The 115,343-nt window shown below is 56.0% G+C and carries 72 protein-coding genes and 1 pseudogene (1 of these 73 running past the window's edge); 20 read left to right on the top strand and 53 right to left on the bottom strand.

Annotation, left to right across the window (positions count from 1 at the left end; genetic code table 11):
• On the bottom strand, positions 1–1,926 hold the 5' portion of the coding sequence (gene ppc, locus A3224_RS01370; protein WP_067150486.1) for a phosphoenolpyruvate carboxylase. The gene continues 738 nt to the left of window position 1, outside the view; the window shows 1,926 of its 2,664 coding nt (coding positions 1–1,926); its start codon is at positions 1,924–1,926; its stop codon lies off the left edge, out of view.
• A gap of 462 nt (positions 1,927–2,388) precedes the next feature.
• Here ppc and A3224_RS01365 point away from each other — a divergent pair, with 462 nt between their 5' ends.
• From A3224_RS01365 to A3224_RS01355, 3 genes are all read left to right on the top strand, one after another.
• Positions 2,389–4,866 (top strand): PQQ-binding-like beta-propeller repeat protein, encoded by a 2,478-nt coding sequence (locus A3224_RS01365; RefSeq protein WP_067150483.1) that lies wholly within the window; start codon positions 2,389–2,391, stop codon positions 4,864–4,866.
• Positions 4,867–5,310: 444 nt separating this feature from the next.
• The gene (locus tag A3224_RS01360) at positions 5,311–7,752 is read left to right on the top strand and encodes an outer membrane protein assembly factor BamB family protein (protein ID WP_067150480.1); all 2,442 of its coding nucleotides are present in this window, start codon (positions 5,311–5,313) and stop codon (positions 7,750–7,752) included.
• Positions 7,753–8,196: 444 nt separating this feature from the next.
• The gene (locus A3224_RS01355) at positions 8,197–10,701 is read left to right on the top strand and encodes a PQQ-binding-like beta-propeller repeat protein (RefSeq protein WP_067150477.1); all 2,505 of its coding nucleotides are present in this window, start codon (positions 8,197–8,199) and stop codon (positions 10,699–10,701) included.
• Between the two features lie 153 nt (positions 10,702–10,854).
• On the opposite strand, the gene A3224_RS01350 is transcribed toward A3224_RS01355, so the two are convergent.
• From A3224_RS01350 to A3224_RS01340, 3 genes are all read right to left on the bottom strand, one after another.
• Complete coding sequence (locus A3224_RS01350; RefSeq protein ID WP_067150474.1) at positions 10,855–21,573, bottom strand: filamentous hemagglutinin N-terminal domain-containing protein; 10,719 nt, start codon at positions 21,571–21,573, stop codon at positions 10,855–10,857.
• 54 nt (positions 21,574–21,627) lie between these two features.
• Entirely contained in the window at positions 21,628–23,595 is a 1,968-nt protein-coding gene (locus A3224_RS01345; RefSeq protein ID WP_067150471.1) for a ShlB/FhaC/HecB family hemolysin secretion/activation protein, read from the bottom strand.
• Positions 23,596–23,680: 85 nt separating this feature from the next.
• Positions 23,681–26,284 carry a bifunctional serine/threonine-protein kinase/formylglycine-generating enzyme family protein gene (locus A3224_RS01340; RefSeq protein ID WP_067150468.1) on the bottom strand — a complete coding sequence of 868 codons (2,604 nt, stop codon included), beginning with the start codon at positions 26,282–26,284 and terminating at the stop codon, positions 23,681–23,683.
• Positions 26,285–27,208: 924 nt separating this feature from the next.
• Between A3224_RS01340 and A3224_RS01335 the strand changes: the two genes are divergently transcribed.
• From A3224_RS01335 to A3224_RS16400, 6 genes are all read left to right on the top strand, one after another.
• Entirely contained in the window at positions 27,209–27,697 is a 489-nt protein-coding gene (locus tag A3224_RS01335) for an Hcp family type VI secretion system effector (RefSeq protein ID WP_067150465.1), read from the top strand.
• Between the two features lie 434 nt (positions 27,698–28,131).
• The gene (locus A3224_RS01330; protein ID WP_067150462.1) at positions 28,132–30,039 is read left to right on the top strand and encodes a type VI secretion system Vgr family protein; all 1,908 of its coding nucleotides are present in this window, start codon (positions 28,132–28,134) and stop codon (positions 30,037–30,039) included.
• A 16-nt stretch (positions 30,040–30,055) separates the two neighbouring features.
• Positions 30,056–30,634, top strand: a complete 579-nt coding sequence (locus A3224_RS01325) for a DUF6931 family protein (protein WP_067150459.1) — start codon at positions 30,056–30,058, stop codon at positions 30,632–30,634.
• A gap of 3 nt (positions 30,635–30,637) precedes the next feature.
• A complete protein-coding gene (locus A3224_RS16405) occupies positions 30,638–30,931 on the top strand; it encodes a PAAR domain-containing protein (RefSeq protein WP_074902247.1) in 294 nt (97 codons plus the stop codon).
• A 200-nt stretch (positions 30,932–31,131) separates the two neighbouring features.
• Positions 31,132–31,566, top strand: coding sequence for a DUF6795 domain-containing protein (locus tag A3224_RS01320; protein WP_067150456.1), 435 nt, complete (start codon positions 31,132–31,134; stop codon positions 31,564–31,566).
• Positions 31,567–31,568: 2 nt separating this feature from the next.
• On the top strand, positions 31,569–32,738 hold the full coding sequence (locus A3224_RS16400) for a lipase family protein (RefSeq protein ID WP_082817347.1): 1,170 nt from the start codon (positions 31,569–31,571) through the stop codon (positions 32,736–32,738).
• A 292-nt stretch (positions 32,739–33,030) separates the two neighbouring features.
• On the opposite strand, the pseudogene A3224_RS16395 reads toward A3224_RS16400, so the two are convergent.
• Positions 33,031–33,996: pseudogene (locus A3224_RS16395) on the bottom strand (IS30 family transposase).
• Positions 33,997–34,130: 134 nt separating this feature from the next.
• On the opposite strand from A3224_RS16395, the gene A3224_RS01300 reads away from it, so the two are divergent.
• The 3 genes from A3224_RS01300 (at position 34,131) to A3224_RS01295 (ending at position 36,433) form a co-directional block, all read left to right on the top strand.
• Positions 34,131–34,649 (top strand): DUF6795 domain-containing protein, encoded by a 519-nt coding sequence (locus tag A3224_RS01300; RefSeq protein WP_067150447.1) that lies wholly within the window; start codon positions 34,131–34,133, stop codon positions 34,647–34,649.
• Positions 34,650–35,098: 449 nt separating this feature from the next.
• Positions 35,099–35,326, top strand: a complete 228-nt coding sequence (locus A3224_RS17595) for a DUF6795 domain-containing protein (protein ID WP_407939265.1) — start codon at positions 35,099–35,101, stop codon at positions 35,324–35,326.
• Positions 35,327–35,716: 390 nt separating this feature from the next.
• On the top strand, positions 35,717–36,433 hold the full coding sequence (locus A3224_RS01295) for a hypothetical protein (protein WP_067150443.1): 717 nt from the start codon (positions 35,717–35,719) through the stop codon (positions 36,431–36,433).
• Positions 36,434–36,482: 49 nt separating this feature from the next.
• Here the strand turns inward: A3224_RS01295 and tssH are convergent, their stop codons facing one another.
• From tssH to A3224_RS01210, 17 genes are all read right to left on the bottom strand, one after another.
• Positions 36,483–39,143, bottom strand: coding sequence for a type VI secretion system ATPase TssH (gene tssH, locus A3224_RS01290; protein WP_082817346.1), 2,661 nt, complete (start codon positions 39,141–39,143; stop codon positions 36,483–36,485).
• Between the two features lie 34 nt (positions 39,144–39,177).
• On the bottom strand, positions 39,178–40,293 hold the full coding sequence (gene tssG, locus A3224_RS01285; protein ID WP_067150440.1) for a type VI secretion system baseplate subunit TssG: 1,116 nt from the start codon (positions 40,291–40,293) through the stop codon (positions 39,178–39,180).
• Positions 40,257–42,086, bottom strand: coding sequence for a type VI secretion system baseplate subunit TssF (gene tssF, locus A3224_RS01280; RefSeq protein ID WP_067150437.1), 1,830 nt, complete (start codon positions 42,084–42,086; stop codon positions 40,257–40,259). The genes tssG and tssF overlap by 37 nt, the downstream gene beginning before the upstream one ends.
• On the bottom strand, positions 42,086–42,559 hold the full coding sequence (tssE, locus tag A3224_RS01275; RefSeq protein WP_067150434.1) for a type VI secretion system baseplate subunit TssE: 474 nt from the start codon (positions 42,557–42,559) through the stop codon (positions 42,086–42,088). Before tssE ends, tssF begins: the two co-directional genes overlap by 1 nt.
• A 3-nt stretch (positions 42,560–42,562) precedes the next feature.
• Positions 42,563–43,990, bottom strand: a complete 1,428-nt coding sequence (gene tssC, locus A3224_RS01270; RefSeq protein ID WP_231902427.1) for a type VI secretion system contractile sheath large subunit — start codon at positions 43,988–43,990, stop codon at positions 42,563–42,565.
• Between the two features lie 223 nt (positions 43,991–44,213).
• On the bottom strand, positions 44,214–45,701 hold the full coding sequence (gene tssC, locus A3224_RS01265; protein WP_067150431.1) for a type VI secretion system contractile sheath large subunit: 1,488 nt from the start codon (positions 45,699–45,701) through the stop codon (positions 44,214–44,216).
• Positions 45,698–46,219 (bottom strand): type VI secretion system contractile sheath small subunit, encoded by a 522-nt coding sequence (tssB, locus tag A3224_RS01260; RefSeq protein WP_067150428.1) that lies wholly within the window; start codon positions 46,217–46,219, stop codon positions 45,698–45,700. The genes tssC (A3224_RS01265) and tssB overlap by 4 nt, the downstream gene beginning before the upstream one ends.
• 46 nt (positions 46,220–46,265) lie before the next feature.
• Positions 46,266–47,543 (bottom strand): type VI secretion system protein TssA, encoded by a 1,278-nt coding sequence (gene tssA / locus A3224_RS01255; RefSeq protein WP_067150424.1) that lies wholly within the window; start codon positions 47,541–47,543, stop codon positions 46,266–46,268.
• A 159-nt stretch (positions 47,544–47,702) separates the two neighbouring features.
• On the bottom strand, positions 47,703–48,461 hold the full coding sequence (locus tag A3224_RS01250; RefSeq protein WP_067150421.1) for a hypothetical protein: 759 nt from the start codon (positions 48,459–48,461) through the stop codon (positions 47,703–47,705).
• 136 nt (positions 48,462–48,597) lie between these two features.
• Positions 48,598–49,269 carry a type VI secretion system-associated protein TagF gene (tagF, locus tag A3224_RS01245; protein ID WP_139223178.1) on the bottom strand — a complete coding sequence of 224 codons (672 nt, stop codon included), beginning with the start codon at positions 49,267–49,269 and terminating at the stop codon, positions 48,598–48,600.
• Between the two features lie 30 nt (positions 49,270–49,299).
• A complete protein-coding gene (tssM, locus tag A3224_RS01240; protein WP_067150416.1) occupies positions 49,300–52,842 on the bottom strand; it encodes a type VI secretion system membrane subunit TssM in 3,543 nt (1,180 codons plus the stop codon).
• 50 nt (positions 52,843–52,892) lie between these two features.
• Positions 52,893–53,753 (bottom strand): type IVB secretion system protein IcmH/DotU, encoded by an 861-nt coding sequence (gene icmH, locus A3224_RS01235; protein ID WP_082817345.1) that lies wholly within the window; start codon positions 53,751–53,753, stop codon positions 52,893–52,895.
• A 2-nt stretch (positions 53,754–53,755) separates the two neighbouring features.
• Complete coding sequence (gene tssK, locus A3224_RS01230; protein WP_067150414.1) at positions 53,756–55,093, bottom strand: type VI secretion system baseplate subunit TssK; 1,338 nt, start codon at positions 55,091–55,093, stop codon at positions 53,756–53,758.
• A 31-nt stretch (positions 55,094–55,124) separates the two neighbouring features.
• The gene (gene tssJ / locus A3224_RS01225; RefSeq protein ID WP_139223177.1) at positions 55,125–55,766 is read right to left on the bottom strand and encodes a type VI secretion system lipoprotein TssJ; all 642 of its coding nucleotides are present in this window, start codon (positions 55,764–55,766) and stop codon (positions 55,125–55,127) included.
• Between the two features lie 32 nt (positions 55,767–55,798).
• Entirely contained in the window at positions 55,799–57,544 is a 1,746-nt protein-coding gene (tagH, locus tag A3224_RS01220; RefSeq protein WP_067150412.1) for a type VI secretion system-associated FHA domain protein TagH, read from the bottom strand.
• Between the two features lie 80 nt (positions 57,545–57,624).
• Entirely contained in the window at positions 57,625–59,112 is a 1,488-nt protein-coding gene (locus A3224_RS01215; RefSeq protein ID WP_067150408.1) for a type VI secretion system contractile sheath domain-containing protein, read from the bottom strand.
• 2 nt (positions 59,113–59,114) lie between these two features.
• Positions 59,115–59,912, bottom strand: a complete 798-nt coding sequence (locus A3224_RS01210; RefSeq protein ID WP_082817344.1) for a transposase — start codon at positions 59,910–59,912, stop codon at positions 59,115–59,117.
• Between the two features lie 327 nt (positions 59,913–60,239).
• On the opposite strand from A3224_RS01210, the gene A3224_RS01205 reads away from it, so the two are divergent.
• The 3 genes from A3224_RS01205 to A3224_RS01195 are packed head-to-tail and all read left to right on the top strand — an operon-like array spanning position 60,240 to position 65,246.
• The gene (locus A3224_RS01205) at positions 60,240–61,103 is read left to right on the top strand and encodes a Stp1/IreP family PP2C-type Ser/Thr phosphatase (protein ID WP_067150405.1); all 864 of its coding nucleotides are present in this window, start codon (positions 60,240–60,242) and stop codon (positions 61,101–61,103) included.
• Between the two features lie 16 nt (positions 61,104–61,119).
• Positions 61,120–64,161: a DUF6531 domain-containing protein gene (locus A3224_RS01200; RefSeq protein WP_067150402.1), complete on the top strand. Its 3,042-nt coding sequence runs from the start codon at positions 61,120–61,122 to the stop codon at positions 64,159–64,161.
• Between the two features lie 59 nt (positions 64,162–64,220).
• Entirely contained in the window at positions 64,221–65,246 is a 1,026-nt protein-coding gene (locus A3224_RS01195; protein WP_067150399.1) for a succinylglutamate desuccinylase/aspartoacylase family protein, read from the top strand.
• A 49-nt stretch (positions 65,247–65,295) separates the two neighbouring features.
• Here the strand turns inward: A3224_RS01195 and A3224_RS01190 are convergent, their stop codons facing one another.
• The 13 genes from A3224_RS01190 to A3224_RS01130 form a co-directional block, all read right to left on the bottom strand.
• The gene (locus tag A3224_RS01190; RefSeq protein ID WP_067150396.1) at positions 65,296–66,516 is read right to left on the bottom strand and encodes a lytic murein transglycosylase; all 1,221 of its coding nucleotides are present in this window, start codon (positions 66,514–66,516) and stop codon (positions 65,296–65,298) included.
• A 99-nt stretch (positions 66,517–66,615) separates the two neighbouring features.
• The gene (gene trhA, locus A3224_RS01185; RefSeq protein ID WP_067150393.1) at positions 66,616–67,263 is read right to left on the bottom strand and encodes a PAQR family membrane homeostasis protein TrhA; all 648 of its coding nucleotides are present in this window, start codon (positions 67,261–67,263) and stop codon (positions 66,616–66,618) included.
• 96 nt (positions 67,264–67,359) lie between these two features.
• The gene (locus A3224_RS01180) at positions 67,360–68,682 is read right to left on the bottom strand and encodes an adenylosuccinate synthase (RefSeq protein WP_067150390.1); all 1,323 of its coding nucleotides are present in this window, start codon (positions 68,680–68,682) and stop codon (positions 67,360–67,362) included.
• Positions 68,683–68,824: 142 nt separating this feature from the next.
• Positions 68,825–70,018, bottom strand: a complete 1,194-nt coding sequence (locus A3224_RS01175; RefSeq protein WP_067150387.1) for an ATP phosphoribosyltransferase regulatory subunit — start codon at positions 70,016–70,018, stop codon at positions 68,825–68,827.
• 136 nt (positions 70,019–70,154) lie between these two features.
• Positions 70,155–71,030 carry a protease modulator HflC gene (gene hflC, locus A3224_RS01170; protein ID WP_067150384.1) on the bottom strand — a complete coding sequence of 292 codons (876 nt, stop codon included), beginning with the start codon at positions 71,028–71,030 and terminating at the stop codon, positions 70,155–70,157.
• A 12-nt stretch (positions 71,031–71,042) separates the two neighbouring features.
• Positions 71,043–72,182 (bottom strand): FtsH protease activity modulator HflK, encoded by a 1,140-nt coding sequence (gene hflK, locus A3224_RS01165; RefSeq protein WP_067150381.1) that lies wholly within the window; start codon positions 72,180–72,182, stop codon positions 71,043–71,045.
• A gap of 141 nt (positions 72,183–72,323) precedes the next feature.
• Positions 72,324–73,640: a ribosome rescue GTPase HflX gene (gene hflX / locus A3224_RS01160; protein ID WP_067150378.1), complete on the bottom strand. Its 1,317-nt coding sequence runs from the start codon at positions 73,638–73,640 to the stop codon at positions 72,324–72,326.
• A 102-nt stretch (positions 73,641–73,742) separates the two neighbouring features.
• On the bottom strand, positions 73,743–74,027 hold the full coding sequence (gene hfq / locus A3224_RS01155) for an RNA chaperone Hfq (protein ID WP_067150375.1): 285 nt from the start codon (positions 74,025–74,027) through the stop codon (positions 73,743–73,745).
• Between the two features lie 161 nt (positions 74,028–74,188).
• Positions 74,189–75,112, bottom strand: a complete 924-nt coding sequence (miaA, locus tag A3224_RS01150) for a tRNA (adenosine(37)-N6)-dimethylallyltransferase MiaA (RefSeq protein ID WP_067157254.1) — start codon at positions 75,110–75,112, stop codon at positions 74,189–74,191.
• A gap of 58 nt (positions 75,113–75,170) precedes the next feature.
• Positions 75,171–77,015: a DNA mismatch repair endonuclease MutL gene (gene mutL, locus A3224_RS01145; protein WP_067150373.1), complete on the bottom strand. Its 1,845-nt coding sequence runs from the start codon at positions 77,013–77,015 to the stop codon at positions 75,171–75,173.
• Positions 77,016–77,095: 80 nt separating this feature from the next.
• Positions 77,096–78,406: an N-acetylmuramoyl-L-alanine amidase gene (locus A3224_RS01140; RefSeq protein ID WP_067150370.1), complete on the bottom strand. Its 1,311-nt coding sequence runs from the start codon at positions 78,404–78,406 to the stop codon at positions 77,096–77,098.
• Between the two features lie 95 nt (positions 78,407–78,501).
• Positions 78,502–78,990, bottom strand: a complete 489-nt coding sequence (gene tsaE / locus A3224_RS01135) for a tRNA (adenosine(37)-N6)-threonylcarbamoyltransferase complex ATPase subunit type 1 TsaE (RefSeq protein WP_067150367.1) — start codon at positions 78,988–78,990, stop codon at positions 78,502–78,504.
• Positions 78,990–80,471, bottom strand: a complete 1,482-nt coding sequence (locus A3224_RS01130; RefSeq protein ID WP_067150364.1) for a bifunctional ADP-dependent NAD(P)H-hydrate dehydratase/NAD(P)H-hydrate epimerase — start codon at positions 80,469–80,471, stop codon at positions 78,990–78,992. The genes tsaE and A3224_RS01130 overlap by 1 nt, the downstream gene beginning before the upstream one ends.
• Before the next feature lie 90 nt (positions 80,472–80,561).
• Here A3224_RS01130 and queG point away from each other — a divergent pair, with 90 nt between their 5' ends.
• The gene (gene queG, locus A3224_RS01125) at positions 80,562–81,674 is read left to right on the top strand and encodes a tRNA epoxyqueuosine(34) reductase QueG (protein ID WP_067157251.1); all 1,113 of its coding nucleotides are present in this window, start codon (positions 80,562–80,564) and stop codon (positions 81,672–81,674) included.
• 57 nt (positions 81,675–81,731) lie between these two features.
• On the opposite strand, the gene orn is transcribed toward queG, so the two are convergent.
• The gene (gene orn / locus A3224_RS01120; protein WP_074902208.1) at positions 81,732–82,271 is read right to left on the bottom strand and encodes an oligoribonuclease; all 540 of its coding nucleotides are present in this window, start codon (positions 82,269–82,271) and stop codon (positions 81,732–81,734) included.
• 90 nt (positions 82,272–82,361) lie between these two features.
• Here orn and rsgA point away from each other — a divergent pair, with 90 nt between their 5' ends.
• The 3 genes from rsgA (at position 82,362) to asd (ending at position 85,145) form a co-directional block, all read left to right on the top strand.
• The gene (rsgA, locus tag A3224_RS01115) at positions 82,362–83,396 is read left to right on the top strand and encodes a small ribosomal subunit biogenesis GTPase RsgA (RefSeq protein WP_067150361.1); all 1,035 of its coding nucleotides are present in this window, start codon (positions 82,362–82,364) and stop codon (positions 83,394–83,396) included.
• The gene (locus A3224_RS01110; RefSeq protein WP_067150358.1) at positions 83,393–84,187 is read left to right on the top strand and encodes a sulfurtransferase; all 795 of its coding nucleotides are present in this window, start codon (positions 83,393–83,395) and stop codon (positions 84,185–84,187) included. The genes rsgA and A3224_RS01110 overlap by 4 nt, the downstream gene beginning before the upstream one ends.
• Before the next feature lie 79 nt (positions 84,188–84,266).
• Positions 84,267–85,145 carry an archaetidylserine decarboxylase gene (asd, locus tag A3224_RS01105; protein ID WP_067150355.1) on the top strand — a complete coding sequence of 293 codons (879 nt, stop codon included), beginning with the start codon at positions 84,267–84,269 and terminating at the stop codon, positions 85,143–85,145.
• A 96-nt stretch (positions 85,146–85,241) separates the two neighbouring features.
• Here asd and A3224_RS01100 read toward each other — a convergent pair whose 3' ends face one another.
• The 11 genes from A3224_RS01100 to A3224_RS01050 form a co-directional block, all read right to left on the bottom strand.
• Positions 85,242–86,558, bottom strand: a complete 1,317-nt coding sequence (locus A3224_RS01100) for an HD-GYP domain-containing protein (RefSeq protein WP_231902536.1) — start codon at positions 86,556–86,558, stop codon at positions 85,242–85,244.
• Positions 86,559–86,975: 417 nt separating this feature from the next.
• Positions 86,976–88,055, bottom strand: coding sequence for a uroporphyrinogen decarboxylase (hemE, locus tag A3224_RS01095; RefSeq protein WP_067157245.1), 1,080 nt, complete (start codon positions 88,053–88,055; stop codon positions 86,976–86,978).
• Between the two features lie 178 nt (positions 88,056–88,233).
• Complete coding sequence (locus tag A3224_RS01090) at positions 88,234–89,661, bottom strand: FAD-dependent oxidoreductase (RefSeq protein ID WP_067150349.1); 1,428 nt, start codon at positions 89,659–89,661, stop codon at positions 88,234–88,236.
• A 16-nt stretch (positions 89,662–89,677) separates the two neighbouring features.
• Positions 89,678–94,126 carry a glutamate synthase large subunit gene (gene gltB, locus A3224_RS01085; RefSeq protein ID WP_067150346.1) on the bottom strand — a complete coding sequence of 1,483 codons (4,449 nt, stop codon included), beginning with the start codon at positions 94,124–94,126 and terminating at the stop codon, positions 89,678–89,680.
• A 292-nt stretch (positions 94,127–94,418) separates the two neighbouring features.
• Complete coding sequence (gene aroB, locus A3224_RS01080; RefSeq protein ID WP_067150343.1) at positions 94,419–95,504, bottom strand: 3-dehydroquinate synthase; 1,086 nt, start codon at positions 95,502–95,504, stop codon at positions 94,419–94,421.
• Between the two features lie 96 nt (positions 95,505–95,600).
• The gene (locus A3224_RS01075) at positions 95,601–96,116 is read right to left on the bottom strand and encodes a shikimate kinase (RefSeq protein ID WP_074902189.1); all 516 of its coding nucleotides are present in this window, start codon (positions 96,114–96,116) and stop codon (positions 95,601–95,603) included.
• A 235-nt stretch (positions 96,117–96,351) separates the two neighbouring features.
• A complete protein-coding gene (gene pilQ, locus A3224_RS01070; protein ID WP_067150340.1) occupies positions 96,352–98,556 on the bottom strand; it encodes a type IV pilus secretin PilQ in 2,205 nt (734 codons plus the stop codon).
• Between the two features lie 2 nt (positions 98,557–98,558).
• A complete protein-coding gene (locus A3224_RS01065; RefSeq protein WP_082817342.1) occupies positions 98,559–99,086 on the bottom strand; it encodes a pilus assembly protein PilP in 528 nt (175 codons plus the stop codon).
• Positions 99,083–99,703: a type IV pilus inner membrane component PilO gene (locus A3224_RS01060; RefSeq protein WP_067150333.1), complete on the bottom strand. Its 621-nt coding sequence runs from the start codon at positions 99,701–99,703 to the stop codon at positions 99,083–99,085. Before A3224_RS01060 ends, A3224_RS01065 begins: the two co-directional genes overlap by 4 nt.
• Positions 99,704–99,715: 12 nt before the next feature.
• Positions 99,716–100,291: a PilN domain-containing protein gene (locus A3224_RS01055; protein ID WP_067150330.1), complete on the bottom strand. Its 576-nt coding sequence runs from the start codon at positions 100,289–100,291 to the stop codon at positions 99,716–99,718.
• Position 100,292: 1 nt separating this feature from the next.
• On the bottom strand, positions 100,293–101,369 hold the full coding sequence (locus tag A3224_RS01050) for a pilus assembly protein PilM (RefSeq protein WP_067150327.1): 1,077 nt from the start codon (positions 101,367–101,369) through the stop codon (positions 100,293–100,295).
• Between the two features lie 189 nt (positions 101,370–101,558).
• Between A3224_RS01050 and A3224_RS01045 the strand changes: the two genes are divergently transcribed.
• Positions 101,559–104,204: a penicillin-binding protein 1A gene (locus A3224_RS01045; protein ID WP_067150324.1), complete on the top strand. Its 2,646-nt coding sequence runs from the start codon at positions 101,559–101,561 to the stop codon at positions 104,202–104,204.
• Positions 104,205–104,324: 120 nt separating this feature from the next.
• On the opposite strand, the gene A3224_RS01040 is transcribed toward A3224_RS01045, so the two are convergent.
• The 6 genes from A3224_RS01040 to pilG form a co-directional block, all read right to left on the bottom strand.
• Entirely contained in the window at positions 104,325–104,807 is a 483-nt protein-coding gene (locus A3224_RS01040; RefSeq protein WP_067150321.1) for a chemotaxis protein CheW, read from the bottom strand.
• A gap of 32 nt (positions 104,808–104,839) precedes the next feature.
• Positions 104,840–111,091, bottom strand: a complete 6,252-nt coding sequence (locus A3224_RS01035; RefSeq protein WP_067150318.1) for a hybrid sensor histidine kinase/response regulator — start codon at positions 111,089–111,091, stop codon at positions 104,840–104,842.
• Positions 111,092–111,225: 134 nt separating this feature from the next.
• Entirely contained in the window at positions 111,226–113,370 is a 2,145-nt protein-coding gene (locus A3224_RS01030; RefSeq protein ID WP_067150313.1) for a methyl-accepting chemotaxis protein, read from the bottom strand.
• A 164-nt stretch (positions 113,371–113,534) separates the two neighbouring features.
• Positions 113,535–114,074 carry a chemotaxis protein CheW gene (locus A3224_RS01025; protein ID WP_067150311.1) on the bottom strand — a complete coding sequence of 180 codons (540 nt, stop codon included), beginning with the start codon at positions 114,072–114,074 and terminating at the stop codon, positions 113,535–113,537.
• Between the two features lie 16 nt (positions 114,075–114,090).
• On the bottom strand, positions 114,091–114,453 hold the full coding sequence (pilH, locus tag A3224_RS01020) for a twitching motility response regulator PilH (protein WP_067150308.1): 363 nt from the start codon (positions 114,451–114,453) through the stop codon (positions 114,091–114,093).
• A gap of 237 nt (positions 114,454–114,690) precedes the next feature.
• Positions 114,691–115,086 carry a twitching motility response regulator PilG gene (pilG, locus tag A3224_RS01015; RefSeq protein ID WP_067084389.1) on the bottom strand — a complete coding sequence of 132 codons (396 nt, stop codon included), beginning with the start codon at positions 115,084–115,086 and terminating at the stop codon, positions 114,691–114,693.
• Positions 115,087–115,343: the final 257 nt, after the last annotated feature.

Raw genomic sequence — 115,343 nt, 5'->3', positions numbered from 1 at the left:
CACATACTGCTCCAGGTTGTAGGCCGCCACTGCGGGGCGACCGTATTTGAAGCGAATCATTTCACCCTGCTCGGTAACGCGAATGCGCCCGGCCACAGCACCGGGCGGCTGCGACAACAGAGCCATCCGGGTGGGCGAACCGCCACGGGAAATGGAGCCTCCGCGGCCGTGGAACAATGTCAGTGGAACCTTCTGAACCCGAAAAATCTCCGTGAGCTTTTCCTGGGCGCGGAACTGAGCCCAGGCCGCACCGAGAAAACCCGCGTCCTTGGCCGAATCCGAATAGCCGATCATCACCTCCTGCCCGGCGCGCACGCGCGCTTTGTAGAAAGGGATCTCCAACAGTGCGCCCATGGTATCGGCGGCATTGTTGAGATCGTCCAGAGTCTCGAACAGTGGCACCACGCGCATGGGCCGAGTAACACCTGCGATCTTCTGCAACAGCATTACCGCCAGCACATCGGAAGGCCTTCTCGCCATGGAAATCACATAGGCGCCCAGCCCCTCCGGCCCCTGCTCAGCGATCACTCGACAGGTGTCCAGCACCTCCCGCACCTCTTCGCTGCACAAGTCGCTGCGGTAGAAGCCTTCGTCCACCAGTGGGCGGCGGCTCTCCAGCTCTGCAAGGAGAAACTGCTGCTTTTTCTTTTCGTCCCACTCCGCGTAGCTGCCCAGTGCCAGGTAGCGGGTGATAGCATCCAGGGCCTCGCTGTGGCGGGTGGACTCCTGGCGGATATCCAGGCGCAACAGGGTAATACCAAAGCAGTTAAGGCGGCGCAGTGTGTCCTTGAGCTGACCGTCGGCAATGGCCGCAAGCCCCACTTCGCGCAGCGAGCGGTCGATCCGGTTCAACTCATCCAATAGCTGCTGCCCACTGGTGTAGCCCTCCCCCTGCGGCTCCGGAGCCCCATTCACCAAAGCCTCCATACGCGCGCGGGTATTACGCAGGCGGTTGCGCACCCGGCGCAATACCAGCCGATAGGGCTCGTGGCTGGGACCGGTATATGCGAGCAGTTCGTCACTGGCCTTGTGCATGGACAAATCCGCGAGCAGGTTTTCCACATCGCGCAGGTAGAGGTCCGCGGCCATCCAGCGGGCGAGCAGCAACACTTTGCGGGTAACGGCGGCGGTGACATTGGGGTTGCCGTCGCGGTCACCCCCCATCCAGGATGCAAAGCGAATTGGAACCCAGTCCGCCGGCAGTGATTCCAGCCCCTCCCGTTTTAATTCCGCGTCTATTCCGCGCATCACTCGCGGCAGTGCCTGCCACAGGGATTGCTCAATCGTCGCAAAACCCCATTTCGCCTCGTCCACAGGTGTGGGGCGCTCGCGGCGGATTTCGTCGGTACTCCAGGCGGAAAGAATTTGTTCGCGCAGGAGGCGGCGCAGCCTGTCCTTTTCCTCTTCTGTGCGATCCGGCCGGTCCAGATCGGCCAGCAGGTCGGCGATCCGGTCGTATTTGCGGATCAGTGTGCGGCGGGTAACTTCGGTGGGATGTGCGGTGAGCACCAGTTCCACGGATAAATTCTCCAGCACCGAACGGATTTTTTCCCGACCGATCCCGGCGTTTCTCAACTCCGCCAGTACCTGGCGCAAACTGCGATCGGTATCCGGATCGCCCGGGTAGCGCTGGTGGTGCCGGTGCAACCGCTCGCGGTGGCGCTGCTCGGCAATATTGGCCAAATTTAAAAACTGACTAAAAGCCCGCGCCACCTCCAACAGTGTTTCATCGTCCAGCGGCCTTAAAAGTTGGCGCAAGCGCTTTACTGGCATCTCACCCTGACCACGGCTCTCTACCGCGACCTGACGGATAGTTTCAACTGTATCGAATAACGCCTCGCCAGCCTGCTCCCGCAATACCGCGCCGAGCTCTTCACCGAGCAGGCGGACGTCTTCTCTCAGAGGGGCGTTTTGATCCTGACTCACAGATTTTTCCTCAGTTGCGGGACGAACCGCGCATCTTCGCATATTTCTTCAGAAAAGGTTGAATATTGCCAAATATGCCGCAGCTTTTGTGATCACAACTTTCCCGCAACAAACTGAGAACCAGTTCAACCATTTATGCCGCTTCGGTAGATGCAATATTCTATTCAGTTAAAATTGTCGTCTAACAGTCACCGGTGTGACAGGGAAAGGGCCAGGGAATTGAGGTATTGGTACCAATATCGAGGCCAAATAAATCACTGATCCCCTACCTCTGAATAATAAAACCCTGCATCAATAACCAGCTGCCCAGACGCAAAACGCGATGTAAATGAGTAGGGCGAGCTGTTAGCAGAGGCATATCAAGTGGCCTTAAAAAAATACCGAATACCAAACCACCACAATCGTATCGGTACAGCGGCACTATCGAAGGATCTCTATACAGTCAGTTAAAAAGGAATACTAATGATGACAGCCAACCAAAATACCCGTCAGAGACTTGGAAGTCTGGCCGGTAAGCTTCCTGCAATTTTACTGTCCACTCTTTTGACCGCCTGTGGGGGCGGCGGCGGTGGCGGCGGGGGAGACAGCAGCATCGCCCCCCCACCCCCGACCGCGGTTGCCACGGTACTCCAGGCCAAGGCCGACGCCGAATCGGTGACACTGACCTGGGAAGACACCGGGGCGGACAGCTACAACCTGTTTTATTCCACCGCACCTGGCTGCGATATCGAAAACTACGCAAGCTGCCCGGGCGGAACCATGGTGGCAGGCGCCGAATCCCCCTATACCGTCACCGACCTCACAAACGGCCAGAACTACTGGTTCCAAGTGGAATCCATCTTAGATGAGAGCAACGCCGTTTCCAATGAAGCCGGCGCACGGCCGGATCGGCTGGTGCCGAACCATTGGGTGGAGGCCATGGCCACAGGCGCCGACGGCACTGTCTACCTGGGGGGACTCTTCACCTATTTCGGCGTGCTCAGTGGCCACGGTGTTCCCTTTAGTACAACCAGTGGGTACGCAGGAGCCTTTCCGCTGGTCAACGGGCCGGTAACCGCCGTTGCAGGTGATAACAAGGGGGGCTTCTATATCGGCGGCGAGTTCACAACCGTCGGCGGAGAGGCCCGCAACAACCTGGCCTATATCCGCGCCGATGGCACACTGGGTGAATGGAACCCGACCATTAACGGTGACATTAACGCCCTTGCCGTACTGGACGATACCGTATATATCGGTGGGGACTTTAGCTATGTTGAAGGGGAACCACGCAACAACCTAGCCGCTATTGATACCGACGGCAACCTGCTCGAATGGAGCCCTGCTGCCAACTCCAACGTTAACGCCATCGCAATAGCAGACGGCACCATCTATGTAGGAGGTGATTTCAGCAACATAGACGGAGAAACGCACGATGCTCTAGCCGCTATCAATACCGACGGTAGCCTACACGACTGGAGTCTGGATTTTGACCGTCAAGTACACGACCTCGCTGTGTCTGGCGACACCATTTACGTGACCGGAGAATTCAAAAAGATCAACGAACAAACACACACTGGCGTCGCCGCCGTCGATACCAACGGTAACCTGCTCGACTGGAATCCGGATATTGGCTTATTTTATTGTACAACGCAATGCACCATTGCAGTGGCCGAGGATACCATTTTTATAGGTTGGGACTCCCCATTCGTCTCTATAAACGGAGAAACTCGCAACTACTTGGCCGCGTTTGATAGCAGCGGCAATCTGCTCGACTGGAACCCAAACCCCAATTTTGATGTTTACGCAATCACAGTGGTCGGCGATACCGTCTATGTGGGTGGAACATTCACCAGCATAGACGGGCAAGAACGCAATAGCCTAGCGGCCTTCGATACCGACGGCAACCTGCTCGACTGGAGCCCGGCGGCCCACGGCGGCCCCACGGCAGGCGTCAAGGCACTTGCGGTCAGTGGCGATACGGTATATGCAGGCGGCGACTTCACCAGCATTCAGGGGTATGCACGCAATCGCCTAGCAGCTATTGACAGTGAAGGCCAACTGCTCCCCTGGAGCCCAAGTGCAGACCCTTATGTCAGGGCACTCGCAGTGGACGGTAATACCGTATATGTGGGGGGAGACTTCGAGTCTATCAATGGTGAAGAGTGCCACACATTAGCCGCCATAGATACCAGTGACACACTACTTAGCTGTGACTGGGACATTAACAGGGGGCCAGAAGAAAAAGGCGCCGTATATGCGCTCACATTAGCTGAGAATACTTTGTACGTAGGTGGCTATTTTTCCAATTTTAACGAACAAACCCGCAATAACGTGGCAGCGATTAGTACTACCGATGGCAGCCTGCTCACCTGGAATCCAGATGTGAGTAGCGATGTGAGTAGCATTATGAGCAGCGTTGTCAGAACCATTGCCATTAGCGGAGATGCCGTTATTTTGGCGGGGAAATTTAGTAGTGTTAATGGGCAGCCACGCGAATCTTTTGCCGCCGTCCATACCGACGGCAGCCTGCTCGACTGGACACTTGATGCAGACCAGTGGATCTATACATCCACAATTAATAACAACACCATTTATATCGGTGGCCGGTTCTCCAACCTCGGAGGAATCTCTCGTAATTATATAGCAGCCATTAACACCGATGGCAGTCTGACTGATTCGCATCCCGACATCAATGGTCCAGTCTTTGTCCTTACAGAAAACAACGGAACCCTCTATGCTAGTGGAGACTTTGACACTGTCAACGGAGAGCCACGCAGTTATCTAGCCGCCTTTGACAAAGACAGGAACTTACTGGGTTGGAGCCACGCTCTTTCCGATGCCGCCACTTCTTTAACGGTGTCTGGAAATTCTCTCTATCTAGCGGGGTCCTTCACCGAAGTCAACGGTGAACTTTCGCCTAATTTGGCCATTCTGCCTCTTGCCGAATCTGCAACGGACTAAAGGCTTAGAGAAAATCGACAGCTGATAAGACTGCTGAAAATTATTAATTTCAGACAAAGCAACAACAAAAAGGCCGGCTTAATGCCGGCCTTTTTTATCCAAATGATTACACCTTTTCAGTGCAAACTGAGAACCAGTTCAACCATTTATGTTGTCTCAGTAGATGAAATATTTTCCATTTAGTTAAAATTGTCTTTCAACAGTCGCCAGTGTGACGGGGGGTTAATTAGGCGATTGACACCAATATCGACTCTAGAAATATAACTGATCACTCCACGCCTCTGTAGTAAAACTGCAATCAAAGATCAGCTGTAAACACGATTAATCACCAGAGCAAATAATTAAAACAATTCCACGAAAGACCAGATACCAACCCATCAAAATGGTATCGGTACAGCGGCACTATCGAAGGATCTCTACACAGTCAGTTAAAAAGGAATACTCATGATGACAGCCAACCAAAATGCCCGTCAGAGACTTGGAAGTCTGGCCGGTAAGCTTCCAGCAATTTTACTGTCCACTCTTTTGACCGCCTGTGGCGGCGGTGGAGGCGGCGGTGGCGGGAGTAATAGCGGAGCGGGCAGCAGCTCCAGCAGCAGTGGCGGCACACCGCCCCCGACCGCAGTCGCCACGGTGCTCCAGGCCAAGGCCGACACCGAATCGGTGACACTGACCTGGGAAGACACCGGGGCGGACAGCTACAACCTGTTTTATTCCACCGCACCTGGCTGCGATATCGAAAACTACGCAAGCTGCCCGGGCGGAACCATGGTGGCAGGCGCCGAATCCCCCTATACCGTCACCGACCTCACAAACGGCCAGAACTACTGGTTCCAAGTGGAATCCATCTTAGATGAGAGCAACGCCGTTTCCAATGAAGCCGGCGCACGACCGGATCGACTAGTGCCGAACAGTGGGGTGAAGGCCATGGCCACAGGCGCCGACGGCACTGTCTACCTGGGAGGATACTTCACCTATTTCGGCGTGCTCAGTGGCCACGGTGTTCCCTTTAGTACAACCAGTGGGTACGCAGGAGCCTTTCCGCTGGTCAACGGGCCGGTAACCGCGGTTGCAGGCGATAACAAGGGGGGCTTCTATATCGGCGGCGAGTTCACAACCGTCGGCGGAGAGGCTCGCAACAATCTGGCCTATATCCGCGCCGATGGCACACTGGGTGATTGGAACCCGACCATTGACGGTGATATTAACGCCCTCGCTGTACTGGGCGATACCGTATATATCGGCGGAGATTTTGACGAAGTTAACGGGCAGCCACGCAGTAACCTGGCCGCTGTTGATGCCGACGGCAACCTGCTCGAATGGAGCCCCGCTGCCAGCTCCAACGTTAACGCCATCGCAGTAGCAGACGGCACCATCTATGTGGGAAGTGATTTCTTTCTAGCCGCCATCAATACCGACAGTAGCCTGTACGACTGGACTCTGAATTTTAACTATAGAGAAGTACACGACATCGCTGTGTCTGGCGACACTATTTACGTGGTCGGAGATTTCGATAAGATCAACGAACAAACACGCAATGGCCTCGCCGCCGTCGATACCAACGGTAACCTGCTCGATTGGAATCCGGATTTTGACCAATTTTGTTCATGGCAATGTACCATTGCAGTGGCCGGCGATACCATTTTTGTAGGTTGGGAATACTCACTCGTCACTATAAACGGAGAAACTCGCAACTACTTGGCCGCGTTTGATAGCAACGGCGATCTGCTCGACTGGAACCCAGAACCCAATGAAGCGGTTAACGCAATCACAGTGGTCGGCGATACCGTCTATGTGGGTGGAGAATTCACCAGCATAGAGGGGCAAGAACGCAATAATCTGGCTGCCTTCGATACCGACGGCAACCTGCTCGACTGGAGCCCGGCGGCCCATGGCGGCGTCAAGGCACTTGCTGTCAGTGGCGATACGGTATATGCAGGCGGCGACCTCTCCAGCGTTCAGGGGCAGGTACGCAATTACTTGGCAGCAGTTGACGGTGAAGGCCAACTGCTCCCCTGGAGTCCAAGTGCAGACGCAAATGTCCAGGCACTCGCAGTGGACGGTAATACCGTATATGCGGGGGGATACTTCCAGTCTATCAATAATGAAGAGTGCCACGCATTAGCGGCCATAGATACCAGTGACACACTACTTAGCTGTGACTGGGACATTAGCAATAGCCCAGTAAATATACGTAGCGTAGAGGTTCTCACATTAGCTGGTGATACTTTGTACGTAGGTGGCTATTTTTCCAATTTTAACGAAAACACCCGCAATAACGTGGCAGCGATTAGTGCTACTGATGGCAGCCTGCTCAACTGGACTCCAAATGTGAATGCCCCTGTCTACACTATTGCCGTTAGCGGAGATACCGTTATTTTGGGAGGGAGATTTAGTAGTGTTAATGAGCTGCCACGCAAATATTTTGCTGCCATCCATACCGACGGCAGCCTGCTCGATTGGATACTTGATACAGACGGATCCATTTACACGTCCGCAATTAGTGACAATACCATCTATATCGGCGGCAGGTTCTCCAGCGTCGGAGGGATCTCTCGTAATCACTTAGCAGCCATCAGCGCCGATAGTAGCCTGCTTGATTGGAGTCCCGATATCGATGGAAAGGTCTATACCCTTTTAGCAAACAACGGAATCCTCTATGTAGGCGGAAACTTTGAAACTGTCAATGGAGAACTGCGCAGTTATCTAGCCGCCTTTGACAGTGACAATACCCTGCTGGATTGGAGCCATTCCCTTTCTGGTGGTGTTGACTCCTTAACGGTGTCTGGAAATTCTCTCTATCTAGGGGGATACTTCACCGAAGTCAACGGTGAATTTTCGCCTCACTTGGCTATTCTGCCTCTTGCCGAATCTGCAGCGGACTAAAGGCTTAGAGAAAATCGACAGCTGATAAGACTGCTGAAAACTATTAATTTCAGACAAAGCAACAACAAAAAGGCCGGCTTAATGCCGGCCTTTTTTATCCAAATGATTACACCTTTTCAGTGCAAACTGAGAACCAGTTCAACCATTTATGTTGTCTCAGTAGATGAAATATTTTCCATTTAGTTAAAATTGTCTTTCAACAGTCGCCAGTGTGACGGGGGGTTAATTAGGCGATTGACACCAATATCGACTCTAGAAATATAACTGATCACTCCACGCCTCTGTAGTAAAACTGCAATCAAAGATCAGCTGTAAACACGATTAATCACCAGAGCAAATAATTAAAACAATTCCACGAAAGACCAGATACCAACCCATCAAAATGGTATCGGTACAGCGGCACTATCGAAGGATCTCTACACAGTCAGTTAAAAAGGAATACTCATGATGACAGCCAACCAAAATGCCCGTCAGAGACTTGGAAGTCTGGCCGGTAAGCTTCCAGCAATTTTACTGTCCACTCTTTTGACCGCCTGTGGCGGCGGTGGAGGCGGCGGTGGCGGGAGTAATAGCGGAGCGGGCAGCAGCTCCAGCAGCAGTGGCGGCACACCGCCCCCGACCGCAGTCGCCACGGTGCTCCAGGCCAAGGCCGACACCGAATCGGTGACACTGACCTGGGAAGACACCGGGGCGGACAGCTACAACCTGTTTTATTCCACCGCACCCGGCTGCGATATCGAAAACTACGCAAGCTGCCCGGGCGGAACCATGGTGGCAGGCGCCGAATCCCCCTATACAGTCACCGGACTTACTAACGGCCAGAACTACTGGTTCCAGGTGGAATCCGTTGTCGAAACCAGCCGCGCCGTTTCCAATGAAGCCGGCGCGCGGCCGGATCGACTGGTGCCAAATGATAGGATTAACGCCATGGCCACAGGTACCGACGGCACTGTCTACCTGGGAGGATACTTCACCTATTTCGGCGTGCTTAGTGGCCACGGTGTTCCCTTTAGTACAACCAGTGGGTACGCAGGAGCCTTTCCGCTGGTCAACGGGCCGGTAACCGCGGTTGCAGGCGATAACAAGGGGGGCTTCTATATCGGCGGCGAGTTCACAACCGTCGGCGGAGAAGCCCGCAACAACCTGGCCTATATCCGCGCCGATGGCACCTTGGGTGATTGGAACCCGACCATTGACGGTAACATTAACGCCCTTGCCGTACTGGACGATACCGTATATATCGGCGGAGATTTTGACAAAGTTAACGGGCAGCCACGCATCAACCTGGCCGCTATTGATGCCGACGGCAACCTGCTCGAATGGCGCCCTGCTGCCAACTCCAACGTTAACGCCATCGCAATAGCAGACGGCACCATCTATGTAGGAGGTGATTTCAGCAACATAGACGGGGAAACGCACGATGCTCTAGCCGCTATCAATACCGACGGTAGCCTACACGACTGGAGTCTGGATTTTGACCGTCAAGTACACGACCTCGCTGTGTCTGGCGACACCATTTACGTGACCGGAAATTTCAAAAAGATCAACGAACAAACACACAATGGCGTCGCCGCCGTCGATACCAACGGTAACCTGCTCGATTGGAATCCGGGTATTGGCGCATTTTATTGTACAACGCAATGCTCCATTGCAGTGGCCGAGGATACCATTTTTATAGGTTGGGACTCTCCATTCGTCTCTATAAACGGAGAAACTCGCAACTACTTGGCCGCGTTTGATAGCAGCGGCAATCTGCTCGACTGGAGCCCAAACCCCAATTTTGATGTTTACGCAATCACAGTGGTCGGCGATACCGTCTATGTGGGTGGAAAATTCACCAGCATAGACGGGCAAGAACGCAATAGCCTAGCGGCCATCGATACCGACGGCAACCTGCTCGACTGGAGCCCGGCGACCCACGGCGGCCCCACGGCAGGCGTCACGGCACTTGCGGTCAGTGACGATACGGTATATGCAGGCGGCGACTTCACCAGCGTTCAGGGGTATGCACGCAATCGCCTAGCAGCTATTGACAGTGAAGGCCAACTGCTCCCCTGGAGCCCAAGTGCAGACGGAAATGTCAAGGCACTCGCAGTGGACGGTAATACCGTATATGCGGGGGGAAACTTCGAGTCTATCAATGGTGAAGAGTGCCACGCATTAGCAGCCATAGATACCAGCGACACACTACTTAGCTGTGACTGGGACATTAACATGGGGCCAGAAGAAAAAGGCACCGTATATGCACTCACATTAGCTGAGAATACTTTGTACGTAGGTGGTTATTTTTCCAATTTTAACGAACAAACCCGCAATAACGCAGCAGCAATTAGTACTACCGATGGCAGCCTGCTTACCTGGAACCCAGATGTAAGTAGCGATGTGAGTAGCATTTTTAGTAGCGTTGTCAGAACCATTGCCATTAGCGGAGATACCGTTATTTTGGGGGGGAAATTTAGTAGTGTTAATGAGCAGCCACGAGAGAATTTAGCTGCCATCAATACCGACGGCAGCCTGCTCGATTGGACACTTGATGCAGACCAGTGGATCTATACATCCATAATTCATAACAACACCATTTATATCGGTGGCCGGTTCTCCAGCATCGGAGGAATCTCTCGTAATTATATAGCAGCCATTAACACCGATGGCAGCCTGGCTGATTCGAATCCCGATATCAATGGTCCAGTCTTTGTCCTTACAGAAAACAACGGAACCCTCTATGCTGGTGGAGACTTTGACACTGTTAACGGAAAGCCGCGCAGTTATCTAGCCGCCTTTGACAGCGACAATACCCTGCTGGATTTGGGCTCTTCCCTTTCTGATGGTGCTTATTCCTTAACGGTGTCAGGGAACTCTCTCTATCTAGCGGGGTACTTCACCGAAGTCAACGGTGAATTTTCGCCTCACTTCGCTATTCTGCCTCTTGCCGGATCTGCAACGGACTAAAGGCTTAGAGAAAATTGATAGCTGATAAGACTGCTGAAAACTATTAATTTCAAACGAAGCAACAACAAAAAGGCCGGCTTAATGCCGGCCTTTTTTATTCCGCGCTAAATAAGTAGCGGGCTGTTTTAACGATTAAGATTTTGCACTTACTACTTACCTTCCCGCACCAACAGTCCCCACCCCTGTATATGGGCCTTTCCTGGACCCCGAGCTGATACTGCCAAGTTCGGCGGCCCGGTTTAATGGGCCGTCCTCTTCATCTTCTTCCGGATGACCCACAACAGGCAGAAGCTGATCACCTTTCAGGCGCATTTCCGGGGTATTTACCGCATCCACACCGGTACTGTAAGGGTAGACCTCCGTAAAGATCCCCGGGTCCACCTGGGCGAAGTCTTCCACCGCATTCTGAACGGCGGACTTAAGCCCTTGCGCAGTCTGGGCGCCAGCCACGGATTGCAGCTCGTCACCAGTCGCGCTAAAGGCGGGAATCTGGCGGATAAAGTCCGGCTCAAAGTAGCTGATAGCGACAATATCCACCGACTCGGAGACATCCATCCGCAGCGGGTTAACGGCACTACCAATTACTGTCCACTGCTGCAATTCGTCCCCCAACCGCACTTTGCCAGCGGTCAGATGGGTATCTCCGTAGGTTTCAGCGGTAAGACTTCCGAAACTTTTGCTGTTTATGACGATATTGCCACGACCGGCATTGATCTCGTCGATCACAAGATCTTTTTCCGCCAGCACGGAAATATCAATATCGCCAACGGAGGAGTGAATATCGAGGACATTGACGTCGGTTTCAATATCCACGTTGCCGGCAACCACCAGCGCCGCCCTGTTCGCCTTCAGATCGCCAGTGATGGTGTCGATTCCCGTGCTGATAATGCTGATATCCCCACTGCCATCGTACCCCAGGCGCAGACCGCTGTCGGCAAACAGAATACCGGCACCGTTGCGGTTAAAGTTAGCGGAGCTGTCACCGCCATTGACAAAAGTAAAATTCTGATCGGTTTCCAGCGCCAAGCTATTGGTATTGTTATCCAGCCACTCGAAGCCGGAGAGCTGGAAGTTACCTACCCGGGTATTGGCGCCGTTGATCTGCCAGGTTTTTTCGGCCACATTGAGCTGGAACTCGTCGTCGCCACTGCCGCCACTGAGCTGGAGATTCTGGCTGCTGTCGGCATCCACCTGCAAGTAGTCGTTACCCTCTCCGAGATACAGTGCCTGCAGACGTGTTCCCGCAAGTTGTACACTGTCATTGCCGGCACCGGTATCGAGCGCCTCTAAGACACCACCGGTGAGCGTAAACTGGTCCGCGCCACTGCCAGCCACTATGGACTCCACACCACTAAACAGCATCGACTGAGCGCCGCTGGTGATGCTTCCCTGTTCGTCATCCAAGGACCACTGCGCGTCGATATCAGCTCCGCGCAGCACATCAACCCCGCTGCCAGCGGTAAAGCTGGACAAACCGGCGAAAGTCACCCCGGCAACAGTCACCGTATCCAGGCTGCTGAAGGTGTATTCGCTGTCGATATCCTGGCCGGTGTAGGCGTCAGCGTTATTCACCTGCTCCAGGTTTTCGAACAGCACCGTTATGCTGTTTACCGTGGCCCGGGCACTGCCTTCAACCAGGGCATCGCCACTGAGTACCGAAGTCCAGTTGGCCCCACCGGCGCCAACGGTATCTTCGCCCTCCCCCGCGGCCACGGTTTCAATACCGCTGAAGTTGATAGCGGCTGCGCTGATATCGCCGTTGTCTGCCAGTTCGAAATGATCCGCATCCGCGGTGCCCTGCAGCAAATCACTGCCGCCACCGGCGATTACCTGGGAAATGCCCTCGAAAGCCATGGCGGCGACTTCCAACGCATTTTCACCGGACAGAGCGAAGGTTTCGCCGCTGTCCGTGCCGCGCAGGAGTGCATTGGAGGTGATTACCCGGTCGATACCGGACAATTCGACACCGTTGACCGAAAGGGCTCCGTCAGTACCAGCCAACAGCCATTCGCTGGCATTACTGGTTACCGAATCTCCACTATCGTCACCGGCGGATAGTGTGCTTACCGAGGAGAAGTCAATGCCTCGAACACGGAGGGCCTTACCGGTGCCACTCAAGACAATGTTGTCACTGGCATTGTTGGTGGCCGCGTCCACGACCACATCATTTCCGGCAACTCTTTCAATATTCAGGAAGTCGATTCCGGCAGCTGCAGCACTGCCATTCGCGGCGCCCAATATCCAGGTTGCGCTATCGGGGGAAGTCACCTGATCCACCCCCCCTGCGGCATCCACATGAGTGATATCGGCAAAGCGGATGCTATTGGCCGCCACTTGGTTGTCCGCCGTAATCTCAAACTGGTCACCGGCTCCAGACCCGAGCAATATCCCGTTGCCACCGCTGGTGCTCTCCAGCCCGGTAAAATCGATACCCAGCTGACGCAATGCATTGTCGCTGCCACTCAGCTGCCAGGATTCGCTATCCAGTCCCACCAGATGGTCACTACCCGCTGCAGCCGCTACGGAATTTACGCCCTCAAAACGTATGCCATAGCTGTCCAACTGATTAGCAGCGACCATGGAAAAGGTATCATCGCTGTCGGTGCCGGTCAGTGCGCCGGTATTGGTCACTGTTTCGATATTGGCAAAGTCGATAGCGCTGGCGGTTACGGACAGGGAACCGCTCAGGGTCACCGAGCCATCAGCCGCAAGCTCGTCAGTCCCGCTTCCGGCATCCACACTACTCAAGCCGCTGAAACTGATGCCCGCAACGTCGAGGCTGTTGGTACCGGTGATATCGAACTGGTCTGCGCCACTGGTGCCGGTCAGATCTGAGGCCTGTGCGCTGTGGATATTGCTGAAGTTAATTCCATTTGCACTTAGCTGATGATCTGTTCCAGTGAGCGCTACGCCTGATGCATAAGCACTGGCGTCCAGTGAGTCATCGCCGTCGACACCGTCCACAGCAGTCAGACCAATAAAGGTCATGCCGTAGCTGTCGATACTGCCATCGCTATTGAGTGTGAAGGATTCGTCAGCACTGGTCGCTGTGAGGCCGGCGTTAACGGCAGTAATTAATTCAATATTGCTGAAGGTAATGCCATTGTTTTCTGCCTGGTTATCCAAGCCGGTCAGCAACCAGTCGGCACCGTCGGCGCCGGTGACACTATCGTTGCCGCCCATGGCATCCAAACTGGTAATGTCACTGAAGGCAATGCCGTTGGCGGTCAGCGCATTGCTTCCAGTTACCATAAACTGGTCATTGCCGCTGCTACCCCTTAATGCAGTGGCCTCTGCGCTGAAGATATTGCTAAAGGTGATTCCACTGGCGACCAGTTGATTGTCGCCATCAGCGAGTGCCACACCGTCTGCATAAGCGCTGGCATCCAGTGCGTCAGTACCGCCAATACCATCCACAGCGGTCAGACCTGTGAAAGTCATACCGTAGCTGTCGATACTGCCATCGCTATTGAGCGTAAAGGTTTCGTCCGCAGTGGTTCCTGTGAGTCCGGCGTTAAGCGCAGTGATTGACTCAACGTTGCTGAAGGTAATACCACTGTTTTCAGCCCGATTATTTGTGCCTGTCAGCAGCCAGTCGATACCATCTGCACCGATAACACTATCGGTGCCACCCATGGCATCCAACGTACTGATTCCACTCACTGCTATGCCATTGGCTTTTAGCGCATTAACGCCGGTTACCTCAAAGTGATCACTTCCACTACTGCCTGTCAGTGCAGTGACCTCTGCGCTGTGGATATCGCTGAAAGTGATTCCGGATACGGCCAACTCGTTGTTACTTCCTGTGAGTTCCCCACCGGCCGCGATCGCGCTGGCATCCAGTACGTTGCTGCCACCTGCGCCGTTGACTGCGGTTAAGCCGCTGAAGGTCATACCGTAGCTGTCGATACTGCTATCGGCATTGAGAACAAAAGTTTCGTTCGCAGTGGTTCCGGTGAGTTCGGCATTAAGCGTGCTGACCGACTCTATGTTGCTGAAGGTGATACCGCTGCTCTCAGCCTGATTATTTGTACCTGTCAGTTTCCAGGCAGCCCCATTGGCTCCGGTCACACTGTCTTCACCCGAGCCGGAGTCCACCTCCGTCAAGCCGCTGAAGCTGATCCCCGCGACTTCGAGGCTATTGGCTCCGGTGATATCAAAGTGGTCAGCGTCGCTGGTAGCGGTCAGCGCGGTGGCCACTGCACTGTGGATATTGCTGAAGTTAATTCCATTTGCGCTCAGCAGGTTGTCTGTACCAGTGAGCTCTATGCCCGATGCATAAGCACTGGCATCCAGTGCGTCAGTGCCACCGTTACCATCCACGGCAGCCAAACCTGTAAAGGTCATGTCGTAGCTGTCGACGGTGCCATCGCTATTGAGCGTAAAGGTTTCGTCCGCAGTGGTTCCTGTGAGTCCGGCGTTAAGCGCAGTGATTGACTCAACGTTGCTGAAAATAATGCCGCTGTTTTCAGCCTGGTTTTCCGCGCCTGTCAGCAGCCAGTCAATGCCATTGGCGCCGGTAACACTATCGCTGCCGCCCATAGCATCCAGTTGTGTAATGTCATTGAAAGCAATTCCGTTGGCAGTCAGCGCATTGGTGCCAGTGATGGTGAACTGGTCGTCTTCGTTGCTACCAGCCAGCGCAGTAGCTACGGCGCTGTGGATATTGCTGAAAGCGATTCCAGCGGCGACCAGTTCATTGTCACTTCCCGTGAGTTCCCCACCGGCCACATAAGCGCTGGCATCCAACGAGTCGATGCCACCCACGCCATGAACTGCAGTTAAGTCACTGAAAGTCATGCCGTAGCTGTCAACACTGCCATCGGCATTGAGGACGAAAGTTTCGTTCGCAGTGGTCGCATTGAGCCCGGCGTTAACTGCACGGATTAACTCGATGCTAGTGAAGGTAATGCCGCTGCTCTCGGCCTGATTATTTGTACCTGTCAGTATCCAGTCAGCGCCATCGGCTCCGGTCACACTGTCTTCACCCGAGCCGGAGTCCACCTCCGTCAAGCCGCTGAAGCTGATGCCCGCAACGTCGATGCTGTTGGCGCCGGTGATATCGAACTGGTCTCCGCCACTGGTAGCGGTCAGCGCGCTGGCCTCAGCGCTGCGGATATTGCTGAAGGTGATACCGCCTGCACTCAACTGGTTGTCGGTACCGGTGAGCGCTACACCTGCCGCAATCGCGCTGGCATCCAAGGTATCACCACCACCTACGCCATCCACGGTGTTCAATCCACTGAAAGTGATGCCGTAGCTGTCGACACTGCCATCGCTATTGAGTGTGAAGGTTTCGTCCGCAGCGGTTCCGGTGAGTCCGGCGTTAAGCGCGGTGATTAACTCGACATTGCTGAAGGTGATGCCGCTGTTTTCGGCCTGTTTATTTATGCCTGTCAGTAGCCAGTCGATACCATCTTCACCGATAACACTATCGGTGCCACCCATGGCATCCAAGCTGCTAATGCCGCTAAAGGCAATACCGTTGGCGGTCAGCGCCTCAACACCGGTGATGGTAAACAGGTCATCCTCACTGCTACCAGCCAGCGCAGTCGCCTCTGCGCTGTGAATATTGGTGAAGGTGATTCCGTTGGCGATCAGTTCTTTATCACCACCGGTAAGGACTACCCCCTCTCCATAGGCACCGGCATCCAGTGCGTCAGTGCCGCCGTTACCGTCCACAGCTGTCAGACCTATAAAGGTCATGTCGTAGATAGCGACATGACCACTGCCATTGACAGCGAAAGTCTCATCACCACTGGTAGCCGTCAGTCCGGCGTTAAGCGCGGTGATTAACTCGACATTGCTGAAGGTAATGCCGCTGTTTTCGGCCTGCTTATTTATGCCAGTCAGTAGCCAGTCGATACCATCTGCACCGATAACTCTATCGGTGCCGTCCATGGCATCCAAACTGCTAATGCCGCTAAAGGCAATACCGTTGGCGGTCAGCGCCTCAACACCAGTGACAATAAAAGTGTCATCCTGGTTAGAGGCTTCGAGGCTTCCGCCACTCGCTGCATCCAACTCAGTAAAAGTAATACCACTGGTGGTTGCCGTATTTTGTGCACCAGTCAGAGTGACGGTTTCTATCGCTTTGAGACTGTCGTTCCCCTCTCCAGCTGCGACCTTGGTAACGCCGCTGAAACTGATTTCCGCAGCTTCGAGGCTGTTGTCACCGGTGATATCAAAGAAATCATCTCCACTACTGCCGCCCAGTGCTGTCGTCACCGCGCTGTGGATATTACTGAAGGTAGTTCCGTTGGCGACCAGCTCTTTTTTCTCACCGGTAAGCGCCACGCCGTCTTCATAAGCACTGGCATCCAGTGCGTCAGTACCACCGTTACCATACACAGCTGTCAGACCTGTGAAGGTCATACCGTAGCTGTCGACGGTGCCATCGCTATTGAGCGTAAAGGTTTCGTCCGCAGTGGTTCCTGTGAGTCCGGCGTTAAGCGCAGTAATTGACTCAACATTGCTGAAGGTAATACCACTGTTTTCAGCCCGATTATTTATGCCTGTCAGCAGCCAGTCGATACCATCTGCACCGATAACACTATCGGTGCCACCCATGGCATCCAACGTACTGATTCCACTCACTGCTATGCCATTGGCTTTTAGCGCATTAACGCCGGTTACCTCAAAGTGATCACTTCCACTACTGCCTGTCAGTGCAGTGACCTCTGCGCTGTGGATATCGCTGAAAGTGATTCCGGATACGGCCAACTCGTTGTTACTTCCTGTGAGTTCCCCACCGGCCGCGATCGCGCTGGCATCCAGTACGTTGCTGCCACCTGCGCCGTTGACTGCGGTTAAGCCACTGAAGGTTATGCCGTAGCTGTCGATACTGCTATCGGCATTGAGCACGAAAATTTCGTCCGCTGTGGTTCCGATGAGTTCGGCATTAAGCGTGCTGACCGACTCTATGTTGCTGAAGGTAATGCCGCTACTCTCGGCCTTGTTATTTGTTTGGGTTAGTGTCCAGTCCGCACCATCGTCTCCGATCACACTGTCCTCACCCGAGCCGGAGTCCACCTCCGTCAAGCCGCTGAAGCTGATGCCCGCGACATCGAGGCTGTTGGCGCCGGTGATATCGAAATGGTCTGCGCCACCGGTGGCGGTCAGCGCGCTGGCCTCAGCGCTGTGGATATTACTGAAGGTAATGCTGCCTGCGTTCAGCTCGTTGTCGGTATCGGTGAGCGCCACGTCTGCCGCATAACCACTGGCATCCAGTGCGTCAGTGCCGCCGTTACCATACACAGCTGTCAGACCTGTAAAGGTCATGCCGTAGCTGCCGACACTCGTATCGGCATTGAGAACGAAAGTTTCATCACCGCTAGTCGCCGCCAGCCCGGCATTAACCGCAGTGATTTGCTCGACATTGGTGAAGGTAAATCCATTGTTTTCAGCTTGGTTATTCGTACCCGTCAGTATCCAGTCGATGCCATCAGCGCCGATAACACTATCTTCGCCGCCCATGGCATCCAACGTACTGATTCCATTCACTGCTATGCCATTGGCTTTTAGCGCATTAACGCCGGTTACCTCAAAGTGATCACTTCCACTACTGCCTGTCAGTGCAGTGACCTCTGCGCTGTGGATATCGCTGAAAGTGATTCCGGATACGGCCAGCTCGTTGTTACTTCCTGTGAGTTCCCCACCGGCCGCGATCACGCTGGCATCCAGTACGTTACTGCCACCTGCGCCGTTGACTGCGGTTAAGCCGCTGAAGGTTATGCCGTAGATGTCGATACTGCTATCGGCATTGAGAACGAAAGTTTCGTTCTCAATGGTTCCGGTGAGTTCGGCATTAACTGCGCTGACCGACTCTATGTTGCTGAAGGTGATATCACTGCTCTCGGCCTTGTTATCCGTGCCGGTTAGTACCCAGTCCGCGCCATCGGCTCCGGTCACACTGTCTGCACCCGAGCGGGAGTCCACCGCCGTCAAGCCGCTGAAGCTGATGCCCGCGACATCGAGGCTGTTGGCGCCAGTGATATCGAAATGGTCTGCGCCACTGGTGGCGGTCAGCGCGCTGGCCTCAGCACTGTGGATATTACTGAAGGTGATACCGCCTGCGATCAGCTCGTTGTCACTTCCCGTGAGTTCCCCACCGGCCGCGATCGCGCTGGCATCCAGTACGTTGCTGCCACCTACGCCGTTGACTGCGGTTAAGCCACTGAAGGTTATGCCGTAGCTGTCGATACTGCTATCGGCATTGAGCACGAAAATTTCGTCCGCTGTGGTTCCGATGAGTCCGGCGTTCACCGTGCTGACCGACTCTATGTTGCTGAAGGTAATGCCGCTACTCTCGGCCTTGTTATTTGTTTGGGTTAGTGTCCAGTCCGCACCATCGTCTCCGATCACACTGTCCTCACCCGAGCCGGAGTCCACCTCCGTCAAGCCGCTGAAGCTGATGCCCGCGACATCGAGGCTGTTGTCACTGGTGATATCGAACTGGTCTGCATTACCGGTGCCAGTGAGTTTAGTGGCCACTGCGCTGCTGATATTGCTGAAGATGGTGCCGCCTGCGCTCAATTCGTTATCGTTATTGGTGAGCGCCACACCGTCTTCATAAGCACTGGCATCCAGTGCGTCAGTGCCGCCGTTACCATCCACAGCCGTCAGGCCAGTGAAGGTCATGTCGTAGACAACAACATTACCACTGTCATTGACAACGAAAGTTTCATTGGCGTCAGTAGCCGTCAGCCCGGCATTAACCGCAGTGATTTGCTCGACATTGGTGAAGGTAATTCCGTTGTTTTCGGCTTGGTTATCAACACCTTCTTCTAGAAACCAGTCGAAGCCATCGGCACCGGTAACACTATCTTCACCCAGGCCGGTGTCCACTTCTTCAATATTTTTGAATGTAATATTGCCGTCTGCACCTATTAACGAGACTTGATATCCGACCACGGAACCCGGATTGTCGGGATCGAAAATCTTCTCGAAAATCAGCTCTTCACTTTCGGAGGTCAGCGTAAATTTATCTTGCCCACTTCCACCTGTAATGGTGCCAGATCCATTAACAGTTAAACTTCCCAGGGTATTGTTTGTATCATCTCCAGCAATACCCAACGTCAAATTCAGTTCATTGACAGTAATAGCTCCACTGTTTTCAAACGCTCCCGCCAAATCCAGTGTGAAGCTGGAAACGTTTACCGTACCCTCGTTTTTGAAATAGCCGTCATCAGCCCGTATTATAAGATCGCCGACCGAAGCGCCAGAGCCATTAATTGTGCTAATCTGACCACTTGCGCTGATCCATACATTCTTATGGGACTGTAATTCCAGAGTAGTACCGGAGTTCCAACTCACATCACCTGAAACGGAAATACCATAAGAATAATCGTTGTTATCGTCTCCTAGACCTAGGTCAAAATCGCTACTAGCACCGTCAGCGGTGGTCGTTATGATGACATTGGTACTGGAAAGAGCATCGCCTAAGTCGCTTGCTGAAATACAATTGTTTTCGGCACTGCAGTCACCATCAGTGATATCTAACCACTCCGGATCCAACAACCACTCCCCAGTCTCCCCACCAGCAAGACTCAGGGTAGACACAAACATAGTGTCTCCATCCAGGTGCAGATTGACTTTGCCGGATGTTTCGACAAATCCGCCGTCGCCCCCGAGTTCGCCAGACTCGGCGCGGATGGTGCCGCCAAACTGAGTGGTGTCGTCGGCCCAGACGATGACCTTGCCGCCATCGCCGTTATCGATTCCGCTGGCATTGATCTCGGCTTCGGCGGTGACAACGGTGGTTGTTGCATTGCGAACTTCGTCGTTCTCACCCCGGTAGTCACCACCGATCAGCACCTCGCCGCCACTGGCAGTACCGCGGGCATCGATGTCGCCGCTGACGGTAACCTCGTCGCCCAGTACCTGGACTGAGCCTCCCTCTCCCGCATTTCCGATTACAGCAATCTGACCACTGTGCGTGGCGCTGTCCCCCTCGATAATAACTTCGCCGCCCTGTGTGCCCGATGCATCCAGGGCTCCGCTGTTAACAACACCGGAACCCGAGCCGAACAGGCGGATCTTGCCGCCACTGGTGTCGATTCCGCGCGCTTGTACCGTACCTTCGTTGTTGACCGCGGCGGTAAAGAGGTCGCCGGAAACGCTGGCTTCCATAAGCACCGTAGTGCCTTCAATAGCGCCTTCATTTAAGACAGCACTGTCCAGGCCCATCTGGTTTTCCATCACCTCTTTGGTGACTTTCACCCCGATCAGGCCGTCCGCATCGAAGGTGAGTACAGCTTCATCTGCTGCGGCGAGGCTCACCATTTCAGCGCTGATCAAGCCACTCGCGGCATTGGTCACTTGTTTGCCTACCAGCACGGCGCTGGCGGCATTGATGAGACCGCGGTTGACCACCACACCGGCACTGCCGTCTTCGCCCTCAAAGGCGAAGTTGCCGTCCATAAATTCCTGCGGGTTAATATCCAATCCGGCGGCGGTAATAGCACCGACGTTAACGGTGGCGGTTTCAGTAAAGAGTACGCCGCGGGGGTTGGCGAGGATAACGTGGCCGTTGGCCTCGATACTGCCGCGAATATCACTGGGGTTTTCGTCGAGTATGCGGTTCAGCACGACCGACGAGGAGTCGGGCTGCAGAAACTGGATGATTTCTTCTTCCGTCAGATTGAAAGAATCCCAGTCTATTGCCAGAAGGTCTGTTTTCTGGTCGACAATCGTGGTGAGGTCACTGGTACTAATGGAGCCCTCTCCACCAACCACTGTACCGCCTTCCGGTGCGGCCTGCGCAGATGGACTGACAATCTGGCCGGCGATCAGTCCTGCCCAGGCCAGGTGGCACACCTTGATAGCCGAAGTGAGTTTTTTCAGTTCGAGCGTCATTTTTTTAGTGTTCATGCCGGTACCTTGCGAAGCGATTCCTGCTTCGAGTCTGCAGTCGGAAAATTCAGATCAGTCAAAGAAGAAAGAGAAATCCGCATAGATAGCGGGATCGTCCGCGTCGTCTCCCGTTCCCTCAACAGATGACTTGGACATTGTGGGCCAGGCCACGGATATCTGGCTGGCGAAGGACTCCTCCCAGCTCAGTTTGAACAACAGTCCGGCCCCAGATAAGCCGGCCCAGTCGTCATGGATGTCTTGTTCGTAGTTGTTGACAACACCGTAGCCGCCATCGGCGATCAGTGCCACCTGTAAGATATCGCTCAAGCGGTAGTCGAAAATACGCGGGTTAAGTGCGTCGGGAAAGTCGAAGTACCACTCGGCGGACAGCAGGCCTGCGCGGTCGGCGGAAAAGTCGCGCACGTCAAAGGCGCGGACTCCGCTGGCACCGCCCAGAGAGAACTGCTCGAAGGCGGGCAGGCTGCTGTCGCTGTACTGCCAGCGGCTTTTCAGAATCAGCCGTGACTGGGTGTCGGTAAACGGTAGAGGTACAAAGAACAACGAGCTGGTTTCCAGGGCGAATTTGGTGAAGTCATTGCCCCGCTCGGGATCGACTTCTTTCTGGTGTTCGCCATACTGAATTTTTGCATTCAATATATTCAGCATGGGCACAGTGCCGTTGGAGAGGCTGTCGACATAAAAGCCCACTTCACCGCCATATACATGGTCACCTGGCTCCGGGAGTTCGATGATGGCGTTGAGATCTGATTTTTTGTTCGTGAGGCTGAAGGAACCCGTGAGGTTGAAGTCGCGGGAGCGGCGAAACTTGTGATCGACACTCAGCGCATAGCTCTCGTTGACACCCTCAATGTTCAACAGGTTGACCACATTGTTCGGATCTTTCAGATCCTGCAGGGAAAACTCGTTGTAGTCGGCGGAAAATTGCAGGCGGGTGCGCGGGCCGAACAACGGCAGACTGTAGCGGAACTGGGCCAGGTCGGAGCCAAAGTCCGAGTCCAGGTTGTCCGCATTAGTGGACTTGAGGTATCCAATAGTCAGGGCGTCGCCGATACCCAGCGGGTTGAGCCAGTCGACGGAGGTGAAAGAGCGCTGGTCGCCGGTGAACGCGGAGCCGTGATTGTCCAGCCGCGTCACCGCCCGCCAGGGGTTTTCGTCCCGCACTTTAAGGTTCAGCTTGGTTTCGCCCGGGTTGTCACCGGGGCTGAAATAACCGGTGACATTTAAACTGGGCAGGTCGTTGAGCAGATAGAGCCCCTCTTCGATGCTCTTGTGATCCACCAGCTTGCCGCGCTGGTCCTCGAATGGTATCGCGAGCTGTTCCAGTGAATACTTCCTGTTACCCTCGGCAGCCACCTGTCCCAACAGGCCTTCCTGTACCGTCAGGGTAACTACACCGTTTTCCACTTCCTGCGCGGGAATCTGTACCTGGGCCAGGAAAAGCCCCTGTCGACGATAGAACCGAGTGAGCTCAGCAGCGATCTCCTCCAGGTCTCCATAGCTGAGACCGCGCTCGGCATTCTGCTTTTCGATGATGCTGACCAGTTTGCGCAACTGGGCAGCGCCCAGCTCTTCCGGCGCATACTGTGCATTCATACTATCGAGCAACAGCGCCAGCTCTTCCAGATTCTCCTTGGTGTAACCACCGGCGAGGATCTGGTCTTCTTTCATGAATTTGACCCGGAGCTCTTCGGCGAGCTGTTCCACTACTTCGCGAGTGATACCGAACTCGGGATACTCTTCCAGGCGGTGGAAACGGAATTTCTTAACAGTGATACGCGGCCCGTGATTGCGCCGGGCAATTTCCGGGATATCCGTATTGAGGTTTGGATCTTCCCGCTCCTGCGTGCGTTGCAGGAAATCCCTGGTGACATCCGGCTCGGCGATTGTGGGGGCATTTTGATCGAAGGCAGCACGAACGCGACTGCGAAAGCCGGACTCCCCCTCCTGAGCACAAACAAAGGCTGGCAACAACAAGCTGACTCCAGCAAACGCCAGCTGATTCTTTAAACGCACGAGCATATCACCCCCTAACAATCCCTGTATCCCGTACAGACTGAACCCTCTCGCGGCGAGAAGGGTGTTATTTATGTTTCAAAAAGATTTTTCAGGGCCTGTCTAGGTCCCTTACGATGCGGAATCCGGTCAGTTCGTCGGCCTCACCGGTGTGCTGGCGCTTGGTGGTAGCCAGGCAGCGGCTCATCGGGTCCCGTCGGCTGCCACCGACGGCCATCAGTTGGCCCTCGCTGGTATAGGCCCACTCCTGCACATTACCCACCGCGTTGATGAGGCCGAAGCCATTGGGGCTTCCGGCCCGAGTCGCAACCAGTTCCGCCCCCTTCTCAACGCCCCGATATTTCAGGTGACAGTTGCGGTCAGCGACTTCACCCATGCCGTTGGCATTGGCGGCGGCAAACCATTCTCGCTCCGTGGGCAGGCGGTATTCATTGCCGGTTTGCGCACTCAGCCAGTCAATATAAGCCTGGGCCTGCGCAATACTGATGTTGTTAACCGGCAGATTCGCGGCTCCCAGCGCATCCGGTTCACATTGCGCGGAAGCCGCGCAATACTTGCCGAATTCTCGGTTACTAATTTCATATTTGCCGATGGCCAGGGGCTTGCCAGCACTACCCGTAACGACAACCATCCGCGGAGCATCCGTGCCGTCGGCCAGCCGGTCCGCACAGGTGTAGCGATTGCCGCGTCCGCCACTTCCGGGGCGCAGGTGTGCACAAAAATCGAGCTTGAACTCCTGTAAATTTGACTGCTTGGGGAGCAGTATCCGGGCCTCATTCAACAGAGGTTCGGTACGCAGCGGATCCCGCACCGCGAGGCTAGAGAAGCAATTGCTAAATTCCTCCGCCAATACAGGACGTATTTTTTGCGCTTTAACGGCGTCCAGCTGGGCGAGCCGGTTGAGCTGCGCAGATACGGCAGAGACTTGCATGTTAAAACCGCACCGCAGAGCCAGTTCCATCTCATCCAGTACAGCATCGATTTTTTGCTGTTTCTCCCGCGCAGCGGCAAGGCGCTGGCGGCGCAATTCCTCTTGGCGCAAACGCTCTGCCTCGCGCTCGGCTGCCAAGCGTTCAGCCTCGAGGCGAGCACGCAGCTCTTCTCGCTCCCGATCCAGCCGTGACCGAATTTCCGCAGCCTCGGTGGACTCTTCGTACCAGCTCGCGGCGCTGGACAGCATGGCATCAGCCTGGTCCAGGTTACCGAGGTTTAGCTGGCCTGTGGCAGCCGCCACAAAGATCTCGTAAACCCGCTCTCGAGATGAATCCAGGTACTCCTCATCCGACGGATTGAGCTCCGCGTATTCCTGCAGTTCAACTCGCAGGTCATCCTCCCAGTCGGGGGTTAGAATGCTCAAGCTGATAAGACGATCGATCGCTTCGCGCTTATCGGCGATACGGCGCTGCAACAGTTCCTGCTCCAGCTTTTTCTCCAGCTCGATCTTGACCCGCTGCTGCTCTGCCGCATTCTCCCGCTCCAAATGGTTATAGCCGACAGCGCCCCCAACAAGCAGACTGGCAAAAGCGGCGCCCAAAAGCCATTTCCAGGTGTTGTTGACAAAAAAACCGTGAACGAATTTTTCAACGGTGGGGGTTCGCTCTTCCCGCTTTAATTCCAAAGCGGATTCGAGAGCACGCCACTGTTTGCGGCTCAAGCTCTTAATACGCTTGGGTTTTAATTTCTTTTCCCAAGCTTTATCCGCAGGTAGTTTTCCGAAGGGATGACGGCCGGCAAATAACTCATAAGCAACGCAGCCGAGGGCATAGACATCATCGCTGGGCGCCGGCTCGGCGCCTTTTAGCATTTCCAGACTGGCATAGGCAGGGGTCAAAGCCCCCAGGGTGCCGGCGTCGAATAAGGTACGCTCACCGACATTGCTCGCCATACTGCCTTCAGTAACAGCGCGAGCAATGCCGAAGTCAAAAACTTTGGCACCCTTTTTATTGGTTACAAAGATATTTCCCGGCTTGAAGTCCGAGTGCACAATACCGTGGGAATGCGCATAAATGAGCGCCTGGGAAATGTCATACAGTACAGAGCAGGCCTTCTCATACTCCAGTCCGACATCCGCGTGTTCCCGCAGCAGTTTGTCGAGCGGCGCCCCTTCGAGAAATTCCATCGTCATGAAGACGCGGTCGCCGTCCCGGTCAAAATCGTAGACTGTTACGATATTCGGGTGTGCCAGGGTCTGGGATTTGCGCGCCTCACGCTGCAGGGAGATAAAGGCATCCGGGTGCTGACGGAAATCGTCATTCAACAGCTTGATCGCCACGTATGGCTCGCTGTCATTGGCCTCCAGTTTGCGGCGGTCAAGCGCTTTGTATACCGCTCCCATGCCGCCCGCGCCAAGCAGTTTATCGAGCTCGAAGCGACCTTTAATCACCGTTTTGGTGACGGCGCCGGAAGAGGGGGACTCGAAAAATACAGCCTCACGCGGCGGGGGGGAAGCGAGGATACGCGTGGCATCGCCCTCCTCCGGTGCAGCCGTTCCGCCTTGGAATACTGTAGCATCGGCTGTGAAACCGGCAGCGGCGGTGGGAATGAGGCCGGGATTGCCACCCACCGGCGGATGGTCATTCGCGCCGGTATTGTCGTTGGCAACAAAAACCGTTGTATCGCCATCATCCAGCGGCCCCTCGGTCGGTTTGATTTCCGAGTGGCTGCCTTTCCTGACGATGCGTGTCTTGTCGTTCAAATCCGCCTCCGTGGAAGATTTATTTTGGCACCTCCCAGTGCCGCCCCGAACACCGGGGTATCTGAGCCCAATTTACGCGGCAAAAGCTTATGGTTCACCCACACCCATGGCGCAATATGCACTTCGCCTCAGAGCGAAACAGCTCGCCGATGAGATGGACCATCAGCAGACTTTTCATATCGGATGTCACCCACAAAGTCTGACCCACCCCAAACTGACAAGCCGCTTTCACGGGGAAAGCTCACCCTCTGATCAAGATCTATTCGCATGAATACTGTGGCGGGTTTGAAATATCCAAGCCATATCCCGGGCTTCTCATACAGGCTTTTTACTGCCAGCCAGTAAAAGCGGCTCCGTACACTTCATGCGACACAACAGAAAGTCTGCGCAACGTAGCAGGCGCGGAGTATACCCAAGCCGCCTTAATGCAACAATGACGACTAGCGCAATTCCTGCCAATAAATTTATCGACAAAAAACAGCCGTGCACAGCGCACACAAAAAACGTGATTTAGTCCCAATTGCGAGCAAAATTACACGAAATTACAAGGGGCAGAACACACAAACGGCATTATGCAATTTTATTTCAACAAAAAAATCGCATCCGAGTAGCCTAACCATATATTTGAATAGTTTTGATTTTTTTATCTCGCTACAAGAAACCAAGTAAGCAACTTTGCCGCTTAAAAAAATCGTGCCAGAGTGGATTTTCTGCCCAGATCATCTGTCGATCAAATTTTGTTCTACACCACCTTAAAAATTCGTGCCAGAGTCAATTTAAATTTTCTAAAACACTGTTTTTTTTTGCAAAAAGCTTTGCTTAAATCTCCCCAGCTGCCTTTGCGGCCAACCCTGAACTGCTGCGATTCCGCGGTGGTAAAGGATGCACCACCCTTATCTCAGACCACACCAAGAGGGATTACTCATGGCTATTTACATGAACTTCAACAACAAATCGACGAAAGGCAATGTGACCGCTAAGGGTTACGAAGACTGGATCGAGGTAGACAGCTTCAACTTTGGCGTCGGCCGCGGCATCAGCATGGAAGCCGGGGCTATGGCCAACCGCGAAGCCTCCCGTCCGAGCATCAGCGAAATCACCGTAACCAAGCGTATTGATGCGGCCTCCGGCGGCCTGTTCAAAGCTTCCGTTACCGGTGACGAAGGTGTTCCGGTGGAATTCCACGTGGTACAGACCGGTGCCAACGCTGTAGAGAAATACGCTGTTTACAAGCTGGAAGATGCCATCATCTCCTCTTACAGCATCAGCGCCTCTGCAGGTGGTGCTCCGCAGGAGTCCATCTCCCTGAGCTTCTCCAAAATCGAGGCAGACCTGGCTCACGCAGACAAAACCAACAAGAACCCGAAAAACATGCGTGTGGGCTACGACCTGGCCACCGCTACCCCGCTGTAAGCAGCCTTTCGGTTCTCGCTACAGGGGCCGAGGCCTGCAGCCGAGGGTTGCGGGGCTGCGGCCCCTCGCTGTTTCTTCACCCCGGAGAAAATGCAGAGGCATAGTTGCCAAGCGAGGCTGGAACCGTGACGGTCAGACTTTATGGGGGCTCACCGGCTGCTCCAGGATAAATGAACTCCGTACAGCGGATTCTTCTGTCTTATCTTGACAGCAGCGCCGCCTCATTAAACGCTGCGCCTTGATGAGGTAATCGTGGGCAATGGAATCACGAGAGTGGTTTTTAATAATGATCACCATATTCCACCCCTTCTGACCGGTATAAATACTACCGGCACGACAAAAAGCTTTGTTACTCCGGGAGTATTGGCAGACTAGATCTCAAGATCCGAGCACAAACTACAAACGTAACAACGTTTCAGGACCAGGGGCAGAGTATGTCCACTCTCAACCAAGACAATCGGATGATCAACGTCGACTGCCCACTCGGCAAGGACACGCTGATTGCCACAGTGATTGACGGCGAGGAGCACATCTCTGCGCCGTTTAGCTACACACTCAAGCTAATTTCAGACAACCACGCCATTAATCAGAGCGATGTCGTCGGTAAGCTAATGACAGCCACTGTCAATTACTCCAAGACACCGCGATATATCAATGGTTATGTGACGCACTTCTCCAGGCATGATGTCAACGCTGAGGGGATGCGCAGCTATACCGCTGTCTTGCGCCCCGGCCTCTGGTTCACCACACTCGGTGGAAAAAACCGCGTATTCGAGAAAAAATCTGCCAAGCAAATTCTGGAAGAAGTGCTGGGTGAATACAGTAAAGTCATCAAGCTTTCCACCAAACTCAATGCGGAATATATAACTCGCGAGTACTGCGTACAGTTTGATGAGAGTGACTTTGACTTTGTCAGCCGACTGATGGCTGAAGAAGGGATTGTCTACTACTTCAAACACAGCAACGGGCAACACGAGCTCGTACTCTGTGACGATCCGCAGGATTTCTATGACTGCGAATCAAACAAGATAGAGTACGACGGCGGCGGAAGCCATCCCACCATGCACACCATTAGTAGCTGGGAGCGAGTCTTTAATTACCACGGCGGCGGTTTCGAGCTAAAAGATTACAACGAATTTACAGCGACAAAAGACAATCGCCAGCAGGTCAACACCACCAGCAAACTCAACGACGTTTCGAACTATTTGCGCAGCCTGTACGGCCTGAACCACTTTGAAGCGGATGGTGAGCACAAGCGAAAGTTTAAAGACAGCTATCACAAAGCTCTGGCAGAGAGGGCCATGGAAGCCCACGAAGCACAGTTCGATGTCGCCTATGGCACCAGTGACTGCCCTGCCCTGAGCGCCGGAGGCCGGTTCAACTTCGATCACACACTGAGCACAGAAAAAGGTAAGTACTTACTTACATCCGTAAAAATACATGCCACGGACAGTAACAGCGAACAGACTTTCTTCAAAAACTCATTCAGCTGTGTACCCGCAACAGTCATGCCGCGGCCTGATCCGATCGTCCGGACATACAAAATCCACTCACCACAGGTAGCACAGGTTTTAGAGGTCAAAGCCACGGCCTCTGATAGCTCCCAAGACCCCTACACTCAGCTCAAAGTCAAATTCCCGTGGAATTCGGCCCAAAACAGCTGCTGGGTGAGGGTTGTCCAGTCATTTGCTGGCAAAAATTGGGGGGCCAATTTTGTTCCCCGCGTCGGCCAGGAAGTGGTGGTAACCTATATCAACGGCGACCCGGACCGACCATTAATCACCGGTGCCGTCTACAACGGTGACAACCCCGGCCCCAATTACACCGCCACTCAAAGCGGTTGGAAAACCGAGTATGAAGGCAGTAAGTTCAACGAATTACGCTTCGACGACAAAGGTGGCAAGGAAGAAATCTATATGGAAGCCGGCCGGGATCACAATTTTGTGATCCACAACGACCAAACCGGCAAAATCGAAAACAAACAAACCCTGGAGATCAAGCAGGACCGCAGCATCACTGTTACCGATGGCAACGAAACGGTCACCATCGCCAAAGGAAATCAAACCGTCAACATCGATAAGGGTGATCAGAAAATCACTTTAGGGGCCGGTAATCACACCCTTAAGGTCAGTCGGGGTCAACAGACAACAGATGTAATGGGTGCGATACAGATCACCTCCAAGACATCTATAGAACTAAAAGTGGGCGGTAGCAGTATCAAACTGACCCCCGCCGGTATCACCATCAAGGGCACCACCCTGTCGCTCAAAGGGGACGCCACCGCCGAAGTGAAAGGCGGTGGCATACTGAAGCTGAAAGGCGGCGTGACCATGATCAATTGATGGAGTAAATCGACTGATGACAGACCTGGTGAAAGTTCAGGCATTAACTGCCGCCGAACTCCTTAAAAACTTCGATGTTAGCGAGGAAGCCGAAGAACACCTGGTACCGGATACAGCCCCTGAAGTGAGCATTTTGCGCCTGATGGACGCGGGCCTCTACCCGGACGCGATCAAACTCTTGGCACATGGACTGCCGAAACGCGAAGCCGTCTGGTGGGCCTGTCTGGCAGCCCGTGATGTCCAAAATCCGCAAACAGACGAAGACAATGTAAAGGCATTACTGGCCGCCGAAAGCTGGGCGATGAAGCCCAGTGAAGAAGCCCGTCTGAGATGCAAAACCTTAGGAGAAAAGACCAAACACAAAACACCGGCCAGCTGGGCCGCCACCGCAGCCAGCTGGTGTCACGGCAGTCTGGCAGACGAAGGTGAACCAGTAATAGAACCACCCGATCACCTATACGCACACGCTGTGGCCGGTAGCGTAACCCTGGCAGCGGTGCTTTCCGATCCGGTGGACCCCAGCAAGCGCTTTATCCGCTACATGAATCAAGGGCTGGATCTGGCCCGTGGCGGCAACGGCAGAATCGAGGAATAAAAGATGGGAAAACCCGCTTCCCGTATCACGGACATGCATGTTTGCCCCATGGTGACAGGCACGGTTCCCCACGTCGGCGGCCCCGTAGTAAGCCCCGGAGGCCCCACCGTCATTATCGGAGGACTGCCCTCGGCAACCGCCGGCAGTACCTGTACCTGTGTCGGCCCACCGGACACCATCGCCATGGGCAGCACCACGGTAATAATCCAGGGAAAACCAGCGGCACGGATGGGGGATTCCACGGTGCATGGTGGAAAGATAGTGGTCGGTTGTCCTACTGTGCTTATTGGGGGATGATCTTGGCTAAAAAAATTGTTAACGACCCCGCAAATCCATCTCAGCGACATACAAGAAGCATAGCTCTCTGCGCTCTTCTTAAGAAACTCAATTTTTTACCTATGCTTTCCAGCATCAAAATTAGTATAAACGTGACATCCAATTTTTATACAAGACTATTATTTTCTATTCTTTTATTTCTAAGCACGGAGATTTCTGCCATGTCAATATTCGATACAGGGAAGGTATGCACCTTTTCGAATATTTCCGGGGTAATTCTAAAAGACGGACAACCAGTTTCAAACGCCACGGTAACAAGGACAACCTCATACCAGAAAAAAAAGACTGATAAAACTACAACTAACGAAGAAGGCTATTTTGAAATGCCTGCGCTATTCGAGCGTAGTGTAATGAGTCTACTTCCACAAGAATTTGTGGTTGGCCAGCTTATCGTAGTTACGGTAAATGGTGAAGACCATACCATATGGGATGGAGTTAAGCGTAAAAAAGAAGAAAATTCTGAAGCAAGAGGTAAACCTCTAATTGTAACCTGCGACATTAGCGATGAACTTCACGTTATAGAAGTCGATGGACAACCGTTTGTAACAAAATGCAACTGGGATGTAGTTCCAGATATCGTGGATAAGGGGTTTTAATCATGAAATTAACACCACTCCAATCAGTAAACCTTTCACAAGATGTATACGCATTATCAAAACTGGATACACTTGATGCTGCTACGACTTATTTAAATAGCTCATACCGTGGAAAACTTTCATTCGCTGAAGAAAATACTTTAAAGGGGAAAACCGGAGGGCCAGGAATTATTAAGGTTAGGACTGCATTTGGTTTCCTACTGGTCGGCCAAGGAGAGTACAAAGGTAATGCATTTATACTATTTCGCGGCACTCAGTATCTGGCTGATTGGCTAACTAATCTAAATATTACTCTTTCAAGGTCAAGTAGTGGTCACGCTATTCACGATGGATTCAATAAAGCCTTTCTATCCATGCTGCCTCAAATTCGCTCATTTGTGGACAAATTACCTGCGGGCACCGATGTTCACTGTCTCGGACATAGCCTAGGAGGAGCACTCGCGACAATTGCAGCAGAATGGATATCAAAAAATACCATTCACAAACCAAGGCTATATACGTATGGAAGCCCCAGAGTTGGCTTAATAGGATTTGCCGATAAATGTACTAGCTTACTTGGAGAAGAAAATATTTTTCGGGTATACCATAAAACTGATATAGTTCCCTGTATCCCGATATGGCCTTTCGTACACACACCAAGTTCTGGCAAAGAATATCATATCCCGTCACCAGGACTTATACCGTGGTCGACCTATCATGATATGGAATTATACAAAAAATCAGTAGGAAAAAAATCATGGAATGAAATATACTCCATGAGACCTGCCAAGCGCACCGATTCCGGAATTGAAGAATGGTTAAAATCTAAAGCCATAATAGGCCCCACCATATCTTCTATCGAATGGATTAGTGATGCCATAGTCTATGTGCTAAAAAAATGCATAAATTTTGCAGGAAGACTAATAGATTTTGGAGCATCAACTTACTTCACACTGATGGATCGCCTTGCCTATATCCTCAAAAAAGGTATTGACTTCACCGAATCTATCTCTCAATGGGTCCTTCTGTTAATGCGAAAAATAGCTCAGTTCCTTGGCATGGAAAAACTTATTGAAAAAGCTGATCTAACAAGAACTTTTTTGCGCAATATCCTACTGAAGTTATCCGCCAGAGTTAATGCGATTAGTAGGCAAGCTCTAAGCAATACACTAGCTGATGGAAGGGCTATCTAGTTGTGACTTTTAATTTTTATCCTGACATTTCAGAATTTCATGCTGGATCGCAATACGTCATCTTCCTTCTCTAGTATATTTAAGGAAGGGTAGCATCAAAAAGAATTGGCACCAGATAGAATGTCAAATAGCGGCAAGCTTTCTATAGTCAGTGATAATAGCAGGAAAAAGTACAATTGATATTGTAGGGCCTTGATCTGCAAGCAGATGAGGCCCTGTACAGTTTTGAGACTTATCGATAGAAAGGGTATAGATAGCTCACACACTTGGTTTTAAGAAATAAGTGCAATTTTTATGCAGCGAGAAAATCATCTCTCTGCCCCATAAATAACTCATTCAGCGACCAGCCGCCTATGCTTGCTCTTGGTCTGCCGTTCAACCGCCCCATAACAAATTGAACTTCCTCATCTGTCACCTTGGTAAAATCTGTATCCTTCGGGAAGTACTGCCGAATGAGGCCATTGGTATTTTCGTTGCCCCCCTCTCCCAGGATGCATAGGGTGGGAAAAATAGATGTCCGCATCTAATCCTTTCGCTATCACACCGTGCTCAGAAAACTCTAGTCCATTGTCAAATGTGATCGTTTTGATCTTATCTTTCAGGTGTATCATGTGATCAACTGCGGCCTAGGCTAACAGATCAACTCTTTCCCCAGTTAAGCGAACAATAATTGTGTAAAGCGTCTTTCTCTCAACCATGGTCAGCAGCGCTCCCTTGCGTCCTTTGCCGATAATGGTATCGCTTTCCCAGTCGCCTACTCTGCCACAGCACTCTACAATAGCGGGCCGTTTCTCTATGCTTACACGGTTCTTGATTCTTCCGCGCCGGTCTCTGCTGCCATAACGCTTGCGGTAGGGCTTTGAGGCGATTCGCAAGTGAGTGTATAAATCTCCACCACTGATTTTGTCGGCATAGATCAGCTGATAGATCGTCTCGTGATGCAGAGCCCCCCTGTGTGTCTTTCCAGGTAACTCACCACTTGCTGTGGACTCAATTCCTGGCGAATTAACACTTCTATCTGACCCCGCACCTCACCGGTTATCTTTCGAGCCTTGTACGCTTCATGCCTCCTGGTGTCGGAAAACTTTTGTGCCAGCCCTGGACGGTATCCTCTCTGTCCAGCGTTACGGCGTAGCTCACGGCTGATTGTAGAAGGATGTCGCCCCAGGTTTTTGGCAATCTCAACTTGAGAGTGCCCGGCTGTTTTCAGGCTGTAGATCTGGTATCGTTCATTCTCGGTCAGCTGGTTGTAGTTCATCAGTGCTTTTCTCTTGGCGGGGAAAGGCGCAACTCTACCAGCTGGCCGTCCCTTTACCAATTGCACTTATTATCCGAAACCGCGACCTATTCCCCTATTGAAAAATCAATATTCCATCTAAGAACTTAGAAATTATGGATAATCTTGGCATATCTTATAAGTTTATTAAAATCTTTCTCTCTTTTATTATCTTTCTTTTAAGCATGGATAGTAATGCCATATCAATATTTGATACAGGGAAGGTATATACTTTTTCTGGCATTTCCGGAATTATTCAGAAAGATGGAATTCCAATTAAAAACGCCACTGTAGTAAGAAAAGTCTACTACCAGAAAAATAAGATAGATAAAACCAAAACTAACGAAGTTGGTTATTTTGAAATGCCTGCCCTATTCGAGCGCAGCTTGCTGAGTCTACTTCCGCAAGAATTTGTGGTCAATCAGTTTATTGCTATCACCACAAATGGTGAGGAACATATTATATGGGATGGCGTAAAACGTATAAAAAATGAGAATTCTGAGTCACGGGGTAAGCCGTTATTCGTAATATGTGACATCGAAAAGGAATATCAGGTAATAGAAGTTGATGGACAGCGATTTATAACAAAATGCAAGTGGGACGTAATTCCTGACAGTGCAAACAAGGAGGTTTAAAAATGTACAATATTTGCGTCTTTATACATGGACCAATTGAGAATATTGTTTTTTCATCACGGTTTCGGATAACGAGTGCAATTGGTAAGAAATCGGGCAACTGGTAGCTACCCGCGTTCTCCCCAACCAACAGAAAAACATTACCTGTAAAAGAGAAGCTTTAGCTCATTTCCATGCTCACCGATTAAGAGATAACGCATTATGGAAACAAGTCTAAGGCTATAGTATTTCAGTGCCCCTGATTGTTTGATATCAATTTTCTCTACCACGGGGAATATTATGGCGCCCGTAAACCCATTAAAGGCCTACACATTTTCAGAAATGAATATCCGGCTAACTCTGGATGGAGAACCTGCCGCAGGAGCTAAGGTTATTAGATCAATCAATTGAAAAAAGAAATTATAGATATATTTACTGCTGACTAGACGGGGAAAGTCTATCTTCCTGCTATGTACGATATCTCATTTGCAAAGATATTTCCGATAGAATTTGTTTCCTCCCAGCTTATTAAAATTATACATAATGACAATGAATACAAAATTTGGGTATATGCAAAGCGAAACCCAGGAGAGAATTTTGGAATGAATGGAGAGTCCTTTAATCTATCTTGCGAGCTTTCTGATAAACTGAGAACTGAACGAATGTTTGACTCTATATTAAAAACCTCGTGCAGGTAGCGCTGAATGCAGGATTGATAATCGTGTTTATAATCCCAACATCGCGCATTTATTTCTGGCTTGACTTTATAGATACCATATGTGTCAGGAATGATTTTAAATTTTTGAACTTTCGTATGAACTCACACCAAACACTATAAGATTAAAAGTCATATTGCATCTTTTGCGACGTACTATATTGAGTTAAACTTGTAAAAAATCACAACACGTCTGGCACAATTTATCGGACTTAGAGTGGCCGACAACGCCGGCATAGCTGCTGCATTTATCAGGATGCTTTTTGAGATTCCACCGGGTAGTATCGAATCTGGTAATGCGGGCACCGTATGATTGACCGACATATGCTCCCTAGCTGAAAGGCTGTTCCCAGATATTTAATACAGTATAAACATGCCTGAAATTCTACCCACAACTGCAATTCTAAGTGTATTTGCCTCAGTTCTGGCAATCATTGATTGCTATATCGCCAAGAAAAAGAGGAAAATTACTGAAAATTCGGATCTCCGTAGTGATCGTTTGAGCGATCTTGTCGTATTGACACCTTTCCTGGCGCTGCTCTATACGGAAAACTTCTGGCTAAACCTGGTTTGCACTCTGCCGATCATTCTAACTTCTTTCCTGGCGCAAACCTTTTTCTACCGAAAAGGCTGGCTAGGCAGTCCACCCGAATTTCTCACACTGTCACCAGGCAGCTACCTGTTGGCCGTTGTGGGGTATTTCATATTTTTTCACCAGGGTTTTCTGGGTGATTCCAATATGGACTCGGCCCTGACAACTGCGGGAGAGTCAAAGTCCCCCTACCCCTGGTTAAACCTCTGGCCATATGCGGCCTACCTCGTATTTTTTCTGTTTGCCACTACCCGCAAGAGCACTAACGGTATCTACCTGTCGATTCTTATTATGGTGCTCGCCGTGAACATTCTTCCGTTCTTTACCGGCTACTATTGGTGGTCCATGTTGGCGGGATTCTGCATTCTGGCAGTTACTGTGCGCCGGGCAATGGATGTATTAGAACCCGGCAGCGGAGGGGCAGTGTCGTTTGTGGGCGGTTACTTCTATTTGATAACTGCGTTCGGCAGTATATTGGCTTACGCGATCCTGTATTAACAGCTGCAGGCAAACGGGAGGCCCGGCAATATTACCGGGCCTCCAGCTATCAGTTGATCTGGTAGCTGAAATCGCCTTCCTCCGTGGCTCCTACATGAATAGTGGTGATATCCTCGCCCTTCGCCATTTTGTCCAGGCATTCACTAGCCAATGATGGCAACAAGGTCCGGTTTAGGATTACCTCAATATTACGTGCACCAGTGTCCGACTCCTGGCAGCGTGCGACAATATTGACCAATACATCTTCGTCGTAGCTGAATTCGGCACCATAGTGCTCCTTCACACGCTTTTCAATACGACGCATATTGATCTTGCAGATCTCTATGAGGTTTTCATCATCCAGTGGGTAGTAGGCAATTACATTCGCACGACCAAGGAAGGCCGGTTTGAATTTTTGTAGCAGGTAGGGGCGGATATTATCCAGCAGGACATCCGGTTCCGGTTTTTCCTCCACCTGGTTGAAAATCGCCCGAATGGCATCTTCTCCGGCATTGGACGTCATAATGATAACGGTGTTTTTGAAGTCGATATCACGACCTTCACCGTCTTTGATGGTGCCCTTATCAAACAGATTGTAGAAAATGTCCTGAACACCTGGATGGGCCTTTTCCATCTCATCGAGCAGTATTACCGAATAGGGCTTGCGGCGCGCCGCTTCGGTGAGCACACCGCCCTCGCCGTAGCCAACATAGCCGGGAGGGGAACCGAGCAGCATAGAGACTTTATGCTCCTCTTTGAACTCGGCCATATTGATGGTGGTGATGCTCTGCTCACCACCAAACAGTTCATCCGCCAATGCCAGGGCAGTCTCCGTCTTACCCACACCACTGGTGCCACAAAAGAGGAAAACCCCAACAGGCTTGCGTGGGTCAGTAAGTCCTGCTCTGGAAGTTCGGATTGCCTGAGCGACCGCCTCAATGGCGTGTGGCTGCCCTATCACTCGCTTGTTCAGCCGCTCCGCCAGCGTCTGTATGGTGGCTATTTCATCACTGACCATTTTCCCTACAGGGATGCCGGTCCAGTTCGCCACGACTTCAGCAATGGCCTGCTCATCTACAGCTGGCTGCATCAGTGGTGTTTCACCTTGTATCTCACGCAGCTGGGAATGCAGTGATTGCAATTGTTCTTTCAAATCAGCCAGTTTTGCTTCGTCTGCCGGCTCTTCTTCAGTTTGGTTCTGAAAACACAGATCAATTTCATCGCGCAACGCTTTAATTTGCTGAATCAGTTCCGCTTCCTGCGCAAGCTGGCTTTCCAGTGCTGTCAGGCGCTCTTCGGCCTCAGCGCGTTCCTGCGCCAAACTGTGCAGCTGTTCTTGATGGGCACCGGTAGCGGCATTCTCACGTTTCAATTTTTCTATCGTGTGCTCCGCACGTGCGATAGTACGTTTGGTGTCCTCAATAGCACCGGGCGTCGCCGATTGCCCCAGGGCTACCCGCGCACAGGCTGTGTCCAATAGGCTGACGGATTTGTCTGGAAGTTGGCGGCCAGGGATATATCGGTGAGAAAGTTTTACCGAGGCAACGATTGCTTCATCTAAAATGCGCACTTTGTGATGCGCTTCCAGTGTAGTCGCTATCCCACGCATCATGTCGATAGCTTTATCTTCTGAGGGCTCTTCAACTTTTACCACCTGGAAGCGGCGGGTCAGCGCGGGATCGCGTTCAAAATATTTTTTATACTCAGCCCAGGTAGTGGCCGCAATAGTACGCAATTCACCGCGCGCCAACGCCGGTTTTAGCAGGTTGGCAGCATCTCCCTGCCCTTCCTTCCCTCCTGCGCCGATCATGGTATGCGCCTCATCAATAAATAAAATAATCGGGGTAGCCGAGGCGCGAACTTCTTCTATTACTGATTTCAGACGGTTTTCAAACTCACCTTTAACACTTGCACCAGCTTGTAACAGGCCCAAATCCAGGGTCCGTACAGCAACCCCTTTCAGGGGATCGGGCACATCTCCACTGGCGATACGCAGTGCGAAACCTTCCACAACCGCGGTTTTACCCACACCGGCTTCCCCTGTCAGTATTGGGTTGTTCTGACGACGGCGTGTGAGTATATCGATACACTGGCGTATTTCTTCATCCCTTCCCAGCACTGGGTCAATCTCGCCTTTCTCAGCCCGCTCGGTAAGGTTGATGGTGTATTTATCGAGTGCCGGGGCCTTGCTCGCCGCCGCGGCAACCGCGGCAGCGCCCTCTTCGCTGCTGGAGATACCACTTAAATGATGGGACTCTCCACTTTGTCCGAACATGGCACGGGCAGTCTCGCGAATCGACTCCGGGGCAATGTTTTTCAATTCCGGACAGGATTCCAGTAACTGTCGACGAGAAGTCTCGTCCAAAAGCAGCGCAGCCAGTAAGTGTCCTGAGCTGATAGCACGGTGGCCACAGTCAATGGATGCCAGCATCCATGCGTTCTTCGCAGCCTCAACGACCGTCGGTGATAACGCAGCCGGCCGACTACTGCCGGACTTGAAGCCAGCAATTGCCGTCGCGAGCTGCTTGGCCAGATGCGAGGGGTTACAGTCATGCTTCTCAAGCAGGTGGTAGAGATCTGTATCCGATTGATCCAGCAGCTTCAATAACCAGTGTTCCAGCTCAACATTATATTGGCTCTGCGCTAGACACAGGCCTGCCGCACCCTCAAGCGAGTCGCGCATATGAGGCGTCATAGTGTCTACCAGCCGCTTCAAATCAATATTAATCATGACAAAGCTCCTTTTATCGGTTTTGGATTTGACATCAGGCCATGGGTAAGGCTTCGTCTGGAGACACTCGATCAGCGCTCAACGTGATCTCCACGCGACGGCCGTCCAAGTCTTCATTGGCCATATGGGTGTTCCAACCCAGCAGCGGCTGGTATTGGGAATCATTTGCCAGTTGTACCGGTCCTACTTGGCGCATAAATAAAGTTACAGAGATTTCAAAGTCCATCTCCACACCTACAGCAAACTGGATAAATGACTTGAGTGACTCCAGTTTTTCCGAGCCCGGGGACAACGTCATAAACTGGTCATAAGCCATCGGTTCAACCACGACACGAAACTTATTTTGTGCCTGAAAGCAACATGTACCCAGTATCGCATTGACTCCCAAACAATTATTAATTCCTTGTGGGTTTTCTGGACCAGGAAAACGACAGAGCACATCCCCCGGTAGCTCGTCCCACTGCCCGAGAAATTGTTCGATACTGACTTTCAATCCAAAGTAATGGCGAATCATGCCCACCAAAGCCGCAGCAGAACACTGCTGTCTACTCAGGTGACCTGCCATACCGTACAACGCTTCATCTGGCAGCGGCATGCGATAGCGCATTTCGCCAGTTCCCATTCCGGCCAAAGAAGCGAGTGCGTGACTGAAGAGATCCGGCTCCCGCGCCTTGCGTAGGTGGTGCCGTTCATAGTTCACAGGAAGCTGGTACTTATGCCACGCCTGGTAAAAAAGCGAAATATGACGGTGATTGAAAATATCGAGAAAATCCCGCAACGCGGTGTTCTTTTCCCTCAGCTCTTTCAGCACCAATTCCGTGAGGTAATAGGGCATTACCCCCTGACTACCAGCTAGACCAGTGAAGCCCACATCCATGTTCCACTGGGTCAGCCCGTCCTCCGGTACTTTTCGCTGCTCTAGAGACAGTATGTCGGCACCATTGAACGAAAGACCTGAATGGGCGCGGAAGCGTATCAACTCCCGCGACGGTGGCGCAGATCCGGCGACTATCTCTCTGGCGCAGTCGTCACCAGCCATTGCTGTCGCGCGTTCGAGTAAACGTACCGCCTGAAAAAAATCAAAGCGGTAAGGCTCACTAACCAGGCGCTCGATTACAGTAAGGCTTTGTCTCCGGCTCGAGGCGGCCATCGTTTAAGTTCTCCGTCTCTACCACTGATAGTGGCAATCAGTCGTGTAAAGGAATTTAGTGAACAGTACAAACCCAGAAAGCGTTCGATCACACTGGCGAACAGAAGCGGGCTGGTACCGGTCAGCATCATCGGGTCAAGTTCGATCTTGACTTCCGTACCTCGGCACAAGACTACACTGTGGTCTATCTGTATGGGCGCGGTAATCGGTCGCGTGCTCACTTTTTGCAGAGACTCGATTAAGTTGCGTGTGCTAGCGGAATCACGGAAGTCGTAGAGACGGAAAATCTCCTTGAGCGCTTCGCAACCGCCATTCGCTGACAGCGATAGGTGATTCAGGTTGAGGTGTGAAATTAAACGCCAGTAGCCACGTTCACGTCTGGGCGGGCGTAGAGTTGCCGTGGGTGAGACAACACAACTGATTCGGCGCGCCGGAGCGTCGCCATCTACTATCTCTAGATAGGGCTGCGCGTTTCCACTGGGCAGTTTTTTGGGTAGGTTCCTGTTACAACAGGTCAGCTGTATATCGAGAGTTTGATCGCTGATTTTATGGGGGTTAAATTCAAGGTCGACCAAACAGATATCCACTTCCGACGCCTGTTCGTTTCGGTGCTCCCCTTCAATAACCTCCCGTCGCCGGCTAAACCAAAAAGCGGTCTGTCGAGCGTGGTGTTGGCTGTGCTGAATACCGTAAAAAGGACGATAGCTTGTGCTTTTTCCACTGCCATCGGTCGCCGTCACAGAGTCGATGGAATAAATTTCCAGTCCATCACTACGCCGTGCGTCGGGAACCACATGGTAGTTGTATTGCGCATGAGTAAGTGGAATTGGGTCGGCGGTCTGCGGAAATAGGTTGACTACAGGCGTGCATCCTAGAACAAACATGCCTGGGGTCAGTTGCTTTTCCAGTTCGTCGTGATTTTCCGACAAATAGAAATATAGATTTAAAGAGTCTCCGTAGCTGTCATTCAGTGCATGCTCAAGGCCATTAATATCAATGAAATGGAACTTTTCCGGAAATGCGAAGTATTCGGTCAGCAACCGATAGCCTATGAATGCTGTATCCGGATAAGGAAGCAGCCCCTGGTCGGGGTCAAGCCCTACGGGCTGCAATGAATCCGGCTCAAGATAGGTTGGGTGCGGGTCCGCTTCTCCATTGGCAACGACCAACTTAACACATTTGCTTAACAGTAAGTCGTAAAGAGCGTAGACATGACTCGGCTGGCCGCGCAGAAAAAATCGCAAATGGCCCGGCTTGATTTCGGAGAAATTCAGATCGGGGCTTTGGGTTTTCAGTGAAAGCTTCAATACCGCGTTAGCGCTCTGAATTTCGTTACATCCCGGCGCAATGAAAGGGCGGGGCATGAGGCTGGCACTCACGGCCTGAAAGGGACATATATCCACTGGATAACGACTGGTAAATCTACATGTCTGTCCCTGAAAACTTTCCGTTTCCAGCAAGGTATTAGCGTCTACGCGCACTATCGCATCCAGATCCGACTCGGGCTCAAACTGTACTACCGCACAAGATGGTATTGGTCTCAGGTAATGCGGATAGAGCGTCTCCAGCATTGCATCGGTGAGCTCTGGGAAGTCATCGCTGAGCTTCTGTTGCACTCGCGCATTCAAATAGGCGAAGCCCGACATCAGCCGGCCTACCAATGGATCGTCTACCGTATCTGTATCTAGTTGCAGGCGCGAGGCCGCAGCCGGGTGCATGCGTGCAAATTCCGCTGCGGTTTGTTGCACAAACGCCAACTCACGCTCGTACAAATCAATCAATTTTTCACTCATCACAGTATCTCCGACACATCGACCGTCTGAGTCACCGGATTTAGGGCTGAGTCAAATACAATGACTTCCGATGCGGGATTCACATGCAATACCGCTTCTACGCGAAAGCGGATACTTGGATCTTCCACATCGATTTTGTCTTGGGTCGTGACTTTCACGGAACGGATACGCGGTTCAAATTCCAATATGGTGCGCTCAATATCGCGGCAAAAACGTTTGCGGCTCTCCAGTGAGGACAGATTGACCGTGGACAAGTCTGGCAATCCGTAATTCATATTGGAGGACTGCAGGTGCACATGTGTCTCAGGTGGGGAGACACAACAGTAGCGTGTGTTAAATAAATGTTCGAGGTCGCGCCGGACACCCTCACGTAGCTGTTTCAGAATTTGATGTGGCTGGTGAAGATCCATATTGCGAGACGACTCTAGTAGCCGGTCCAGTACCGGCGCTAGCAAGCGCTTTTCTCTGACCATTTTTTATTGCAATGTCCCTATCTGTGCCAGCGCTGTAGTCAGCTTCAATTCTGACACCAAATGATCCACTGTGTAGTGGCTTTTCAGGTGAATGACACTCTGGTAGCTACCCACCTTGCCAGGCTCATCCATTACGCGCACCCGGGCTTCGCGCAGAGGATACCGAGCCAACATTTCCCAGGACAGGTCATCGCGCCCGGTGGTATATCGATCCAACCACTTCTGCAGCTGGCGCTCGCAGTCGGCCGCATTCATATACGCCCCTACTTTGTCCCGAATCATAACTTTTATGTAGTGAGCGAAACGGGATGCGCAAAGAATCTGCTGTAACATGGAGCTAATGCGAGCATTCGCCGTTGCGGCCTTGGTGGTGTATTGCTTTGGACGCTGCAATGACGGCACGCTGTTGAACGCGCTGTAGGGGGTATCATAACAATGGCAGAGGCAGGTAAACCCCAGCTCGCTAAGATCCCGCTCAGCGAAATCGGTTACCAATATAGAGGTTGTCATTTTCACCATGCCGGCTTTGCTATCTGGCCTGTATTGCAAAGCAGGCAATTGGGTAACCAACCCGCCACCGTAGCTATCTCTGGCCACACCGCGGATATGAGAGAACCAACCGACCTCACTGAATTCCCGGATCAATACCGCCCCCAAGGCAAAGCATGCATTTCCCCACAGATAGTTTCTGTTGTGGGCATCAGAGACCTGCTCTGCAAAACGCAGCCCGCGGTAGTTGGAAAATTCAGTGTTGTAAGGTTCGCGCATCAATATCTGGGGCAAAGTCGCGGCCAAGAAACGGCTGTCTTCCAAATCCCGCAACCCATTCCAACGGATGTACTGCTTTTGCCGGAACACTTCTGCGAAATCGATCGGCCTCGCCAGATCATCGAAATGATCCGCACCAAATAACTGCGGTGTCACGCCGCAGACAAAAGGAGCGAAGGCGGCCGCAGCCGTGTGGGCTATGCCTTGCAAGGTGAATACATCATCGTAGGGATGGCCTTCAAAAGGCCTGTGGGAAATATAGTAGTCTCCGAGCAGTAACCCGAAGGGCTCGCCACCAGGCGTGCCGAATTCCTCGTTATACACAAGATGAAAAAGACCAGACTGGTCGAAGTCTGGCGCTCTTTCCATATCTTTGCTCAGATCCCGCCAACTGACATCCAACAGTCTGATTTTAATATTGTCCGAATGCGGCGCACTGTGCACCAACATCGACACCCCCCGCCAGCTTGCTTCCAGGCGCTGAAATCTGGGGTGGTGCAATATAGCGTTAATCTGCTCGCAAATTACTTCGTCCAATTCCGCTACTAGGCGGTTAAGCCACTGACGTACAGTGAATTTCTCTCGGTGCACGCAGGGGCAGATCTCCGTGAGCCAATATTCGAAGGCAAAAAGATCATCAGGCTCATTGAGAAACTTGCGCAAAGAACTGCACCCAGAACCCATAAGCTGTGGAGATAGCAGTGGGCCATCATCACCGGGATTTTGTGCAGGCAGTTCAGCGGGCACGGAAACGAACTCCTATAAATCAATAAGAAAGGACATATCGCGTACCCCTGGGAATAGGTCACGCTGTGCAGCTTGTTAGGCGCAATTGGGCGCCGGAGGCCAAGAATGAAGCGGCCCGCCAGACTGGCGGGCCCCTGGTTTATCCCGCGGAGGGGATATTGGCAACCATGCGCATGGAAGTCGTCAGCTCTTCCATTTGCAGCCATGGCTTCAGATAGGCCACCGCACTGTAGCAACCGGGCTGGCCGGGGATCTCCTTCACCTCGACACGCGCTTCTGCCAAAGGATACTTGGCTTTCATCTCCGCGCTCGCATCGGGATTAGAGTTGGTATACTGGGAAATCCACTTATTCAACCAGCGCTCACAGTCGCTCGCCTCCATAAAGGAGCCGACTTTGTCGCGTGCCATTACCTTCAAGTAATGTGCAATGCGCGAAGTGGCCATCAGATAGGGCAAGCGCGCTGAAATAGCAGCGTTTGCGGTCGCATCCGGGTCATCGTAAGTCTTCGGTTTCTGGGTGCTCTGAGAGCCAAAGAATACTGAGTAGTCGGTATTCTTATAGTGGCACAGAGGCAGGAAACCTTGAGCGCTCAGCTCTGCTTCGCGGCGGTCGGTGATACCGATCTCAGTCGGGCACTTCTGATCCATATCCCCATCGTCGCTCTTAAAGATATGAGTCGGCAGTCCCTCTACCTTGCCACCACCTTCAGCACCACGAATCGCGGTACACCAGGAATTCTCCGCAAACGCTTTCGTCAGGGTAGTCCCCATTACATAAGCGGCGTTCATCCAACAATACTGGTCGTGCTCGGCCGGGCGCGAAATGCCGGACTCATCCACTTCGAATTCTTCAAAGTCGAACGACTCTATCGGCTTGGTATTGGCGCCATACGGAGTGCGCGCCAGCGTGCGAGGCATTACCAGAGTCACAAAGCGGGAATCCTCGCTATCGCGGAAGCTGCGCCACTTGATGTATTCACCAGATTCGAATATCGCGCCCAGATCGCGGGGTTTGGACAGTTCGGTAAAGTCTTTGAAGCCAAACATGCCCGCACCTGCGGCGGAGATAAAGGGACAGAATCCAGCAGCGGCCACGTTGGACATCTTGCTCAACAGCTCTATGTCCTCGGGATGGCTGGTGAACTCGAAATCGCCAATCATACAGCCATACGGTTCACCACCAGCTGTACCAAACTCTTCTTCGTAGATCTTTTTGAAAGTCTGGCTCTGGTCGAACTCAACGGCTTTATCGAGGTCCCGGAACAATTCGCGCTTGGTCAAGTTGAGCATGCGAATCTTCAAGGTCGCACCCGTCTCGCTGTTCATCACCAAATGGTGCAGACCGCGCCAGGAGCCCTCGAGCTTTTGAAATTTCTCATCGTGCAGTATCGCCGCAAGCTGCTTTGACATTGCTTGGTCGATCGCTTGCACCGCCTTTTTGATCGTCTGAGTCAGATTGCGATCCCAAGTAACCGTACCTTTCAGAACCTGCTCGGTAAGATTGGCGATCAGGTCCTGTGCTTCTTCCGGCTCGGTCTGTTTAGTCGCAGCAATAGCCTGCTCCAGCAGGCTGGCCGACTGCTCTTCCGTTGCACTTTCTGCGACATTTTCTACTTCGGTGCTCATTCTGATTCCTCTCCTTTATTCTCGCCCAGGCCCAGCTGTTCAGAGATAGCACTGACATTTTCAGTATTCTTCAGAATATCTTCGAGAACCTTTTCCAATTCCTCAGAACGATCCGCTTTGCTCAACAGATCCCGCAGCTTGCTGCGCGCTTCGAGCAACTGCTTCAACGGCTCAACTTGTTCGACAATTTGCTCCGGGGAGAAGTCATCCATGTTTTTGAAATCCAGATCAACTCCCAGCTTACTGCCATCGCCGGCGAGCGTATTTTCCACTTGCAGATTCAACTTGGGGTTGACCTTGGCCATGACGTCATTGAAGTTGTCACGGTCTATTTGTACAAACTTGCGCTCTTTTAGTGCCTTGCGATTCTCTGCATTGTCACCGGAGTAGTCACCCATTACTCCCACAACGAAAGGCAATTCCTTCTTGACTTCAGCGCCATTGGTCTCAACGTCATAAGTAATGTGAACGCGCGGCTTGCGCACGCGCTTGAGTTTGTTGTGAATGCTCTCTGACATACCTGGTCTCCTTGTCTCTATTTAGGGGCTGCAAATGGTCTGGCAATTACCACCCGGCGTTGGCTTCGGCTTTGGATTCCCCACCCCAACCGTCATCCGCGGGCGCCGGTTCAGCGCTTTGAGCCGGCTCCGGGCTGGCGGCGGGAGCTGAGGATACTGGCGGCGGCGCCACATAGCGCTGCGTGTCGGAGCCATCCAGTTTGACACCGGTGAGCTGTGAATAAATAGCGCGCGATTGCTCATCCGGCAAAAGCTCGGCCATCAATTCCGACACTGTCATGCGGCCCCAATTGATCAGCCGTTCTAGGCCAGGAGCCAGAGGTGTGTGGGGTTCGTAAGTGCGAAAATACCTGGCCGCTTCCTCCAGCAGCCGCAGAGCATCCTCGCGCGAAGCAACTGGACCTGCTGCGACCCCTGCCGTAACCGCGGCAGCCACTGGTGCCGCAGTTGTACTTTCCTGGCCGGTAGTAGCTTCATCTTGTCCACTCGCAGAGCTTTCCGCACTGGCAGCAGCAAGCGCTTCCAGCTGGGCCTTGTATATAAAGCGAGTGGTGCGCAGCACTTCATCCAGCAATGTACTGATGTTTGTTGAAGGAGGCGCGTCGTGCCCGCAATGCGACCGCAATGCTTCATTGATGCTCTTATAGTGAGCGATGGCGGCCTCTAGCGTCTCCACCAAATTTTGCGCCCAGTCATTGCTGGCTGCCTGCACACACTGTTCAATATCGGCCAGACTGTATCCCAGGGTTTCAATACGGGCAGCCTTGGCTTCATCATCGGCGATACGATCGGCATCCCGGGCCTGTTGGTATTGGAAGAACGAATAAGCCCCGAAATCGCCCTCGGGGGTGATAGGCGCGCTGCGGATCGGCATCAACAGCGTTCCGTCCCCGCCGTCGCCATTTAACCCAGTCAAAGGCGCCACTTTGGTTTCCAGGCCATCTTCGTCTGGCTCCGGATAGAGGTTTTCCCAGTAGTCCTCTACCAAGCGGTCAATCAAGGCAAAACCATCGCGCAAGCCGGTAAAGCCGTGCAGTCGAATCAGAGCTTCCGTGTACCAGCTGGCGACTTCCAAATCTTTGCTTTGGCCACTGAGAATCTTTTCCGCAGACTTGGCTACGTCGCGCCAGGGAGCGAGAAGGTCTGTGTCGCCGTCGTCAAAAATTGCCGAGCGCTCCGCCGCGCGGGCACCGTTGCGGGCATCCTTGATGGTGTAGTAATCAGACGTCGGCGAGCGATCTTCTCTAATATCACTGCCGCTTGGCTGTTCGTCTGAAATTGGTGCAATCAGTTCATCTATGTCTATTGTGTTCGGGAAGGGCATGAAAGGTCCCTCTACTCCGTTAATCCCTTAGTATGAATTTTTTGGAAGATTACATTGTGCATCAGGTGAATCAAGATAATTTGCCGTTTTACACAAAGTTTTTGTGAAAAAAATAAATAGCCCACACTGTTAATCAAAAAAATTTCACAAAAATGGCTGCTAACTGGGCTCAGTTACCTCAACGGTCGACTCAGCTACCTGCAACATTTCTTTTTCAAGGCAAAAACTCGAAATAATTTGACTAAAGAGTTTTCTTTGTTCATCAAAGGTATTACCTTCGCACCAAAGAAAAATTGCATAAAAATTATGCTGTGACTGGAAGTGTGCAACAATGTAATGAATCGAGGTGCCATCGAGTTTCGCAGACATCTCTGAGACGTATAGCGGCAGAGTTTCACTTTCAGAAGGGCTTGGGCCTGACAGTAGCTGTCCCTCTTCCACTCGCGCCAAACATTGCTGTAACTGTGCCGTCGCGTAGGATGGCAAAGTCAGTGCCGGCGGCAGTTCTTGCCGAGCTTGCTTCAGGATAACTACGTACTGATGCCGATCTCCGTCACCGGCTTGTAATACGGCTCTCGGATTGAGATCGTCCCGACACTGCCAAACGTCGGGGAGGCCGATGGAAACGGCTTGATCCGAACTGTACTGCCTCTTCAGGCACGTCTGAGCGACTTCGCTGCGAAAAATTACACAGTTGTCCAACAACAGCTCTGTATTCCAACCACCCTGCCATAGGGTGTACATCACTTCGTCTGCCTGCTGTCTCTTCTCGACCCGTTTGATTACCTGACGCGAGCCCGACAGTAAACGCTTTACCTGCTCAAAATTCAGACCAAACCTGTGACACAGAGTATCGATTCCCTGACGGCGGCTGAAACCTTCGCGCAACACCCCGGTAAAGACAATTTCAAATGACATAGAACAAACCTGCATTCCCTGCACTTAATTGAACCCGTTGGTGCCCGGACTCAGTAATGATCCTTTGCTCCAATAACTGGTATGGAAGCTGTATTCTTAGAGATATCCCCTGTGATGGCATCCCTGCAATATACAGTCACCAGCGCAATTCCGGCGCGCCCAACATGGAAGCGTAAAGCCCCGGATCAGGAAGACTGGGACAAAGTAATGCATTGGGTGCGAGCTGCTGTGAGCCCACACACCACCAAAGTCCAAAAGCGGGAAATTGCTGCCGGTACAGATAATCGAGTATCCCGGGATAACAGCTAGCAATATCCGAGTTTTCCCCTACAGCCTTGAGAACGCCACCCGCGTTCAGGGATATGTCCGTCGCGGGAATATTTTCCGCTAGCTGAGGGAAGCGCTCCATCAGCTGGTCAGCCAAAAGCGCATTCTGCAACGCTTCTATCGCGAGATTGGATAGCTCTCGGTACCACCCCTCAGCGGACAACTGTAGTGCAAAAGGGTTGGCTTTGCCCGATACAGGAGCGGCTAACGTAAGGGGAAAGTAGCGGCCGACACTATCCACACTGGGGACCAATACACCGGCCCAGCCGCGTTCATCCAATACACCGGGAGACAGGGCAAAGCGCCAAACCGGGGCGGTGAGGAAGTAATCCAGCCAGGACTCCCCAACCAGTTCCCGGGATCCATGTACAGCGCGCTGCAGCCATTCGTCCCAAGGCGTCACAAAGCTTGCCGGGAGCTGGCGTTGGATAAAATCACCATGCCCCGGAAGCTTACCGAATATTCCCATCGCTGTTGACACATTCACCTCCGCGCCGAATTTCCTCTGCCGTCACAGGGTTTCCGGACAGCGGTAGCCGTTCAATAATCTGCGGTCGAACGGATTATCAACACCGGCGGCAGCCAGCTTGAACTGCGCCCGGCGTCCCTCTTCCTCAAATGTCACCAGATGCTCGGTACCGCTCCTACCAAGTTCCAGTTCGGAAGCCGCAAGCAGACGATACCAAGCCCAGTCCCCTTCAAAGTGCTTGCGGTGTACAGTTTCGTTCAAATCTTCAAAGATAATTCGCACACGATTGCTTTCTCCCCCGCGCCAAGTCAGTTTTTTACTAGTCCTTGGGCCGTGGGAGTAAGGCACCCGTTGCTCTCCCATTTCCAATGCAAACAGGCGCACGCCCGGATCGAGTTTTGTCGGCTCGATCCGGAAGGTGTAGGACGCCTGTCCCCCGTTACTGAAAAAGGTCTTGCGAATCCGATCAGCCCGGCGCAGTTGCGACAAGGTTTCCGCCGACAACCCCAGGCTCTGTCCTTCCAGACTTTTTAGCTTCCAGCTACGGGTATCCAAAAATGGTTTTAGATACTCGGAGACAAATTTTTGCTCTATACCACCCGGCTTAAAGTAGCGGTTGAATTCAAGGATAGGCACTTCCTGATCCCGGTTATTCCGCAACGGGTATCGATTGGCAAGGCTGCGGCTGTAACTGCTGTATACCTGCTCCCTCCATATGCGGTCGGCATGCAGTTTGGCCTTGGCCATTACCAACGCCCAGGTGCTATCTGCGATTTCGTCCAGCCACCGGTCAAACGGCGCCGGGGCGTTAGACGCTTTGATCCGCAGTTGTTTTATGGCATCCCCTCCGCCACCGGCAAAACGAGCCTTGGCGCTGGTAAAAGCAGCCTCATTGGGGTCTGGAGCGCTGTCGATCTCAATCAGATATTCTTGAATTTTTGCGATTGCGGAAAGGTATTCCTGAACCCTAGCTGGACGCCCTTTTTCACTCTGGGTGATGCGCTGGAGCTCCTCGAAACGCAGATCCACGATCGTAGGTTTGAATTTATCCTGAAGAGCACCTGCCACACCGCCGACCGCCGCTGCTCCGAGCTTGCGCTCCCGGCTCGATACCGGCAGTGCGACACCAGAAGCGTCCGTGGGTAGTTCCGGGCGTATTGTCAGCCGTGTGTTATCGGCCGTAATTTCAGCAATGGCCAGTAGCGGTGAGTAAACGGGGTCGGAAAACTTCGACAGCGCATCCAGTGCCTGAGTGGTCGTGCGAAAACGCTGGATGGAGAAGCCGCCGATAAATTGCTGCCAACGCTGTTGGTATTCCCCGAGGTATATCCGCTTGACTTCTTCACCAAGCCTTTCTCTATCCGCCTCGCTAAAATCTTCACCGCTGATGTCGCCACCGTAAATCCAGCGCTCATCCGCCAGCCGGCTCATCAATGGTGAATCCGCGCCGAAATTCAGCTCTTTATATCCCGCCTTGGTGTACAGGTAAGGCATACTGAACCGGGAGTCTGTGGCCGACACACCAAACAGCTGCTCCGTGTCACCACCGATATCTCCGTAAAGGTCTACCGGCGTCAAGCCCAGCTCGCTGTTGCGCAATTGGGCATATAGACGCTGCGGAACAGGTATACGGCGCAGCTGCTGACGCGCCCGCGCAACCACCCGCTCGTTGGCTTGCAGATTTTCCGACAGGGGCTGCTCAAACAACTGTTCCAGGTGAGTGGCCAGTTGTTCCTGCTTCTGCGCCTCACCGGACAGTTGCCGCTCCCAGCGGGCCCGGTAGTAGTCTTGCAATACTTGAGGGTCACGCTTGTCGGCGTTAAAAAACATCAAGTAGGTTTTCAAGGTATCCGCTAGCGCAGGGTCATCGCTGCCCATGCGGTTGAGATCACTCTCAATATCGCGGATCAATGCAGGCAAAAAGAGGTTTTGTAGCTGATTGCGGTACAGTTGATCTGCCGCCCTGTCGACTCTGTCATCGTAGAGGCCCATATTGGCCAGCCAGGGGTGATCCTCGCGCTGGTAGACGCCAGCTGCACTGCGCAGCGGTTCCAACAGCCGAAGGCTGGTAACCGGAGTCAAGCGCGCCTGGCTCAGTTCTTGTTTTTCATGTTCGTATTCCGCAACAAGATCCCGTACCTCTCCCATATAAATCTTGTTTTGGGCCAAGCTGCCACTCCAGAGGAACAGCGCTCCGACAAAAATACCTGCCAGGGCGACATAAACGCCCCGACGCAGCCATTGTGTGGCAGCTTCTATTCTGCGGTTGACCCCTACCAGTTCCGCTTCTGGAAAGATCACGTCCTTCAAAAGGCGGTGCAGGAAGTAGCTCTTGCCAGCGCCCTGAAATTTATGCGCGACATCTCGCTCGAGTCCAAAATCGGCACTCACCGACGCCATCATACGGTCGATGGGGCTGCCTTCCTGGGTGCCACTGGTGAAGTACACGCCCCTGACCATCGGTACGGTTTCATAGCGGTTCGGACTGAAAGTCTGTTTGACGAAGTCGTCGAGGATTTCAGTGAGGCTCTCCATCCGCGCCGGGAACCCTTGCAGCATCGCGCGCTTTTCAATATGCCGCTCCTGGTGCACTCTCCACAGCACGCGCTGATTGAGGCGTTCTATCAACCCCCGGAACTCCGCGGAGAAGGTATCCAGCGGCGCACCCAGTACCGGGCCGCTCTCGGCAGGGAAGCTAATGCCCCAAACCTGCTCCCGCTCCGCTTGGGACAAGTTGTCAAAGAATTCACTAAAACCCGCCACCAGATCGCATTTGGTAAAGGTCAGATAGATCGGGAAGCGAACACCGAGCTGCTCTTGCAGCTCGCTGATACGCTGGCGGATGGTTTTTGCCTGGTGCACTCGCTGTTCCGCTGTTTGCACCATCAGGTCCTGAAGGCTGACAGCAACCAGGGCACCGTTGATCGGCCGGCGCCGGCGGTAGCGTTTTAACAGGCCAAGAAACGCCCGCCATGCGTTGTTATCGTAGACGCGGTGGCTGTCTTGTGTGGTGTATCGACCGGCGGTGTCGATCAGAACCGCGTCGTTGGTAAACCACCAATCGCAATTCCGGGTGCCGCCAACGCCGCCAAGCGCTTCCCGACCATGGCTCTTGGCCAGCGGAAATTCAAGACCAGAGTTGACCAGCGCCGTCGTCTTGCCGGAGCCGGGAGGACCGATGATGATGTACCAGGGCAACTGGTAAAGGGAGACACTGCCTCTGTCTGACTTGAACCTGGCCTTGCGCAGCACTTCCATGGCCTCGCGGAAGCGAGTGGAAAGAGCATTTAATTCCTCGCGGCTGCGCTCCTCATCCGGGTCCACCTCCTCTTCCTGGGACTCTTCGATCTCCTTGATCAGCGCCTGATTCTGACGCCGTTCCACCAGCCACTGGCTCAGATTCCACACTAGCCAGATTGCGGCGATAAACAGAATGATCGTCAGACGGACACCGCGGCTCAGGGTGGTGTTATCACTGCCAAATTTGATGTAGTCGGCACCAAACCAGATCAGGAGTGATAAAGCCACAAGGCCGATCAATCCCAACACCCATTTATTGGCAAAAAAATCGCGCAGGCGTTTCATGCAAAGCTCCATCTCCCACACCAAAGTGCAGGGCAATCACAGTCCGGGGCTTACCGGGTTTCCGTTGTGTTTTCGTTGTTTTCCGCAGCCGCGGCGGCGATGCGTTCCGCCACTGGTGTGGCGCTCTCATAGAGCCACCAGCGGTAACCACTGTAGGTGAGCAACATCATTCCAAACGCCACGCTGGCGATCACCCACAGGGGAATGTAATGAATCAATCGTGTCTTGCGCTCGACACAGCCGCGCCAATGCGGGGACAGATCCCGTTCCATCGGCGGCCGGTGTCGCTCTATCGTTTGATAGAGCGTGTCCCGGATCTGTTCCAGCTGCTCGTGGCCGCGCTGAACCAAGCGGTACTTACCCTGAAAACCCAGGCTCAGGCAAAGGTAGAAAAGCTCCAGCAACTCCAGATGATTGCCCGGAACTTCAAGCATCCGCTGCAATATCGCAAAACACTTCTCACCGCCGAAGGTCTCTTTGTGAAAGAGGCTTAGCAGGGAGTGCTGGCTCCAGCCACTGGCACTGCCCCATGGCGTACTCAACACCACTTCATCCACGACAGTGCAGATCAGATAGCGCGCAGTCAGGACCGTCTCCGGGGAGAGGGACAATTGCCTGGCTTCACGTTCAAAATTCTGAATTTCCCGGGTCAGACGCTTGTGCAGATCCGGTACATTGTCGTGATTTGCCGTTGCGCGCAGCTTGATGACCGCACCGAGTAGTTTTGATGCGGCGGCTACAAGCGGGTTTAAACTGTTGCGCACCCGGATATCTTGCAGTGGTTCGCCGTCCGAGATTGCCTGACTGCGGGCTTGTGGCGCAGCGCTGGCGCCCCCTCCCGGCGTCGGCACTATGACTGTGCGATCGCCCGCACTGGGCCCGCGCGGTGGTGTAAAGGGATCGTTGCTCATCTTTAGTTATTCCTTATTGCCCAGAGCTCCATGACCAAACCGGGGAACTCCGCACCCAGATGCACCGCAAAGCCACCAGATTTCTGCATTGCCCGCCACAGATCACCGGTACGTTCCAGCTCAAAATAAGCAAAGCCGGCGTGGTAGGGTATCTGTCGCGGTGCCACCGGCAACGGGCGCAGCGACAGGCCGGGCAGTTGTGCTGAAATAAGTTCGCGTATGGCCTCTACAGGCGCAACCTTTGCCTGTCCGGGGAAGCGGCTGCGCAACAAGTCGCCGGGCATATCGGCTTTTGCGGCCATTACAAAACTCGCCGTGGAAAGCAGCGACGGATCGGTGACTGGAGCCACGTAGATACCGAATTTCCTCTGCACCAACTCCAGGGCAATTGCGGTCTGCTCTAGCACGGTGGACAACGATTGGCGCAGCGCGGAAAAAAGGCCCGCATAACTCTGCTGCAGGTTTTCGTGGATATAGGCCGGAATCTCCGGTGGCCGCTTGTTAGGTGATGTGAAAGTGGCAAGTTCTCCGGCCAGCTGCAGAAGCTCCAGAAACAGGCTGTGGGGATGAAGCCTGGGCTGTGCGGTCAATTGCCGCAATAATGGCTCAAATCGGTTGATCACCTGCAGTAGCAGATAATCGGCGATTTCCGCCGAGCCGCTTCTACCGCTGTCACTCAGACGGTGCCCCAACGCAGACCCGCGGTGATCCAGCAGGCCTTTAATTTCCTCAATATAGGCTTTAATCACCGCTGACGCCTCGGCATTCAGCAACGGCGGTATATAGTCGGAGTCCAGTTCGACCGGCTTTTCCGGCTGCCGCTCTCGAATGCGGGCTATGCCGATAGATGCGTAGCCGCTTCTGTCATCACTTTCGAGTTTCAGACAAACGCGCAGTTTGCCGACCTGAATACGCGCGGACTCTCCAGAGGATGAAGCGCTGTTGCGCGCATCAAAGTTGCTGGCCTGATAACGGGCCTGGGGGAAGTCCTCCTGATCCCGCACAGATTCCTGGCTGCCCGGTCTTTTCAAGGGAATGCACAGGAAAACGATTTCGTCCCGCGTGTTCACTGGAACATCCAGCACATCCGGCAAAAGTTCATTTTCCGGAGCGAGCATCGGTGTGCCATCGGGAAAAATAGCTTTCACCCTGGATAGAGAAATTTTGCCCAGGGACAGCGGCTCGCTATCAATGGCCAGCTCGATAATACCCCAGGTATAGGGACCGAGAGACTCGGTGCGCGCTTCCAGCAAATTTTCCAGATAGCGGTCTTGCTGCTGAAAGTGTTGAGGGCGCAAAAACATGCCCTCACTCCAGATCACCTTGTTATTTGCCGACATGTGAATTCCCTGCTGAAGTCAGCTGTTTGGATTATTTATCGATGACGTTGGTGGATTTTTCTACCTTTTCCATCTGTTGGAGCCGCTGCTGCATGCGCTCATACTCCTCACTGGAAATAGTTACCGTGTCACCCCGCTTCCTGGAAGCTTCTCTTCTCGAGAGTGTGGACGTTTTTGTGCGACGCCCCTTGGCAATCGCCTCTGGAAAATCGATACGGGTATCCGCCAAAGCCACCTGATATTCATTGTTGCTGTGATCGGTTATCGGTAGCAGCATCAGAGCGTCCGCCCGCTGATACTGCACAAATTCAGCAAGCAGGCCGATGTACCTGACATCTGGGGTCAATTCGAGCTTCTCGACTCTCTCTTCGCCGGGAGCGAACTCCTTGAGCACCACAGTTCCAATCAAATCCCGGCCCAGCCTCGATTCCGCATTCTCATAGAGATTCAGAAAATCCTCGCGCGCGAACTGCCGATCGTCAGCGAGCATAAATACGCGCACCACGACAGGTGATGCGCGGCCGTCGTTATCCGGATTAACATCCCTGTCAGCCCGGACAGTCAGTTCCAGACTGGTATCAAAATTCAGAGTACGGCGGGTCGCCTGACAAGCCGCAACAGTCAGTACCAGAAGGCAGACCACTAAAAGCCGCGGAAGTGATGAAATGGACACGGAGAACTCCTTTTATGTACGGTGATTCTCAGTTAACGCTTAAGATTTCTGGCGTTTTTTAGCTCAGACAACTGATGTTCATAGGTACTGGCAAACTCATCCCCAAACAGGCGCCGGTAACAACTTTCCGGATCTCCGGCCAGCTCCCTGTACATCTGCACAAAACCTTCCCAATTTTTCGCATTCTTGCTCGCAAATACGCTGCCCGAGCTGTTGAGGCGGCGCTCGATATTTTCAGGGTTGAAAAATTTCAACATCGCCTCGTAGCCCGCGCGCATTCCCGCCAGCACTGCTACCTGGTGATCAGAGAGATCATCGAAGCTGTCGGCCACCGCTGTACGCGGGTCCATGAATGCGCCGTTGCCCGCGAACATGGCCGATAAAGCGTCTGTCGCAGTGGCACTGAACTTCAATGGGTTGTTCGCTTCTGTCTGAATGACAGTGCGCTGTACCCGCAATTCATTTTTGATGCTGCTCCTCGCCCGCAGCAGATCGATCAAGCGGGTGACAGTTTCCTGCACTATCTCCGCCGCCTGCTGCTCCACTTGCGGCTGTTGTTCGGGGCGTAAATTCAGCCCAAGTGTTTGGGCCAAAGTGCCGGCACCAGAATACCCGCCTGTATGCCCAATCTCTTGTTGGACGGATACCTGCTGAGAGGGGGCTTGAGGCGGCACCTGCTGAGCCGGTGCTTGGGGAGGCACTTGTTGCGCAGGCGCCTGTGGTATCTGGGCGGTATTCTGCGCAGCCACTTGCTGCACCAGTGGTTCCGCGGCCGGAGGCTGCTGCAGCTGGGAAAAGGGCTGTGACGCAGCCGAAAAGCCGCCCAACGGGCTATTATCAAAACCCGGTGCTCCATCGACCTGTTGCCCCTGCATGACCGCAAAGGATTCAGCAAATGGATTATCTGCTTCGGCTACAGGTTGCTGCGGCGGTGAAGGTGGCGCTGGTGGCGGTTGAACGCGTTGCGCCGATGGTTGCACCGGTTGAGCAAAGTCCGCCCCGGGGGACGTAGACTGAGCGAACTGTGCCGGAGGCGCTTCCGGTGCCGGTGTCTGCTGTGTAGTGAAGTGCATTGCGTGACGATCTGCCGGCGCGTGATCCTGCTCACTGCCGTCCTTCCACCAGTCGTCATCTTCCCAGTTGCCAGAACCTCCAAAGCCGCTCAGTGACTCCCCGCCTGCCGCTCCGGAAGCCGGGCTCAACGCAGCCAGGGGATCCACCACTTCCGAACCCGGATCCGCCAGCCCCTCATTGGACAGCGGAGAAGCACTACTTACATATCCCCACTCTCCAGACTGGGCGCTGCTCGCACCCGGCTCCAGCCAGCTGTCCAGCTGCTGCGCTTCGGCCTGCTTCTGCATCTTGGCTGCAGCTGCGGGACTGAAAGTGGTACGGTCAGCACTGTCGAGAAAATCCGCTTCCCCAAGCCCCTTCGGCAAACCGCTGTCGGCTTTTGGCTTGCGCAGGGTGACCTTTAACTGATAGTCACCGATTCCCAGTATGTCACCATCATTCAACGGGACACGGTTACCTTTGCCAACCGGGTTTTCCGCTTGATTGAGGTAAGTTCCATTGGTGCTCTCGTCCACCAGGTAATATTGATTGTCACTGAAGGTGATCAGTGCGTGCCGCGAGGAAACCACCCGCTCGGGATCCGGCAATACCCAATCGTTGCTGTCCGCGCGGCCGAGACTTCCACCCGCGGGAGTAAAAAGTTTGGTGTGCTTGAGCATGTTGGCCCCGCTAGGGTCCGCCAACACCGAAAGAATCAAGTCCATTTCGCTCCGACCCGCACTTTGCAATTAATAGAAAAAAACTGCCGAACCGGCATAGTATTTACGCCCACAAGGCATCCCCCTTATCGGGACCAGGGCCCCCGAAGTTCACCCCCGGCGAGCGACTGCACTTTCGGCAGAAGAATCTGATCTCGATCCTGAACCGAGCGCAGCGTGCTTATCCCGGTGGCTTGAAAGCGCGCCGCTGCCCTATCGCTCAGCAAAGCTTCAGCGCAGGGGGTCAACCACCGCCCCTGTGGCAGTCGCCGCACATGTAACGGCAAGTTGTCAAAAGTTGCCGGGCGAGGCGAGACCAGCTTTCCGCTTTGCGAAAACTGCTGGCAGATAGCGAGCGCCAGAAGATAGACGCTGTTCCCCCACAGGTAATAGTTATGGCCGTGATCGGCCGTCAGTTCTTCGAAATCGAAGCACTCAGTCGTCGCGGAATCCGCACCGTAGGGAAGCCTCAGCATAAATCTGGGTCCGGCCAGCGCCACGTGCGCGCTGGCAGAGTATTCCCGTATCGCTTGCCAGTTCTGCAAAAAAACCTGCGAAAGTGGATACTGCCAGTCGTCTGGGTCAGACGCTCCCGCGAGCCCTGGACAGCCGGCGAGACGGATGTCGCCACCCAACAATAGCGCGCTGCCTGCGGCTTCGGCGATGGTGGAAAGATCAATCAGCATGTGCAGATCGCGCTCATCGTCGGCAATATAAAAGTCTCCGACAATCAGGTTGTAGGGGCGGCTTCCCGCAGCCGTCTCGCGTTCTACCAGACACTTAAAAATCTGGGACTTTTCCAGATCATTTTCCGCCTTGGCAAAGTCCGCCAAGAGTTCTTCCTTGCTGACATCGATCAGATGCAGACTCAGGCCCGGATGCCCGTCGATACGCCGCAAGAGCAAATGCAGACTCCGCCAGCTGGCCTCCAGTTGGCGGAAGTCGCTGTGATGCATGATGTTGCGCATTGCTCCAGATACAGCCTCTCTCAGAGCCTGCAAGTAACTTTCCTGGCGCTGGTCCGGCTTTGCCTGAACATAAGGAGCAACAATTTCCTTGATCAAGCGGTCGACCGGAAGAGCACTGCCGTCCCCTTCTGAGTTCCGGTTTTGCGCCCCCGACAGCAGCGCGTCCCAGAAAGATTGCGCTTCCTCCTGCGGCTCGGACACTTGCAGCTGCGGCTGCCACTGGCGTAGTTCGGCGGCGGCACTCTCGAACTCGCGGGGATTCAGCAAACGCCTTTCAAGGTCAATAAAACGCCGAAACAACGGCAAGCGGCTGTAAAGATAATCGGGATGCAGATCGTCAAATTCCAACAGCGACAAAGGCTGTTCCATTGTCGGCAGTTGCAGGCGTACACTGAGCCGTTCAAACAACGTCTCAAAGCTATCTTTATCCAAGCGGTACGCCTCGCGCTGGGCAAGGGTTTCCGGGTCGCACTGGCGGCGGCTGGCTCGCCCGCTGAAGTCACCCAGTATCACCACCTTGAGTACTTCATCACAGCTGTGCCGAATACCTTCAGCCTGCCCGTCACCGAATACAACTTCACCGGAATTTATCGTGGCTCTATTCACAATCAGCTTTCCATTGTCGCCAGATTGGCGCTGTTATTATTAACCTGCTGCGTTTTTCCAGAGGCATTTTCTACTTTTTTTGATGAAGTCTCACCCGGCAAATGATCGACTTTTTTTGACTTTCTCGGTCTGCCGCGCTTCAACGGCCTCACCCGCTGGTTGGCGATCTGCTCTATTTTGTCTTTGAAGGCATCACCGCCCAGTACATGACCCAGCTTGATAGTTTCGGCAATATACTCGAGCAGGTGGCGGTCGAAACTATAGCGGAACAGCTTCCTGTATTCTTGCGCCCTTGCCCTTGGCGTTTCACCCAGGGCCATGTAAAGGCGATGATCCGTGATCACCTCGTTTTCTTCGGTGTTGACATGGTGGTGGAAACTGGACCATCGATAGTCACTCAGTGAGTCCGCCAGGCCTAGATACAGCGGGCGCAATTCCACATAGCGATAACAAGTGAGAAGGTACGCATCAGAATCTATCAGACTGGACTTGTAACGCCCTCGCCACAAGGTTCCCGACCGCTTATAGCGATGATTTACATACTGCACATAACGACGTCCCAGGGATTGCATCATTGAAGGCACACCATCCGGCACCCTGGGCATAGCGATGATCTGCACCATATTCGGCAGCAGAACATAAGCGTGCACATCGACACGGTACTGATCCGCCGCATTTTTCAGGCAGATCAAATAAAACTGATAATCCTCATCATCAAAAAAGCACGGCAGGTTGTTGTGGCCCACCTGAACGATGTGCTGGGGTATATCAATCAGGTTGAGTCTGGGAAGACGGGGCATTTTGCCAACAATTCCTTTGTTGCACAGGCGTACTACCTAGAAGCTGTTCATCATTATCGAGCGAATCCTGGTGGCGCCCGGCATCTTCATGTACCACGAATACATTCCACTGCCCGGCAATAAGATCCAGTCTGCCGCTCCCTGCCATATACTACGGTTCCTAGCCTTTCCATAGTTCACAGTTTGTGCATTATCGCAAAACAAAGAAAAAAATTTCAAACACTTGGCCCCATCAAGTTAAAATTATGGAATGACGTTAACAAAATAAATAATGAAAAAAATTTTACTATCGGCAATATGTTGCCATCGAAAGGAGTCTTTACAGGCATGGAGTCCATAAGGATTGCGGTCAACGGACGCACGGACATTGGACAGGTACGAGAAGAGAATGAAGACAGTATTCACTGGCACGCAGATCCCGAACATCCCTTTGCCTATGTAATTATTGCCGATGGCATGGGGGGATACAGCGGGGGGGCCACGGCCAGCAGAATCGCAACCGAAACACTGCAAAGCCGCCTCGACAACCTGTTGGAGCACACCTTTCTCTCATGCAGCCCGGAACAACAGCAGCTGATGCTGCGCGCGGCGCTGATAGAAGCCATTGATGCGGCCAACGAGCAAATATTGCTGGCCAAGAGCACCCACCCCCAATTTGCACAAATGGGAACAACCCTGGTGGTCGCCGTTGTCTGGCAGAGTTTTCTGGTCGTCGCACACCTGGGCGATTCCCGCGCATATCTCTGGAACCATTACGGACTGCAGCGCCTCACCCGGGACCACAGTTTGGTTCAGGAAATGATCGACAGCGGCCAGCTCACTCCCGAGCAGGCCCAGGAGTCCAATATCCGCAATCACATCACCAGGGCGCTTGGAGTTTCCAGCCGAGCAGCCCCCAATATCAGCAGCTGGAAGTTAACCGAGAATGCGCTGTTGATGCTGTGTAGCGACGGGGTCACCGAATATCTAGACGACCACGCGATAGAACGGATTCTCGCGACACACCGGCCTGCGCTGGAATGCGTGTACAAATTCATCGACGATGCCAATCGAATGGGCGGCCGCGACAATATCAGTGCCGGCATCCTGGAATTTTCCATTCAGCCCGAAGTAGTCGTCACGGAAAATGTGAACAGTATCACAGTGCGCCCCCAAAAGGATGACGTCACTGTACGCAAGGAGCAGCGTTAGCTGGGAGATTTCACTGATGAAATCAGCCATGGACGCAGCAGAAGAGCCAGCTTTTTTTATTCCTCGACTGCTGAAAACACTCAGCCCCCTATCTATCGACCTTGCACCTGGCGATCCGATCGCTGCCTGCCGCCTGCTCGACAGTCTCAGTAACGGATTCCAAAGCAGAGTTGCCGACGCACCTCTCGGTTCTCTGTGGCCACAGGTGCCGCAGATAATCCCGAACAGCTACAGCTTATCGAAGGCAAATCTCCCCGCCCTCTTACCAATATTTGACAGTGGACCGGTTCAACTGATCAGCAACCCGGGCGTCAACGCCGACGGCCAACAACTGCCACCGCTGGAGTTGAGTCAAGGTGTCTGTAATCACGTCATTGCTTCCAACGGCGAAGTGGCATTTGAGCGTATCGATGCAACCATTCCCGGTCCGTTTGAATTTCATTGGCGACGATTCTACCGACAGAGTAATAGCGGAGACTCGGGGCTCGGCTCCGGCTGGCGGCACAGCTTGAGTGAGCAGCTCCATATACGAGAGGACGGGGCGGAGCTCCACACCGCCGAAGGACGGCGGATTTATTTTAAAGTCCCAGCGATAGGACACAGTTGCTACAATCGCTACGAGCGCTTGCTGCTGCACCGCCAAAGCCTGCACAGTTACCGCATCATCGGCTTCGATCAGCCCCAGCGTATCTTCCGCGCAGACGGAGTCAACAGCGCACTGCCACTGGTGGAAATTCGCGATCAGTTCGGCAACGCCCTCTCCATCGATTACCGCAACGGGCTGCCATCCAAGATCGTCAGCTCCTGGGGGCGGGTAGTGGAAATCCACAGCCGCGAAGGGCACATTGAAAAACTGATAAATACTCAGGCGCCCGACAGTCAGTGCGAGCTGTGTCACTACGAATATGACTCTCAGCTACTCACGAAAGCCGCCACAGAGCGAGGGCGGGAGCACTACACCTACCGGGAACAGCAGCTTGCTGCAATAGAATGCAATCGATGGGGAAAGCTGCTGTTTAAATACGACAACCAGGGGCGTTGCTGTGAACTTCAGCACAATGAGCGACTGCACACGCTCAGCTGGCGCCAATCTGAACGGCGCTGCACCCTGCGCACCAGCGGACGCCACCCGATCGAATGGAAATTCAACCACACCGGATATTTGGTCGACGAGCGGCAGCACAACATGCACCGGCGCTGGCTTTACGATCACTACGGCAATCTCTGCGAGGAAATAACACCGGACGACCAGCGGTGCATTTACCGTTACGATGAACTTGGACGGTTGACGCGCCGCACCCGCAATCAAGTCAGCGACCGCTATCTGTATGACCAGCGGGGTTTTCTTACCGCCATCCTTCGCCGTGACGAGCAACTGTGGCGCTTCCAGTACAATGAGCGCGGTTGTCCAGACAAAATCACCGACCCTGAAAACCATGTCTGGCAATGCCAATACAGTGATCGGGGGCAACTGATACAGCTCAAAGACCCGGAAGGTGGCTCGGTGCACTTCAACTGGGACAGCCAGGCGCAACTGCAGACGGTTCAGCGCAGTGACCGCAACTGGGGATTTGAATACGATCACTGGCACCGACTGACCGCGCTCATCGAGGATGGAAATACCCTGCGCAGCTGGCGCTATGGGCAAGCCGGACAACTGCTCGAAGCGACGATCGGCGACCGAAGTTTCCAGCTGGAATACACCGAAGACGGCCAGCCCAACGCCCTTCGGGACAATAGGGATCAAATCCTGTGCTGGCAGTCCGACGCCGCCGGCCGGTGCCGAAAAATCCAATTCCCCGGCGGGCAAATTTGGCAATTACACTACGACACCCACGGACAATTACACCAGCTGGAAACCCCAGCGGGTAACACGATTTGGAACTACGACGGCTTCGGACGCGTCACTGCCAGAGAAGATGCGAACGGCCGCCTCCGCCAGTGGCACTACTACCCCGATGGCAGACTGCGCGAATACCGCGACAGCGACTTGCGCTGGTATTTCCGCTACGCCGACGACGGCACACTGGCGCAGATTCGCAATAACAGCGGACAGCACTGCGATTTTCGCAGCGACCGACACGGCAGGATAATACAGGCGGACAACACCCACGCCTTCGTGCGATTCCAATACGACCATCGAGACCGGCTAATTGCCGAGCACCACGACAGCAAGGACGCGGACAGCCTGACCCTCAGACACGATTACGACACACGCGGCTGGCTGAAGAGTACCAGTTCCGATTGCCTGGCACTGACCTACACTCTGGCGCCGAGCAGTGACCTTTACGGTGTGGACGCCAACGGCGAAGTAATTCTGCGCTGTGAAACGGAAGCGTCAGCTATCGCTTGGGTGCAGGGAGAATTGCGCAGCCGCCGCAGTTACGAGTATGGGCAAATGACGGAACTGTCGGCAGGGCCGGGTCTTAGCTGGCAATTCCCCACGGAAGAGCCCCTTCACCTGTCGGCCCCGGAACAAGCTGTGCCGGAAACCAAAGAAACAGCGATTCTCCGCGACAAACGCGGAAGCGTTATCCGCGAGCTCCGCGCCGATAATCAGCGCGAGTACTTGTACCAGTACGATGGCTGGGGTCTGCTCGCCAGTGCCGAGTGCGGCGATTTCAAAACCTGGTTTCGGTATGACCCCTTCGGACGGCGCCTCAGTAAACTCAGTACCCATCGCAAATCCACCCGTCAACGCCGTGTCGATACCCGCTGGTACAGCATGGGGCTTTGGAGTGAAATCCATGTACTGAATAACCGGGCAGAACCAGCGATCCACTATATTCACCACCCGTTGGACCAGACCCTCCTCTGCCGTTGGCGGGAGGACGCCATAGAGCACTACCTAACCAGCCCCGAGGGACAACCATTGGCCCTGTTCGATCACGAAGGCAAAAGACTTTGGGTGAAAGGGGAGCACACCGAACATAACACCAGCCCCGGGCCATGGCGCGGCCGCGGCAGGATTGGCGATAGCGAAACCGGCCTCTACTACACCTTGCGGGGATATTGGCATCCGCTGCTGAAAATCTGGATCAACACAATCCACGATTGAGGTGCACTAGCCCGTAGGAACGCCCTACAAAAAAGACGACGGCGGCCAGGGAGCCGGATATGGCAGAGGAATTCGTGATTGGCGGTATCCCCGTGCGACAAGGGGAAACCAAGCGTATCGACCTGCCGGTGGTACGCCTGTATACGGATACGGAAATGGCAATCCCCGTCTACGTGCAGCGTGGAAAGCGTTCCGGCCCCAGTTTGTTCGTATGCGCGGCCATTCATGGCGATGAACTGAATGGTGTCAAAGTCATCAGCCGTCTGATCAACAGCCGCGCGCTCAAGTCGCTGCGCGGTACCCTCATCGCAGTACCTGTGGTGAATGTCTACGGCATGCTACACAGATCCCGCTACCTGCCGGACGGGCGTGATCTCAACCGCTGCTTTCCCGGCACCAGCAAAGGGTCGCTCGCCTCGCGCATGGCCTATGTATTCATGCAAGAGGTAGTCGCCAAATGCCAGTACGGGATAGATCTGCACACCGGCGCCCTACACCGCAGTAATCTGCCACAGATCCGTGGCAATCTAGATGACCCGGAAATCCGCGAACTGGGCCGCGCCTTTGGAGCGCCGGTAATGTTACACGCCAACCTGCGCGACGGCTCCCTGCGCGAGGCAGCCACCGACTTACACGTAAAAACCCTGCTCTACGAGGCCGGTGAAGCACTGCGCTTCGACGACCTATGCATCCGCTCCGGTGTCCGGGGCATCCTCAATGTGATGCGCCAATTGAAAATGCTGCCACTGCGCAGGGGACGCAAGATTATGCGTCCGTTTATTTCCTATGAAAGCAGCTGGGTACGCGCTGGTGGCAGCGGAATCGTGCGCTTCGAGCGCAAGCTCGGCGAGTGGGTGCAAAAAGGAGAGCTGCTGGCCACCATTCTCGACCCTTACGGCCATGAGCTGGACATAGTGTCAAGCAATGACGACGGCATAGTGATAGGCCGCACCAACCTGCCACTGGTTCACGAAGGCGATGCCATGTATCACATAGCCAGCTTCCGCAAACCCCACGAGGTGGTGAAACGCCTGGATGAATTGCAGGATACCCTTGCGGGTGAAGCCTTTACTGAAAAGCCGTGAGTTGTCTGTGACTGATTCACCGGGGCATTGTATTAACCGCAGCCACGCATTACTTCCGTAGTAGCTCCAGCACTTCCCGGCTGGGATAGCCCAGCACTTCCACACCCGCGCTCTTCTCAAAGTTGCGGATCGCCGCACGCGTACCGGCACCCGCCTTGCCGTCAATTTCTCCCTTGTAGAACCCGCGCTGTTTCAGCAACCGCTGCAACTCCTCCACCTGGTTGCTGTCAATCGGCGTGAACGGCCTGTTCCAATCGCGCACCAGCCCGGGAGCCCCGCCTATCTGGTCAGCGAGCAGGCCTACGGCTGTCGCGTAGCGATCGGAATTGTTATAACGCTTGATCACAAAAAAGTTCTTCAGCATCAAGAATGCCGGACCCTGGCGGCCATCTAGCAATTTGAGTTCCGCTTTGTCCTGTTTACGGGGAAAGGGTTCGCCATTCGCACGCCTGACATCCAGCTTTTCCCACTCGGCGATCGTCAGCTTACCTGCGGGTAGTTTGCGCTTGGGGATTGTCACTTCATAGCCCCAGGTTTCGCCGCGGCGCCAGCCGTTACTCGAGAGCAGATTAGCAGCGGTAGCCAGGGCATCGGGCACAGAGTTCCAGATATCGCGCTTGCCATCGCCATCCAAATCCACCGCATAGGCCTGGTAACTGGTGGGGATAAACTGGGTATGCCCCATGGCGCCGGCCCAGGAGCCGGTTAGATGGCCCTCGTCGATGTCGCCACTTTGCAAAATTTTTAGTGCCGCCAGCAGCTGTTGGCGGCCAAACTTCTTACGCTGTGGGTCGGCGTAAGCCAGAGTGGCCAGAGAGCGGATCACATTGCGCATGACCGTCTGATTATCGAGAATCGCGCCAAAGCTGGACTCTACCGACCAAATCGCCAAAAGGATATTCGGATCAACGCCATACCGCTGTTCGATTTTGTCGAGCCAGGGCTGCAGCTTCTCCTTTTCCGCTCGCCCCCGTGCCACCGCGCGCTTCTGTACCCGGTTGTCAAAATACTGCCACACGGGTGCCTTGAATTCCGGCTGGTAGGCGGCTTTGTCCAGCACCCATTGATCCGGTGCGTTGACACCCGCAAATGCGCGGTCGTACACCGGGCCGGAAATCCCGTTCGCGATCGCGGTCTTGCGAAAATCCTTTACCCACTTCTGAAATGCCGGATCCGCGCTTTCCATGGCGGCCAAGGGCAATGCCCACAGCCAGGCGACAATCAGTGCGGCATACAGCGGAAATTGATACAGCGGACGACTGGGGGCCATAGCGATTCCTTCTGCCAACAGGTTGCTCGCTCAAGGGTAGAACGGGAGAAGCCGCGCCGAAAGGCGGATTTCCTCCGCCGTGACACAAGTCAAGTTGGCTTAGGGAATCACGTAGAAAAGCACGGCAAAAAAGTGCAAAACACCGCCAGCCAGCACAAAGAGGTGCCAGATGGCGTGGTGGAAACGCAGGCTGCGCCACAGGTAGAAGACGATGCCGCCGGTGTAGCAGAGGCCACCCAGTACCAGCAGCCAAAGACCGCCCGGCGCCAGACGCTCCACCAGCGGCTCAACGGCCGCAATTACCACCCAACCCATCAGCGCGCTCAGCGTGATCGACAGGGCCCGAATCTTTTTCAGTGGCGTAAGCTGAATCACCAGCCCCGCCAATGCCAGGCCCCAGATAATGCCAAACAACCACCAACCCCAGGGTCCCCGCAGAGTCACCAGGGTGAAAGGTGTGTAAGTGCCTGCTATCAACAGGAAAATGGCCGAGTGGTCCAGGGTGCGCAGCACTGCTTTGGCGCGCTCGTGACTGATCGCATGATAGAGAGTGGACGCGCCAAAGCAGAGAATCAAGGTAGCGGCATATACGGCACAGCTGACAATATGCCAAGCATCGCCGCGCAGGGCGGCAAAAGCGCAAAGTACACCGAGGCCGGCAATCGCCAACAGCGCCCCCAAACCGTGGGTGACACTGTTCGCGATTTCTTCCGCAAGACTGTAGCGCTTGGCGATGGTTGAGGACATATCACACTCCCTGTCGAAGTCTTCGACTCTGAGTCTGGCAGAAATTTATGACCAGATGTAGCCCAACGATCAACGCCGCAGAATAAGACAAGTCAATCAGACACTCGGGTTGTGAATACCCATTTCACACAGCGCCGAAGAGGCGCGCACAATCGTTTCACTGCGATCGGGGCCAGTGGAGATAATGTCAATGGGTGCGCCGACCAACTCTTCGATTCGCGCAATGTAAGCGCGCGCATTGGCCGGCAGCTCCGCTTCGCGCCGGATTCCGAAGGTAGTCTCATCCCAGCCAGGCAAGGTTTCGTAGACAGGCTCCACGCCTTCCCAGCCCGCGGCATCGAAAGGCACTGGCACGTCCCGCCCTTCGCTGTCGCGGTAGCCAACGCAGATCTTCACTTCCTTCAGGCCGTCGAGCACATCCAACTTGGTGAGACACAGACCAGAGATACTGTTGATACGGATGGCGTGACGCACTGCCACGGCGTCAAACCAGCCGGTGCGCCGGGCCCGCCCGGTGGTGGCGCCGAACTCATGGCCCTTCTCGCCCAGATGGCGTCCTACATCGCATTCCAGCTCCGTAGGGAAGGGTCCGCCGCCGACACGGGTCGTATAAGCTTTGGTAATGCCCAATACATAGTCCAGGTAAAGAGGCCCGAAGCCGGAACCGGTGGCGGTGCCGCCAGCGGTCGTATTGGAGGAAGTCACGTAAGGATAGGTGCCGTGATCGATATCCAGCAGCGAACCCTGGGCGCCTTCAAAGAGGATGTGCTCGCCGCCTTCGCGGGCACAATGCAGCCGGTCGGCGACATCGGTAATCATCGGCACCAGTTGGTCGCGCCAGACTTTCGCCCGCTCCAGGATATCTTCGTAATTGACCGGCTCAGTTTTGTAGTACTGGGTGAGCGCAAAATTGTGGTAATCCAGCAATCCCTTCAGTTGGGCGCAGAAACTGTCCCAGTTGCACAGGTCGCCGAGACGCAGACCGCGGCGCGCGACTTTGTCCTCATAGGCCGGACCGATACCGCGGCCGGTGGTACCGATAGCCTTATCACCGCGCGCTCTTTCCCGCGCCTGGTCCAGAGCCACGTGTACCGGCAATATCAGCGGACAGGCCGGTGACAAACGCAGGCGATCGCGCACAGGGACATTTTTTGCCTCCAGATCCGCCATTTCCTTTAACAGCGCATCCGGCGACAACACCACGCCGTTGCCGATCAGGCAGGTGACACCGTCGCGCAGAATGCCGGAGGGAATTAGGTGCAGAACCGTCTTCTCGCCGTCGATAACCAGTGTGTGGCCCGCGTTGTGACCGCCCTGGAAACGCACCACAAGCGAAACCTTTTCCGTCAGCAGGTCGACGATCTTGCCTTTGCCTTCATCGCCCCACTGGGTGCCCAGCACTACTACGTTTTTGCCCATTTGCGTAAATCTCAAATCGTCAGTTCATCTGTGGGATGGGCCATGGGATGCGGGAACCGTGCCCATCAACCGGCTCCGATGGGCGCAGCCCATCCCGCGAGCATGCCCGGATACCGGGCCAAATCAATGCATTCGGCCAAAATCAGTCGCGTGGTTTCACCACCCAACTGCCCTGCTCCAGGCACAATGTACGGTCGCAGCGGGACAGGACTTCGTCCTCGGCTCCGTCCGGCAGCGCGAATATAACGACCTCGCCTTCACTGCGCAGACACTCCACCGCGCGCCACAGGGTCTCGCCTTCGGCGCCCTCGGCCAGCGGCGCCAGTATAGCGGTGCCGGACGATGCCGGGGTGCGGCCCAGGGTATTAAGTGAAACTAGGTCGCTGCTGAATCCGGTGGCGGGTCTGTCGCGGCCGAAAACCTTGCCGATACCGTTGTAGCGACCGCCGTTGGCCAGCGCCTGGCCGTAACCCGGCGTATAGGCGGCAAAAACCAGTCCGGTCTCGTAGTCGTAGCCGCGCACCTCAGAAAGATCGAAAAAGAGCTCCACCGATGGGTAACGTTGGGCGAGGGAGTCGGCCACTGTCTGCAGGTCGGCCAGCGCCGCGGCCAGTTCCGCTGGCGCCCCGGCAAACAGATCTCTCGCCTTCGCCAGACAATCACTGCCGCCAGCGAGACCCGGCAGAGCCCGCAGCCACCCGGCGGCCCGGGATTCGGAGACATTGGTTTCGACCCACTGCTGCACATCCGCGCTGGCCTTGCTCTGCAACAGGGCAAACAGCTCGCGCTGCGCCTCTTCGTCCAGGCCCGCGGCTCTGGCCAGACTGCGATAGATCGCCACGTGCCCGAGGTCTAGGTGAATCTGCTCTATCCCTGCTGTCTGCAGGCTTTCGAGCATCAACGAGATGACTTCGATATCCGCGTGCAGGCTTTCGACACCGTACAGCTCGGCACCGATCTGAATGGGTGCGCGCGACCCCATGGCAGTGCGCGGGCGGGTGTGCAGCACATGGCCGGCGTAGCAGAGGCGGTTGACGCCTGCGCGGGGGAAGCTGTGGGCATCTATACGCGCCGTCTGCGGCGTGATATCCGCGCGTATGCCCAGGGTGCGCCCCGAGAGCTGGTCGGTCACCTTAAAGGTACTAAGTTCCAGGTCGCGCCCCATACCGACCAGTAGGGATTCGGTAAACTCGAGCATAGGCGGCATTACCAGCTCGTAGCCCCAGCTGTGGTAGAGGTCCAGCAGACGGCGGCGCAGCGTTTCAATCTGCAGGGCGTCCGCGGGCAGGATTTCCGCGATACCGTCCGGCAGCATCCAGCGATCGGCTTGGGTCATGGTGAAAAAGCTTTGTCAGCGGTATGGCGGGGCGCTTGCACCCCCACAAAAAAACCGGGCACTGCCCGGTTTGTGTGATTTTACCATCAAGTCCCTGCGGGAAGGTAGGGGCTTTATCGGCCATTGTCCGGCACAGTTACTGCTTGCCGTCCGCATCCTTCAAATAGCGGAAGAAATCGCTGTCAGGATCCACCAGCAGCAGGTCTGAGCGGCTTTTGAAGGACTCCTTGTAGGCCTGCAGACTGCGGGTAAAGCGATAGAACTCGGGGTTCTTGCTGTATGCGGCAGCGTAAATCGCGGCGGCCTCTGCATCGCCAGCACCGCGCAGCTCCTCGGCCTTGCGGTAGGCCTCGGCCTCAATTACCACCTTCTGGCGGTCGGCGTTGGCGCGGATGCGCTCACTGGCCTCCTGGCCCTTGGCGCGGTGGTCGCGGGCCTCCAGTTCACGGCCGGCGCGCATGCGCTGGAATACCGATTCCGATACTTCCGGCGGCAAATCGATGCGTTTTACCCGCACATCGACGATTTCCACCCCCAGATCCCCGCGCGCCTTTTGATTGAGGTTTTTGGTGATTTCCGCCATCAGCTCATCCCGCTGGCCGCTCACCACTTCGTGCAAGTCGCGCACGCCAAACTGGTTGCGCAGACGGTCGTTGATCTGCTCCGCCAGCAGGCGCACCGCGTTGCGTTCATCGCCGCGAGTGGCGATATAGAAGCGGCCCACGTCAAAGATGCGGTATTTGGCGTAGGAGTCCACCATCATAAATTTGTTTTCCGCGTTCAGCATACGCACCGGACTGGAGTCTACCGTCTGGATGCGGGCATCGAACTTGCGCACTTCGTGCATCAGCGGAACCTTGAAGTAGAGCCCCGGCTCGTAATCCGTGCGGATCACTTCTCCGAAGCGCAGCAACACAGCCTTTTCCGTTTCCTTGACCACAAAGGCGCTGGAAGAAACCACGAGCAGGCCAATCGCCAGGGCAGCGATGATAAGCAGTGTTCTGTTGTTCATTGCGTCACCCCCTTATCGTACATTCTGGCTGCGGCGGCTGTTGGCAGCCTCGGTGCGCAGGCGGTCGACGATGCGCTGATAGATCTCGTCCACCACCTGTGGAGAAACGTCTCTGCGCTGCAGTGCCTGGGTACCGCTCTGCTCCGCCAGTTTATCCAGGGGCAGATACATCATGTTATTGCCGCCCTCGATATCCACCATCACTTTGGAGGCACTGGCCATCACTTCCTGCACGGCGTCTAGGTAGAGGCGCTCGCGGGTGACTTCCGGAGCCCGCTCGTACTCGGCCAACAGCTTCTCGAAACGCACAGCCTCACCACGCGCATTTTCCACCACCCGCGCCTTGTAGGCTTCCGCTTCCTCAATCATGCGCTGGGCCTGACCGCGCGCGACCGGAATCACCTGGTTGGCGTAGGCCTGGGCCTCGTTCTGCAGCCGCACCTCGTCTTCGCGGGCACGGACCACGTCGTCGAAGGCATCCTGCACTTCCCGAGGCGCCTTGGCGTCAGTAAGGTTGACCACGTCGACACGGATGCCGGTCTGGTAGAGGTCCAAATAACGCTGCAGACGCTTCTGTGTCTCCGCGGACACTTTGGTGCGGTTTTGTGAGATTACGCCGTTGAGACTGGAGGAACCAACCACATGGCGCAGCGCGCTGTCGGTGGCTTCCTGCAGACTCTTGAGCGGGTCGCGCACGCGCAGTACATAGGCTTCGGCGTCGTCAATATGCCACTGTACCTGCAGCACCACATCGACGATGCTGGCGTCCTTGGTCAGCATCTGCCCGGTGGTGCGCTCTGTACGCACCTCAGTCATATTCACCTTGGTAACGGTGTCGATCAGCGGCGGGTTCCAGTGCAGGCCCGCCGACTGTGTGGAGTGGTATTTACCCAGCCGCAAAACCACGGCGGCCTCGTTGGCGTTGACCTGATAAAAGCCCCACACACCATAAAGCACCGCCAATACGATGAGCACCAGCGCCCAGGGGAATTTGGCCTGTCCGCCGGTACCGGAAGCGGAGCCGCCACCAAAAAGGTTGTTTAACTTCTGCTGCAGTTTACGCAGCAGCTCATCGAGATCCGGCGGGCCATCGTTGCGGTTTCCACCACCCCAGGGATCCTTGTTGTTACCACCCGGTTCGTTCCAGGCCATCAAAACACTCCAACTCTGATCATTTAACGTTACGCATCGGCGGATTCTAGCATTCTTCGCCAGTGAATTATTGCGCTCTGCCACCGCGGCGCCTTATCTGCAGCCAGGCCCGGTGCCGGCGGCGGCATTTTCGGACGGCCTTCAACAGTGGTCGCCAACTGCTTCCCGCGGCTGCCATTGGGGCGCCTGGTCACCGTCCCTATAGGGGGCCAGCAGCCGCTGCAATTCGCCCCTCGGCAACAGTAACTGCAATTCACAGTCACCGTTATCGCGATAGCGTTCGCTCTGCACTGCATTGATGGCATACAACTGTGCGCGCAGGCGCGAGTGCTGCGGCGGGATCAACAGCAGGCCGGAGACCATCTGCTCGCCGAGCCGCTCGGCAATGGCATCCACCAGCATGTCGCAGCCGGCACCGCTGGCGGCAGATAGCCACACGGCGCGCGGCTGCCCCTGGTCATCCCGCTCAATTCTGGGTTCACTGTCAGCGAGCAGATCTATCTTGTTGAAGACAAACAACTGTGGAAGCTCGGCCGCGCCTATCTCTTCCAGCACATTCTGCACCTCTTCCATCAAGTGCAGCCGATCCTCCGCCGCGGCATCCACCACATGCAGCAACAGGGTCGCATTGCCCGCCTCCTCCAGGGTGGCGCGGAAAGCTTCTACCAGTTTGTGCGGCAGGTGGGATACGAAGCCGACCGTGTCCGCCAGTATCATGGCGCCAACACTGGGCAACTCTACCCGGCGCATGGTCGGGTCCAGAGTCGCGAACAACTGATCGCGCACATAGACACCGGCATCGGTCAGGCGGTTGAACAGGGTCGATTTGCCGGCATTTGTATAACCCACCAGGGATACAGTGGCGACTTCAGCGCGCGAGCGAGCGCGGCGCCCCTGCTCCCGCTGGCGGCGCACCTTTTCCAGCTTTTTCTCGATCGAATCGATGCGCGCCCGCAACAGGCGGCGGTCCGTTTCCAGCTGTGTCTCGCCCGGGCCGCGCAGACCGATACCGCCTTTCTGCCGCTCAAGGTGTGTCCAGCCGCGTACCAGGCGTGTCGCCATGTGTCGCAGCTGCGCCAATTCCACCTGCAACTTGCCTTCATGGGTGCGGGCCCGCTGGGCAAAAATATCCAGAATCAATCCGGTGCGGTCCAGCACCCGACACTTGAGTTCGCGCTCGATATTGCGTTCCTGACTGGGAGACAGGGCGTGATCAAAGATCACCAATTCCGCGCCGTGATCCACTACCGCCTGGCGTATATCCTCTAATTTGCCGCGTCCGACAAAGGTTTTGGGGTCCGGCGCGGCGCGCTGACCAAAGATAAAAGCCACAGGGTCCGCGCCGGCGGAGAGCGCCAGCTCTTCGAATTCACGCGGGTCGTCGGGGCTGTCGATGGCGGAGAGCTCCAGGTGAACCAGTACCGCCAGCTCACCGGATTCCGGTCGTTCAAAAAACAATGGGAAGTCTCTTGTGGGGGGCCGCAAGCCCAAAAGTCATGGCGCCAAACCACAGGCGCCCCGGCAAGCCGAGGCGCAGTTCAATCCGGGGGATGGTCAGAGTCAGCCGAAAGTTTCTCCGCCGCCCTCGCCACCGGCACCCTCGCCGCCCTGCTGAGCCTGGGGGTTCAGCAGTGGCACGCGCACCGCACGGGACGGAACCACAGTGGAGATAGCGTGCTTGTACACCATCTGGCTGACAGTGTTTTTCAGCAGTACCACAAACTGATCGAAAGATTCTATTTGCCCCTGAAGTTTGATGCCGTTAACCAAATAGATGGAAACCGGGATACGCTCTTTGCGCAATACGTTGAGGTAAGGGTCTTGTAAGCTATGCCCTTTTGACATCTTTTTTCTCCTTGTCAAAAGCTGGATGCGAATGCAGGCCGCAATCGCGCCCACGAAAGCCGTGGACTAAGAGACGACTGAGGTTGAAACGCGTGTAAATAAAAAGAGCCGGAAGCAGCCAGACTCAATGAACAAACTGACTGAAGTCACGTTATGGATGCTCAGCCAAGAAATTTCAAGACCTCCGCCAATATTTCGTCATTTTTGCGCACCCGACCATCGGCATCCTGTGCGTAGACCGGCGTGAGGTCCGGCCAGCGCCGCAGCCAGGTAAGCTGACGTTTGGCCAGTTGACGGGTGGCGGCGATACCCGCAGCCACCATTTCGTCGTAATTTAAGCGCCCCTCCAGGTATTGCCATACCTGGCGGTACCCCACCGCGCGAATCGCCGGCAGATCCTCGTGCAGGTCTCCCCGCGCACGCAATTGCCGCACCTCGTCGACAAAACCCGCGTCCAGCATTCGCTGAAAACGAATGGCGATGCGCTCGTGCAGCAGTGCCCTGTCTCGCGGCAACAACGCCATCTGCCGCAGCTCGTACCGCTCGGTAAGCGAGTCCTGCGCCCGCTCGCGGCGGAGCGCTGACAGGGGGCGGCCGGTCAGGTAATAAACCTCCAGCCCCCGCTCAATGCGCACCGAGTGGTTGGGGTGCAACTGGGAAGCCAGCTCCGGGTCCACCCTGCTCAATTCCGCGTGCAGCGACGGCCACCCCTCCCGCGCGGCGCGCGCCTCCAGTTCCGCCCGGAGGGCCGGGTCCGCCTCGGGTAACTGCGCCATGCCCTCCAGTAGAGCGCGAAAATACAACATGGTTCCGCCAACTAACAGCGGAATTTTGCCGGCAGCGGTGATTTCAGCCATCGCCAGCAGGGCGTCCTCGCGAAAACGGCCAGCGGAATAAGACTCAGCGGCATCACAGATATCGATCAAGCGGTGGGGATAGCGGGCCAGCTCCTCGGGGCTGGGTTTTGCAGAACCGATATCCAGACCGCGATAAACCAGTGCCGAATCGACGCTGACCAGCTCAACGGGCAAGCGATCGGACAGCGCCATCGCCAAGTCTGTCTTGCCCGATGCCGTCGGCCCCATCAGGAAAATCGCCCGGGGCTTTTCTCCCGCTTGTGCAGCGCCGGTTTGCCCTTTCAGTTCACTGGCCACGCAAAAACCACTTGTCCATATCCGCCAATTTCACTTGTGTCCAGGTTGGACGGCCGTGATTGCACTGGCCGCTGCGCTCAGTGCGCTCCATATCCCTGAGCAGGGCGTTCATTTCCGGCACGGTGAGCTTGCGGTTGGCGCGCACCGAACCGTGGCAGGCCATGGTGGCAAGTATCTCGTTGATGCGCTCCCCGATACGACTACTGCCCCCCTGTGCCAACAGGTCCGCCAGTACGTCGCGCACTAACTGTTCCACCTCGGCACCGTGCAACATCGCCGGCACCTGGCGCACCAGCAGCGTCTCGGGGCCGGCCCGCTGCAATGCGAAGCCGAGCGCGGTGAAGACCTCGCTGCGTTCCTCATAACAGTCCGCCTCCCGCTGACTGACCGCCAGACTCACCGGCACCAGCAGTGGCTGCGCCTGTATCCCGCCGGCGGCGTAGGCGGCTTTCATTTGTTCGTAGACAATGCGCTCGTGCGCCGCGTGCATATCGACGACAATCAAGCCCTGCTCGTTCTGAGCCAGGATATAGATGCCGTGCAACTGCGCCAGCGCGTAGCCCAGTGGCGGCGCTTCGGTTGTATCACTTTCGGAAACCTGCAAGGCGGGCGCCGGCCGAGCAGGCGCTACTGGGGGCGTCGCTTCGGCCACACTGGATTCCGATTGATATGGCTGGTGCAGCGCGGCGTAATTCTGCATTTGCTGCTGCAAATCCACCGGCGATGGCCGCGTGCTGAGAGACATCTTTTGCTGGCCGGCGAACTCGCCGGCGCGGATACCACTGACGGTTTCCTCCGGCACCTGTTCCCGCTCCTCTCTCTGCCCCGGCCTGACATCCGCCAGTGCCCGGTGCAGGCTACCGAACAGAAAATCGTGCACAAGGCGGCTGTCCCGGAAGCGCACTTCGTGCTTGGTGGGGTGCACGTTTACATCCACCGCGGCGGGATCCAGTTCCAAGTAGAGTACAAAGGCCGGATGGCGGCCGTGATAGAGGACATCGGCAAAGGCGCGGCGCACCGCGTGGCTCACAACCTTGTCGCGGATAGCGCGACCGTTGACGTAGAAAAACTGCAGGTCCGCCTGGGAGCGGGAAAAGGCCGGCTCGGCCACCCACCCCCAGAGGCGCAGGCCGCTGCGTTCCACATCGATATGCAGCGCATTTTGCATAAACGCCGGCCCGCAGACCTGCGCCACGCGCCGCTCCATCTCCACCCGGCCGAGCCCGGCGCGGAGATTGTGCACACCCTTGCCGTTATGGCGCAGGCTGATGGAGACATCGAAGCGAGAAAGGGCCAGACGCTTGATGGTCTCGTCAACCCGGTTGAACTCAGTCTTCTCCGTGCGCAGAAACTTGCGCCGCGCCGGGGTGTTGAAGAAGAGGTCGCGCACGTCCACGGTGGTGCCCCGCGGATGCGCCGCCGGGGCCAGCGCCGCCTGCATGTCGCGGCCGGATACTGCGACCTGCCAGCCCTGGCCGCTGTCGTCGCGGCTGCTGGTCAAAGTCAGGCGTGCCACCGATGAGATACTGGCAAGGGCCTCACCGCGAAACCCGAGGGTGGCCACCGCTTCCAGGTCTTCCAGTGCATGGATCTTGGAAGTGGCGTGGCGGGCCAGCGCCAGTGGCAGATCGTCTTTATCGATGCCGCCACCATTGTCACGCACCTTGATGCGCTTGATACCACCGTTGTCGATTTCCACCTCCAGGCGGGTCGCACCGGCGTCGAGACTGTTTTCCAGCAGCTCTTTGATCACTGAAGCCGGGCGCTCCACCACTTCGCCGGCGGCGATCTGGTTCGCGAGGCGGGGGGACAACAGCTGGATTCTGTCGGACATATTGAATCTCGCCTGCGGACAGGCACCTGTCAGTTTCTTCGTTTTGGGCGCGACCTACCACGCGGCGGCCGCGCATCTGATCAACCGGAGGGAATGGTCAGCGTCTGGCCGACCCGAATCACTGAGCTGTCGATACCATTGACTTTCTTCAGTTCAGAAACGGACACATTGTAACGCGCCGCGATACTGGACAAGGTATCGCCGCGGGCGATAGTGTGACGCCGATCGACCCTGTCTCGGTTGGCGGCCAGCCAGGTGCCCGCTGGCGGGCGGCTGGTAAAGTGCGCCACTATACCTTCGCTGAGCTTTTCCGCCAGTTTGCGTTGAAAGGACGGGTCTCGCAGACGCCGCGCCTCTTGTGGATTGGTGATAAAGCCGGTCTCCACGAGAATCGATGGCACATCCGGTGACCGCAACACAGCGAAGTTGGCCTGTTCCACCTTCTTCTTGTGCAAGTGGGTCACACTGCCGAGGGAATTCAACACACTGGCCCCAACATCCAGGCTGGCATTCATGGTTGCGGTCATGGACAGATCCAACAACACGCCCGCCAAGGTATCGTCCTTGTCATCCAGGCTCAGGCTTCCGGCACCGCCGATCAGGTCGGATTCGTTTTCCCGCTGGGCCAGAAAGCGCGCCGTCTCACTGGTGGCGCCACGGGAGGATACGGCATACACCCCGGCACCGCGGGCATCCTTGCGAGTAAATGCATCGGCGTGGATTGACACAAACAGGTCGGCGCGCATACCGCGGCCTTTCTTCACCCGTTCGCGCAGCGGAATATAGTAGTCACCACTGCGCACCAGACGAGCGGAAAACCCGGGCTTTGCATTGATAACACTGTGTAATTTCTTGGCGATGGCCAGCACCACGTCTTTTTCGCGCAAGCCTCCGGGCCCCAGCGCACCTGGATCTTCGCCGCCGTGGCCAGCGTCGATCGCGACAAGGATATCTCGTTCACGGCTGACCTGCTGCAGAGTCTTCTCTTCGTTTTCCACCCTGTCGTACAGGTCGATCACCAGGCGGTCCGGCAGTCCGCCATGGCGCTTCAAGGCGAAACTTTTGGGCTTTACCTGCTGTTTCAGGTCCAGTACTACGCGCAGATTTTTCTTGTCGTGGCGACCGTGACGCAGGCGTTCTATGGGGGTATTACCCAGTTCCAGGTGGTCGAGCTGCGCCGCCAGGCGTGTGTCGGCCACATCGACCACCACCCGGTGAGGGCCAGTCAGGGTAAACAACTTGTGTTCCGCCGGGCCGCTGAGATCAAACACCAGCCGCGTGTGATCCGGCGCGCGCCACAGGCGCACACCCTCCACTTCCGCCGCCTGCGCAGGCAAAATCAGCTTCCCCAAGATCACCAGGACGAGTAATCGCTGCCAAACTGTTTTCATTTTTCTGCCCTGTCGATAATTCCCTGCCCTCCGTCCCCGCGACCTGCACGGATTTTTTTACAGGGAACCTCCGCCCAACACGTATGAACTCTGTCTCAGAGGTTGCCCAGCAGCTCCTGCAATCTTTTCAGCACGGCCTCGCCCCGCGGTGAGCGCCCGCTCAGACGCAATTTGCGACCGCTGTCCGGCAGAACCAATTCCACCTCCAGATCCGGGGCCGGCAGCACACCAGCACCCCGCTCAGGCCACTCCACCAGGCTCAAACTACCGGGAGTGAAATAATCCCTCACCCCCATAAATTCCAGCTCTTCCGGGTTCCCCAGCCGGTACAGATCGAAGTGGAAGACCCGCTGCGAACCCAACTCATAGGGTTCCACCAGAGTGTAGGTGGGGCTCTTTACCGAGCCCTGGTGGCCAAAAGCGGAAAGCACACCTCGGCATAACGTAGTCTTGCCGGCACCGAGCTGGCCGTGCAGGAATAGTGTCAGCCCCTCATGCAGCCCCTCGGCCCGGCAGGCGCGGCCGAGCGCTTCGCCCGCGGCGACGGTGGCAGTTTCATCGGCCAGTGTCAGTTGCAATACCATCAGTCCACCAGCTTGCGGATATGTGGCAACAGGTCTGTGGCCAACAGGCCGCGCTGCCCGTCGGCAGCGGCTCGGTCGCCCGCCTCCCCGTGCAGCCATACCGCTAGCCGCGCGGCTTCCAGCGGCGTCATATGTTGGCCGATCAGGGCTGCGATCACGCCGGTGAGCAGATCGCCCATGCCGCCGGAGGCCATGCCCGGGTTGCCGCCCTTGATCAGATCCACACCGCTCGGATGGGCAATCAGCGTACCCGCCCCCTTTAATACCACCACACCACTGAATTTTTTCTGAATCGCGATGGCCGCCGCGCGCGGATCGGCAAGCACATCCCCCGTACCGCAACCGAGCAGCCGCGCCGCCTCACCGACATGCGGTGTCAGCACCCAATCATGCCGCCGGACACCAGCCAGCACGCGACCGCCGGCGAGGATATTCAGAGCATCCGCATCCAGTACCAGCGGCACGTCGGCGCGACCGGCGCGGGCCAGCAGTTGCTCGCCCCAGGGAGCGCGGCCCAAGCCAGGCCCCACGGCGATCACATCCGGCATCTCCAGCAGCGGTTCCAACTCCTGACCTGAAATCACCGGGTGTGCCATTACTTCCGGGCGGCGAGTCAGAGAAGCCACCAGGTGCTGGGGATGCGTGGCCAGCGACACCAGACCCGCACCGGCGCGGGCCGCGGACTCGGCAGCCATGAGAGCGGCACCACCAGTGCCGCTGTCACCGCCGACCACCAACACATGGCCGAACTGGTTTTTATAAGCATCTGCGGCGCGCGCGGGCAGACGTTGGATACTGGCGCCATCGAAGCGCTGTGCCAAGGGCGCGACTTCTGTGTACACCTGCTCCGGCGCGCCGAGACTTTCGAAAAGAATCTCGCCGCTCAGAGCCGGGCCGCGACCGCAATAGAGCCCCAATTTACGGCCGATAAAAGTCACCGTGACGTCCGCACACACCGCTTGACCGGCACTTCCGGTATCGGCACTCAAGCCGGATGGAATATCCACCGCCAGTACCGGCCCGGGACTGGCGTTAATATGTTCCACGGCCGGGGCCACCGCCCCCCGCAGCTCGCCGCTGAAACCGGTACCGAGCAACGCATCCACGATCACCGTGTCTTCGCCCGTGTTATCGAGATCCTCCAGGGAAGTCACGATACGAACACCTTCGCTGCGGGCGTAGTCGCAGGCCCTCAGGGCATCGCCCTTGAGGGCTTCCGGGGCCACGCAGGCATAGACGGTCACGGGAATCTGTTTTTGTGCCGCCAGAGCGGCAATTACATAGCCATCGCCACCGTTGTTGCCGCCGCCGCAGAATACCTGGACACTGCCAGCGTCCGGCCAGCGTTCCAGCAACCGCGCGAAAGCGGCGCGTCCGGCGCGTTTCATCAGCGCGATTGAGGGGATCTTCAGCGCGTCTATGGTGCGGCGATCGAGCGCGCGCAGCGCCTCTGCACCGTAAAGGGGTTGGGGCCTGTCCATGGGGCTCCTGAGATCAAAATTTAAACTGTGGCAAAATAGCAGGAATTATACCTACCGGACGCCCTGTTGGCGCCCGTTGCGTTCAATACTATGAATGAACCTTTACTTGTCGAACTGGCGGCTCTGATCAAAACCTGGGGCCGCGAGCTGGGCTTCCAACAATTGGGCATCGCCGACTGCCACCTCGAAGCACATGGCGAAAGGCTGCGCGCCTGGCTGGAGGCCGGCTACCACGGCGATATGGAATGGATGGGCGCTCACGGGGAAAAACGCTGGCGCCCGGAGCTGCTGCAGCCGGGCACAGTGCGGGTAATCAGCGCGCGCCTGGACTATCTGCCGCCGGATACGCAGCCAGTGCGGGTACTGAAAGATGCCCGCAAAGCGTACATCTCCCGCTATGCGACCGGGCGCGACTACCACAAACTGATCCGCAAGCGACTGGCGCATCTGGCACAAAAGATAGACGCCTGGTGCGCAGAACGGGGCTTTGATTCCGCCGGCCGCGCCTTTACCGACAGTGCGCCGGTGATGGAGCGGGCACTGGCGGAGAAAGCGGGACTCGGCTGGATCGGCAAGAACTGCATGGCGATCAATTCCAGCGCGGGCTCCTGGTTTTTTCTCGGCGAGATATACACCAACCTGGCGCTACCAGTGGATAAAAGTACGCAGCCCAATCAGTGCGGGGAGTGTTCCGCCTGTCTCAAGGTTTGCCCCACGGACGCATTTATCGCCCCTTATCAGTTGGACGCGCGCCGCTGTATCTCGTACCTGACCATCGAGAACAAGGGCCCTATCCCGGAGGTGTTCCGCGAACCGATGGGCAACCGGGTGTTCGGCTGTGATGACTGCCAGATCATCTGCCCTTGGAACAAATTTGCCAAACCCACCGGGGAGAGGGACTTTCACCCGCGCCACGGCCTGGACGATGGCGATTTGCTGACACTGTTTAAGTGGGGTGAGGAAGAGTTTCTGCGCAAAACCGAGGGGTCCGCGATCCGGCGCATCGGCTACGAGCGCTGGCGGCGGAATCTCGCGGTGGCGCTGGGCAACGCAGAGGCATGTGGGGAAATTGTCGCCGCGCTGGAGGCGGCGCGGCCCGGCTCAACGCCCCTGGTGGCAGAGCACATCGACTGGGCACTGGCTCGCCTGCGCAGTGGCCGCAGACGCAAACGCAAGATCAAGCGCCCCCAATCACCGGCCTGAGGGGGCGCTGATAAATTCGTAAGAGCCCTGCCGCAGCTTTCGGGGCGCTATAACCGCTCACAGACGAAAGAAGTGCTCGCGGTAGTGCTTCAGCTCCTCGATAGAATCGCGGATATCGTCCAGAGCCAGGTGATTGCTCTGTTTTTTTACCCCCTCCAGAACATCGGGGCGCCAGCGCCGCGCCAGTTCCTTAATAGAGCTGACATCCAGATTCCGGTAATGGAAATAGGCTTCCAGTTGCGGCATGTATTTGACCAGAAAGCGACGATCCTGGCCGATGGAGTTTCCGCACATGGGCGAGGCACCCTCGGGCACCCACTGGCGCAGGAAAGCGATGGTCTCCCGCTCCGCATCCCCTTCGGAGATGGTCGACTCCCGCACCCGCTTCACCAGCCCCGATCCGCCGTGCTGCGTGGTGTTCCATTCATCCATCGCATCCAACAGGGCATCGCTCTGGTGCACTGCCAGATTGGGCCCTTCCGCGAGAATATTTAGTTGCGCGTCGGTTACGATGGTGGCGATTTCGATAATGCGTTCTTTTTCCGGGTCCAGGCCGGTCATTTCCAAGTCAATCCAGATCAGATTGTTCTTGTCCACTGCGGGTCTCCTTTAGCTTTGGAGGCAAGTTACCGCATTGGGCGGGCGTTGCAAGCTATAATCCGCCGCGAGTTTCCAGGCAAACCCCGAATGAGCAAACGCAAACTGAGCCGGCGCCAGCAGTGGCGCATCGCCAAAATCCAGAAGGAGCGCGAGGAGCGTGCGCGTCGGCGCGCGGACAGCGCCGAGCAGGCGCTCAAAGAGGGCCACCTGGGGCCGGAACAAACAGGGCTGGTCATCGCCAACTACGGCACCCAGGTGCTGGTGGAGAGTGAGGCGGAGCCCAAGCTGCGCCAGCGCTGCCACCTGCGCGCCAATATCGACACCCTGGTTACCGGTGACCGCGTGGCTTGGTGTCCCGCCCACGGCGAACACAGCGCCGACTGCGGCGTGGTCGGTGCGCGCCTGCCGCGGCGCTCCGAGCTGCAGCGGCCGGACCGCTACGGCGAACTGAAAACCATCGCCGCCAATATAGACCGAATTGTCGTCGTCATAGCACCTTACCCAGAGCCCTTTGCCAATGCGATTGACCGCTATCTGGTGGCTGCGGAAGCCACCGGTATTCAGCCGATTCTATTGCTGAACAAGATTGACCTGATCGACGACGGTAACCGCGAATCACTGGAGGAGCTGCTGGCCCCCTATCCCGACCTCGGCTACCAGGTACTGCGCCTGTCCACCAAAAGCGGGGAAGGATTGCCGGAACTTCTGCAAACCCTGGCCAAAGGCACCAGTGTCTTCGTCGGACAGTCCGGCGTGGGCAAGTCCTCGCTGGTCAACGCCCTGCTCCCCGGCGCCGGAGCGCGCACCGGGGCTCTGTCTGAAGCCACCATGAAAGGTACCCACACCACCACTGCAGCAGAACTCTTTCACCTGCCCGGCGGCGGTGATCTGATAGACTCTCCCGGCATTCGCGAATTCGGCCTCTGGCATATGGATGAACAATCGCTGCTGGAGGGTTTTGTGGAATTCCGCCCGTTTATCGGCCACTGCCGCTTCCGCGACTGCCGCCACCAGGGCGAGCCCGGCTGCGCCATTCTGGAGGCCAAGGCGCGCGGCGATATCAGCGAGAGGCGCATGAACAGCTTTCTGCACCTCCGCACCAGCCTGGAGTCTGAACGTTGAACCTGATTATTGAACCGCAAGAACTGGCGGACCAGCTCGCAAAAGAAGACTTATTGGTTGTGGACCTGAGTTCCGCACAAAATTATCAAAGCGGCCATATTCCCGGCGCCCTGCACCTGCCCTTCCAGACGCTGATGGCCGGCACCCCTCCGGCCCCCGGCAAACTGCCCAGCGCCGAGCGATTAACCCAGGTATTTCGCGCAATTGGCCTCCGTCCCGGGTTACAGGTGGTGGCCTGCGACGACGAAGGGGGCGGCTGGGCCGGGCGTTTCCTGTGGACCCTAGAGGTGATTGGCCACAAAACCTACAGCTACCTAAACGGCGGCATGCACGCCTGGCGCGCTGCCGGGCTGCCCCTGCCCACAGAGCCGGTAGCGCCTACTGCCAGCGACATCGAAATCAGCATTGATCCCGCCCCCACAATGGATGCGGAGGAAATTCAACGCCGCCTGGGCGAGGAAAACTTCATTATCTGGGACGCCCGCTCGCCCGAAGAGTACAGTGGCGCGCGGGCCCTGGCGATGAAAGCCGGGCACATTCCCGGCGCCGTCAACTGCGAGTGGACACAGCTGATGGATCCTCAGCGGGACCTGCGTATCCGCGCGGACGCGCGGGATTTTCTCGCCGGGCTCGGCATCGACGGCAACAAACAAATCGTCACCCACTGCCAGAGCCACCACCGCTCTGGATTCACTTGGCTGGTGGGCAAGTCCCTGGGCTTCGATATCCGCGCCTATCCCGGCTCCTGGAGCGAGTGGGGTAACCTGCCGGACACACCGGTGGAAAGCTAGCCACCACTCGGAAAAATTGCTGCCTCTCCCGCCGGATAGATCCGGCAACACTCTTTTTGCAGGTATTAAAAATCACATTATGCATCCCAAACTATTCGCTGCTCTGCAATATCTGACGCCCCAACACGCACTGTCCCGAGCCGCCGGCTGGCTCGCGGAAACACGTATCAAATGGGTCAAAGACCCCTTCACCCGCTGGTTCGTGGATAAATACGATGTGGATATGAGTGAGGCAGAGCAGAGCGATTGCACCGCCTATGACACTTTCAACGATTTCTTTACCCGCGCGCTGAAACCCGGTGTGCGCCCGCTGGTAGAGGGGGATTCCACCCTCGCCTGTCCCGCCGATGGCGCCGTCAGCCAGCAGGGGGAAATCCACAACGGCCGTATTTTTCAGGCCAAGGGGCACGACTACAGTCTGCTGGAGCTGGTGGGCGGGGATCCAGGGCTGGCGGCACAGTTCACTGGCGGCAGCTTCGCCACGATTTATCTGTCACCGCGGGACTACCACAGAGTGCACATGCCAGTGAGCGGTACGCTGCGCCGCATGATCCATGTGCCGGGACAACTGTTTTCGGTCAATGATGTCACCACCGAAACGGTGCCGCGGCTCTTCGCCCGCAACGAACGGGTTGTCTGCGTCTTCGATACCGCCGCCGGTCCCATGGCAATGATCCTGGTTGGGGCCATGATCGTCGCCAGTATTGAAACGGTATGGGCCGGCCTGGTAACACCGCACAAACGCCGGGTGCGCAGTACTAGTTACGGCGATAACTCGCCCATCCGATTGGAAAAAGGCGCGGAGATGGGGCGCTTCAAACTGGGTTCCACGGTGATCATGCTCTTCGGCGCAGACAGGGTGCGCTGGCTGGAATCCCTCGGTGCCGAAAGCCCGGTAAAAATGGGACAGCATTTTGGCGATATTCAGCCCGCAGAGCACCGGGAGAGCGCTGACTAATTCACCCAAACGCTGCGTATAGTCAGGGGCGCTCAAACAATGGAATGGAAATTGCGCACTGGCCGGCTACAGGCCGGAAACGATAGGGATGCGTGCCTAACGCTTAACAAGACGGGACAGAAATGCCGGCAGCTTCTGCCGGCTGAACAAGTAAGACTCACACACTGCGTTGACATCCACCTGTGGATAGGTGCCCGGCTCCACATCCTTGACGATGGTGACCTTGTCGCAAACGCTGAGTTTACCCCGCTCGATTAATTTCTGCTTGCGTCCGTTCTCCGCAGCCATATCGAACAGGCGCATCTTTTCCAGTGGCCGCTTGCTGCTATCCAGCACCACCATTACTTTGGGATTCAAGCGCTGCCGATAGGTCTGCTCCACTACCACCCCCACTTCGCCGGTGGACAGTTCCACTTGGGTTCCGGTCGGATACAGGCCAATGGACTGGATAAACTCGACCACCAGCTGCTCCTGGAACGCAATATCGCGCAGGTCGTAGAGTTGTGTCACCGCCTGGGAGGGTGCTACCGGCACACTGACATCGCGGGGATTGGTGGCCTCGTCATAGAAGGTCACAATACCGCACATGCGCGCCAGCACTGGAATTTTGTCTCCACGCAATCCCTGGGGGTAGCCGCTGCCGTCGTGGCGCTCGCGGTGACAGCGAATAATATTGATCACTTGCGGATCGAGCACCGCTTCCGCAGACAACAGCTTTACACTGTGTTCGACGAACTTGCGGTATTCCAGTTCGCTGCGCGGGTCTCTATTGCACATCTGCAGTACTTCATCGGCAATCATCAGCTTGCCCACATCCTTGAGCAGCGCGGCTGTACCCAGCTGTACCAATTCATGGCGGCGCAGGCCGATATGACGGCCGAAAACCGCCGCCCAAATGCTGGCGCGAATGGAGTGGCTGTATGTGTGTTCGTCCTTATCTCGCACACGGGCCAACCAGCTGAGGGCATCGGGGCTACACAAGACGCTGTCGACTAAATCTTCGACCACCTTGTTGAGCTGCTGGACTGGCAGAGGGCGGTCCGTGTGGATCTGCACCATTACCTCGCGCATGCTGGCCATCAGGCGCCGCTGCAGTTTGCGCGCCCTGCCCGCTTCACCGCGCGCTGGCGCGGGGGGTGGATAAGCCTTGTGGTGGACCTGTACCGGGCGGCAGGGGATGGCCAGTGGCACGCGGCCATTGCGACGGCGGGCCGCGGAGGGTGCATTGCGGGTGGCGGCACTGGCCATGTGGCGCAGTCTGATGCCGGCGTCACCAACACTCCTGGTTACGTCTACATAGACGTAACGGCAATATTTTTTGAGCTGGCGAATTTCTTCCAGGTCGCGAATATAGAACCCCTGCAGCGCAAAAGGCGTTTGTGTCCAGGGCCGGTCTAACCTAGACACAAACATGCCGCGCTGCAGGTCTTCTACAGAAATTTTTACCTGTTCAATCGCCACTGGATGTACTGTCGCCGGGTTTTGAGTTCTTAGGAACCGCTGACTAATTCACTGCCTGGCAGAAAAGAGACTTCGATGCCAGGTGAAAAGCTCAGGTGACGGAATGGCTATTCCGAAGCCCTCGGATTCAGGACGGGAGCTACAGAGAAGTTCTCAAGTGTTGTCGAACAATCCCCCACTTACTTCAGCGTACCGAAGCCAACTACGGTGCTCACCCGAATTAATCAGAGGTCCCCCAGCCCCGTGAGCGGGCAAGCCACATAGACGGAGATCTTTATACCACGGCATTGCGGCAGCCCGCAGCCCCGCCCCTGTGACAGCAGTCACAGAGATTTCTTTTCTTATCTCGGGACAGGCGCCCGGCGATGATTAACCGTGGTAGGCGGGCGACAGCTCCTGCACCGCTTTTATCATCGCCCCTGCGTGCTCAGGGTCCACCTTCGGGGTAATACCGTGGCCCAGGTTGAAAACATGGCCCGGACCGGGGCCGTAGGATTCCAGTAGCGCCGCCACCTCCGCACGAATCCGCTTGGGGCTGGCATAGAGTACCGCCGGATCCAGGTTCCCCTGCAAGGCTACCCGGTCTCCGACGCTGGCACGGGCCTGGCGCAGATCCGTGGTCCAATCCAGCCCTAAGGCACTCGCACCACTTTCCGCCATGGCTTCCAGCCACTGGCCACCGCCCTTGGTAAACAGAATCGTCGGCACTGGGCGGCCTTCCGCCTCCTTGGTCAAACCTCGGATGATACGGGCCATATATTGCAGGGAAAATTCCCGGTAAGCCGCGTGTCCCAGAACCCCGCCCCAAGTATCGAAAATCTGTACAGCCTGGGCGCCGGCGCGGATCTGTGCGTTGAGATAATCCGTCACCGAGTCCGCAAGTACGGAGAGTAACTGATGCATCAGTTCGGGTCGGTTGTAGAGCATCTCCTTACTGCGGGCGAAATCGCGGCTGGAGCCCCCCTCGATCATATAAGTGGCCAGGGTCCAGGGGCTGCCGGAAAATCCGATCAGCGGCACACGCCCGTTCAGCTCCCGGCGAATGGTGGAGACCGCACGCATCACATAGTCGAGGTCCCGCTCGCTGTCGACGACCTCCAGTGCCTCTATATCAGCAGCGGAGCGCAGCGGTTTGCGGAATTTCGGCCCCTCGCCTTCTTCAAAGTAAAGCCCCAGGCCCATCGCATCGGGCACCGTGAGGATATCCGAAAAGAGAATGGCAGCATCCAGCGGATAGCGTTCCAATGGCTGGAGGGTCACTTCGCAAGCCAAGTCCGCATTGCGGCACAAGTCCATAAAGCTCCCCGCACGGGCACGGCTAGCGCGGTACTCGGGCAGATAGCGACCCGCCTGACGCATCATCCAAACCGGCGTGCGGTCCACCGGCTGGCGCAGCAAAGCGCGCAGAAAGCGGTCGTTTTTCAGTGTGGAGAAGGGGGAATCAGACATGGACTGCACCATATTCTCGGCGAGGGCGGGTTAAAAAGGACGGCTATTGTACAGAGGTGCGAGGGGCGGAAACAGGGGGGGGGGCAGCACACCGGTGGGCTGACGGCGACAGGGAAAAACACGTATGGCGTTTGCAGGGCGCGGAGCCGGGGCTCAGCGCCCTGCAACATCGGCCGGTTTAAACGTCCAGATAGTCGAGAATACCCTCTGCGGCCTGGCGGCCCTCCCAAATGGCGGTAACCACCAAGTCCGAGCCGCGCACCATATCGCCACCGGCAAAGACTTTTTCGTTACTGGTCTGGTACTTGAAACGCTGCTCTGCGGGCGCCAGCACGCCGCCCCACTCGGCCACCTGGATTCCGTGCTCCGCCAGCCAGTCCGGCGGGCTGGGACGGAAGCCGAAGGCAACCAGAACAACATCCGCCGGAATAATCTCCTCCGAGCCCGGCACCACCTGCGGGCGGCGGCGGCCATTTTCATCCGCTTCGCCCAGCTCGGTGGTCACTACTTTGACACCAGTGACGCCGCCGCCGGTGCCACCTCCAACAATTTCCACCGGCTGCCGGTTAAACAGGAAGCGCACCCCTTCCTCTTTGGCATTGGCCACTTCGCGGCGGGAACCCGGCATATTCTCTTCGTCCCGGCGGTAGGCGCAGGTCACGCTCTTGGCCCCCTGGCGGATGGAGCTGCGGTTGCAATCCATGGCGGTGTCCCCGCCGCCGAGTACAACAACCCGCTTGCCTTCGACGGAAATAAACTCTTCGGGATTTTTCTCCCAGCCCATGTTGCGGTTTACGTTGCCGATCAAGAACGGCAGAGCGTCATAGACGCCCGGCAGGTCCTCGCCGGGAAAACCGCCCTTCATGTAATTGTATGTGCCCATCCCCATAAACACGGCATCGTAATCCCGCAGCAATGCATCGAAAGCGATATCCTTGCCGACCTCAGTGTTGAGGCAAAACTCGATGCCCATGTCGGTGAAAACCTGGCGGCGCCGTTGCATAACGGACTTTTCCAGCTTGAATTCCGGAATGCCAAAGGTAATCAGGCCGCCGATCTCGGGATATCGGTCGAATACCACCGGCTGCACGCCGTTGCGCACCAATACGTCGGCACAGGCGAGCCCGGCAGGGCCAGCGCCGATCACGGCGACGCGCTTGCCGGTCTTCTGCACATGGGAAAGGTCCGGGCGCCAGCCGAGAGCAAAGGCGGTATCGGTAATGTACTTTTCCGCGGAACCGATAGTGACGGCACCGAATCCGTCACCCAGGGTACAGGCCCCTTCACACAGGCGGTCCTGGGGGCAGACCCGGCCACACACCTCGGGCAGGGAGTTGGTCTGGTGGCTGAGTTCGGCCGCCTCCATCACATTCCCCTCCGTGACGAGTTTCAGCCAGTTGGGGATGTAATTGTGCACCGGACAGCCGGTTTCACAGTAGGGGTTACCGCAATCCAGACAGCGGTGTGCCTGATTGGCTACCTGCCGTTCACTGAACGGCTGATAAATTTCAACGAACTCGTTAGTACGGGTGATGATGTCTTTTTTCGGTGGGTCGGCACGACTCACATCGACAAACTGGAAATCGTTACTCAGTCTTTCTTTCATAGATCCATCACCCCCCTTATTCACCGCGTTTTTGCACATCGGCCAACAGGCCGGCGAGGCTCGCGGCCTTGGGTTTAACCAGCCAGAACTTGCTCAGGTAATCGTCGAAGTTATCCAGCAACTCCGCGCCCCATTCACTGCCGGTCTCCGCGGCATACTCCTCGATCACTTCGCGCAAGTGGCTCTGATAGGGCTCCAGTGTTTCGCTGCTGATACGCCGCAGTTCAATCAACTCGTGGTTGCACTTGTCGAAGAAATTGCGCTTCAGATCCAGTACGTAAGCAAAGCCTCCGGTCATCCCGGCACCGAAGTTCACCCCGGTGTCTCCCAACACAGCGACCATACCGCCAGTCATATATTCACAGCAGTGGTCGCCGGCACCTTCCACCACCGCGAAGGCGCCGGAATTGCGCACGCCGAAACGCTCGCCAGCACGCCCGGCGGCGAACAGTTTGCCGCCGGTGGCACCGTAGAGGCAGGTATTGCCGACAATGCTGGTTTCACGGCTGGCAAAGGCGCTGCCCGCCGGCGGGCGGATCACCAGCTTGCCGCCGGCCATACCTTTGCCCACATAGTCGTTGGCATCCCCTTCCAGATACATCTCCAGACCACCGGCATTCCAGACACCAAAGGATTGACCGGCAACCCCTTGCAAATGCACTTTGATCGGTGCGTCTACCATTCCCTGGTTGCCATGGCGCTTGGCGATCTCACCGGATAGGCGCGCTCCTATTGACCGGTCGCAATTAGTGATTTTGTAGCTGTACTCGCCACCAGACAGGCCCTCGATCGCCGGCAGTATCTCCGCCACCATTCGCTCCGCCAGCTCGCCCTTGTCCCACGGCGCGTTTTTCGGCAGGCGGCAGATTTGTGGCTTGCTGTCGAGCAGTGGGTCGGAGTGCAACAGCGGCGACAAATCCAGTTTCCGCTGCTTGTCCGTCTCACCATCGAGCACACGCAGAAGGTCGACACGGCCGACCAGCTCATCGATCGTGCGAACACCCAGGCGCGCCATCCACTCGCGGGTCTCCTCGGCCACAAAGCGGAAGAAGTTCATAGCCATTTCCGCGGTGCCGATGTAGTGCTCATCGCGCAGGTCCTTGTTCTGGGTGGCGACACCGGTAGCGCAGTTGTTCAGGTGACAGATGCGCAGGTATTTACAACCCAGCGCCACCATGGGCGCGGTCCCAAAGCCGAAACTTTCAGCGCCGAGTATCGCCGCCTTGACCACATCCAAACCTGTTTTGAGGCCGCCATCGGTCTGCAACCGCACCTTGTCGCGCAGGTCGTTGGCGCGCAGCGTCTGGTGAGTTTCCGCCAGGCCCAGCTCCCAGGGCGAGCCGGCGTAGCGAATAGAGGTAATGGGGCTGGCGGCAGTGCCGCCGTCGTAGCCGGAGATGGTGATCAGGTCGGCGTAGGCCTTGGCCACCCCCGCGGCGATAGTGCCGACACCGGGGCGCGACACCAATTTCACGGACACCAGTGCATCCGGATTGACCTGCTTGAGGTCAAAGATCAGCTGGGCCAGGTCTTCGATTGAATAGATGTCGTGGTGCGGCGGCGGCGAGATAAGTGTCACGCCGGGCACGGAATAGCGCAGCCGCGCGATCAATTCATTCACTTTGCCGCCGGGCAGTTGGCCGCCCTCGCCGGGCTTGGCACCCTGGGCGATCTTGATCTGCAGCACCTCTGCGTTGACCAGATAGTGGGGGGTGACGCCGAAACGGCCGGATGCTACCTGCTTGATCTTGGAAACCTTATCGGTACCAAAACGCGCCGGGTCCTCACCGCCCTCACCGCTGTTGGAGCGGCCGCCGAGCCGGTTCATCGCCTGCGCGAGGGATTCGTGGGCCTCCGGCGACAGGGCTCCGAGGGACATGGCGGCGGAATCGAAGCGGCGCAGAATATTCTCCACCGGCTCCACCTGGTCCAGGGGAAGCGGCTCTACCTCCTCTTTAAACGCCAGAAGATCGCGCAAGGTCGCCACCGGGCGCTTGTTGACCAGTTCAGCGTATTCGCGGTAGGCGGCATAGTCGCCTGTGCGCGCGGCGCGCCGCAGCGTGCTGACCACATCCGGGTTGAAGGTGTGATACTCCTGGCCCCAGACAAATTTGTGCAATCCGCCCGGAGAAACCGGCTTGCGGGCCTTCCATGCCAGCTTCGCGCGCGCGGCCATATCCGCCTGCAGCTCGGCAAAACCCGCACCCTGGATACGGCTGGGCGCGCCCGGGAAGCAAAGATCCACCACTTCCCTGTCGAGTCCCACCAACTCGAACAACAGGGCGCCCCTATAGGAGGCCACGGTGGATATCCCCATCTTGGACAGTATCTTCAGCAGTCCTTTGACGATGCCTTTACGGTAGTTCTTCTGCGCCTCGGCCGCGTCCAGCAACAATTCACCGGTTTCAATCAGGTGATTGATGATGCTGTAGGAGAAATAGGGGTGCACCGCTGTGGCGCCGACACCAATTAGGCATGCAACCTGGTGGGCATCGCGGGCACTGGCGGTATCCAACACGACATTGGAGTCGCAACGCAGACCGGCGTGCACCAAGTGGTGGTGCACGGCACCGGTGGCCAACAGGGCATCAATCGGCAGCCGGTCCTCGCGGATTTCCCGGTCGGACAGCACCACAATCACGGTGCCGGCGCGCACTGCAGCCTCCACATCAGAGCAAAGCTTTTGAATGGCCCCCTTTAGGTCCAGCTGCTGCGGGTCGTAATTCAGGTCAAAGATCTTGGCCTCAAAGCCGGGCCGATCCAGATTCAACAGCGCGGTGAATTTGATGTGCGACAACACCGGCGAGGCCAGAATAACCCGGTCGGCGTGTTCCGGCGTTTCCTCGAAGACAGACTTCTCCCGCCCCAGGCAGGTCTCCAGGGACATCACTATGGTTTCCCGCAGCGGATCTATCGGCGGGTTGGTAACCTGAGCGAACTGCTGACGGAAATAGTCGTACAGGGAGCGGTTGTGGCGCGACAGTACCGCCATGGGGGTATCGTCCCCCATGGAACCCACCGCTTCCTGACCGGCCTCGGCCATGGGGCGGACCACATTGTTGCGCTCTTCCAGGGAGGAGCTGAACAATTTCTGGTAGACCTTAAACTGCGCAAAGGAAAAGTTGTTGTCCACTGGCGCAGTGACCAGCGTGGAGCGGATGCGCTTGGCCTTCTCCTTCAACCAGCGTTTATAGGGCTGGGAACGCTTGAGCATGTTGTCGATATCGGCAGTGTGCAACAACTTGCCCTCGCGGGTATCCACCGACAGCATCTGTCCCGGGCCCAGCCGCCCCTTAGCGACAACGTCTTCCGGCGCATAGTCGTAGACACCGATTTCACTCGCAACGGTAATCAGGTCATCCTTGGTGATCACCCAGCGGGAGGGGCGCAAACCATTGCGGTCCAGGGTGCAAACGGCATAGCGGCCATCGGTCATCACCAGGCCGGCAGGGCCGTCCCAGGGTTCCATGTGCATGGAGTTGTATTCGTAGAAGGCGCGCAGATCCGGGTCCATGTCCTCGACATTCTGCCAGGCCGGCGGCACCAGCATACGCACCGCCCGGTGCAGCTCTATACCCCCGGCGAGCAGCATCTCCAGCATATTGTCGAGACTGGAGGAGTCGGAGCCCTCGCGGTTAACCAGCGGCGCCAGTTCCGTGAGCTCCGGGATGAGAGGCGTACAGAACTTGGGCGTACGCGCCACTGACCAGTTCCGGTTGCCAGTGATAGTGTTGATCTCACCGTTGTGCGCCAGCAGGCGGAACGGCTGTGCCAGCGGCCAGCGCGGCATGGTGTTGGTGGAAAAGCGCTGATGGAATACACAGATGGCGCTTTCCAGCCGCGGGTCCGCCAGTTCGGGAAAGAATTTCGGCAAATCCGCCGGGATCATCAAGCCTTTATAAGACAAAACCCCGGTAGACAAACTGGCGATATAAACGCCTTCACCGAGCTGCTGCTCCGCTTTGCGCCGGGCGACATAGAGTCGCGCGGTGAATTTTTGCTCACCCAGCGGTTCTTCGGCGTCGTTGACCAACAGGTGTTCAAAACGCGGCAGAGACTCCCGCGCTATGGGGCCCAGGCAGTCCGGGTTGGTGGGTACGGGGCGCCATCCAGCCACACGCAGGCCCTGGGCTTCCAGTTCACGCGCGAGGGTTTCCCGCGCGCTCTGCGCAGCGGCCTCATCCAGGGGCAGCATAATGGCGCCGACGGCGTAGGTATCGGTCAGCTCCGCGCCACAGACATCGCGCGCCTCGGCGCGCAGAAACGCATCGGGTTTCTGCAGCAGGAGGCCACAGCCGTCACCGGTCTTCCCATCGGCGGCAATACCGCCGCGGTGTGTCATGCAGGTCAGGGACTCGATGGCGGTCTGCACCAGCTTGTGACTGGCCTCGCCCTTCAAGTGTGCGATCAGACCAAAACCGCAGTTGTCCTTGAACTCATCCAACCGATACAGACCGCTACCCATAGAATTCCTCATCTTTATCGTTGCGGGATCTCCGGAGCCCCAGGTCCGCGTGCCGCGGTTGCTGTCACCCCAGACAAAAAAAGCCCACTAGCGGGGCTTTTCCTTGTTTCTTGTTGGCATTTTGCTGCCCCCGGTTTTTCGGAGGGGGCGCGCAATATTACTGGCGGGCAACTGCAATTGCAAGAATTGCCAGATTTTTCTCCTGCCTGCTACATAAAAAACAGATTTATCTTCTTTCTCTATAAAAATCCGTCAAAAAATCCTCAGCATTGCAAAGTTTGCAGGCTATTTGTCATACGGCACCGCAATTCCGAAGCGCTTCTACCAGCAACTCCCGCGGGGTGTCGTCGACGATTTGCGCCGTTCCCAACGCGCGCAGCAGTACCAAACGAAGGCGACCGTCCAAGACTTTCTTGTCCACCGCCATGGCGTCGAGGAACTGTTGCACTGCCATACCTTCCGGGGCTGCCAGGGGAAGTTCCGCGGCAGCCAGCAGAGCGCGGATACGCCCTACCAAGCCGGCATCGATATCGCCGCGCAGACTGGACAACTCCGCCGCCATCACCATGCCGGCAGCCACCGCCTCGCCGTGCAGCCAACTGCCATACCCTTGTACCGCTTCGATCGCATGACCGAAGGTGTGCCCAAAATTCAGTATGGCGCGGCGCCCGGACTCCCGCTCATCCTCCGCCACCACTGCGGCCTTGTCTCGGCAACAGCGATCCACCGCATAGGCCAGTGCCTCGGGTTCACACGCCAGAAGACGCGGCATATTGCCTTCCAGCCATTCAAAGAAAGGGGCGTCACAGATAAGGCCGTATTTGATGACTTCAGCGATCCCTGCCGCCAGCTCCCTTTTTGGCAGGGTGCTCAATGTATCCATATCGGCCAGCACCATGCGGGGCTGGTAGAAAGCGCCGATCATGTTCTTGCCCAGGGGGTGGTTGACTCCAGTCTTGCCGCCAACGGAGGAATCCACCTGCGCCAACAGCGTTGTCGGCACTTGCACAAAATCAACACCCCGCTGGTAGCAGGCGGCGGCAAAACCGGTCATATCCCCGATTACGCCGCCACCGAGTGCGATCAGAGTGGTCGTGCGGTTGTGGCGCCGCTCGAGTAGCAGGTCGAAGATCCGGTTGAGCGTATCCAGGGTTTTGAAGGTCTCACCGTCAGGCAATTCGATGGTGTCCACCTTGTCGAAATCCGACAAGCCCTCGAGCAGCCGCTCCAGGTACAGGGGCGCAACAGTCTCATTGGTCACCACGCAGACCTGCCTGCCGCGGATATAGGGGAGGAGATATTGCGGATCACCCAACAACTGCGATCCGATCACGATGGGATAGCTGCGATCTCCCAGTTCCACATTCAGACTGTGCACTGCGCCCTCCTAATGACATTCCAACATTTCCGGTGCAAACCCACGGGCGGCCGCACCGCGGGCAGGAGGGCACTTTAGCACAGGCGTGGAACCGGGCTAATCACTTACCAGCCGCTCAGCCACCATAAGGGCGGCTTGTTTCGGTGTGCAATCGTCGGTATCGCAAATAAGGTCCGCCACTTCCCGGTAAAGCGGATCCCTCTGCTCCAGCAATTCGATAATACGCGCGCGGGGATCGGCCACCCGCAGCAAAGGGCGATTGGAATTCTTGGCGGTACGCTCGAGCAATTGGTCCGCGCTCGCCTGCAGATAGACGACCAATCCGTGTTTTTTCAGCTGCCGGCGGTTTTGCTCTGCGAGCACTATACCTCCGCCGGTAGCGATCACCTGCACGGGCCCCCGGCATAGATCCTCGAGCACTTCGCTCTCACGGCGCCGGAAGCCCGCCTCACCCTCGACATCGAAAATCCAGGGGATATCGGCACCGGTGCGATCTTCCAGCACCTTGTCGGTATCCGCGAAAGGCAGACCCAACTGAAGCGCCAGCAGTTTTCCGATAGTGGACTTGCCAGCCCCCATGGGGCCGACGAGAAAGATAGAGTGTTCGATCACGTAGTGTCTTAATTTGGAGCGTTTTTTCTACGATACACTAGGCGGCAAGAATAAGCAGCCTCGCTGTTGGGCATGCTTGACTCTAAGTGTTTGGGAAAGCTCGTGTGGGACTAGCTCGGTTCCCGCTCTCAGCCGGCGGGTCTTCTCGGCATTGCACCTATTTTGAGTGTAATAGGTGAAGGGGCTGCACATCCTTGTGCCTGACGACCTGGTATCCCTACCGTCGTGGCAATCACTACTTGGAGAAGAAGAACTCGTCTTCCATTATCCGCGGCGTGATAAAGATCAGCAGCTCGCGCTTGTCATTCTGGCGGGTGCTCCTCTTAAACAAGTGGCCCAAATAGGGGATGTCCCCCAGTAGCGGCACCTTGGTCTCACCTTCGATTACCTGGCTTTCAAAAATACCACCGAGTACCAACGTCTCCCCGTTGCTGACCAGCACCTTGGTCGAGAGGGTATTGACGTTAATAGCCGGGATCTCGCTACCGGTTGCCAAGTCGGTATACAGTTCGCCGACGCTATTCTGGTCGATCTGCAGGTCCATGATGATGTTGTTGTCCGGCGTAATCTGCGGCGTCACACTCAGCTGCAGCACCGCCTCGCGGAAAGTCACCGATGCAGCCCCGGAGGAGGTGGCCTCCAGATAGGGGATTTCCACACCAGACTGGATAGTGGCCTCTTGCTTGTCGCCAGTCATCACCTTGGGCTGGGAGACAATCTCCGCCTTACCCACATCCTCCAACGCCGACAATTCCAGGCCCAGATAGAAGTTGTCTTTCAAGATCGCATAGGCAATGCTGCCAGCCGACTCCGTCAATCCTAAGTCCACCAAGGGCGCGCCGTGCGTACTGACTGGCGAAGAGACGCTTGGCCCCGAACCATTACCAGTAACAGTGCCAGAATCCTGGGTTCCAGAACCAATACCTATCTTGTCGTCATCAATATTGTGGCTTTCGACGTAGTTCCACTGCACTCCAAAGTCCCGCTGGAAATCCGAGTTGGCGTTGACGATGCGCGCCTCGATCATGACTTGGCGGATGGGAATATCAATGGCTTCGATCAGTTCGCGGAACTGGGCAATCTTCTCTTCAGTGTCTGTCAAAATAATTGTGTTGGTGCGCTCGTCGACAATGGCACTACCACGGGACGAGAGGATGCTGCGCTGGTCATCGTCCTGCCGACCACCGGCAAAATTGCCCTGATTAAATCCACCACCCTGCTGTTGACCAGAGAAGAGCGTAAACAGTTCGCGCGCGTCGGCGTAACGCACGTGGATATACTCGGTATGCAGCGGAGCCAGCTCTTCAAGCTGCTTGCGAGTTTCCAGCTCCTGGCGCTCGCGCTCAGCAATTTCCGCCGCCGGCGCCACCATAATCACATTGCCCTCCTGACGTTTGTCCAGCCCCTTGGCTTTCAGGATCAGATCCAGCGCCTGATCCCAGGGTACACCGTCGAGACGCAGGGTGATTCGGCCACTGACTGTATCGCTGGCCACCAAGTTGAGGTCAGTGAAGTCCGCGATCAGCTGCAGTACGGAACGCACTTCAATATCTTGGAAGTTCAGCGACAGCTTCTCGCCAGTGAACTGGAACTCTTTCTGTTTCTCGCGTATTTCCGCCACCGTGAGCGGTTTGACGCTCAGCACATACTCACCGTCCGCCTGATAGGCCAGGTAATCGTAATCGCTGCCTGAGGGCTCCACCGAAATCACAGAGTTGCGGCCGTCATAATCGACGGTGATGGTTTTGACCGGAGTCGCAAAATCGGTGACATCCAGACGCTGGCGCAGAGACTCCGGCAAATCCGCGCCGAGAAAAGTCAGCATAATCTTGCCGCGGGTACGCTCGACATCGATATTCACCGCCGGGTCCGTAAGACTCACTATCAGCTTGCCTTCACCCGCTTCACCGCGGCGGAAATCCACATTGCGGATGGCCACATCCCCCGCGGCCCGGAACTGCTTCTGTCCACCAAGATTCAAGCCCTGATCATGGCTTGGCGTTACCGGAGCTGCGGCCACGGAAGCCGTTGTCGCGGAGTCCGCACCTATCTCCATGATAACTTGGTTACCTTTGCGTTCGCTGGTATAGACCGGCAGTTGATCCAGATTGACGATCAGGCGAGTGCGGTCTTCACTGGAGACCACCACGGCGCTGCGCGCACTGCCGATACCCAAAGAATACTTTTTCTCTGGCAGCGCGCTCTCCACACCGGCAAAATCCATCACTATGCGGGCCGGCTGCTCAATAGTGTATCCGGTGGGTTCCGGCGGCAGATCACTGAACGTGAGCCGCAACTGTACACGGCCTCCGGGCAGCTCGGAAAACTGGATGTCGTTTAGCTGGTTGACCTGAGCCGACGAAACCGCTGGGATCAGCGCCAAACTGAGCAACAGAACCCGAAAGAGAGCCATTAACCTGGCGAGTTGCGTGTTGATCATTATCAGTTGTCCTTCTCTTCCAAAGTCAGCGCCCGCGGCCTTTCGATCCAGCCACCGGTGCCATCCGGTACGATTTCCAAAACATCAATCTGGGTTTCTGAGGCGTTGACCACCCGCCCGTGGTTCTTGCCCAGATAATTGCCGACGGTGATTCGGTGAATACCACCCTCGCCGTCGTCGATCAGCGCCCAGAGCTGGCCGCCCCTGGACAGGGTTCCCACCATGGACAAGGCATCAAAATTGAAGCGTTCTAGCAGTTCCCGCTGGCGGTTTAAGTCTGGTGCCACATCGAGCTTGCGCCCCACCAACCGCTGTTCAGACTCCAGCACCGGACGGCTGAACGGACTGCGCTGAGCGGCCGCACTGTAGACATAGGGGCTGTATGGCGTGAAGGTAGGTATCGGTTCTATCTGCCCCTTCGGCTTGTGTTTAACCGCGGCCATTTTCTGCCGCAGGTCACTGTGGTCGCCGTCGAGCGCGCAGCCGGCCAGAGTCAGCAGGACCGAGACAAGGGCAATGCGTTTCATCATCCCTCTTCCCCCTGATCCTTGTAGCGATAGGTCTTGGCATTGATGACCATACTCAGCAATGCACCGCTGTCTTTACTTGTCTTGATATCAAAATCATGCAGGGTGACGATGCGCGGCATACCTGCGATACCGCTGACGAAAGCCCCAAATTCGTGATAACCGCCTTCCACCTCGATGCGGATGGGCAGCTCAACATAAAATTCGCCGACCTGCTCATTCTCCAGCTGCACCTTTTTAATAGTGAGCCCACTGCCGCGGCCATACTCGTCGATATCCTCCAGCAGCCCCGGTACCTCTGTGTCCTTGGGAAGCTGTTTCAACAGAGCGCCAAAGATATCTTCCATTTCCGCCAGCTGTTCGCGATAGGCATCCAGGTTGGCCGCCTCGAACGACTTGCGCTCGAACTGTGTAAACAGTTCCTGTTCCTTGTTGGCGGCCAGCTCCAGCTGTTGATAGCGATCGCTGATCAAGACGTAATAACCTCCGGCAATCAATACGGCAGCGATTACGATCAGCAATGCCACGCGCCCGGCCAGAGGCCAGACTCCCACGCGCGAGAAATCGATATCGTTGATATCGAGCTCGTTAAGTTTTTTGAGCGTATCCTCCAATGCCATGGTCGGGCCCCTTTAATTTCCCGCGTCAGCTTGTTCTTCGTCTTTTTTGCGCCCGCTGACATTGACAGTCATCTGGAAAGCGCTGGCCTGTTCGCCGAATTCAGGCCTGGCGGTCACTCCCGTGAGGTTGGGGTTTTCATACCAGTCGGACTGATCCAGATTGCGCATAAAGGAGGAAACCCGGTTGTTGGATTCCGCCACCCCGGCGATTTGCACCGCATTACCTTTGCGCGCCAGGCTGGTCAGCCAAAGCCCTTCCGGTGCCGCCCGGACCATCTCATCGAAATAGCGCACGGCCAGCGGCCGGTTGCCCTGCAACTCTTGGATCACGCGCATGCGGTCAATCAACTCCTGCCGGCGCTTCTTCAACTCCTTGATTTCGCGCACCTGCTTGTTCAGCGTATTGATTTCCGTTTGCAGTATCTGATTGCGCTCATTTTGATTGGCAATTTGACCGTCGACGGTCTTCATCCACAGAAACAGGGAAAAGCCGGCTGCCATTACCACCAACACGGCTACCTGTTGGAACTCTTTCTGTTTTTGCGCCCGATATTCCTGACGCCAGGGGAGTAGGTTGATCTTCGCCATCTCAGTACTCCTTCTCCCGCATCGCCAGGCCGGCGGCAATCATCAGCGACGGAGCTTCGCTGGCCAGCGCCTGGCTGTTGACCCGAGAGGCCACCGCCATATCGAGGAAAGGATTGGCCACCAATGTCGGCTTGTTGAGTTTCTGACCGACCATATCGGCCAGTCCATCCATCGCCGCTACACCGCCGCCAAGCAGTATGTAGTCGACGTCGCTGTAGGAAGAGGACGAGTAGAAAAATTGTAGAGAGCGCGTGACTTGTTGCACCACGGCATCGAGGAAAGGCTCCAGCACCTCCGGATAGTAATCGTCCGGCAAGCCGCTACCGCCCTGGCGCTTGGCTAAACCGGCCTCTTCCGAAGACAGACCGTAACGGCGCTGGATTTCATCGGTTAGCTGGCGGCCGCCAAACAACTGTTCGCGAGTGTAGACGGTCTTGCCGTCCACCAGCACCGAAAGCGCGGTCATCGTCGCGCCAATATCAATCACCGCAACCACCAGTTGCTCCTGGGGCGGGAACTGGCGCTCCATCAGTGTGTAAGCCCGTTCAATCGCGTAGGCTTCCACATCCACCACCCCCGCCTGGAGTTCAGCTTCGGTCAGAGTGGAAACCCGCTGCTCGACCGTCTCGCTGCGACAAGCGGCCAGCAGAACTTCCACTTGGCCCTCGCCTTTGGCCGATGGCCCCTGCACCTCAAAATCCAGGTTTACTTCGTCGAGCGAAAAAGGAATGTATTGTTCTGCTTCCAGCGCTATCCGGGCCTCCAGATCATCATCGGAGAGATCCGCTGGCATTTCCAGAGTTTTGGTAATCACCGCGGAGCCGGATACAGCCACTGCCGCCTGGCGCAGACGGGTCTTGGAACGGCGCACTACCTTGCGGATAGCCTCCGCGGTCGCGCCCACGTCGTTGATATTTTTGTCCACCACCGCATTGGGCGGCAGAGGCTCCACGGCATAACACTCGACCCGATACCGGTCGCCGTTGCGACTGAGCTCCAGCAGCTTGACAGCGGTGGAGCTGATATCGAGTCCCAGCATGGCCTTGGGGCCTTTGTTGAGGAAAGGGAGCATCCCCATTTTTCTTATCTTTTCCGTGGGTTATGAGAATTTGATGTTATAGCACTTTAAATTACCGCCGCAACCATCAATTGCATAGGTAACAGCGCACAATATTCGTATAATCAACATTGTATTATCCGAAAAAGTTCAGAAGAGCCCCGCCCGTGCAACCGCCCGCGGGGAAGATCCCACAACAGAAGCGTTTCCATGACCGAAAAAGCCCGCAATCGCCTGCTGTCCCTACTCTGGCTCTGTTTGGCAGGCGCTGCAGCAACAGCCATGGCCTTTGCCAGTATCTATCTCTACCTCAAGCCGGGATTGCCATCGGTGGAGAGCCTGCGCGATATCCGCCTGCAGACACCGTTGCGAATCTACTCACAGGACATGAAGCTGATTGGGGAATTCGGCGAGAAACGGCGCAACCCGATCACGATCGAGCAAACACCTGAATTGTTTATCAAAGCCGTACTCGCCGCCGAGGACTCAGGATTTTACTCCCATAACGGCGTCTCTATTAAAGGTTTAGTGAGAGCTGCATCACAATTATTGCAAACGGGCTCCATCCAGTCCGGCGGCAGCACGCTGACCATGCAGGTGGCAAGAAACTTCTTTCTCAGCCGCGAACAGCGGTTCCTGCGCAAGTTCAATGAAATACTACTGTCGTTGCAGATTGAGCAGGAACTCAGTAAAGACGAAATTCTCGAGCTCTACATCAATAAAATTTTTCTCGGCAACCGCGCCTACGGTTTTCAGGCTGCGGCCCATGTGTATTACGGGCGTGATATCAATGAACTCAATCTCGCCCAGTGGGCCATGATGGCGGGGCTGCCCAAAGCCCCGTCCACCTATAATCCCATTGCCAACCCCACCCGGGCCCTGGTGCGCCGCAACTGGATTCTGAAACGGATGCTGGAGCTGGGATACATCGATCAGGATGACTACAAGAATTCCATTACAGCTCCTGTTACCGCTAGCTATCACGGCCGCGACCTCGACCTCGACGCCCCCTACGTTGCCGAAATGGCGCGCAAGAAAGCGGTAGAACTCTTCGGCGATAACGCCTATACCGATGGCTATCAAATAATCACCACCGTCGACAGCCGCCTGCAGGACACGGCTCGCAAGGCGCTGCAACGCGGTCTGGAAGCATACGACACCCGTCACGGCTACCGCGGCCCGGAACAGCGCCTGGATGCGGCATTATTGGAAGATAGTGACCTCCTGGTTGATCTGCTCAATGAAATCCCAGTACTTGGAGGACTTGAACCTGCAGTGGTTACCGCTGTTGAGCCACAGCGGCTGCAGGTGCAGCTGCGGGATCGCCGTGTCGTTGAAATACCCTGGGAAAACGGCCTGGACAGCATCCGCCCTTACCTTTCCGAAAACGCCCGAGGGCCACGCCTGCGCTCAGCCGAGGAAATGTTCGCCCCTGGAGATGTAGTGCGCCTGCGCCGTGTGGAGATAAAACCCGAGCCGAACTCCGAAACGGCGAAAGCTGGGAATGAAGCGGGCGCAGAAGACCCCTTTGAAGTCGGTGATGAGCCCGCCTCTGCAGAGCAGGAAACCGCTCAGCCGCGCGAGGAATGGCACTTGGCACAAGTGCCGGAAGCACAGGGCGCGCTGGTTTCTTTAGATCCTGAGGACGGCGCCATCCGCGCCCTGGTTGGAGGCTACGATTTCCATCAAAGCCATTTCAACCGCGTTACCCAGGCGGCGCGCCAGCCCGGCTCCAACTTCAAGCCGTTTATCTACGCTTCTGCAATCGAGAAAGGCTATACCGCCGCCAGCATTATCAACGACGCGCCCATTATCTTCGAAGAAACCAATCTGCAAGACGTGTGGCGCCCCGAAAACGACAGCGGTCGCTTTCTTGGCCCCATCCGCTTGCGCGAAGCGCTGTACCGATCGCGCAACTTGGTATCCATCCGCCTGTTACAGGCCCTGGGTATCGATTATGCACTGGGCTTTGTCGAGCGCTTTGGGTTCGAACGCAGCAAGCTGGCCCGCAATCTGACTATCGCCCTGGGTAGCTCTGCGCTGACGCCACTCGAGGTGGCCCGAGGCTACGCCACCTTCGCCAACGGCGGCTACCGTATCGAACCCTATCTGGTGGACAAAGTGTTGGACGTCCACGGACAGCTGGCCTACCAGGCATTGCCGCTGACGGTGTGCCGCAACTGTCCCGAGCCCGGAAGCGAGCAGCTTCCGCTTGAACCCGTGGATCTGTTGGAAGCACAGCTCGAGCGCGACGTCTCGTCAACGGACGAAGAACCGATTGAATTGCGTACCCTGCCAACGGCACCACTTGATCCAGCCGGGGAACAGGCGCGCCCCCGTGCGCCCAGAGCGATATCACCACAAACGGCCTACATCATGGATTCAATCCTGAAGGACGTCATTAAGAAGGGCACCGGTCGTCGCGCATTGGTAATGAAACGGGGCGATATCGCCGGCAAAACCGGCACCACCAACGGCCCGCGCGATGCCTGGTTCTCCGGCTACAGCCCCTACTTGGTCACTAGCACCTGGGTCGGCTTCGACTCCAATGGCGAGCTGGGCAAAAATGAGTACGGCGGCTCGGCGGCTCTCCCCATCTGGATCGACTTTATGAGTGCCGCACTGGAGGGGCTGCCGGAGCGGCACCTACCTCAGCCGGACGACATTGTTACTGTTCGCATCAATCCGAAAACCGGCCTGCGCACTTCCCGCAGTGGCATGTTCGAGATCTTCCGCGCTGACCGGATACCGGGCCGCGAGACCTACAGCGCCTATCAGCCGATTTATAACGGTGATGACAAGGACGCAGCTAACGACGAGCAACAGGAAAAAGCATTACCGGAAGAGCTGTTTTAAGTCGGAGAGCGGAGCTACCCACCTCTCCGACCCGCCCGTGCAGTTCTTTGCGGGCTCAGTGCCCTGCGTGGAGAGGGCATTCGCGAATCAGGTACCGAAATTGAACGGTGTTAAGGGGGGTCAACGATTATTGCGATACTGCAGACAAGCCCGTTCGAGTCCAGTCAGATCTGGAATCACGGCTTCTTCTCCAGATAGAGCCACATGCATCAGCTCTCCCTGGTGACAAGGTTGATCGCGGCGCGCCAATTCTTCCGGAGTTACCCGCACCAAACGCGGCGTACCCGCGAGCACCAGGGCAAGAAACGGCAGGTCACCTCCGGGATTGCCGCTGTTCAATACAGCGATACGCCCACTCTCACTGACAGCCGCCAATGGCCCTCCCCGCATTACTTCGAAGGACAACAGTGGCAGCCGCTGCTCGCGCCAGTTGAGCTCGCCCAGATACCAAGCCGGAGCGTCGTAGGCTGCCACTGGCGTCTGCATGGCAATGACTTCCGACAAGGTGTCCACAGGCACCAGCAGCTGGCCATCCGCCAACGGCAGCAACAGACTGCTCAGCTCCTGGGGCACATCCACCGACAGCGCTTTCACTTCACTCATCGCCAATCTCTTTTCCGTTTACTGATGGGCTGTCAGCCGCTGGCCGCCGCCTCGCCGGTATATTCCCGGATCGTTTCCAATAAGACCTCTTCCTGATAGGGCTTACCCAAATAATGATTTACGCCTAACGACAAGGCGTAGTCGCGGTGTTTACTGCCTGTTCGGGAAGTGATCATCACGATCGGAATATCTCTCAGCCGCTGGTTTCCACGGATATGCCGCGCCACCTCAAAGCCATCCATGCGCGGCATTTCGATATCGAGCAGTATCAGGTCGGGAATTTGATCCTGCAGCTGAATTACCGCGTCCTGACCATCTTTGGCAGTGGTAACCAGATAGCCTTCACGCTCCAGGAAGCGGGAAGTCACTTTGCGCACCGTCACGGAGTCGTCCACTACCATGACCTTAAGCTGCCGCTCCTCCGGCTCCGGGAGCACCTGGGGTTTTGATTCCAGCTTCGCCACATCGGGCCGCGCCAACTGCGCCGCCTGGCGGCGAAGCAGGGCGTGGGGATCGAGAATCACCACCACGGTACCGTCACCGGTTACCGTTGCACCGGAAACCCCTTGCACACCGGCAAATTGGGGGCCCAGGCTTTTCACCACGATTTCCCGACTCCCCATGATGGCATCGACCTGCAGTGCCATGGCGTGGCCCTCGGAGCGCACCAACAACACCGGCAGCTGCATGTCCCGCCCGTCGAGCTTCGGACGGGCCCCTGACTTCAGCAGAGTACCGAAATAGCTCACCTCATAGGGCTCACCAGCGTATTCGAAGTGTGCACCCTCAGTGCGGTAGTAGTGTTCCAACTCAAAGGGACTGAGCCGCACTATCCCTTCAATGGTATTCAACGGCAGAGCGAAAAGATCTTCGCCGATCTTGACCATCAAGGCGCGGTTCACCGACACCGTAAACGGCAATCGGACAATAAACTCCGTGCCCTGGCCCGCCTGGGAGTTGATATGCACGGTGCCGCCGATCTGTTTGATTTCCGCCGACACCACGTCCATACCAACGCCACGTCCGGAGATCTGCGTAACTTTGTCCGCGGTACTAAAGCCCGCCTGAAGAATAAACTGCAGGATCTCGTTATTGGACAACTCCGCATCCGGGCGCATCAGACCTCTCTCTATGGCCTTCTCCCGGACTTTCATCAAATTGATACCAGCGCCGTCGTCGCTGATAGAGAGCACTACCTCACTGCCCTCACGCTCCAGCGCCACACTGATACGACCGCGCTCCGGCTTGCCCGCTGCGGCGCGTACCTCCGGCGCTTCAATCCCGTGATCCACCGCGTTGCGCAACATATGCTCGAGCGGAGCCACCATGCGTTCGAGCATGGATCTGTCCAGCTCACCCTCGACGTTGGAGAACACCAGATCAACCTGCTTACCAAGCTCGGCACTGACTTGTCGCACAATGCGACGCAGGCGCGGCACCAGGCGAGAGAAGGGCACCATGCGGCTGCGCATGAGTCCCTCCTGCAGCTCCGTATTCACCCGGGACTGCTGCAACAACAATGTCTCGGTATCTCGCGCTTTGTTGCCGAGCGTCGCGCGCAGCTCCATCAAGTCCGATGTGGATTCGAGAAGAGAGCGGGACAGTTGCTGAATGGATGAGTAGCGGTCCATCTCCAACGGATCGAAATCATCGTCCTGCTCAGCCAACTGCTCCTGGCGGAACAAGATTTGCGCCTCGGTTTCCATATCCAGGCGCCGCAACTGTTCGTTCAAGCGTTGCAGGGTGGAATCCATTTCATCCAGAGCCAGGCCAAACTCGCTGATCTGCTCTTCCAGCCGGCTGCGCGAAATGGAGGTTTCACCCGCCAGGTTAACCAGTTCCTCCAAGAGCTCCGCAGCCACCCGCACCATCTCTTGCGGCTGGCTCCTCACCCCAGCGCCGGATTCGCGTTCGCTGACACCCGCTTTCTTGCGGATAAACGGCAGCACATTGCTCGGTGGTTCATCCCTGGGCGCCGGCACGGCCTGCGGAGGCTGCTCAGCCGGCGGTTCCGGGGTTGTATCCGTTATTTCGGCGGCCTGCCTCGGTTCATCCAATACGGGGGTCACCTCGGGTGTCTCTTGATAACCCGCCGGGGCCGCGTCCTCCGCCATTTGCGCATCGGCCCAGGTAGTGCTGAGCAACTGGGCAAATGCGTCCAACTGTTCACCCCCCATCCAGGCACGCACGGTTTCCACACCGGCTGCAATGCGGTCATAGATGGCGTGAGCATCGGCAAAGAATTCCATTGAAGGCTCTGCTTTGCCCTGCATGCCCTCAATAACTGTCTCGAAGCGGTGCGCCACTTCACCCAGTCCCATGACACCGGCCATACGCGCACCGCCCTTGAAGGTGTGCAGTACCCGCTTCAACGCTTCGGCCTGGCTTTGGTCAGCTGGCGCCTGCTCCCACTCCTGGATCAGTTCCTCCAGCTCATCGACCAGGTCGCCGGCTTCTTCCAAAAACACTTCGACGACGTCGGGATCAATATCCGCGAGCAGCTTTTGCAGTTCGTCGTCCGACGGCGACGTATCTGCCACTGGCTGTCGCACCTCGGCGACAGTACTCGCCGGTTCCTCCGCCATCGGCGCAGCCGGAGTGACCTGCTCCTCGAGGGGCGTTTCACTCCCTTCAACCGCACTGGGGGCAGACGACTGCCCATCGGCAATCAACAAATCATCAAAGCTCAGGTCACCGAATACGCCGGCCTCGTCGCGGCCATCCGTATCCAGACCACCCACTTCTTCGGTAGTAATAACCGCAGCAGGCTCGACTGCTTCCGCAACAGGCGGTACAGGAGCGTTTTCTTCCGCCGCTGGCGTTGTCCGTTGCTCATCTTCGGTGGCGGGCATGTGGTCCGCTTCAGCCGCCAGCAGTCCATCGAGCCCCCAGTCGCCGCTGTCGTCACTAGCTGCGACACTTGCGACGGGGACCTCTTCTTCTGCCTGGGCAACGGGAATATCGGTGCTGTCGATGCCCAGCTCAGCCAAGTCGTAATCGTCCTCTTCGGACGATACATTGTCTCCTTGAGCGAGATAACGCAGTGCCTCGCCAACCGCTTCGCTGACCTCGGGCAGATCCTGAGCCGCCGCTACGGCATCGACGAGATCAAGCAGCTCACTATGCCCCTCCTCCAGGGCGGACCAAAGCGCGGGTTCCACCTCAAGGCGGCCATCGATCACCTTGCGATAGACATTCAGCAGTAGCCGCGACAATTCGGCTAATGTCGGTAGTTGTGCACGACTGGCGGCTTCTTCCAGTACTTGCAGCTCTTCGGCAACCGGAGCCAACAGCGACTTGTCAGCGGGATTTGAGCGCCACTGCTTCAGCATTTGGTCCGCGTCCAGCAGTACTTTCATGCCATCGGCCATAATGACCGCCAGCAGCTGGGGATCCACCGATTTGGGTTGATTGGCCTCGCGCTCGCGGATCATCTGACCGACGGACCGTTCCTGCAGCTCAGCCACACGAGCGAGGAACTGTTCAGACTTTTCGATTACCGGCGCTTCTCCGGCGCGGATCTGTTCGAGTGCACGGCGGACATAGTCCGCGCCATCGCTGAACAGTTCGAATATGTCCGCATCAATGGATACCTGGTAGGTGCGCAGCTCCTTGGCAAACCGTTCCAGGGGGGCAACAAGCTGCGCCACGGCCGTTACCTCGGCCATATGCGCTGACCCCTTGAGGGTGTGCAGAGCGCGATGCATTGGATCGGACGGCACGTCATACAGGGGCGCCGCATCCCTCATCTCGGCGAGGAATTCATCCACCACTGCCAAGTGGGTCTCCGCTTCTTGAGCGAAAATTTCCCACAGCTGATCAATATCCTCGCCCGCATCTGCCGCCTCTTCCGCAGCCGGGATTTCCGGCATTTGCGATTCGGAGGCGGCCAACAAATCTTCCGGTTCTTCTCCATTGGCCAGTTGTTGGGCCCAAGCCTCCAACTGTGCAGTGCGCTGCGGATCCGGATCTCCGGTGCGCAACCGGAAGCCTTCGATCATCGATGGCAATTTGCGGCGAACCTGTTCCACGAGCTCCACATGGGCACGGGTGGGTTGCACCGTGTCGTCAATCACCCGATTGAGCATATTCTCGACAGCCCAGGCCAGCTCGCCGACTTCCACGGCCTCGACCATACGGCCGGAGCCTTTGAGCGTATGGAAGCCACGGCGGAACTCTACCAGCGCGTCGCGATTACCGAAGTTGGCAGCCCACTGGGGGAAGTATTGACCGATAGTTTCGAGTACCTCGGCACTCTCTTCCAAAAATATCTCGACAATCTCATCGTCGATCAGGTTGTCGTCGTCATCGAGACTCGCAGCCGGTGCAGTTTCAACCGGCTCGGCATGCGCATCAGCGTCGGCGGATAAAGTCGTGTCGGGCTCGGACTCGGACTCGAACTCCACAGTCTCAACCGCGGTCGGCTGCGTGCCCGCCAATTGCAGCTCAGCAGTGTAGTCACCCTCTTCTACCGCGGTAGTTTCTGCAGCGGAAATCGGCTCCTGAACTGGCTCATCGGGCAATTCCGCAATGAAGTCCGCTGTTGCCTCGGTTTCATCGGCGGTAGCGGCGTCCCCGACGGACAGGGGCTCGGCCTCAATCTCAAGAGCTTCGTCAGTCACCGCGAAGCCGAGAGTCGCTACACTATCTTCGGCCAGCGCGAGCAGCATATCGGCATCTTCAATACCATCAGAGCGGCGCTCCAAGTAGTATTCGACACTGGTAATCGCATCTGCCAGTGTGTCGAGCAGCTTCCACTCAGGTTGCTCCTCAGCCTCGATCAACCGCTCGCTCACATAGCGTTTGCAAGCATCGACTATTTTTCCTGCGCGCTGATAACCGACCATTTCCAGACCGCCGCAGACCTCCTGCAAGCGCTCCGGCACCCGGCTCAAATAGCTGATATCCCAGTGACTGGCGATGTATTCCACCACCGCCTCCTTGACCACCTCCAGGGCGAGGCGCGCCTCGCGCAACACTGTGTTGGTGGCATCGCCCATCAGCGGCTGATCGTCGTTGACTTGCTTATTGCGCGCGGCAGTGGATGCCAGGGCAGTATCTAATTGCACCAGATCGCCCGCGGCGCGCAGTAACAGCTCGTCAACATCCTGACCGCGCGCGGCGTCGCGAAGACATTCGTACACGGTACGGGCACGGGCCCGCTGGTTTTCCAGGCCCAACACACCGAGTGTATCCGCCACTCGTTTGGCGATGGCGGCAGTATCGGACAGGGGCGGCCGTTCGGTGCTGGCAGTTTCGGGTTCCAGTGCCTCGCGCACTAGCCGCAACTCTTCGCGCAGTGCTTCCACTGCCGTGCCCAGGGCCTCTGGCCCCATGGCCAGAGCATTTTCAGTATCCGGACGCGGTGTACCGGGCACCGCCTTATCGAGTGCGTATGTTTGATAAAGCGCTTGGCAACGCGGGCCGTTGGGGCCAGCGAGGTACACATAAAACAACAGATTGCGCACCAGGTCGCGGTCCAGGCGCGCGTCGAGCACCTTGGCTCCGCGCCCGGCGAGCAGGCGGAATTCCACGTCGATGCGCCGCAATAACTGGCGCAGAGCGGGCATTACGCTGATACGGTGCTCAGCAACCGCCTCGAAAATGCCGAGCAAGATCTCCCATAACGGCCGACGCACACTGCCGCTGTACAGCAGTGACATCTTCTCCGCGACCTTTACCAGGTAAGCGAGGCTCTCTTTACTGTTGACATCGCGAATTAGTCCTGCGCCCGCCACGTGATACATCTTGCGCAGCTTGCCAACCAGCTCCTGCAACTTGGCGTTGTTTCCAGTAAGGGCCTGCCGTTTACCGCGCACCTGTTCCAGTGGCGACAAGTCCGGAGCGAAGAGAGCCCCCTCGGTAATCAGGCGCTCACGACGCACTGCTCGCAGGTCGTTCAATAAAGGGAGCAGAAGTATGGGGTTATCGCGCCGTTGAAAGGATACTTTTTCCAGGTACAGGGGAAGTTCGAGCAGGGCGCGCATGAGAAATTCGCGCGTCTCGTCACTATTTTCCACCTCACCGCCAGCCAGCGCCTGAACCAGCTGCTCCATTTCCTCGGCGAGCATAGCGGCGCCGCTTAATTCGGCCATATGGAGGCTGCCGTGCACCTGGTGGATCAATTCCAGGCAGTGCTTCAGCAGACCATTGTCCGCGGCTGACGCTCCCTCAGTGGAGGCTGAGGCGAAAGCTTCCAGTTGCTGGCGCGCCTGCGCCAGCGTGTCATTGATTTCACCAGTCAGCCAGCCTAGGGCGAGAAAGTTCGGATTGTCGTGACTCACGCCAAGTCCTCAGTAATTCAATCTGTACGCGAGCGCAACGCGCCCGGAACTCCGTCCGGTAAGAGGGATATTTCCCTCTTACCCACCTTCTTTTTGCACTCGGTGGAACCGGACATAGCACTCGGTTACGGGGCTCAGGCCAGAGCCCGGTCTTCACGGGCTTCCATGGCTTGGCTGTCCTCGGTATCGAGCAGCGGGAAGTCTTCATTACCGACTTCCGGCAATTCCACATCGTACAGATCGCCGCTCTCCTCAGCGCTCTCTTCACTGGGCAGCTTGAAGCCGGCAACAGATTCACGCAGTGTCTGCGCAGTTTTGGCCAGGTTACCAATCGATTGAGCAGTAGCTTGGGTACCGGCGGAGGTCTGGGAGGTAATCTCCTGAATCACGTTCATCGTATTCGAGATGTGACCCGCGGACGACGCTTGCTGGCGCGCCGCATTGGAGATGTTCTGAATCAATGTCGCCAAGTTGGTAGATACGCTCTCGATCTCTTCCAGGGCAACACCCGCGTCCTGTGCCAGACGGGCACCGCGCACCACCTCGGTGGTGGTTTGCTCCATCGAGATCACCGCCTCGTTGGTGTCGGACTGAATAGCTTTTACCAGGCCTTCAATCTGCTTGGTCGCAGCAGCAGATCTTTCCGCCAGCCGCTGTACCTCGTCCGCTACCACCGCGAAGCCGCGGCCCGCCTCACCGGCCATGCTCGCCTGAATGGCCGCGTTCAATGCAAGAATGTTGGTCTGGTCGGCAATATCGTTAATCAAGCTCACGATATCGCCAATCTCCTGGGAGGATTCACCCAGACGCTTGATACGCTTGGAGGTGTCCTGAATCTGTTCGCGGATGTTATCCATGCCCTTGATGGTGTTCTGCACCACCTTGGCGCCGTTACTCGCGATTTGCACCGAGCGCTCCGCCACCTGAGCGGACTCCGCGGCGTTGGCAGATACCTGGTCAATGGTTACCGCCATCTCGTTTACCGCCGCCGAGGCGCCGGCGATCTCCTGCGCCTGGTGCTCGGAGGCCTCGGCCAGGTGCAACGCGGTCTGCTGGGTTTCCTGCGACAGGGTGGACACTTCCTGCGCCGCAGTAGTGATTCGAGATACCAGCACACGCAGCTGGTCAATGGTGTAGTTGATAGAGTCCGCGATGGCACCGGTAAAGGCCTCGGTCACTGTTGCCTGAGTGGTGAGGTCACCATCCGCGAGGTCGGCCAACTCATCGAGCAGCTGCATAATTGCCTGCTGGTTGCGCTCGTTGGTCTCGGATTCCTCGCGCAGGCTGCGGCGGGTACCGGAGAAGGCCACGATCATCATGCCGAAAATCAGCATCACGAAAATACCGGCAAAGATCGCGATTGTCTGGTTGTTGGGCTGGCGCTCACCGGACAAACTTACGATGCGGTCGTTCAGTTTGGAGAGCGATTCCAGTAGCTCCGGTGAAGACGCCAGAATACCGTCCGCCGCCTGCCGGGTGGCAAACAGTGCCGGAGTGGCTTCGAAAATTTCCCGCACCGAGGAACTTACAAACTCAAACAGCTCGGTGATTTCTTCCAGCGACTGGCGCGCCTCCTCATCGGTCACCCGAGAGATGCCCATAACCACGTCGCCATTCTTCATACCCTCAACCACTTTACCGAAGAGGCTGGCGTCGGTATTGAACTGGTCCGCGGCGGCCTCGGCGTCGTCGCCACCCTGCAGCATTTTGTCGATGTTCCGGCCGATACGCTCAGCCCGCCACACCTGCAGCTGTGCCTGCTCCACCTGGTTGGCGGGTGCATTGTTGGCGAGCAGGATTTCCACGATGTTGTTGTGCTCCGCCTGCAGCTCCGGCAGAGAGTCATTCAAAGTGCTGGCCACATCGTTCAGGAATATGATCGAGTCCTTGTTGCCGATAATGGTGTCCGCCTGCTCCCGCACTTGACGCCACACCAGGCCGAACTCCGTCAACTCCGACTCCAGCGCGCGGCGGGTGCCCGGGTCTGCCCCCTGCAGCTGGTTCCAGGTGCTAGCCATCTGGCCAATCACCTTTTCCAGCTCGGCAAAGGCTTCTTCGTCACCGGCGGTAGCCGCAGGCGCGTGTGACACCACCTGGTACGAGAGAGCCCGCAGCTCAGCAACCTGCTGCAGATACTGCTTGTCTCGGTCGCCCTGGGTTTGCACCAGGTAGATACTGACAATCAGCCCCGCCAGTGCGGCGAGCACCAGCAGGCCCATAAACAACGCTGCGGGGTTACTGCGCAGCGCGGAAAAGGAACTCTGGGAGCCTGTTTTCATAATTTACTCCTGGCGGACCTGTGCATTAGGCCAATTTTTCTTATTACCACGTTTATCCAACGCTTTTTCCGGAACAGCCCTCAAATCCACTCGTGACACTTGATCACGGAGCGGCGAAAGCCCCCCGGAATCCTCCCCCTGCGGGAAAACAGAATGCCGCGGTCTTACTGAGCCGCGGCATCCATAAACTGAAAATCGCTAACCAGTGCCTGTATATCGAAAACCAGCCAGCGGTCCTGCTGCAGAACAAACTGGCCGTTTACCATGGGCGCGAAGGGTTCCATCAGGCCGCTGGGTGCACTCTTGGCATACTCCAACGCCAAGTGCTGCATGCCGTGCAACTCATCGACTATCAGTCCCGCATAGACCTTTTCTTGCTCCACCACCAAGACCCTTCGCCGATGGCGCTGACTAGTGAGCTGCCCGCCGAAAAAAGCCGCCAGATCAAACAACGGCAGAAGACGGCCACGCACATTGGCTACGCCGCGCACCCAGGGCTGGACACCGGGAACAAATGTGTACTGGGGCACTTCAAGCAATTCCGTCACGTCATCCATCGACGCGACGAAACGGTGCCCCAAAAGAGAAAATCCGATACCGGTCCAATAAGGCTTCACCTCTTGGCGGCCGGGCAAACCCGCCGCCTGCGCTTTGGCGCGCTTTGCGATATCGACCAGTGCGAGATAAGGACTATGTGACTGCACTCGACTTGCAGCTGGCCTAAGCCAACACCTCCTCGATGGTGCCCAACAACTGGCTCTCATCCACCGGCTTGGTCAGATAGGCGCGAGCCCCCTGGCGCATTCCCCAGACGCGATCGGTATCCTGATCTTTAGTAGTCACTATAATAATCGGGATATTCGCCGTGCTGTCGTCTTTGCTCAGCTGACGGGTGGCCTGAAATCCGTTCAGACCAGGCATCACTATATCCATCAAAATTACGTCGGGACGCTGCGCTCGCGCCACCTCCACACCACTTTCACCATTGGTGGCCACAATAACAGCATGGCCGTTTTTCTCCAGAACGGTGGTCAGTTTGTGTGTTTCCGTCGGCGAATCGTCAACGATTAATACTCTTGCCATTATTCCCCCGCAATTTATTGGCAACTCGCAGATATACCGCCACGTGCGGGCACCGCGAGAATTGTTGTCGTTATAGGTGAGCGATGTGCCTGCGGCCCTTTTCGCTCCCCCCTTGATTGATTTTCCGGCAAACCCCGAAGGGCACCTTATTCAATTTATTTTGCCTATTACAGGCTGTAAAAAAACATTTTACGCCAGTATTGGGGCCAAAGTCACAGCACTGTGCATACTCAAATTTTAAGCTGCATGATGCGGCTTGGCATGCGCGGAAATAGCCCCGAGCAACTCACTTTTACTGAACGGCTTGGTTAAATACTGATCACAGCCGACAACACGCCCCTTGGCTTTGTCAAATAAGCCATCCTTACTCGAAAGCATCACCACCGGCGTGGAGCGAAATTCACTGTTATTCTTGATCAATGCACATGTCTGATAGCCATCCAGGCGTGGCATCATGATATCGACAAAGATGATATCCGGGCGGGAGTCGGCGATTTTGGCCAGCGCATCGAATCCGTCTGTTGCGGTAACGACCGTACAACCCGCTTTTTGCAACAGAGTTTCCGCGGTGCGACGAATCGTCTTGCTGTCGTCGATCACCATCACCGTCAGGCTTTCCCAGTTGAGCTCCATAGTGTTATCGAATCCCCTGATTACTTATTTTCGGGCACGCCTGAAAGCGTTGTCGGGAATGCCCCTCGTCCAACCACTAGCAGGGTCTGGGCGCCTCGTTGGGTTGAGGCCGCACATAGGTGGAAACTTTTACCACATAAGACTATGTGAATCTACATGAGGCGCTGCCCACCGCCTGCTAAAGCAAATTATCACCAGACTGAAACAGCGGTAGCAACAGTTGCACAGACAGCTGCCAGCTCTTAACTTAGACACCA

The sequence above is a fragment of the Microbulbifer thermotolerans genome, from assembly GCF_001617625.1.
Lineage (GTDB): Bacteria > Pseudomonadota > Gammaproteobacteria > Pseudomonadales > Cellvibrionaceae > Microbulbifer > Microbulbifer thermotolerans.
The sequence above is the reverse complement of the archived record's forward strand: the minus strand, read 5'-3'. Positions and strand labels throughout refer to the sequence as shown.

Bases quoted from the DNA above. Each gene is read 5' to 3' on its own strand.
- A3224_RS01365 (WP_067150483.1), top strand. From the start codon at position 2,389: ATGATGACAGCCAACCAAAATACCCGTCAGAGACTTGGAAGTCTGGCC.
- A3224_RS01360 (WP_067150480.1), top strand. From the start codon at position 5,311: ATGATGACAGCCAACCAAAATGCCCGTCAGAGACTTGGAAGTCTGGCC.
- A3224_RS01355 (WP_067150477.1), top strand. From the start codon at position 8,197: ATGATGACAGCCAACCAAAATGCCCGTCAGAGACTTGGAAGTCTGGCC.
- A3224_RS01350 (WP_067150474.1), bottom strand. From the start codon at position 21,573: ATGAACACTAAAAAAATGACGCTCGAACTGAAAAAACTCACTTCGGCT.
- A3224_RS01345 (WP_067150471.1), bottom strand. From the start codon at position 23,595: ATGCTCGTGCGTTTAAAGAATCAGCTGGCGTTTGCTGGAGTCAGCTTG.
- A3224_RS01335 (WP_067150465.1), top strand. From the start codon at position 27,209: ATGGCTATTTACATGAACTTCAACAACAAATCGACGAAAGGCAATGTG.
- A3224_RS01330 (WP_067150462.1), top strand. From the start codon at position 28,132: ATGTCCACTCTCAACCAAGACAATCGGATGATCAACGTCGACTGCCCA.
- A3224_RS01325 (WP_067150459.1), top strand. From the start codon at position 30,056: ATGACAGACCTGGTGAAAGTTCAGGCATTAACTGCCGCCGAACTCCTT.
- A3224_RS16405 (WP_074902247.1), top strand. From the start codon at position 30,638: ATGGGAAAACCCGCTTCCCGTATCACGGACATGCATGTTTGCCCCATG.
- A3224_RS01320 (WP_067150456.1), top strand. From the start codon at position 31,132: ATGTCAATATTCGATACAGGGAAGGTATGCACCTTTTCGAATATTTCC.
- A3224_RS16400 (WP_082817347.1), top strand. From the start codon at position 31,569: ATGAAATTAACACCACTCCAATCAGTAAACCTTTCACAAGATGTATAC.
- A3224_RS01300 (WP_067150447.1), top strand. From the start codon at position 34,131: ATGGATAATCTTGGCATATCTTATAAGTTTATTAAAATCTTTCTCTCT.
- A3224_RS17595 (WP_407939265.1), top strand. From the start codon at position 35,099: ATGTACGATATCTCATTTGCAAAGATATTTCCGATAGAATTTGTTTCC.
- A3224_RS01295 (WP_067150443.1), top strand. From the start codon at position 35,717: ATGCCTGAAATTCTACCCACAACTGCAATTCTAAGTGTATTTGCCTCA.
- tssH (WP_082817346.1), bottom strand. From the start codon at position 39,143: ATGATTAATATTGATTTGAAGCGGCTGGTAGACACTATGACGCCTCAT.
- tssG (WP_067150440.1), bottom strand. From the start codon at position 40,293: ATGGCCGCCTCGAGCCGGAGACAAAGCCTTACTGTAATCGAGCGCCTG.
- tssF (WP_067150437.1), bottom strand. From the start codon at position 42,086: ATGAGTGAAAAATTGATTGATTTGTACGAGCGTGAGTTGGCGTTTGTG.
- tssE (WP_067150434.1), bottom strand. From the start codon at position 42,559: ATGGTCAGAGAAAAGCGCTTGCTAGCGCCGGTACTGGACCGGCTACTA.
- tssC (WP_067150431.1), bottom strand. From the start codon at position 45,701: ATGAGCACCGAAGTAGAAAATGTCGCAGAAAGTGCAACGGAAGAGCAG.
- tssB (WP_067150428.1), bottom strand. From the start codon at position 46,219: ATGTCAGAGAGCATTCACAACAAACTCAAGCGCGTGCGCAAGCCGCGC.
- tssA (WP_067150424.1), bottom strand. From the start codon at position 47,543: ATGCCCTTCCCGAACACAATAGACATAGATGAACTGATTGCACCAATT.
- A3224_RS01250 (WP_067150421.1), bottom strand. From the start codon at position 48,461: ATGTCATTTGAAATTGTCTTTACCGGGGTGTTGCGCGAAGGTTTCAGC.
- tssM (WP_067150416.1), bottom strand. From the start codon at position 52,842: ATGAAACGCCTGCGCGATTTTTTTGCCAATAAATGGGTGTTGGGATTG.
- icmH (WP_082817345.1), bottom strand. From the start codon at position 53,753: ATGAGCAACGATCCCTTTACACCACCGCGCGGGCCCAGTGCGGGCGAT.
- tssK (WP_067150414.1), bottom strand. From the start codon at position 55,093: ATGTCGGCAAATAACAAGGTGATCTGGAGTGAGGGCATGTTTTTGCGC.
- tagH (WP_067150412.1), bottom strand. From the start codon at position 57,544: ATGGACTTGATTCTTTCGGTGTTGGCGGACCCTAGCGGGGCCAACATG.
- A3224_RS01210 (WP_082817344.1), bottom strand. From the start codon at position 59,912: ATGCCCCGTCTTCCCAGACTCAACCTGATTGATATACCCCAGCACATC.
- A3224_RS01205 (WP_067150405.1), top strand. From the start codon at position 60,240: ATGGAGTCCATAAGGATTGCGGTCAACGGACGCACGGACATTGGACAG.
- A3224_RS01200 (WP_067150402.1), top strand. From the start codon at position 61,120: ATGAAATCAGCCATGGACGCAGCAGAAGAGCCAGCTTTTTTTATTCCT.
- A3224_RS01195 (WP_067150399.1), top strand. From the start codon at position 64,221: ATGGCAGAGGAATTCGTGATTGGCGGTATCCCCGTGCGACAAGGGGAA.
- A3224_RS01190 (WP_067150396.1), bottom strand. From the start codon at position 66,516: ATGGCCCCCAGTCGTCCGCTGTATCAATTTCCGCTGTATGCCGCACTG.
- trhA (WP_067150393.1), bottom strand. From the start codon at position 67,263: ATGTCCTCAACCATCGCCAAGCGCTACAGTCTTGCGGAAGAAATCGCG.
- A3224_RS01180 (WP_067150390.1), bottom strand. From the start codon at position 68,682: ATGGGCAAAAACGTAGTAGTGCTGGGCACCCAGTGGGGCGATGAAGGC.
- A3224_RS01175 (WP_067150387.1), bottom strand. From the start codon at position 70,018: ATGACCCAAGCCGATCGCTGGATGCTGCCGGACGGTATCGCGGAAATC.
- hflC (WP_067150384.1), bottom strand. From the start codon at position 71,030: ATGAACAACAGAACACTGCTTATCATCGCTGCCCTGGCGATTGGCCTG.
- hflK (WP_067150381.1), bottom strand. From the start codon at position 72,182: ATGGCCTGGAACGAACCGGGTGGTAACAACAAGGATCCCTGGGGTGGT.
- hfq (WP_067150375.1), bottom strand. From the start codon at position 74,027: ATGTCAAAAGGGCATAGCTTACAAGACCCTTACCTCAACGTATTGCGC.
- miaA (WP_067157254.1), bottom strand. From the start codon at position 75,112: ATGGGGCCGACGGCATCGGGCAAGACAGACTTGGCGATGGCGCTGTCC.
- mutL (WP_067150373.1), bottom strand. From the start codon at position 77,015: ATGTCCGACAGAATCCAGCTGTTGTCCCCCCGCCTCGCGAACCAGATC.
- A3224_RS01140 (WP_067150370.1), bottom strand. From the start codon at position 78,406: ATGAAAACAGTTTGGCAGCGATTACTCGTCCTGGTGATCTTGGGGAAG.
- tsaE (WP_067150367.1), bottom strand. From the start codon at position 78,990: ATGGTATTGCAACTGACACTGGCCGATGAAACTGCCACCGTCGCCGCG.
- A3224_RS01130 (WP_067150364.1), bottom strand. From the start codon at position 80,471: ATGGACAGGCCCCAACCCCTTTACGGTGCAGAGGCGCTGCGCGCGCTC.
- queG (WP_067157251.1), top strand. From the start codon at position 80,562: ATGAATGAACCTTTACTTGTCGAACTGGCGGCTCTGATCAAAACCTGG.
- rsgA (WP_067150361.1), top strand. From the start codon at position 82,362: ATGAGCAAACGCAAACTGAGCCGGCGCCAGCAGTGGCGCATCGCCAAA.
- asd (WP_067150355.1), top strand. From the start codon at position 84,267: ATGCATCCCAAACTATTCGCTGCTCTGCAATATCTGACGCCCCAACAC.
- A3224_RS01100 (WP_231902536.1), bottom strand. From the start codon at position 86,558: ATGTTTGTGTCTAGGTTAGACCGGCCCTGGACACAAACGCCTTTTGCG.
- hemE (WP_067157245.1), bottom strand. From the start codon at position 88,055: ATGTCTGATTCCCCCTTCTCCACACTGAAAAACGACCGCTTTCTGCGC.
- A3224_RS01090 (WP_067150349.1), bottom strand. From the start codon at position 89,661: ATGAAAGAAAGACTGAGTAACGATTTCCAGTTTGTCGATGTGAGTCGT.
- gltB (WP_067150346.1), bottom strand. From the start codon at position 94,126: ATGGGTAGCGGTCTGTATCGGTTGGATGAGTTCAAGGACAACTGCGGT.
- pilQ (WP_067150340.1), bottom strand. From the start codon at position 98,556: ATGATCAACACGCAACTCGCCAGGTTAATGGCTCTCTTTCGGGTTCTG.
- A3224_RS01065 (WP_082817342.1), bottom strand. From the start codon at position 99,086: ATGATGAAACGCATTGCCCTTGTCTCGGTCCTGCTGACTCTGGCCGGC.
- A3224_RS01060 (WP_067150333.1), bottom strand. From the start codon at position 99,703: ATGGCATTGGAGGATACGCTCAAAAAACTTAACGAGCTCGATATCAAC.
- A3224_RS01055 (WP_067150330.1), bottom strand. From the start codon at position 100,291: ATGGCGAAGATCAACCTACTCCCCTGGCGTCAGGAATATCGGGCGCAA.
- A3224_RS01050 (WP_067150327.1), bottom strand. From the start codon at position 101,369: ATGGGGATGCTCCCTTTCCTCAACAAAGGCCCCAAGGCCATGCTGGGA.
- A3224_RS01045 (WP_067150324.1), top strand. From the start codon at position 101,559: ATGACCGAAAAAGCCCGCAATCGCCTGCTGTCCCTACTCTGGCTCTGT.
- A3224_RS01040 (WP_067150321.1), bottom strand. From the start codon at position 104,807: ATGAGTGAAGTGAAAGCGCTGTCGGTGGATGTGCCCCAGGAGCTGAGC.
- A3224_RS01030 (WP_067150313.1), bottom strand. From the start codon at position 113,370: ATGAAAACAGGCTCCCAGAGTTCCTTTTCCGCGCTGCGCAGTAACCCC.
- pilH (WP_067150308.1), bottom strand. From the start codon at position 114,453: ATGGCAAGAGTATTAATCGTTGACGATTCGCCGACGGAAACACACAAA.
- pilG (WP_067084389.1), bottom strand. From the start codon at position 115,086: ATGGAGCTCAACTGGGAAAGCCTGACGGTGATGGTGATCGACGACAGC.